Raw genomic sequence first — 110,018 nt, forward strand, 5'->3', positions numbered from 1 at the left:
ACCACCAACCGCAGAGGCGCGCCGTTCTGGTTCGGGATGTCCTTGCCATAGATTCCGGTCGCCATGATCGTAAGCGGGTGCATCGCTTCATCCAACCGCAGCCCTTCGACATACGGCCAGTCCAACACCGGGAAACCCACGCCCGGCATCTCGTCGGGGCGCAGCGCGGTTTCAAAGGCCACGAATTTCGCCCCGGACTGCACGCCGGCAAGGTTCAGCAAATCCGCCAGCTCAAACCCGTTCCACGGCACCACCATGGACCATGCCTCAACACAGCGCAGCCGATAGATGCGCTCTTCAACAGTCATCGCTTTCATGATGTCTTCGAAGGCATAGTCGGCAGGCTTGTCCACCATACCGTCGATGGTCACGGTCCAGGGTGCAGTCGTCAGCCTATGGGCATTATCTGCCGGATCGCCCTTGCCTGTGCCGAACTCATAATAATTGTTGTACTCGGTGATATCCTCATAGGCGTTCGGCTCCAGCGCCTGCTGTGCGGCGGCGTCTTGCCCGATCCCCGCCAGACCCAGCCCCGCGATGGCCCCACCCATGATCTGCCGACGGCTCAGAAACGCAGCCTCATCGGTCACGTCCCGGTCACTCAGCCTATTGATCCAACGATTGGCCATCTTCGCACTCCCTACTATACTATAGAGGTGAAAGTAGTGCCCGCCCTGCCCTGCACCAAACCCTTTCGGCCCACATTTCAGCCACCACACTCAAATGTCAGAGGCCGAGATAACCGGAGGAACCTATGTACCGCCTTATCCTTGCCGCCAGCCTTTCCCTTGCCACTGCAGTGAATGCGGAGGAAATGATCACCTATGAGACGGATCAAAGCTTTGATGATGTAATTTTCGGCGTTGAAAACGCAATCCTGAACGCGGGGCTGATCCCCGAAAACGTCAGCCACGTGGGCGAGATGCTGGACCGGACACGCGCCGATGTCGGATCAGACGTCGTGCTGTTCGAGGCGGCCGAAGTCTTCAGCTTCTGCTCTGCTGCGCTGTCGCGCAAGGTGATGGAAGCCGACGTGATGAACATCGGCTTTTGCCCCTATGATGTCTTTGTCATGCAACTGCCTGACAGTGATACTGTGACCATCGGCTATCGCGTCTTTCCCGAAGGGGCGATGCAAGAGGTGCAGACCCTGCTCGATCAGATCGCAAAAGAAGCGATTGGCGAAGAGTAAGGCCCGCCGCCGTTACCTCGCCAATTACACCCTCACGGGAGTGCCCCCCCGATGCGCAACCCCACTTGCGCACCACGGAAAAAGGCCGGGGCGCTAACCCCGGCCTCTTGCTGATATGTCTTAGCGCCTCAGTGTACCGTGGCCTCATCCGGCTTGGGTCGCTTGCTCGGCGCAAGATGATCGCCAATGATCAGCCCGTCCGGCCCCGCCGTCACCTTGATGGCATCACCATCGGCCACCTCTCCGGCGAGCAGCATATCCGCCAGCGGGTCCTGCAAGGCGCGCTGGATCACCCTCTTCAACGGACGCGCGCCGAAAACCGGGTCATAGCCTTCGTCGGCCAGCCATTTACGGGCATCCGCATCCGTCTCCAGCGTGATCTTGCGCGCCAGCAGACGTTTCAGCAGCCGTGCCATCTGGATATCCACGATCCCGTCCATGTCCGCGCGGGTGAGCCGATCAAAGATGATCGTCTCGTCCAGACGGTTCAGAAACTCGGGCCGGAAATGCGCCCGCACTGCGTCCATCACATCGCGCTTGGCACCTTCCATGTCACCGCCGTCGGGCAACTGGCTCAGCGCCTGCGCCCCAAGATTGGACGTCAGCACGATCAACGTCTGCTTGAAATCGACGGTGCGGCCCTGACCATCGGTCAGCACCCCATCATCCAGCACCTGCAACAGCACGTTGAACACATCCGGGTGCGCCTTTTCCACTTCGTCGAACAGCACGACCTGATAGGGTCTGCGCCGGACGGCTTCGGTCAAGACACCACCTTCGTCATAGCCCACATAACCCGGAGGCGCGCCGATCAGACGGGCGACCGCGTGTTTCTCCATGAACTCTGACATATCAATGCGCACCATCGCGTTGTCATCATCAAACAGGAACTCGGCCACCGCCTTGGTCAACTCGGTCTTGCCCACGCCGGTTGGCCCGAGAAACAGGAAAGACCCCAAAGGACGGTTCTCGTCGTTCAACCCGGCCCGCGCCCGGCGCACCGCACTTGCGATGGCCTTGACGGCCGCATTCTGGCCGATCACCCGACCGTGCAACTGCTCTTCCATGCGCAGCAACTTGTCGCGCTCGCCTTCCAGCATTTTGCCCGCCGGGATACCTGTCCAGCGTTCCACGACCGAGGCGATCTGCTCGGGGCGCACGGCCTCTTCGACCATCATACCCTCTTCGCGGGCCTCGGCCAGTTCAAGGTCACGCTCAAGCTGCGGGATGACGCCATATGACAACTCGCCCGCACGCGCGAGGTTGCCCTCACGCTTGGCGATGTCCAGATCGGCGCGGGCGTGGTCCAGTTTTTCCTTAATGTCACGCGCCCCGGCCAGCCGATCCCGTTCGGCCTGCCACTGCGCCGTCATTCCAGCACTGCGGTCCTGCAAACCGCTCAGATCTTTTTGCAGGGCTTCCAGCCGGTCTTTCGATGCCGCATCGTCTTCTTTCTTCAACGCCTCCGCTTCGATCTGCAACTGCAAAATCTGGCGGTCCAGCGCATCCAACTCCTCAGGTTTGCTATCGACCTCCATGCGCAGGCGGCTGGCTGCCTCGTCCATCAAGTCAATCGCCTTGTCCGGCAGGAAACGGTCCGTGATATAGCGGTGGCTCAGGGCCGCCGCGGCCACCAGTGCGGCATCGCTAATCCGAACGCCGTGGTGCAACTCGTACTTTTCCTTGATACCGCGCAGGATGCTGACGGTGTCCTCTTCCGTCGGCTCCAGCACCATCACCGGCTGAAACCGCCGCGCCAGCGCCGCGTCCTTCTCGACGTATTTACGGTATTCATCCAGCGTCGTCGCCCCGACGCAATGCAATTCACCGCGCGCCAGCGCAGGTTTCAGCAGGTTCGAGGCGTCCATTGCCCCATCTGCCTTGCCTGCACCAACCAGCGTGTGCATCTCGTCGATAAACAGGATCACCTCGCCCGCCGCATCGGTCACCTCGGTCAGCACCGCTTTAAGGCGCTCTTCGAATTCGCCACGATACTTGGCGCCCGCAATCAGCGCGCCCATGTCCAGCGCCAGCAACCGCTTGTTACGCAGGCTTTCCGGCACGTCGCCATCGACAATACGCAGCGCCAGCCCTTCTGCAATCGCGGTCTTACCCACACCGGGCTCCCCGATCAAAACCGGGTTATTCTTGGTCCTGCGGCTCAACACCTGCATTGCGCGACGAATTTCATCATCGCGCCCGATGATTGGGTCGATTTTGCCCTCACGCGCGCGCTCAGTCAGGTCCAGACTGTACTTTTTCAACGCCTCATAGCCGTCCTCGGCACTGGCGCTGTCGGCCTTACGTCCTTTGCGAATGTCATTAATCGCGGCATTTAACCCCTGTGCGGTCACCTTGCCCGCATCCAGCGCTTGCTTGGCCCCGGATTTGATCATGCACAATGCCATCAGGATACGCTCGACGGTGACAAAACTGTCGCCAGCCTTTTTGGCCAGCGCCTCGGCCTCGGCCAGAACCCGGGTGGTGGTGCCGTCCAGATAGACCTGCGCCGCATCGCCGGTGACTTTGGGCATTTTGGCCAAGGCCTGCTCCAACGTCTCAAAAACGCGCACGGGGTCGCCGCCGCCCGCCGTGATCAGGTTACGCGCCAGCCCTTCTTCGTCGTCTAGCAATGCCTTGAGGATATGCTCGGGCGCCAAACGCTGATGGCTGTCGCGTGTTGCAATGGTCTGCGCGGCCTGAATGAACCCGCGCGATCTCTCCGTGAACTTGCTCAAGTCCATGGTTCTCTCCTTTTCCATAAGCGCCCCGCAATGATGCGCCCGGCAAGCGGCACGCAATCGGTCAGAGCCTTGACCCTAATTTGGGGATCAAACCGGCCTGTTCAAGGGTCAACCTATCCGGGAAGCGACATTGCAACACCGCTTTTCCCGGTCTGCTTTTGTCCTCAGCAAGCAATATGACCGGCAAATTTCCGCCCAAATCGACCTAAGCATAATAAATTATCCACGGATAGCGTTCTGTTTTCCAATAAAAGTTCCACCTTATCCACAGGATCGACATGCAGCATGAAACCTTTTTGTTACGTGCCGCGTTAACACTCCAGAGCGGGAGAGAAAGAAACAGACCCGCCCAGTTCAGTCCGAACGATACAAGAGGTGATACGATGCAGACCCAGCCCATTCAATTGACCGACGTCATCTACAATGCGGCCACTCAAAGCTTCGAAGCCCTGGTGACCGTGCATGACGCGGACCGAACGCAGAAATACATGTGCGCCATCAACGCGCCCATCACCATGACATTCGAGGACGCCGCAGATGGGCTGACCCGTCAGGCCGTCCGTCGCCATCGCACGGGCCACGGCCCCAGCAGCGAAATCCTCCGTCAGAAACCCGCGCTGCGCGCAGGCCGCCGTGCCTTCGACCCGATGCGCTGGTTGGACGAGATCATCCAGTTGCCCGGACGCCGGGCAGCTTGACGTCTTCCGCGCAGCGCCTGCCTGCTGCGCGGTTTTCGGCGGAACCCACACGCACTGTCCCGCGTCCGGCGTTCCGCACAACAGAGACGACTGCCTGCCTGCACAGTCTCTGAACACTGGCCCGGACGCGCCTTGGCGCTGTTCGGGCCTTTTTTTGTGTGCGCGGCACTGGCAAATGAAAGATGGACTTGCGCCGTCGCTCCCCGTACATCAAGGCCGTTTGCAAATTTATAGGAAGCGCGCCCATGTCTGATGACCGTTTGATCGTTGCCCTTGATGTTCCCAACGCCGTAGCGGGGTTGGAATTGGCCCAAAAGCTGGGTGATAGCGTCAGTTTCTACAAAATCGGCCTGGGTATGCTTACCGGCGGCGGGCTCGCCCTCGCCAATGAACTCAAGCAGGAACATGGCAAGCGCATCTTCCTCGACATGAAACTCTTTGACATCGGTGCCACGGTCGAAGCTGCCGTACGCGGGCTGGCGCAGTTCGATCTGGATTTCCTGACGGTGCATGGCGATCCGCATGTGGTCAACGCCGCCAAACAGGGCGCAGCCGGGTCACATCTGAAAATCCTCGCTGTCACCATCCTTACCTCGCTTGACCGTGCCGATCTGGACGCCGCCCTGATCCAGCCCGGTGATCTGGCCGAGCTGGTGCGCATCCGCGCCGCCCGCGCGCTTGAGGCCGGCGCCGATGGGGTGATTGCCTCACCACAAGAGGCCGCCGCCATTCGCGCCCTGCCAGAAGCCGCCGGTCGCCTGATTGTCACACCCGGCGTGCGCCCGCAAGGATCGGCACTGGGCGATCAAAAACGTGTCGCCACTCCGGCCCGGGCCATCGCCGACGGGGCCGATCACATCGTGGTAGGTCGACCCATCTGGCAAGCGGACGATCCTGCCGCCGCCGCGCGCGCAGTTGTCGGTGAGTTTTCAAACAGTTAACAGATTCAACCACAGACTGTAACAAATACACAACAAAATAAGGCCTCGGCCCGGTGTGGGGGTAATCCTTACTATGTGAATTTGCATATTGGTGCTAGGTTGGTGGCAGGTGATACTCCCCGACGAACTGGTTCTTCCTGATGTTCGTCACCTCCCCCCGCTCACTCAGGCGGGGGGCCTTTATGTTGCCGATCCACTTTCATCAAAATCCTGCGCTGGCGCACCGTCAAGATAGCTGCGCAACCGATCCTGAAACGCCGGCACCGCCGTGCGGTGGGCCAAAAATGCCTCCTGCCCCATCAACGTCCAGCGCTGCCCCTCGTCGCCAAACACGATCTGCGCCACCGCTTCGGCAGGCAGACGCGCGACAAAAAACCACTTTTTCCGCCCCGCCTCGTCAAATTGGCGCTGCCAAACCACCGCATCCTGCGGTACAATGATGCCTAATTCCTCGCGGCATTCGCGCAATGCACAGTCCAGCGGGCTCTCGTCGCCCTCCCTGCCACCTCCGGGCAAATCCCAGTGGCCCGCAAACGGCAGGCCCGGCGTTTCATCGCGCAGGATGACGGCCAGTTGCGTGCCCAGATATAGCGCCAGCTTGGACCCGTCGAATTCGCTGCCCGAAACGCGATCAATACCCATGTGCAATTCCTCGTCGGACCGTTAAACTCATCCCCAAACCCCCTGTGATCCTAACCCCGTTGTCCCTGGTGCTATGATGGCCACGCTCTGCCGCGATTGTCTGCGCGAAATAGAACCCAGCCGCCGCTGTCCGTCCTGCGGCAGCCCCCGCGTGCTGTCGCATGCGGAATTGTTTGATCTGTCGATTGCGCATATGGATTGCGACGCTTTCTATGCTTCGGTCGAAAAGCGCGACGATCCCAGCCTTAATGGCAAACCCGTGATCATCGGAGGTGGGCGGCGCGGTGTCGTCTCGACGGCGTGCTATGTGGCCCGGATCAGGGGGGTTCGGTCGGCGATGCCGATGTTCCAGGCCCTCAAACTATGTCCTGATGCGGTGATTATCAAACCCCGGATGCAGGCTTATGTCGACGCCTCCCGTGCGATCCGCGCCATGATGGAGGAATTGACCCCCGCCATCGAACCGCTATCGCTGGATGAGGCGTTTCTAGACATGACCGGCACCGCGCGGCTGCACGGCCATCCCCCGGCAGTGATGCTGGCCCGGCTGGTGCGGCGGATGAAAACCGAATTGGGGCTAACCGGCTCCATCGGGCTAAGCCACAACAAGTTTCTCGCCAAGGTCGCGTCGGACCTCGATAAGCCGCATGGGTTCTCGGTGATTGGCCGCGCAGAAACCGCCGCTTTCCTGCGCGACAAACCGGTGCGGATGATCTGGGGCGTTGGCATCTCGACGCAGGCCGCACTGGACAAGGCGGGCATCCGCAACTTCAACGATCTGCTGCGCTGGGAACAGACCGATCTGGTGGCGCGCTTTGGATCTATGGGCGACCGACTATGGCATCTCGCGCGCGGTCAGGACAACCGCCGGGTATCGGCCCATAGCCCGGTCAAATCCATCAGCAATGAAACAACGTTCTTCGATGACACCGCCGATACCCATATCCTCGACGGCCATATATGGCGCATGGCCGAAAAGGTCGCAGACCGTGCAAAGGCACGTGACCTTGCCGGACGGGTTGTCACGCTCAAGCTGAAACGCTCTGACCATTCGCTGATCTCGCGCCGGGTGTCGCTACATGACCCGACCCAACTGGCCGACCGCATCTACCGCACCGCGCGCGGATTGTTTGATCAGGTCGATCACAAAGGCCCCTACCGTCTGCTGGGGTGCGGTTTGTCCGACCTTTGCGATGCCGCAGGCGCTGACCTGTCCGGCGACCTGCTGGACCCAAACGCAGCCCAACGCAGCCGTGCCGAACGCGCCACCGACAGCATCCGAACCCGTTTCGGTGAAAAAGCCATCGTCAAAGGCCGCGCGCTGCGCTGACGGCGTTTCGCTGACCGGCTTTTCTAAGTGTTAAATACCCTCGTGGGGGCCACACCGCGGTTGGTCGGTGGCCCTATTCCGCCGCCAATGGCACCCGGCCCTGCCCGATCTGTGCCACCTCGGCCACCACCTGACGCAATACCGCCTGCACGGCCTCAAAGTCACCATTGGGGCGCACCAGCCGTTCGTTCATGTAAAGTGCGCGGTCAATTTCGACCTGCACCGCGTGCTGCCCGCGCGACGGGCGGCCGTAGGCCTGCGTAATATAGGCTCCGGCAAAGGGCGCATTGCGCGTCACTGCGAACCCGGCGGCGACAAAGGCGGCCTCGATCCGGTCCACCACATCGCCGCTCGCGGCTGCGCCAAATCGGTCACCCAGCACCACATCTGGCCGCCGCACGCCGGTCCGCGCGACACCATCCATCGCTTCGTGCGGCATCGAATGACAATCCAGCAAGACCGCCTGCCCGTGGCGCTGATGTGCGCGGTCCAGCAGTTTCTGCAACATGGCGTGGTAGGGTTTCCAATACTGCTCAATCCGCAGCTCGGCCTCGTGCATCGGCATCTTGCCACGATAGATCGCGCGCCCGTTGGCCACCACGCGGGGAATCACCCCCAGACCCGAAGCAACGCGCGGGTTATGGCCCTGGCGTGGCACCCCGTCGATAACCGACGGGTCCAGTTCATCCGGCGAACGGTTCAGATCGACAAAGGCACGCGGTGCCCCCGCCTTGATAAAGGTCGCGCCGTAATCGGGCGCACAGTCAAACAGCAAATCGACAAAGGCATCTTCGGACGACCGGATCGCATGTTCATCCAGCACACTACGACGCAGGAACGACCAGGCATAATCGCGCCCCGAATGCGGCGAGGCAAAAACCACGCAGGATTCGTCGCGAACCGGGTGCAGCACTTCATAGGCAGTGGTGGGCATATTGCGTTCCTCTTGCCGATCAACATAGCCCAACATTATTCAAAGCCAAAAGCCCTTGATCATGCCCGCGACTCCTTTTATAGCAGCCGGACCGGCGCGTCATATCGCGCCCCATTTTTGTTTGGGGCCGAAATTTCGTGTCAAAGTGCGTGATTAGCTCAGCGGTAGAGCACTTCGTTGACATCGAAGGGGTCACTGGTTCGATCCCAGTATCGCGCACCATAGATTCACTGGTCCGGTTCGCCGGACTGCCCGTAACCCGGCGCTGGCCCGCGCCACGACATAGGAGAACGACCATGAAGGTTCGCAATTCGCTCCGCTCGCTCAAGAATCGGCATCGCGACTGCCGTGTTGTGCGTCGCAAAGGCCGCGTTTACGTGATCAACAAAACGCAGCGCCGGTTCAAAGCCCGCCAGGGTTGAGATCTACCGTAGCAACAGAATAAAAGGCCGCACCGTTTCGGGGCGGCCTTTTTCGTTGAGCGCCGCTCAAACTGGCAGGGCCGTCGTCTTGCAGACGGTGCGCAGTGAAAAACTTGACTGCATCTGTGCCACGCCCGGCAGACGCGCGAGGTGCTGCCGGTGGATGCGCGCAAAATCTTCGGTATCCTCGGCCACGATTTTCAACAGATAATCCGCCGTGCCTGCCATCAAGTGACATTCCAACACGTCGGGAATACGCGCCACGGACTTCTCAAAGGCTTCCAACACCTCTTCGGCCTGCGCCTGTAGGGTGATCTCGACGAACACCGTGGTCGGGACGCCCAGCTTGCGCGGGTCAAGCAGGGCCACGTAGTCGCGGATAAAGCCTTCCTTTTCCATCCGCTGAACGCGACGGTGACAGGCCGAGGGCGACAGGTGCACGTCCTCCGACAACTCCCCATTGGAAATCCGCCCGTTACGCTGCAACGCCCGCAAGATACGCCGATCAATCTCATCAAGTGCCATTTAGCGCAAATCTTTCGCGTTTGTGTCCCGATTCACGCAATTATATTCGAATATCGGCCCCGCTGGCGACCCCTAATTCGTGCCGTTTTGCAGGTCATTTACGCTACCATCACCCATTCGACAGAGGAGGAGGAAACCCCATGAAAATCGGCTGCCCCACAGAAATCAAACCACAGGAATTTCGCGTTGGCCTGACCCCCAACGCCGCACAAGAAGCCGTGGCCCATGGCCATGATGTGATCGTTCAGGCCGGTGCCGGTATCGGCGCGGGTTTCGAAGACGCAGACTATACCGCGGCGGGCGCCAAGATCATCGCCACCGCCGAAGAAATTTTCGCCAGTGCCGACATGATCGTCAAGGTCAAGGAACCTCAGGCGGCGGAGCGCAAGATGCTGCGCGAAGGCCAAGTGTTGTTCACCTACCTGCACCTGGCCCCGGACCCTGATCAAACCCGCGATCTGATGGCCTCGGGCGCCACCTGCATCGCCTATGAAACCGTGACCGACCGCATGGGTGGGTTGCCTTTGCTGGCCCCGATGTCCGAAGTCGCCGGGCGTCTTGCGCCCCAGGTCGGCTCCTGGACGTTGCAAAAGGCGAATGGCGGGCGTGGGGTGTTAATGGGCGGCGTACCCGGTGTTGGCCCGGCCCGCATCGTGGTCATCGGCGGCGGTGTCGTCGGCACCCACGCGGCGCGGATCGCGGCCGGTATGGGCGCCGATGTCACCGTGCTTGATCGGTCGCTTCCGCGCATGCGCTATCTCGATGACGTCTATGGCGGTGTGTTCAAGACGTCTTACGCCAGCGCCGGCAACACCATCGAACTGGCCCGCGAGGCCGACATGATTATCGGTGCGGTGCTGATTCCCGGTGCCGCGGCGCCCAAGCTGATCAGCCGGGCGCAGCTTTCCGAATTGAAACCCGGTGCCGCGCTGGTTGACGTGGCGATTGATCAGGGCGGTTGCTTTGAAACCTCCAAGGCCACCACACACCAAGATCCGATCTATGAGGTCGATGGCATCATGCACTATTGCGTGGCTAATATGCCTGGCGCCGTGGCGCGCACCTCGACCATCGCACTTGGCAATGCCACCATGCCCTTCATGCTGGCGCTGGCCAACAAAGGGTGGCGGCAGGCCTGCGCTGATGATCCGCATCTCAAGGCCGGTCTGAACGTCCACGCCGGGCAGTTGACCTATGCCGCGGTCGGCGAAGCGTTGAAAATCGACAGCATTACCGCAGATCAAGCCATCGCGGCCTGATCCCGCGCGCCCCACGACAAACGAAAAAGGCCCGTCCAGCAGACGGGCCTTTTTATTACGCTACTGCGACGCCGATTTATCTACCGCGCGCCAGCGCATCGCGAATTTCCAGCAGAACATCAAGTTCGGAGGGGCCGGTGGCAACCTCAGGCGCCACTTCGTCTGGCTTTTCGGCGGCGGCCTTGATCCGGTTAACCATCTTGACCAGCATGAACACGACAAAGGCGATAATCAGAAAGTTGATGACCGCCATGATGAACGCACCATAGGCAAAGACCGACGCCCCGGCTTCGCGCGCCTGTTCCAGCGACGCACCTGCTGGCACGTCCCCGGCCAGAATGGCGTAGTTATTGGTGAAATCGACGCCGCCTGAGAACAACCCGATAATCGGATTGATCAAATCGCCCACCAGCGAGGTGACGATCGCGGTGAATGCCGCGCCGACGATGATACCAACAGCCATGTCCATGACATTGCCCTTGGCGATGAAGTCCTTGAATTCATTGATCATTCATTTGTCCCTTTTTTTATCGGACGACCCCGGCGTTGGTCCCCAAGGTTCACCCCTGCACATTGGTTAACATATTTCCGCACAGGTCAAAGACTGTTTTGCCGATGGTTGGGGCTTATCTCTTTCCCAGATACCAAAGGAGATTTCCAATGACCGATCTATCAAGCTTTGCCATTACCAGACGCTGGCCGCCGCAGAACCCGGATGTCCTACAGCTTTATTCTTTTCCCACGCCAAATGGCGTCAAGGTCTCTATAGCGCTGGAAGAAATGGGTATTCCTTACGAGGCACATAAGGTCACGCTGTCGGATGCGGATGTGAAAAGCGACGAATTCCTGTCGCTGAACCCCAACAACAAGATCCCCGCCATCATTGATCCCGATGGTCCCGATGGCGCCCCCGTCGGCCTGTTCGAAAGCGGCTCAATCTTGATATACCTCGCCGATAAATCCGGGCAGCTGATTGGCAAGACAGCGACCGAGCGGGCGCATGTCCTTCAATGGCTGATGTTCCAGATGGGCGGCCTTGGGCCGATGTTGGGGCAACTGGGGTTCTTTTACAAATTCGCCGGGTCCGAGTGGGAAGACAAACGCCCCCAGGACCGCTACATCGCCGAAGCAAAGCGCCTTCTGGCCGTGCTGGAGAAGGAATTGACAGGCAAGCAATGGATTGCGGGTGAGTATTCGATCGCCGATATCGCAATCGCCCCTTGGCTGCGCGCGCTTGATTTCTACGGCGCGAAAGCGGCGGTAGGCTGGGCGGATCACCCCAATCTGGTGGCCTATGTCAAGCGGTTCGAGGCGCGCCCGGCAGTGCAAAAGGGGCTGGTTACGCCTGCGCGCGACTAGGTTGATACCTTCCCCCGGCACGAACTCACGCGCACAGCGCCATTGCCAGCCATGCGCAGGTGATGGCCCTGTGCGTACGGTGCCATCACGCGACCTTAACCACCACGCGGCATCTTAGCCGTGTTGCAACAAGCCTACCCAAGGACCAGAGGCGCAGACGATCGCGCCATATCTGACCGGTTCAGACATGCAGGGATAAAATCCTGTCTCTTATATCCGATCTGGCGGCGCCGCCCTTTTTATCAGGCACACCCACGATCCACATCAGCGTATGACCAAAACCTGCATCGGGCATCGCCCTATGCAGGCAATTGGCCTGTCAGCACATAGCGCAAAATCTGCACCACCTGTGCAGGGTCCGATGCCACGGCCAATGCCGCCGCGTCGACTTCTTTCAAGGCATGGGCGTGGTCGGCCCCGTGCAAAATGATCAACGATTTGCCCAAAGCCGCGGCAAAACCCGCGTCAAAGGCGGCATTCCATTGCTTGTATTGATCGCCAAAACGCACCACGACCACATCTGCATCGGCAATCGCCTTGCGGGTGCGGATCGCATTGACCTGCGCACCCTTGCGGTCGTGCCAGAACTTGTCCGGCTCGGCCCCAAGGATCGCCACACCACAATCGTCGCTGGCGGCGTGATCGGTGACGGGGGCAGAAAACGTGATATCCAGCCCCTCGGCCCCCGCGATGATCTGCTCACGCCAATCAGTGTGAATCTCGCCGGATAGATAGATTTTCATCGTCTTTTCCTCTCGTCTGCGTTCAGCCGCGCAGCACGCCGCCCGTGGCCTTGGCGACTTTCTCGATCACTTTGACGCCCACGGCTTCGATGTCGGCATCTTTCAATGTCGCCTCGCGGGGCTGCATCCGCACGGTGATGGCGAGGGATTTCTTGCCCTCCCCAAGGCTGCCGCCGATGAATTCGTCGAACACGCGCACATCCTCGATCAGCGCCTTGTCGGCCCCCATCGCGGCATTGACCAGCGTCAACGCATCAACATCCGTGTTCACCACAAAGGCAAAGTCACGCTCCACCGCCTGCAAGTCGCTGATCTGCAAGGCCGGGCGCGTGGCCCCTGTCTTGCGCGGCAACGGCACCTCGTCGGGCCATAGGGTAAAGGCCATTGCCGGGCCTTTGACGTCCAGCGCGGCCAGCACCTTGGGATGCACCTCACCGTAGACGCCCAGCACCTTTTTCGGGCCTAGGCAGATCATGCCATGACGTCCCGGATGCCACCACTCGGACGCGCCGCGCAATATCTGCACCTTGGCGGGTGCGCCCATTGCGGCCAGTACCGCCTCGGCGTCGGCTTTTACGTCAAACAGATCGACAGCGCGCGCCGCCCCATGCACATCCTTGGGTCCGGTACGGCCAACCAGCAGGCCGGTGACCAGCATATGCTCTTCACCTGGCTCGCCTCCTGAAAAGGCCGGGCCGACCTCGAACAGGGCCATATCGGCAATGCCGCGCGCCTGATTGCGCGCTGCCGCCTGCAACAGACCGGGCAACAGCGCCGGGCGCATATGGCTCATGTCGCTGGAGATCGGGTTTTCCAGGCGAGTCGCATCGGTGCCACCGCCGAACAGCGCGGCACTGGCCTGATCAATAAAGCTGTAGCTGACACATTCGTTGTACCCCAGCGCCGCCGTGGTGCGCCGTGCGGCCACCACCCGGCGCTGCTTGGGCGACAACACAGGGCGCGGCACGCCGGGGGTCAGCCGTGGCAGGGGGCGGCCTTCGAGCTTGGTCAGCGACGCAATGCGCGCCACTTCTTCGACCAGATCGGCCTCGCCCTGAACGTCGGGACGCCAGCTGGGCACATGCGCCATGTTCCCTTCCAATCGGAACCCCAGCGCCGTCAGCGTCTGGCGCTGGTCGCTTTCGGGGATCGTCATCCCGACCAGTGATTGCACCCGCGCGGCGTCCAGCTTGTAGGCGCGCGCAGTGTTGGGCACTTTGCCCGCCACGACCACCTCGGACGCTTCGCCGCCGGCGTGATCCAGGATCATCCGGGTGGCATGTTCGATGCCGTAGGCTGTCCATTCAGGGTCGACGCCGCGCTCAAAGCGATAGCGCGCGTCCGAATTGATTTTCAGCGCGCGGCCCGCATAGGCAATCTGCACCGGGTCCCAATAGGCGCTTTCGACAAAGACGTTGACCGTGTCTTCGGTCACGCCTGTCGCCTCGCCGCCCATGATGCCCGCAATGCTTTCAGCGCCGTTGTCGTCCGAAATCACCATTTGGCCGGGCTGGAGGCTGTAGGTCTTGTCGTCCAGCGCCACGATCTGTTCGCCACCTTTGGCGCGGTGAACACGCAGGTTGCCGGCCACCTTGTCGGCGTCAAAGACGTGCAGCGGACGGTTGCGGTCGTAGGTGAAAAAGTTGGTCACATCGACCAAGAACGAGATTGGGCGCAACCCGATGGCGCGCAGGCAATCTTGCAACCAAGCGGGGCTGGGGCCGTTTTTCACACCGCGAATGACGCGGCCGTAAAACACCGGGCAGCCGTCCAATGTATCGTCGTCGATGCTGACGCTGATCGGGCAGGCAAACGCGCCTTCGACCGCCGCCGTGTCGCGGGGTTTAAGCGTGCCAAGCCCCCGCGCCGCCAGATCACGCGCAATGCCGCGCACGCCCAGCGCATCGGGGCGGTTGGGGGTGATGGCAATCTCGATCACCGGGTCGACCTTGGCCGGATCATTTTCCGCCAGCCAGTCGATGAAACGATCCCCTACCTTGCCCGAGGGCAGTTCGATGATGCCGTCGTGTTCCTCGCTCAGCTCCATCTCGCGCTCGGATGCCATCATGCCGAAACTTTCGACGCCACGGATTTTGCCCACACCGATGGTGGTGTCGATCCCCGGCACGTAAACGCCCGGTTTGGCGACTACAACGGTGATGCCTGCGCGGGCATTGGGCGCGCCGCAGATGATCTGCATCACGCCTTCGTCGGTGTCGACCTGACAAACGTTCAGCCGATCCGCATCGGGATGTTTTTCTGCCGATTTGACATAACCGAGGGTGAAATCAGCCAGCTTTGCCGCCGGGTTTTCAACGCCTTCGACTTCAAGGCCAAGGTCGGTCAGGGCATAGGTGATCTCATCAATCGACGCCGTGGTGTCGAGATGGTCTTTGAGCCAGGAGAGAGTGAATTTCATTTTTCATTTCCGTCCGTAGGGTGGGTCTTTGACCCACCGTGTCTGTATTTGGCAGATGCGCCGCGCAGGGCTGTCTTAGCGCGACAAGCCCCCATGCAAATTCGGCTGATCCAAACTCGCGAACCCATAATGCCGCAGCCAGCGCAGGTCTGAATCAAAGAACGCGCGCAAATCCGGCACGCCGTATTTCAGCATCGCAATCCGGTCGATGCCCATGCCGAATGCAAAGCCCTGCCATTCGTTCGGGTCGATCCCGCCTGCCGCCAGCACCTTGGGATGCACCATGCCGGACCCCAACACCTCTAGCCAGCCGTCGCCCTCGCCGATGCGCAACTGGCCGTCGACCCATGAACACTGGATGTCGACCTCAGCCGAAGGTTCAGTGAAGGGGAAGTGCGAGGCGCGGAAACGGGTTTTGATGCCGTCGATTTCGAAAAACGCGGCAAAGAATTCTTCCAGCACCCACTTGAGGTTCGCCATCGAGATGTCCTTGTCGATGGCCAGCCCCTCGACCTGATGGAACATCGGCGTGTGCGTCTGATCGTAATCGGCGCGGTAGACGCCACCGGGGCAGATGATGCGCAGGGGCGCGCCTTCGGCCTCCATCGTGCGGATCTGCACGGGGGACGTGTGGGTGCGCAATACGTGGGGCGGGCGGTCGTCGCCTTCCGCGCGGGCCATGTAAAATGTGTCCATCTCGGCGCGGGCCGGGTGATGGCCGGGGATGTTGAGCGCGTCGAAGTTGTACCAATCGGTGTCGATGCGCGGACCTTCGGCCACGGAAAAACCCATCTCGGCAAAGATTGCGGTCAGTTCTTCGGTGACTTGGCTGACGGGGTGAATGGTGCCTTGGCGCTGGTTACGCGTGGGCAGCGTCACGTCGAGCCATTCGCTGCGCAGACGCTCATCGAGCGCCGCATCGCCCAGCGCTGCCTTTTTCGCGGCCAGCGCTGAATTGATCTCGTCCTTGAGCGCGTTCAGCGCGGGGCCGGCGACCTGGCGTTCTTCGGGGGTCATCTTGCCCAGTTCGCGCATTTTCAGCGCGACCTCGCCCTTTTTACCCACGGCGGTCAGCCGGATATCTTCCAGTGCGGCCTCGTCGCCGGCATTGGCAATCTGGGTCAGGTATTTCTGCTTGAGATCGTCCATCATCGTCGTCCTTCACATGTCGAAGACGTGCTAGCAGACTGACGGCTGAATACAAGTCATGCAGGGGCGCCGGGCAGGAGCCACGCCTGTAAATAGGGCCGCAGGCGGTGTTCCAACTGCACCTCATTGTGCAGCGCGCAAAAATGCAGCGCCATGGCTTGGATGGCAAAGGCCTGCACCCCTTCCGCCAGAATCGCGGGCAGCACATCACGGCGAAACGGGCCATTGGCCAGCCATGCCGCCAAGACCTGCCCCTGACGCATACAGGTGGTGGCAATGACGCCAATGTCCTCGGCCAGCGCGGCACCGGAATGGCGCAGAAACACGTCGAACACGTAGCGTTCCACGGTCATAAACTGCATCAGCGGCATCAGCGCTGTGACAATTTCATCAATGTTTTTCGGCGCTGGCAGGGTTTCGATTGTGTCGAGGTGGCGATTGATCTGCGCGCCGATCAGCTGCTCCATCAGCGCATCCTTATCGTGGAAATGGGCGAAGAACGTGCCTTTGGCCACGCCCGCGCCCGCCACCACGTCTTCAACGCGCAGCCCATGGTAGCCATGTTCAGCCACCAGCGCCGTCGCCGTCGCCACCAGCCGGGCTCGGGTTTCCAAGGTGCGTTTTTGTACAGGCTGTTTCATGGCCCATATTTGCCACGCTTCTTGACCATGGTCAAATTTAGTTATTGACCGTGGTCAATTTTGCAATTACCGAATAATGACCACGGTCAATTATTAGGAAGCACCATGCCCAAACGTATCTACATTTTAAACGGCCACCCGGCTGACACATCGCTAAACCACGCCTTGGCCGAACGCTATGCCACGGCGGCGCGGGCGGCAGGGTACGAGGTGCGTCTGACCCATATCGCAAAGATGGATTTTGACGTGGATTATGGACGTGCGGGATACAGCAACCCAAAGCCGCTGGAGCCGGTCCTGGAAACCATGCTGGCCGACATCGAATGGGCGCAGCACTTTGTACTGACGACACCAATGTGGTGGGGCAGCATGCCTGCCAAGTTGAAGGGCGCAATCGACCGCGCATTCCTGCCGGGGCGCACCTTTGACAGTCGGGTGCCGAAGGGCACGATGCCCAAACCCATGCTGACGGGACGTTCTGCGCGGGTGATTATCACCTCGGATTCGCCGAAATGGTTTCTGGCCCTGATGTACCGCAACGCGATGATTCACCAAATACGCGGCCAGATACTGCGGTTCGTCGGGATCAAGCCTGCGCGGCTGACCTATTTTGCGACCGCCAGCAAACCCGAAGCCGGGCAGGTTGACGGCTGGCTGGCGAATGTGGAAGCATTGGGCAAGGCTGGGGCGTAGAGATACCCATACCGCGTCCAGATGTCGCCGCGTGAATCTGCGATTTGGCTGGCACTCTAGGTTTGGACGGTGGTGATGTTATGCGTTTTGGCTTTTATACCTGCCTGTTTGGCCTCGGGGCGATGGCGGCCCCCGGTCTGGCCAATGAAATCTCCGGTCAACTGTATATCAGGAATGTCGTGGCACAGCAGGCGCAGGCGCCGCTGGGGGTGAATTGCCCTGATGGGATGGTGTATCGGACCATCCAGATTGAAACTGCCATCACAGAACTGTCGATTGCCGCGGCGTTCATGCAGTTGCCCAAAAAGGCCATTGTCATTCGGCGCGCAGGAAAGCGCGCTGATGGGGTGGTGCAACCTGTCCGCCGCCCGCCCGCCGAAAAACCGGCAAACTGGGTCGGGGCCCAGCCGAAAGAGGTCGACGTCGTGTTCAATGTCGATCTAAGGGTTTGCGAGGCGATGGGTTTTGTGGAGCTGGCGGACGGCCGTCTGACGGTGACCGGAACGGTGGGGTTCTACCGTCTGGCCTTTGACAGGTCGCTGCACGGCGGACCGCAGGACGACATATCAATTGACTGGCAACGCCGGGCAACGGATCGCAAGGTCGGCGACGTGATGGGCCAGCTTGGCCTCTGGATAGAAGGTGTGCCGATCAAGATGATACACGAAGATGGGACGTCGGAGATCAAAGCGCAGCTCAAGATGGAAGTCCGGGCCGAGGTTCTGGATGGTGGTGTTGGCCGATGACCGCCAGACAGCGCATGGCCGTGTCATATGCGGCGCTGCTGGCTTGCGGCCTGACCCCGGCGGTGGGTCTCGCCGAAACCGCTGTCCGCTTTGTCCAAAGCGAGCCGATTTTGGTCAGCGCGACGCCCGCGTCCGATGCTGGATGGCGCGCGCCCTGCCCGGACGGGTTGACGCCCCACAGCTTGCCGCTGTCTCTAGACCTCGCGCAGCACGGCTCGATCCAGATGCCGGTAGAACTGCGCGCCGCGCAGGGGCAACGTGGTGCGCCGCGCGCCAGTCAACCTGTCGCCCCACCCCCCAACTATCTGCTGGGCAAAGCCGACACCGATCCGCCGCTGCGCGTTGAAGGCGAGGTCATGGCCTGTGGGTTCCGTCGGCAACTGATGCTTGTCGGTGGGGTGCTGCGTGTCACTGGCACGATTGGGGCCTGGTCTGTCACGGAGGGTGCTCAGGCCGAGTATAGCGCCGAAATCTGGACCGGACAGGCTGAGCAATCTTTTCGTGCGCGGCTGTCGGGCAAGCCAAAGCACACGTATTATACGAACAACATAGACCAGACTGCAATCTGGGGCGGGCAGAAGGTTCAGTTTGTGGTCGTGCAGCCCAAAATCCACAATGACACAGGCGCGGCGCAGCTACCGGGTGACATTTTGATCGAGATGTATCTGCTGGTTGCAGGAAAATAGCAGCCAAGGAACAGCGCCCGTACACACAAACAAAAAGGCCCCCGCATCGCTGCGAGGGCCTTTTGAATTCGTATCTGGCGCGGGTTACGCGGCCAGCGCGTCCTGTGCCTGCTTCACGATCGCGCCAAAGGCGTCGGGCTCGTGTACGGCCAGGTCGGCCAGAACCTTACGGTCCACTTCGATGCCAGCCAGCGACAGACCGTTGATAAAGCGGCTGTATGTCAGCGCTTCGTCGTGGCTGCGCACGGCAGCGTTGATCCGCTGGATCCACAATGCGCGGAAGTTCCGCTTGCGGTTCTTACGGTCACGTGTGGCGTATTGGTTGGCCTTGTCGACCGCCTGTGTGGCGACCTTAAAGACATTGGAACGACGACCATAATAGCCTTTGGCGGCTTTGATGATCTTCTTGTGGCGGGCGTGGGTGACTGTACCACCTTTTACTCGGGACATATCAGCTCTCCTCTATCAGCGGTCGTAGGGCATAAAGCCCTTGATGATCTTTGCATCGGGTTCAGACAATGCTGTCGTCCCGCGTGCGTTACGGATGAATTTGTTGCTCCGCTTGATCATGCCATGCTGTTTGCCAGCCTGACCGCCGATGACCTTGCCGGTCGCCGAGATCTTAAAGCGCTTCTTAGCACTCGATTTCGTCTTCATCTTGGGCATTTCCGTCTCCATCTTTTGAGTTCGGTAAACGCGCGACTCGGCATGCCACTTTGGCCGGACGCACGGACTAAGATGCGCCGTATAGGCGGGGATGCTGAGGGATGCAAGGGGTTTCGCCGCCCCTGCCCGGCGCAACACTTGGCCCCACCACGGGCCCAGGCGCCGGTCAGGGCAAGAGTTTTGCAGTGACCCTGACAAAGACATCCGGCAGTTCCGACATCGCATAGCCGCCAGGATGCGATTTGATCGCATAGAGCACCAGACCGCCCGCAATGAGGATCGTTAGCGCCGAGGCCCTCGGCGCGCGCCTGTCGCTGATGGCAGAGAGAACGGAAGGCACCGACAGAATTGCCAGAACGATACCCAAAACCAGTGCCAGATCTGCGTCCATGTCCATGTCCCTCCGCGCTATGGGCTAAGCCTACTCTGGATCTGACGAATAAATCAAACGTTCGTCGCAGGGCGCCACGCGCAGGATATTGGTGCTGCCCGGTACGTTGAACGGCACACCGGCGGTGACGACGATGTGGTCCGTCGCCTCGGCGTAGCCTTCCGAGCGGGCCGCCTTGGCCGCGCTGACCACGGCCAGCTTGAACCGGTCGTGCGGGTCGGTCAGCACACAATTGGTCCCCCAGGTCAGGGACAAGCGGCGCGCGGTGTTTTTCAGCGGGGTCAGGGCGATGATCGGCACGCGGGGCCGTTCGCGGGCGGTCAACAAGGCGGTGGTGCCGGACTGGGTAAAACAGCAAATCGCCTTGATGTCCGTTGTCTCGGCAATCTCGCGCGCGGCGGCGACGATGCCATCGGCAACAGTCATCCGGTCGGCGGTGCGCGACGCTTCGATAATCTGGGTATAGGTCGGGTCCAGTTCGACCTCGGTGGCGACGTTGTTCATCGTGGTTACGGCCTCGATCGGGTAATCACCCGCCGCAGATTCCGCGCTGAGCATGACGGCATCCGCGCCCTCATAAATCGCGGTTGCCACGTCAGACACTTCGGCGCGGGTGGGCATCGGGCTTTCGATCATGCTTTCCAACATCTGGGTTGCAACGATCACCGGCTTGGCAGCGGCGCGGCATTTGCGCACCAGACGTTTCTGGATTGGGGGCACGTTCTGCACTGGCAGTTCAACACCCAGATCGCCCCGCGCCACCATGATGCCATCGCTGACCGCAAGGATTTCGTCAAACCGTGCCACCGCGTTCGGCTTTTCGATCTTGGACAAAACTGCCGCGCGGCCCTTGACCAATGCGCGGGCCTCTTCCACGTCGGCGGGGCGCTGGACAAAGGACAGGGCCAGCCAATCGACGCCAAGCTCGCAGACAAATTCCAGATCGGCGCGGTCCTTGTCGCTGAGTGCGGCGAGCGGCAGTTCGACATCCGGCACGTTCACGCCCTTGCGGTTCGAGATGATCCCACCGGTCACCACGTCGCAGTCCGCAAAATCGGGACCGCAGTCGCGCACCTTGAGACGGATTTTGCCATCGTTCACCAGCAAGGTTGAGCCCACTTCTAGTGCTGCAAAAATTTCGGGGTGCGGCAGGCAGACGCGCGCCGCCGTGCCCTCGGCCTCGTCCAGGTCAAGGCGAAACGATCCGCCTGCGTCCAACTGTTCGCTGTCACCGGCAAAAACGCCCACACGCAGCTTGGGCCCCTGCAGATCGGCAAGGATACCGATGGCGCCGCCGGTCTCTTCTTCGATCTGGCGGATGATCTGGTGCTTTTGGCGGATTTCGTCATGGCTGCCGTGGCTCATGTTGAGCCGGAACACATCGGCGCCCGCCTTGTGTAACGCCGCAATCATCTCGTAGGTGTCGGATGCCGGGCCAAGGGTGGCCACGATCTTTACATTGCGCGAGCGTTTCATATCTATTCCTTCGTATCGGTGCCGAACAGCGGTGATGTTAACGGTAACATCGGTTCCCTAGCGGAAGTATCGGCCCTATTGCTGCCTGTCAAAGGTTTCATCAGAATGACGCGTCATGCCTGTCGCGTCCAGAGTCACAGATCGGAGTTTTCCATGCCCAGCCAACAAGAGATTGAACTGCAAGCCGCCGCCTTTCGCCGTTTGCAGCAGCACCTGATGCAAGACCGCACGGATGTGCAAAACATCGACCTCATGAACCTCGCCGGGTTCTGCCGCAACTGCCTGTCGCGCTGGTATCAAGAGGCCGCTCAGGAACGCGGCATCGAGATGGGCAAGGAAGAGGCCCGCGAGTTGTTTTACGGCATGTCCATGGCCGACTGGAAAGCCAATCACCAGATAGAGGCCGGGGACAGTCAAAAAGAAGCATTCAAGAAGGCCTTTGAAGAGAATGTCGGCAAGGGCTGAAATGCGTCATCCGGCCCGGCACAGGCCCTGCCGGATGCACAGCTAAAAACGATTGACCGTTACTGCCCGCTTTGAGCAATAATTGCAGCGGATGACATCCCCCAACATTACCAACGCTGACGTTGGCCCCTGGTCAGAGCAGGTACAGCACCAGCCAGTCGGCGCTGAGTGCCGGGCGGGCCTCGCCCTCAATCTCGACAGTGGCCTGAAAACGGGTCATCAGATTGCCCCGCCCGCGCGTCTGCGCCTCGGCCAGCACGAAACGCCCCCTGACCCGCGCACCCGAACGTACCGGCGTGATAAAACGCACCTTGTCGAAGCCATAATTCACCGACGCGCCCTGCCCCGCCATCGCGGGCAGCGCGCCATAGGCCATGCCCGACATCATCGACAGCGTCAGCATGCCATGCGCAACGGTGCCGCCAAAGTCGGTCTCTGCGGCGCGGATCGGGTCGACGTGGATGAACTGATGGTCCTCGGTGACATCGGCAAAAGCATCAATGCGGGCCTGATCCATGACAAACCATGGCGATACGCCCATTTCCCGCCCCACAGCCGCGATCATCGCATCTTTGGTGATTGTCGTCATGTGATCCCGCCTGATTGCTTGCGCGCAGACTAACCATCCGCCGCGCCGAAAAACAGCCTGTTCATCCGGGTGGGTTTGGTCAGAATGACGGCACCCCGACCTGCATGAATGGATAACACCAATGAACACCCCCCTGCTGCCGCTGATTATCGTGGCGCTCGCCGGCTGCGCCGTGGCGTTGCAGACACCGATCAACGCTGCACTGGGGCGTGGCATTGGCAGTGGGGTGGCCGCTGCGGCGGTGTCATTTGGTGTAGGATTATTGGTGCTGATGGCCGTGCTGCTGGTGCTGGGACAAAGCGGCAGCCTGCTGGCCATTACCCATGTGCGCCCGGTGCTGCTGCTGGGCGGGGTGCTGGGCGCGTTTTACGTCTGGTCGGTGCTCTGGGCGATCCCGACATTGGGGGCGCTGACCACGATTTCTGCGCTGATCCTTGGTCAACTGGCCGCAGCTCTCGTTATTGATGCCACGGGGCTGATGGGCCTTGCCGTCCAGGCCGTCACCCCCACCCGCATCGCTGCTGCGGCATTGGTGGGGGCGGGGCTTGTCTTGTCGCGGTATTAGATCGCGGTCTTGCGCATCTCGCCGATATATATCTCGCGCAGACGCGGGGCCAGTTTACCCGGCGTGCCATCCCCGATTGTCGCGCCGTCGATTTCGACCACAGGCGTGACAAAAGCGCTGGCCGACGTGACAAATGCCTCATCCGCCTGCATGGCCTCTTCGATGGTAAAGTTACGCTCTTCCACCTGCATCTGCGCCTGACGCGCCAGTTCCAGAACGGCGGCGCGGGTGATGCCGTGCAGGATGTCGCTGGATAGGGCGCGGGTGATGATTTTGCCATCCTTGACGATATAGGCGTTATTGGACGTACCTTCTGTGACAAAGCCATCCTCGACCATCCAGGCATCCTCGACACCGGCCTTCTTGGCCATCATCTTGCCCATCGACGGGTAGAGCAGTTGCACCGTCTTGATGTCACGGCGGCCCCAGCGGATGTCGTCAATGCTGATCACGCGAATGCCGGTTTGTGCGGCGGGGCTGTTCGAGAGGCCGGGCTTGGACTGGGTGAACAACACAAGTGTCGGCTGGGTTGTCTCTGGGTCGGGAAATGCGAAATCGCGATCCCCGTCAGAGCCGCGCGTGACCTGTAGATAAATCAACCCTTCTTCGATCTCGTTAAGCCGTACCAATTCGCGGTGAATTTCCAACAGCTCGGCGTCGGTCACCGGCGCACGCATGTCGAGCTCGCGCATGGACCGGCCCAACCGTTCGATATGACCCTCAAAGGCGATCAGCTTACCATCCAGCACGCTTGTGACCTCATAGACCCCATCCGCCATCAGGAAACCCCGATCAAAGATCGACACTTTCGCCTGATCCTCAGGCAGATATTCGCCGTTCACATAGACTGTCCGCATGTCTTATCCCCATAGTGCGGCGACGGGCGGGTGCACGCCTTTGCCGTCAAATTTCAACGCATGATCGCGGTCTTCGGCCAATAACAGCGGGCCGTCAAGATCAACCACCCGCGCGCCCTGTGCCACAAGCGTGGCAGGCGCCATGGCAAGTGATGAGCCGACCATACAGCCGACCATCACATCGAAACCCTGTGCGCGGGCCGCATCCCGCAGCGCCAGCGCCTCGGTCAGCCCACCGGTCTTGTCTAGCTTGATGTTCACCACATCATATTTACCCTTTAGCCCGGCCAGACTGCCACGGTCATGACAGCTTTCGTCGGCACAGACAGGCACGGGGCGGGCCATTCCCAAAAGGGCGTCATCCTCGCCCGCGGGCAACGGCTGCTCTACCAGCGCCACGCCAAGGCGCAGCAGATGCGGCGCGAGATCGGCATAGACCTGCGCCGACCAACCTTCGTTGGCGTCGATGATGATCATTGAATCGGGTGCGCCTGCGCGTACGGCCTCAAGGCGCGGCATGTCGTCCGGCGTGCCCAGCTTGATCTTGAGCAACGGGCGCGCCGCATGTTTGGCCGCCTGTGCGCGCATCGCTTCGGGCGTGTCGAGCGACAGCGTGTAGGCCGTGATCTCGGGCCCCGGCACGGCAAGACCGGCCAGTTCCCAGACCCGCTTGCCCGACTGTTTCGCCTCCAGATCCCACAGGGCACAATCCACAGCATTGCGCGCGGCGCCGGCGGGCAACAGATCGTACAGGTCGGTGCGGGTAAACGCGTCTGGCAGGCCTTTGATCTGCGCGGTAACACTTTCCAGCGTTTCGCTATAGCGCGCATAGGGCACACATTCGCCCCAACCCGTGATGCCGGCGTCATTGATCTGCACGGTCAACACTTGCGCCTCGGTCCGCGACCCACGGCTGATCGTGAAAACCTGTGCCAGCCTGAATACGTCCCGGCCTACTTCAATGCGCATGGCGCCTCCTTTACTTCGCAAAACAAACCTCGCGCCGGGGTCTCCGGCGGGGGCCGCATGGTCTGCCGTCAGATGTCAGCCAGCGCATCGGCCAGACGCGCGGCACCCTGACGGAACGGGTCGACCGCAGGCAGGCCCAACCGCGCCTCGACCTCGGCCAGATACGCATCCGCCGCGTCCGGTGTCATGTGGTGGGTGTTCACCGATATGCCCACCACCTTGCACGCCGGGTTGGCCACATGTGCCAGTGTCAGCGCCATGTCACGCACAGCCTCCATGCTGGGAAGCGTATAGCCCGGCAATCCACGCATGTGGGTGCGGGTCGGTTCATGGCACAGGATCAGCGCATCGGGCTGGCCGCCGTGGATCAGCGCCATCGTTACGCCGGAATATGACACATGGAACAGGCTGCCCTGCCCTTCGATGATATCCCAATGATCAGCATCGTTATCGGGTGTTAGGTATTCCACAGCGCCTGCCATGAAATCTGCGATTACCGCATCCAACGGCACGCCGGACCCGGTGATCAGGATGCCCGTCTGTCCGGTAGCGCGGAAGGTGCTTTTCATGCCCTTTTCGCGCATCGCCACGTCCAACGCCAAGGCGGTATACATCTTACCTACCGAACAGTCTGTGCCTACGGCCAACACGCGTTTGCCGGTTCGTTTGGTACCATCGGCAATCGGGTAGGCCACATTCGGCACGCGTACGTCGTGCAGGGTGCCCCCACTGACCTGACTGGCCGCGACCAGATCACCTTCGTCGCGCAGCAGGTTGTGCAAACCAGAGGCCAAATCGAACCCCAGGTGCAGCGCTTCGATCAGCACCTCTTTCCACGCGGCGCTGATCTTGCCGCCGCGGTTGGCGACGCCAATCACCAAAGTGCGCGCGCCGGCTGCGCGGGCATCGGCCAGTGACATGTCCTTCAGCCCCACATCCGCCATGCAACCCGGCATGCGGAACTGGCCCACGGCGTTTTCAGGGCGCCAGTCCTTGATGCCCTGCGCTACTTTGGCGGTAAGTTGATCGGGCGCATCGCCCAGAAACAGCAGATATGGGGTTTCGATCATGGGTGGGCCTCCGGTGAAACAATCATCGGCAGTTTGGGCGCAGGAATACGCAAATACATCTCATTATCGACGTCGTTCGCATATTTCGCGCCGCCATCAGAGGCCCTATGCCGCAAAACGCGCAAAATTATTGCGCCAAGGCGCGGATATAAATGCTGCACCTGCAAAATGCCCCTTGCAGACAATCGCGCAATTTAATACCAGATAGGCCGACAAATCTGAAACATAATTACGCACAGGTGCCTTCATGAGCTTTCGCATCCAGCCCGCCGCCCCGGCCCGCCCAAACCGTTGCCAGTTGTTTGGTCCCGGCTCGCGCCCCGCAATCTTTGAAAAGATGGCGGCCTCGGATGCGGATGTGATCAACCTTGACCTCGAAGACAGCGTCGCCCCGTCGGATAAAGACAGCGCGCGCGCCAATATCATCGCGGCGATTTCCGAGGTCGACTGGGGCAACAAGACACTGTCGGTGCGGATCAATGGACTTGATACGCCATATTGGTATCGCGACGTGGTGGAACTGCTGGAACAGGGTGGCGACCGGTTGGATCAGATCATGATACCAAAGGTGGGCTGCGCCGCCGATGTATATGCCGTTGACGCCCTGGTGACGGCGATCGAGACGGCCAAGGGGCACAAGAAACGCATCTCGTTCGAGGTGATCATCGAATCGGCGGCCGGTATCGCCCATGTCGAAGAAATTGCAGCCTCCTCGCCCCGGTTGCAGGCGATGAGCCTCGGTGCTGCAGATTTTGCCGCCTCAATGGGGATGCAGACCACGGGGATCGGCGGGACGCAGGAAAATTATTACATGATGCGCGACGGCCAAAAACACTGGTCCGATCCGTGGCACTGGGCCCAAGCCGCAATTGTTGCAGCCTGTCGCACCCATGGGGTTCTGCCTGTCGACGGGCCATTTGGGGACTTTTCAGACGACGAAGGGTTCCGCGCGCAGGCGTGGCGGTCGGCAACATTGGGCATGGTTGGCAAATGGGCAATTCACCCCAAGCAGGTGGCCCTGTGCAACGAGGTGTTCACCCCGTCAGAAGCGGCTGTCGCCGAAGCGCGCGAGATTCTGGCGGCGATGGAAGCGGCCAAGGCCAAGGGCGAAGGCGCCACGGTTTACAAGGGTCGGCTGGTGGACATCGCCAGTATCAAGCAAGCCGAAGTGGTGGTGCGCCAGTCCGAGATGATCGGCGGCGCGTGATCTGTGACCAATATGCGGGGCGTGGAGTGGGGGCTTGCCCCCCCACTCCGCGCTGCGTTTATCTGGCAAAATGAAGCGGGGTCAGGCGCGTTCATCCTTGGACGAGGCGATGACAACATATGAGGTGATGCCGCTGACCTGCGGCAATGCCCCTAGAAGATCGGTGTGAAACGCCTTGTAATCACGCAGATCGGCACATTCGACACGCAGCATATATTCGATGTTGCCAGTGGTGTTGTGGCACTCGCGCACGACATCGGCCTGCATCATCGCGCGCTCAAAGGCTTCTTGGCTTTTCTTGGAGTGGTTGTTCAGACTGACCCCCACGATTGCGACAAAGCCAGCGCCGAGGGCCGTGCGATCAAGCACGGCACGGTAGCCGGTGATGATACCTGCCCGCTCCAACTCTTGCACCCGGCGCAGGCAGGCGGAGGGCGACAGGCCCACGCGGGCGGCCAGTTCGATATTGGTCAGCCGTCCGTTGCGGGTAAGTTCGCGCAATATACTGTCTGAAATCTGATCTATCTTGGCCATAGGTTGCACAAATATCGGAAATCCGCCGTAACTTGCAATATATTGCGCATCAGAACGTGGCATATATTGTGCATGTTGCTAGAATCTCTCCCTGCGCTTGCGCTGTTTGCCTTTGTCAGTTCGGTCACACCGGGGCCGAACAACCTGATGCTGATGGCGTCGGGCGCCAATTTCGGCTTGCGGCGCACGGTCCCGCATATGCTGGGTATCTCAATCGGCTTTGCCCTGTTGATGGTGCTGCTTGGCATCGGGCTGGTGCAGGTCTTTGACCGTTTCCCGCTGATTTACACCGTGCTGAAAGCGGCGAGCGTTGTCTATCTCCTTTTCCTGGCATGGAAGATCGTCAATGCCGCGCCGATCCGGCATGGCATCGGCAAAGGGCAGCCGATGACTTTTGTGCAGGCGGCGGCGTTTCAGTGGGTCAATCCCAAGGCCTGGGCGATGGCACTGACGGCGATCACCGTCTACATCACGGACGCGTCGACGGGGATGTTGGTCCTGGCGGCCTGCGTGTTTTCAACTGTTAATCTCCCGTCGGTCACGCTTTGGGCGGTGATGGGGCAGCAGATGGCGCGGGTTCTGACCAATCCGGCGCGGCTGCGGTGGTTCAACTGGACCATGGCGGTGCTGCTGGTTGCGTCGCTCTATCCAGTGTTGTTGGTTTAGTAATCGCGCAGCGCAATTTGGCCCAAGCCACACCGCTCACGGCAATCGGTGGCATCACGGCCCTGATCCTCGATCAGCAGCACATGGTCTGCGCCGGGGCCATCGAAACGGTAGTCATCGCATTGCCCATCGTGCGACCATTCGTTGGAGTCATCACCAAAATCAATCGCCGCGCATTCGGTGGCCGCCTGTGCCTTGGCAAAATCCCAAACGGTCAGCCGCGCGGCCTCGACTCCGTTGCGGCAATCGGTGGCGTCATGGCCGACGTCGTCGCGGTCCAGCCCTTTGGCCATCCCGGCGCCGCGAAAACGGCGGTCGTCGCATCTGCCGTCCCGCGCCCATTGGCTGGCGTCATCGCCAAAGTTGATCGATTGCGCCGATGTCAGGCTGGGCATGGCCAAAGCCAAAAGCAGCGACATCATCATATTTTTATGCATACGTTTCTCCACTGAATCCCAACAGGCTATCCCTCAATGCTCCGCGTTGCAAACCGTGCGAAGGGAGGTCATATATCAAGGCAACAAGCCGGAGTAAGCAATGACCCAATATCTGGATTTCGAAAAACCGCTCGCCGAGATCGAAGGCAAGGCGGAGGAATTGCGCGCGCTGGCGCGAGCCAATGACGGAATGGATGTTACCGCAGAAGCCAAGGCGCTGGACACCAAGGCCGCGGCGCTGCTGGACGATCTATATGATTCGTTGACGCCCTGGCGGAAGTGTCAGGTCGCCCGGCACCCCGAACGCCCCCATTGCAAAGACTACATCGAAGCCTTGTTCACCGAATTCACCCCGCTCGCCGGGGATCGCAACTTTGCCGATGATCTGGCGGTGATGGGCGGGTTGGCGCGATTCAACGATACGCCGGTAATGGTGATCGGCCACGAAAAGGGCAACGATACCAAATCGCGGATCGAGCGGAATTTTGGCATGGCGCGGCCTGAGGGCTATCGCAAGGCGGTGCGGCTGATGGAACTGGCGGGCAAGTTTAACCTGCCGGTGATCACCATCGTCGACACCCCCGGCGCATACCCCGGCAAGGGGGCCGAAGAGCGCGGCCAATCAGAGGCGATTGCGCGCTCGACTGAGAAATGTTTGCAGATCGGCGTGCCTTTGATCAGCGTGATCGTCGGCGAAGGCGGATCGGGCGGGGCTGTGGCCTTTGCCACCGCGAACCGGGTCGCGATGTTGGAACATTCGGTCTATTCGGTGATCACGCCCGAAGGCTGTGCATCCATCCTATGGAAAGATTCCGAAAAGATGCGCGAAGCTGCCGAGCAGATGCGTCTGACGGCTGACGACCTCAAGAATCTGGCGGTGATCGACCAGATCATTCCCGAGCCCAAGGGCGGCGCACACCGAGACGCCAAGACCACGATCAAGGCCGTGGGCAAGGCACTGGAAGGGATGCTGCGGGAGCTTGATGGTATGGACGCCAAGGCGCTGATCAGAGACCGCCGCACCAAGTACCTTGAGATCGGGCGCAAGGGGCTGGCGGCCTAAACGCTACGCCAATTTGATCCTAAAGCGGGGACCGGGAGCGATCTGGCTGAAGCCGGCGTGCTGGTAGAAAGCCTGCGCGCGCCTGTTGTCAGGGTCGGTGCCCACGGTGATATATCTGCAATCGGATGCCTTGGCGCAGGTAATTGCGCCTTGAAGCAATGCCTTACCCACCCCCTGCCCGCGCGATGTGTCGCAGACAAAAAGGTGGTGCACGTCCATGGCCCGCACGCCGAAGTGCAATTGCACCAGCGGGCAGAGCGCGGCGTAACCCCGCAGCCCGCGCACCCCTTCGGCAACCAGCAGCGTGGCCCATGGCGCGGGGCCAAGCGTGTCACGTTTGAGTGCATCAAGCGTCAGTGTGGCGGCATCGCCGTGAAAGGCGGCCAAGGCATGGGCCATGTCGAGCACCTGGCGCAAGTCGTGTTCTGTGGCGGATCTGATGTGGGTCATGGTGGTCTCTCTGGGGGGCCACAGGGAGACATGAAAAAAGCCGCGCTGTGGCGGCTTTGGGAATAGGAAAAACGGCCGCGTTTAGGATGTGCGGCGGTAATACTGCTGTGCTGTAATCATGCGGTTTTCCATGTGAGCAGATAGCCGTCAAACGACTGATGTGTCAACGCCACATCACCGACGTTGTGAAGGGTTGTGAATTGAAAACGTCCCTGATCGGCACGATATTTAGAGCAGAGGGCGTCAGCGACCACCTCTCGGCCCCTAGGCGCCTTTCGGTTCAGATCGGAAAGGAGCCTGTCATGTACAAACGTATCCTCACATCCGCCCTGCTATTTGGGATGGCCTGTACCGGGCCACCGGCTTGGGCGCTAAGCTGCGCACCGCGCGAGGCGCTGGTGGCGCGGCTGACCTCAGACTATGCTGAAACACTGACGGCGAGGGGCCTACAGAACGGCACGGCCCTGATTGAGGTCTGGACCTCGGCAGAGCGGGGCAGCTTCACCATCTTACTGACGCGCCCGGACGGGATCAGTTGCGTGATGTCGACCGGAACGCACTGGATGATGGAAGACGCCATTGCCGCCAGCGATGGGGTTGCAGGATGATACCAAGCAGTAGGGGCCAGAGAGTGCACAGTGCGCCCGGGCCAGGGTGGCACTCCTAGCTGGCCAGCATCCGCAAGCCCTGTGTCACATCCGAGCGCACGGCAAGGCGCAGGCCCGGTTCGTCCCCGGCACGCAGGGCGGCGATGATCAGACGGTGGAAATGCGGCGGCTCTGTCCGGCGCAGACGACCATAAAGCGCGCGCATCGTCGGCCCCAGTTGCAACCAGACGGTTTCTGCCATCGCCAGCATCGCGGGGGCCTGCGCACGCAGGTAGAGGGTGCGGTGAAATTCCAGATTGGTGCGAATATAACTCACGGCATCGCGGTGGGCCACGGCCTCGGCGACGCCGACATTAATGGTCTGCAACCGTTCAATCAGCGCCATATGGGCACGCGGCAAAGCGCGCGATGCCAGTTCGACCTCGATCAGCGCGCGCAGGGCGGCCAGTTCCTCGATCCGTTCGTTGCTCAGTTCCGGGGTCGAGATACGGCCAGAGGCGGACATGGTCAGCGCGCCCTCGGCCGCCAATCGGCGCACGGCCTCGCGCGCGGGGGTCATCGACACCTCGTATTCGCGGCCAATGCCACGCAGGGTCAATGCATGGCCCGGCGGCAGGTCGCCGTGCATGATGCGGCTGCGCAGGTGGCGGTAGACGCGGTCATGTGCGAGCGACGTGGCGTCGGCGGTGCGGGGGTTCAAGATCATGATCTGGTTGTGATCACAAACCTGCCACCCGTCAAGCGCGGGATTTTGCCGCTTTGCGGCATTGGGCCATTGTTTGACGCCGCCCGGCGCAGTATCGCGGGGCGAAACAAAAAACAGGTGCCCGTTTGACCCAAAGATCCTTTATCCGCCATGTCGTCTTTTTCTCGGCCAAAGACCCCAAGAATATTCCGACCATTATCGCAGGGCTGTCGAAACTTGGCGATATTCCACATTCGAGCAGCTTTGAAGTTTGCGAGAACAGCCGGGTCGATGCCCTGTCTGGCGAAGTGGATGTGATCGTTTATGCCGAGTTCCCCGATGCGGCGGCGCTGGCCGCCTACAAAGCGCATCCGATTTACCAGCAGTCGATCGACATCGTGCGCCCGCTGCGCGACCTGCGTATGCCTGCAGATTTCTAAGGCGCGGATTTGACGCCTCATTGCGTATTGTTCGACGAGGGGCCGCTGCGCGGCGGCACAGGGTTTCTCGCGCCCCGCCGGATCATTAGGGCCGACACGCCCGCAGCGGTGCCGGGGGCCTTTGCCGCGCTCCAAGCGGCGCAGGCGGCGGGCCATTGGTGTGCCGGGTTTGCAAGCTATGAATTGGGGTATCTGGGGTCGGGCAAGCTGCGCGATCTTCTGCCCGCACGGCGTGGCGTACCGTTGATGCATTTTGGTGTATTTGATACCCCCATAGCCCATGTGTTTGACGACAGCGGTGCAGAGGCGAATTTATCGGGGCTGACGCCGGATTGGGATTTTGAACAGTACCGCTTGGCCTTTGATCGGGTGCAGGGCTTCATCACGGCGGGGGATATTTATCAGGCCAATCTCACCTTTGGGTTAAGCGGGCGCTATACAGGCAGTCCGGCCGCTCTTTATGCGCGGTTGCGGGCCCGTCAAGCGGTGCGCCACGGGGCCTTTGTTGATCTGGGGGGGCCGGTGTTGTTGTCGCGCTCGCCGGAGTTGTTTTTTGCGCTAGATGCGCAGGGAGCCATCACCGCCCAACCGATGAAAGGCACGGCAGGCCGTGGCGCGGATGCGGCAGAGGATGTGGCGCTGCGCGATGGGTTGCGGGCGTCCGAGAAAAACATGGCCGAGAACCTGATGATTGTCGATTTGCTGCGCAATGACATCAGCCGGATTGCGCAGGTTGGATCGGTGCAGGTGCCCGCGCTGTTTGAGATCGAGAGTTATGAGACGCTGCATCAGATGACATCGCGGATTACGGCGCAGTTGGTGCCGGGTTGTGGGATTGCGCAGGTTTTTGATGCGCTGTTTCCCTGCGGGTCAATCACCGGTGCGCCGAAAATCCGGGCGATGCAGATATTACGCGCGTTGGAGTGTGGGGCGCGGGATGCCTATTGCGGGGCGATTGGCTGGATCGCGCCGGATGGGGCGATGCAGTTCAACGTCGCGATTCGCACGCTGGTTTGCCACGCAGATGAGCGGGTGCGGCTGAATGTCGGCGGGGGCGTGGTGCATGACAGCACGGCGGCGGATGAATATGCCGAGGCCTTGCTGAAAGCGCGGTTTGCGGTTTTGGAGTGAGGGTGATGAGGGCCAGCATCTGCCCGTGGGGTGGGGATTGGAACTTCAATCCATGTTACTTTATTTCTCATCGTTAGAGTGATCCATCAGAATTGTGCCCAGTCTCACTATATCGCCTCCCCGTGGGGCGGGCAGGCGATGGCCCGGCGCCTGCGGCTTGAATCCGGGCCGGTGGCAGTATTGGCGTTGAGAAGAGGGCGATCAGAACCGATAGCGGTGCAGGTCGCTGCCGTTGTCGCGCAGCCATTGGCGGGGGGCTTGGTAATCGCCGTAGATACGCGTGACCTCGGCCCAGAAGGCGGGCGAGTGGTTCATCTGTGCCAAATGCGCGACTTCGTGGGCGGCGACGTAATCAAGCACCTCGGGCGGGGTCATAATCAGGCGCCATGAAAACATCAGCCCGCCGTCGCTGGTACATGACCCCCAGCGCGATCGGGTGTCGCGCAGGGTCAGCCTTGTGTAGGGCAGGCCCAGCAGGGCGGCATAGTCGTCACAGGCCCCTGCCAGCCGGTCCCGGGCCACTTCGCGCAGATAGGCGGCAAGGCGTTTGCCGATGCGATCGGGCGGGCCGGGTACGGCGATGCTTTGGGTGCCGATTTGCACGCGCCGCCCCTGCCCCGGCGTGACGCGCAGCATCTGGCCGCCGATGGGCAGTTCCACCCCCAGCCCCACGTCTACGTCCACACCACGCGCGGCGAGATGTTTGCGAATCCAGTCTTGTTTGGTTTCGGCAAAGTCCAGCGCCTCGCGTTCGTGCAGGCGTTTGGGCATGGTTAATGTCACGCGGCCATCAAGCTGCGAAATGCGCAAGGAAATGCGCCGCGCACGGGCAGAACGGCGCAGGATCAGGGGGATCGGCGGGTTGCCGGGCAGAACGGGGTCTTTCATTACCGGGGCAACGTCCCTACATAATGGCCAAAGCCTTTGACAGTGCCCCCCTCATATGGCACTTGGCCGGAATCATCTACACGCAACAGCAATTTCACAAAGGGGTGTTTCATGCCCAATGAAGAATGGGGAACCAAGCGCCTGTGCCCCACAACGGGCAAGCGCTTCTATGACCTGAACAAGAATCCGATCATCAGCCCCTATTCCGGCGAGGTTGTCGAAGTTGACAATTCCAAGTCGCGGATGATCGCGGCAGACGCCGAAGACGCCGTCACAGCCAAGGCCAAAAAGACCGATACGGACGAAGACGAAGTATTGGTGGATGACGACGACGTTGATGTGGATCTCGACGACGATATCCTGGACGATGACGATGACGATGACGACACTGTGCCGCTGGACGACATCGCGGATGTGACGACAAACGACGACGATTAAATTCTATGGGGGCGGGGTGGATTTTCCGCTTGATCCCGCCCCCACTTGCGCCTATTCAGCGGCGCACGACCCGGATCGTAAAGATCCATATGGGGCCTTAGCTCAGCTGGGAGAGCGCCTGCATGGCATGCAGGAGGTCAGCGGTTCGATCCCGCTAGGCTCCACCAAACACTTCGCTATGCGAAGTGTGAAGGCACGGCAGTCGCTTCGCAGAAGCGATGAAAGTGCCAGCACCACCAGACCCCACAAGCGCGACTTATCCGGCCATCGACATTTTGATATGTCTGACCCTCCCGAGGGGCTGACTGACGCGCAGCCGCTGCGCGGTACGCTCGGGGGACTGTAGCCTGATACCGGGCCAGACGACCTTTAGAACAGGCCACGCCGGATCAGGTTCACCCCCGCCACCATCAGCACAAGCAGCGTCATCTTGCGGAACAGCACAGGATCGACCCGGTCCATCACGCGGCTGCCCAGCCATGCGCCCAGCAGCACGGGCGCGATCAACAGGGCCGAAAAGGGCCATGTCTCGGCCCGCAGCACACCGGAGCCGATATGCGCGCCGAGCAGCGCCAAAGCCCCAAGGCCATAGATGACCCCCTGAATGCGCATCTGGTCATGTTTTTCAGTACCAAGTGCGGTGAGGTATGCCACCGTGGGTGGCCCCCAGATGCCCGACATGCCGCCGATGGCACCGGCAAAGCCGCCCACAAGCGCTTCGATTCGCAGCGAGCGGCGGGCGAGGTGGAATTTGTATTTCGACAGTTGCAGCAGGGCAAAGAACACCACTGGCACACCGATGATCAGCAGCATCGCCCGTTCGGGAACCACGCGCACCATCTGCGCTGACAGGATCAGGGTAACGCCGCCAACGGCCAAAAACACCCAGAACAGCTTGATCGAGCCGAGCGCGGCCTCCGGCCCCTGGCGCAGCGCCTGAAAGGCATTGGCGACCAGCGTGGGCAGAATCAGCCCCGCCAGTGCAAGTTCCGGTGCCATGAAGGTGGTCAGCCCCGATATCAGCACCAGTGGCAGGGCAAATCCAACCACGCCTTTTACAAAGCCCGCGCAGACCGCGATCGCCAATGCGGCATAAAATTCTGTCGGGGCGAGAAAGCTGAAAAGACTGTCCATGCCTTTACATATCAGCTTAATTTTTCGCTGCACCGCAAAAATGAACGCGCAACATTAGAACAAGCTGCAACGTAAAAACGTATCTTTGTTGTGCTGCAACTGCGAAAGAGTTATGTCCCTCATCAACACGAAAGGATAGATTATGGCACATGACGGGCAGGATTTGACGATGCGGCACCCCGTGGTTCTGGACGATTTGCTGGCATTAACCGCTGCGGCGCTACCGCCGCTTGACGCGGTGCTGGACAAGGCACTGAATGCAGTGCGCGCGCAGGTCAGCAGCGATGGCCGCGTCAGCGCTGGTTTGATCGAGGCAAACCAGACTGCGGCGCATGGGCTGGCGTGGCTGGCGACCTATGTGCAGGCGTTGCGGCAGATGCATCTATGGGCTGAACGCTTGCAGGGCGATGGGCGCTTTGGCGAGGTGGAGCAGTTGCTGCACCAGATCGCCTTTGGCGAATACCTCTGGCAGATTTACGGTGGCATCCAGATGAATCAGGGCGAGGTGGTGCGCCTACAGGACCTTGGGCTGTCGCAGGATGACCAGCGCGCATTAATGGACCCAGCGATCATGGCGCTGACGCAGGGCGGCAACACGCAGGCCGCGCGCACGCGACTGGTCGAGCTGATGCAGGAACACAGCGCCGACGTCACTGTAGGCGCATCGGGCCTTGATGAAGAGCTTGAGATGATCCGCGCCCAGTTCCGCCGCTATGCGGTGGAGAAGGTCGAACCATTTGCCCACGACTGGCACCTGAAGGACGAGTTGATCCCGATGGAGGTGATCAATGAACTGGCAGAAATGGGCGTCTTTGGCCTGACCATCCCCGAAGAGTACGGCGGCTTTGGCCTGTCCAAGGCGTCGATGTGCGTGGTCAGCGAGGAGCTGTCGCGCGGCTATATCGGCGTTGGCTCGCTTGGCACGCGGTCCGAAATCGCGGCGGAGTTGATTCTTTGTGGTGGCACCGATGAACAAAAGGCCAAGTGGCTGCCGCGCATTGCGAGCGCCGAGACATTGCCGACGGCGGTGTTTACCGAGCCAAACACCGGGTCCGACCTTGGCAGTCTGCGCACACGTGCGGTGAAAGAGGGCGACACCTATAAGGTGACGGGCAACAAGACGTGGATCACCCATGCGGCGCGCACCCATGTGATGACCCTGCTGGCGCGCACCGATCCTGACACGACCGATCACCGTGGGTTGTCGATGTTTCTGGCGGAAAAGACGCCGGGCGATGTGGCCGATCCCTTTCCCACCCCCGGCATGACGGGCGGCGAGATTGAGGTGTTGGGCTATCGCGGGATGAAGGAATACGAACTGGCGTTTGACGGTTTTGAGGTCAAGGGCGAGAACCTGCTGGGCGGCGAGGAGGGCCGGGGGTTCAAGCAGTTGATGGAGACATTTGAAAGCGCGCGTATCCAGACGGCGGCGCGGGCCATTGGTGTGGCGCAATCGGCGCTGGATATCTCAATGCAATACGCCATCGACCGCAAGCAGTTTGGCAAATCGCTGATAAACTTTCCCCGCGTATCAGGCAAGCTGGCGATGATGGCGGTCGAGTTGATGATCGCACGGCAGCTGACTTATTTCAGTGCGTTTGAGAAAGACGCAGGCCGACGTTGTGATGTTGAGGCCGGGATGGCGAAACTGCTGGGGGCGCGGGTGGCTTGGGCCGCCGCCGACAATGGTTTGCAAATCCACGGCGGCAACGGCTTTGCACTGGAGTACAAGATCAGCCGCGTGCTCTGTGATGCGCGTATCCTCAATATCTTTGAGGGAGCGGCCGAGATTCAGGCGCAGGTCATCGCACGACGTCTACTAGGCTAGGGCGCGCGCGCCCCAGGCGCGGGTGCAATCCCCGCGCCAGCCAGCCCATGCCCAACATCCCAGCCCCGCAGGCCGCGAATATGCCCGCCAGCGGCATCACCATCAGCACCAGCGCGGCGGCAGCCGGTGTCAGAATACCCGACACATCGCGGTAGCTGGCGTAAACCGCTGACATCTCTGTACGCTCGGACGGGCGCACCGCCATCAGGAACGGCAGGCCGCCGCAGACATCCAGCATGATCAGCGTGATTGACCCGGCATAGAGGCAGGCCACCACAACCCACGGCATGCCTGACAACCCGTAGGCCAGCACAAAAAGCGCCCCGCCTAGCACAAAGGCCCCGCTGACACCCGCGCGCACCCCAATGCGCCGCACCAGCACCAGCATCGCTGGCGCCACAAACAGCGACAGGTTCGCCGCCGACAGGGCGGCGGCGCCCACGGTATCGGGCAGGCCATTTTCGACGCAGTAGATCGGCAGATAGACAACATAAACCCACCAGCCGCAGGATCGGATCACGGCAAAGAGCCAGCCCGCAATCAATCGAGGCTGGGCCGCGAAACGCCCCAGAAAGGCCAGCGGCGAGGGCTGCGGCCCCCGCGCGCGGGTGATCTGCTTGCCATTGCCGAGGCGCAGATACCAAAACATCGCCATCTGCACGGCGGCGAAGATTCCCGCGACGATAAAGGGCGCGGGTGTCCACCAGTTCAGCAGCCAGACGCCGACGATGGGGCCAAGCACCCAGCTCGGCCCGCTAAAGACCAAACGCAGGCTTTCGGACGTGCCCAACTGCGTGCGTTGCACGTAGTCCAGCACATAGGCGTTCAGGCAAACGGCGATGGTGACCGTGGCCAGCGACAGCGCACCGAGTGCGAAAGGCATGACCATCGGCCCACCGAGCGCGGCAAGGCTGACCCCCAGCAGGTACAGAAACGTACCAAAGCTATACATCCAGCGCCGCGACAGCTTGCCCGCCAGCCATGGCACCAGCAGGCCGAAGATGAGCGAGACGATACCAACGCAGAGGTAAATCCGGCTGACCACCACCGCATCACCAAATGCGCGGTAGATCACCAGCGGCATGACCGACATCAGCGTGCCACGCACGCCGGCCTCGAGCCCTGCCAGAATGGCAAAGTCGCGGACCTTGGGTATCGGGAGATGGGTGAGGGAGATGGGCGCGCGCGGGGTAAACATGCCCCAGACCAACACCCAATATGCGCCGGGGTCTTGGCGCTTCGCGACATGCGGCGTCGAAAACAGCCCCCTTGCCTGATCGCAGCGCAAGCCCTAGTCAGCAGACATGAGCAGTACGCGCCTGACCCCTGACATCTGGATTGCCGCCGGGCTTGCTGCACTGGCCGTGGATGGCGCCCAATCGCTGGCCGCCGAACCAATGGCCCGGCGGATCGGCGCGACCAAAGGGTCATTCTATTGGCATTTCAAAGATGTGCCAGCCTATCACGCCGCCGTGCTGGCGCGGTGGCAGGTCGGCGCACTGGCCGCACTTGAAGAACAGGCGCAGGCCAGCGGCGCCGCCGACCAGAGGCTGCGCGCCTTTGGCCACGGCTTGCTGAATGATCCGGTCGAGGGGCAGATGCGCCGCTGGGCACAGGGCGACGGGGCGGTGGCGCAGATACTGAACGGACTGGATGCGCAGCGCCTGGAGTTTCTGACCAGCCTGCTGCGGCATCTGGGCCTCGGCAACCCGGATTTCGCGCGCGCTTTGCTGGCTGTGATTGCAGGCCTGCCGCAGATCACCCCCGATGCGCCCTCTGTTCAACTTGCCACGTTCGACACGCTGGTCGACACTGTGCTGGCCCTGTCCTGACAGGAACTGACATGCGGACCCTGATGATCCTTGGCGCGCTTTCGATGCTACCCAATTGCAACGGCGATGAAACCGTCCGTGCCTACGGCGCGGCGGACAAAGTCTGGCGGGTAATAGAGATCGACGGCAAACCCTTTACCGCCCATGCCACGCTGACCTTTCCTGAGGCTGGAAAGATCGCCGGGGACGCGCCCTGCAACAGCTATAGCGCCACAATGACCGTGCCCTACCCCTGGTTCGAGGCTGGCCCTGTCGCTGTGACCCGCCGCGCCTGCCCGGAACTGGCGGCAGAGGCCGCGTTCCTTGCCGCGCTGCGCGATGCGACACTTTCGGAGGTGCTGGGTAATACGCTGATCCTGTCCTCGGTGAAACGTCCGCTCGCGGTGTTCAAAGCCGTCGAGTAAAGGCATCGACAAAACGCGCACGCGCCTCTGGCAGAGGCTTACCGCCCAGATCGCGCGCCAGATGTGATGTCAGGAAATAGCCGGTGGTGACGAGGCCCTGAGCGATATCGGCGTCGCTGCCTGCCCCGCCCCGCAGCACAGGGGGCAGCGGCAACATACGGTCGGCCCAATCGCCCGCCCCCGCCGCCGATACCGCCCGCCCGGATTTGGGCGAGACATAGACCAACCCTTTGGTCGCCCCCGTCACCGCACAACTGTCGAGATCAAGGGCATAGCCCATTTCTTCGAGCAGGCGCATTTCCCATTTGAGATAGGCCAGCGGCCAGATGTCGCCCTGCCCCAGCATATCCAGCAAGGCGACCGAGCGTTGATAAAGCGCCGGATGCGGCTCGCGCTCGGGCAGGCAAAAGGCCAGAAGCGCCGTCACGGTGTTCAACCCGGCCAGCGCCAGACGGTCGCCCATCGCGACGGCGGCACGGCTGCGCAGGGGTTCGACCGTGAAGGCACCTATGTGATCCTCCAGCCGCGCGCGCCAGGCCAGATCAAGCTGCGCACCGGGTTGCAGAATGGGCGCGATCTTGCGGCTGGTGCCGCCGCGTACAATACCGGCATGGCGACCCTGCTCAGGGGTAAAGACTTCGATGATGGCAGATGTTTCGCCATGTCGCCGCGCGCTCAGCAATATGCCCTGATCGCGCCATTCCATCAGGCCAGCCCCGCCTCGTCCAGCAGATGGCGGCCCTGTCGGTCCTCAACCTCGACCACCCAGAGATCGGGATCAAATCTGCGCTGGCGGGTCACCGTTGCATCGACCTCGCGTTCATCACCCGTGGCCAGTTCGACCCAGCGCCGATCGCCGGTCATCAGATCAAAGGAGCGTTGGAACAATACCGCGCGCCCATCCAGCGTCGCGAGTTTGACCAGAACCGCCCCGCCGGTGTCATCGCCATGCGCCACGACATAGGCCGGAATATCCTGCAACCGCAGTCGCGTCAGATAGGCATCGACCCAGAAACGCGCTGTTAAACGGGGCATGAAGCCCCTCCATTCACCTTGTCATCTAAACCCGAATGCGCGCAGTGATGGGTGGCGCGATTGGCGATGGGATCAAGTGTTGCCATCTTTGAAATCCAAGCCCATCTCGGTGTAGCGCTCGGCGTCTTCCAACCAATTGGCCCGCACCTTTACCTGCAAGAACAGATGGATGCGACGGCCAAGGAATTCTTCCAGTTCCTCGCGGGCGGCCTTGCTGACGGCCTTGATGGTTTCGCCCTTATTGCCAAGCACAATGCCTTTGTGGCCATCGCGGACCACGTAGATAAGTTGATCCACACGGGCAGAGCCGTCTTCGCGCTCCTCCCAATTTTCGGTCTCGACCGTCAATTGGTAGGGCAATTCCTGATGCAGCCGCAGGGTCAGTTTTTCGCGGGTCATCTCGGCGGCGATCATGCGCATGGGCAGATCCGCAATCTGATCTTCAGGGTAGAGCCAAGGCCCCTCGGGTACTTCGCCCGCCAGCCATTGCCGCAAGGCGTCCACGCCATGACCACGCTCGGCGGAAATCATAAAGGTTTCGGCAAAATCAAACTTTTCGTTCAACGCCTTGCTGAGCCCCAACAGAACCGGAGCTTCGACGCGGTCGATCTTGTTGATTGCCAGCGCGACCTTGGCACCCTTGCCGATATTTTCCAGACCCTCAAGTATCCGGTCGACCCCTTCGGACACCCCTCGGTGCGCCTCGATCAAAAGCACGATCACATCGGCGTCCGCCGCTCCGCCCCAGGCCGCGGCAACCATGGCGCGGTCAAGCCTCCGGCGCGGCTGGAACAGACCGGGCGTATCGACGAAAACGATCTGGCTGTCGCCCTGCATCGCCACGCCGCGAATGCGCGCGCGGGTGGTCTGTACCTTGTGCGTCACGATCGACACCTTGGCGCCGACCATGCGGTTCAGCAGGGTGGATTTGCCCGCATTGGGCTCTCCGATCAGGGCGACGAATCCGGCGCGAGTGGTCATGTGTTGCTCTCCAATTGCCGCAAAAGCAATGCGGCTGCGGCCTGTTCGGCGGCGCGTTTTGACGGGGCGGTGGCAGCGGATTCCTGGCCGTTCGCCAGCCGCGCCGTAATTGTGAACACCGGCGCGTGGTCCGGGCCGCTGCGATTTGTCTGAACGTATCGCGGCGGTTCGAACCCGCGCGCCTGCGCCCACTCTTGTAACGCGGTTTTGGCGTCGCGTGCATCTTCTTTTACGGTTTTGAGGCGTTTACCCCAAAGCCGCAGAACCAGCGCTTTGGCCGCGTCAAACCCACCGTCCAGATAGACCGCGGCGATCACCGCCTCGATCCCGTCACCCAGCAGCGCCAATTTGCGGCGACCGCCCGAAATCATCTCGGACCTGCCCAGCTTCAGCACCTGACCCAGATCAATATCGCGCGCAACATCAGCGCATGTTTCCTTGCGCACCAGCGCATTGAAACGTGGGGCCATTTGCCCCTCGGTGGCACCCGGATCAAGCGCTAACAGCGCCTCGGCCATGACAAGCCCCAAGACCCTGTCGCCCAAAAACTCCAGCCGCTGATTGTCGTCGCGGTTCGCCGAGGACATCGAGGCGTGGGTGACGGCGCGGCGCAACAGTTCGGGCTCGGTGAAAGAATACCCAATACGGCCTTCAAAGGCTTTGAGATCGGCGCTTAGCTTCATCTGATCGCTTCAAAGAACCGGTCACTGCGCCAAGTCCAGAAGAACAGCATCGAACGCCCGGCGGAGCTGAACATGATCCGGTCGGCACGGCCAATCAGATTTTCATAAGGCACAAAGCCCACGCCACCCGCCTGCTGGGCCAAGCGGCTGTCGGCAGAGTTGTCGCGGTTGTCGCCCATAAAGAAATAGTGCCCCTGGGGTACGTTATAGACGCCGGTATGATCAGACTGCTGGTCCGCGATGTTCAGGATCGGGTGCTTTACGCCATTGGGCAGGGTTTCGATCTGACGCCCCTTGATGCAATTGCCACCGACGCCCACGGGGCCATTTTCACAGCGCGGGCGCAGCCCCTGAGGACCTTGCGGCGCCATTGTCTCTTCGAAAGTGCCGGCATCTTCCACCTCGACCGGGGTGCCGTTGATCGAGATGACGCCATCCACGATCTGCACCTTGTCACCGGGCAGACCGATCAACCGCTTGATATAATCGCGGCCCGACACCGGGTGGCGAAAGACCACCACATCGCCGCGTTCCGGGTCGCCGCCAAACAGGCGCTTGTTGTCGCCATCAAAGACGCCGCAGATGTCCTCTGCGTCCACTTCGATACCTAGGCCCGGCATCATCAAGCTGGGACAAGAGGCGTATGAATAGCCATAAGCCATCTTGTTTACGAACAGGAAATCACCGATCAGCAAAGTCTCTTTCATCGAACCTGAAGGAATCCAGAAGGGCTGAAAAAACAGGGTACGGAAAACGCCAGCGATCAGCAGCGCATAGACAATCGTTTTGATGGTTTCGACAAAGGCGTTGCCGGTTTTTTCCTTAGCGGCCATGCGGCGCTCCTGTCTGTTCGGTTTGGGGTTACATGCGGGTGGGTGCGGGCCAAGTCAAGAGAAGCCCGCCGCCTATCCCGGCTGTCAGCAGGCAAATGCGACGAACCGTCGCCTATGCTGCTCTGTCACGCCACTAATGGCGGATTGGTCGCCCGCACGGTCGGGCCAACAACTGGCGCCTTGATGTCGCGGGTCTGGGGTGCGATGGGCGCCGCGCTCTCTGCCAAGTCTACTTGGCAAGCGGCCGCGCTTCGATGACGACAAAGGCCTGCGCCCATGGGTGATCATCGGTCAGAGTTACGTGGATGATGGCGTCATGCCCCGGCGGGGTCATGGATGCCAGACGCTCTGCCGCCCAGCCGGTAACCTGCATCACCGGTTGCCCGGTCGCGAGGTTACTGACCGCCATATCGCGCCATGAGATGCCCATGCGAAGTCCGGTACCAAGCGCCTTGGAGCACGCCTCTTTTGCAGCCCAGCGTTTGGCGTAGGTGCCCGCAACGTCCTTGCGGCGTTCTGCCTTGCGCTGCTCGACCTCGGTGAAAACCCGGTTGCGGAACCGGTCACCGAATCGATCCAGCGTACCTTGGATACGCTCTATGTTTGCCAAATCGGTGCCGATGCCGAGGATCATTCAGGGGCCTGTCACTAGTTGCGTACCCCCGGAGGGGCCATGCACAACAGCTAAGCCAACCGCGGCCCAGACACAATATTGCCGCCCCGGTTCGCACCGAGGCGGCAATATCTGCACACAGTGGGAGGAACTGTGCGCCAGAGGTCACTTAAGATCAGGCGGCGTGACGGATCTTTTCAGCGTGTGCTTCGTCGATCGCGCGCTGTACACTGGCCCGCTGCTGAGCAAGAAAGGCGTAACCGGCATGTCCAGCAGTTGCCTTGATCGCGGCATCGTAGTTTTCCAATAGCGCGGTTTCGCCGTTGACGATTTCGTCATAAACAGCTTCGTCGTCGCCGGTCAGCGCGTCGCGCAGTTTCAGCCAGCCACGGTGGGCGGATGCCGCAAGCGATCCGTCGTCGGATACGTCGACACCTTCGGCGCGCAGTTGATTGTGCAACTCGGCATGAAACTTTTCGCGCTCAGCGATACGGCGGTCGAAAAAGCCGACATAGTTTACGTCGTCTGCAACCTGTTTGCGCGATTCGGTATAGCCGTCGCGGCTGTCGATGAGGCGTGTATGCAGTTTCGTGAGGGCGTCAGTGTGATTGGTCATGACTAGTTTCCTTGTGACAACATTGCTTCTGGATAGGCAACGCGGAAACACGGCAACAAGTTCATCGCAAATAATGAATTCGGTGGCTTATCGCCGGTCTCAGCCCTCGCGCGCTTCGTCCATCAGGCGGCGCATTTCAGTGATGGCGGGCTTCAGCCCCAAAAAGATCGCCTCGCCAATCAGGAAATGCCCGATATTAAGCTCGCGCACTTCCTTAAATGCAGCGACAGGGGACACCGTGTCATAGGTCAGGCCGTGACCTGCGTGGACTTCAAGCCCAAGGCTGTCAGCAAAGGTCGACATCTGTTCAAGCTTGATCAGTTCCTTTTGTGCCTCTTCCCAGCGGCCTTCGGCAAAGGCGTCGCAATACGCCCCGGTGTGCAGTTCAATCACTTCGGCACCGATGCGGTTGGCCGCTTCGATCTGGCGCGGGTCGGCGGCGATGAAAATCGACACGCGGCAGCCGGCCTCGCGCAGGGGTGCGATAAAATGCGCAAGTTTGTTTTCCTCGCGTGCAACCTCCAGCCCGCCTTCGGTCGTGCGCTCTTCGCGCTTTTCCGGAACGATGCAGACGGCGTGGGGTTTGTGACGCAGGGCAATTTTCTGCATCTCGTCGGTGGCGGCCATCTCAAAGTTGAGCGGCACCGAGAGGACATCCATCAGTCCTTCGATATCGGCATCCGAAATGTGGCGCCGGTCTTCTCGCAGGTGGGCGGTAATACCGTCGGCGCCAGCCTTTTCGGCGATCTTGGCCGCGCGCAGAGGGTCGGGATATGCGCCACCCCGGGCGTTGCGCACCGTTGCAACATGGTCAATATTCACGCCCAGTCGGAGTTTTGGTTGCTCGGCCATGATGATTCCCTCAGTTCGTTTGCGCGAACCATAGGTCGGATTTTGCGCCAACCCCATACTGTTGCGCATTTTTTTATGTGATTTTGTGAAGGGGTATTCGAGACGGTCAGCGCAGGCCCGTCGGGTGGCAATCAATACCTGTGCGCGCCGCAGGTTATGCCGCGGCATCGGCGTGGATCGGCAGACGAGTACGCAATGGCCCAGCACGCTGTGCCCTGTATTGCGGGTCGAAACCTACTCGGCGCGCCGTTTCGCGTCAGCCTTTTGTGCAGCTTTCAATTTCAGCGCCTCGAACTTGGCCTTGATCATGCCCCGGCGGCGTTTCTGATAGGCGCGCAGCAGCGGCACCGACAGGTAATAGCACACGGTGGCGCAGAACATGCCCGGCAGAATGCCGCCAATCAGATAGGGGTAGAACACCTGCTTGAAGAATACCGCCAGTCCGGACCAATCCATCGTGGCGTCGGTGAAGATGGCAAAGAGGTTTTCCTGAAGGTCGCGGCCCGCGTCCACGAACTTGCCGCCGAACGACCGATGTTCGCTGTCTGCAATGCTCGTGCCCAGAATCCAGTGTCCGGTTTTCAGCGCGGTCAGGCCAATCGGCAAATAGGTCAGAGGGTTGCCAAAAAACGTAGCCATGAGTGCGGCAAGCAGATTGCCCCGCATCCCGCGTGCAATCATGGCAGCCACAACGAAGTGCAAGCCATAGAAAGGGGTGAAGGTCGTAAACACGCCCGCCCAGATGCCCCGCGCAATGCGTTCGGGGCTGTCAGGCAAGCGGCGCATCCGATGTTTGATATAGTGAAATGCGCGGGTCCAGCCGCCCCGTGGCCATAGAAATTCCGCCAGCGCACGCAAGGTAGGTTTTGGGTCGCGGCGTTTGAAGATCAAGTCAAAAGTCCAAATATCGGCGTTACGTCGGCCCTGCTCAGGCGGTTTTGTCGGTGCTCTTGCCCAAGGTCATGTTGCGGTGCCGAGATACATCCGCCACTTCGCTTTCGGCTTCTAGCGTCAGCATCAGTGAGTGCAGATGTGAGGCATCCCGCAGGTCTACATAGATCAGCAGTCGGTAAAAGTCAGGCTTGCGTTCAATAAATTCCAAGTCCGAGATATTGGCTGACGCTTCACCAATCAAGGTGCAGATCCGACCCAATACGCCGGCCCCGTTGCCGATCGTGATATCGAGCGTGGCGGAATAGACTGCTGGATGGCTGCCGTCGTGCCAACGCAGATCGAGCCAGCGTTCGGGCTGATCCTCGTAGGCCGACAGGCGGTCGCAATCAATCGCATGCACGGTTACGCCCTTGCCGCGGAATGTGATGCCGACGATGCGTTCACCGGGCAGGGGATTGCAGCAAAACGCGCGATCAAAGCTTTGTCCCGGCTCAAGCCCCACAACGGCGCGGCGGGCGTCGATGTGATCGCCCTTTTGTGGCGCAAGATCGGGATAAACCGATTGTACCACTTCGCGCCCGGTCAGCTCGGAACTACCAAGGCGCGCCAGCACCTCGTCCGGACCATCAAGGCGCATGTTCTTGGCGACCGTGTGCAGCACCTTATCGGTCACTTTCTTGCCGACATGGGCAAACGCAGAGCGCGCCAGTTCGCGGCCCAGCTTGATAAAGCGTTCGCGGTCCACCTCGCGCAACGAGCGGCGGATGGCGGATTTGGCTTTGCCCGTGGTCGCGATGTCCAGCCATGTGACCTGCGGCGTCTGGCCCTGCGCGGTGGTGATTTCGATCGACTGGCCGTTCTTGATCCGGGTCCATAGCGGCACGCGCATACCGTCGACCTTGGCCCCCACGCAGGCGTTGCCGATGCGGGTGTGGATCGCATAGGCGAAATCAATCGGTGTTGCACCGCGTGGCAGTTTCACCACGTCGCCCTTGGGGGTAAAGCAGAACACCTGATCGGCGTACATCTCCAGCTTTACAGCTTCGAGGAAATCCTCGTGATCTTCTTCGGCGTCGAATTGTTCTGTGAGTTGCGAAATCCACTTGGCCGGGTCTACGGCAAAGGGATTTCGGCTGCGCACGCCGTCGCGGTAGGACCAATGCGCCGCAACGCCGGTTTCGGCAACGTCGTGCATCTGGCGGGTGCGGATCTGGACCTCGACCCGTTTGCCGTCGCGCCCCGACACCGTGGTGTGGATCGAACGGTATCCGTTGGTCTTGGGCTGACTGATGTAATCCTTGAACCGGCCCGGCACCGCGCGCCACCGGCGATGTATTGTGCCCAGCGTGCGATAGCAGTCCTCTTCGGAGGCGGTGATGATGCGAAAGCCGTAGATGTCGGACAGGCGTGAAAAGCTCTGTTCCTTTTCCTCCATCTTGCGCCAGACGGAATAGGGTTTCTTGGCGCGGCCAAATACATCGGCCTCAATACCGGCCTTATCCAACTCGCTGCGCATGTCGGTGGTGATGCGCTGGATCACATCGCCGGTTTCGCGCTGAAGGGTGATGAATCGGCGAATGATCGACGCGCGCGCCTCGGGGTTCAGCACACGAAAGGCGAGATCTTCGAGTTCTTCGCGCATCCACTGCATCCCCATGCGACCCGCAAGTGGTGCATAGATGTCCATGGTTTCGCGCGCCTTTTGGGTCTGCTTGTCCGGGCGCATGGATTTGATCGTGCGCATGTTGTGGAGCCGGTCAGCCAGCTTGACCAGAATAACGCGCAGGTCCTTGGACATCGCCATGAACAGTTTGCGGAAGTTCTCGGCTTGTTTGGTCTCGGTCGAGTTAAGCTGCAGGTTGGTCAGCTTGGTGACGCCATCGACCAGTTCGGCAACTTCGCGACCAAACAGCTTTTCGACCTCGGCGTAAGATGCCTTGGTGTCCTCGATCGTATCATGCAGTAGGGCGGTGATGATGGTGGCATCATCAAGTTGCTGTTCCGTCAGGATGGCGGCAACGGCAACGGGATGGGTAAAATAGGCCTCGCCGGAATGGCGAAACTGACCCTCATGCATCCGCACGCCATAGTCATAGGCTGCGCGAATCAGAGTTTCATTGGTCTTTGGATTATACCCTTGGACAAGGGCCAACAGATCATCGGCAGTAATGTCGGCGCTGCTCATGCCATCTGCCTCATAGCCCCCAAGGGGGCGCGGGGTTTTACCCCTGCCCCTGTGCCGCCATCAACTGCCGCAGCAGCATCTCTTCGGACATGCTGTCTTCTTCGGGCTTGTCCTGCTCGGCACCCATGAGAAGCGCCATGGCGTCTTCTTCGGGCTCGTCCACTTCGATCTGATTCTGGTTGCTCTCGATCAGGCGCTCGCGAAGATCGTCGGCAGATTGGGTTTCATCCGCGATTTCGCGCAGCGAAACGACAGGGTTCTTGTCGTTGTCGCGGTCAACGGTGACAGGCGAGCCAGAAGCGATTTCGCGGGCGCGGTGCGCCGCCAGCATGACCAGTTCAAACCGGTTGGGGACTTTATCCACACAATCTTCGACGGTGACGCGGGCCATGGAATGCTCCAATATCTCTTTTGCTGCCAGAAGTGGGGTATTTAGGCCCCTTTGCCCCGATTTACAAGCGCCGATTACAGGCGGCGCACTGCCGCCTTGTCGGCCTGCGGCAGGACGTCCAGCATCGCCCGTACAGACATGTTAAGCAATGGATGCCGCCAATCAGGCGCAACATCGGCCAGAGGTACCAGCACGAATGCGCGGTCCTGCATACGGGGGTGCGGCAGGATCAGCTGCTCTGGCGTGCGCCCGATCTGCGCCTCAAGAGGCAGATTGCGCCATGACAGGTGGGTTTTGGCGTCTGGCACCACCAGATCGTCACAGGCCAGCAGATCAAGGTCCAACGTCCGCTGCCCCCATCGCTGTGTCCGCTCGCGGCCCATCTGAGCTTCGATTCGGTGCAACACTTGCAACGCGGCTGGCGGATCCCACGGTGCTTCTAGCCAAGCGGCGGCGTTCACATAGTCGGGACCAGATCCCGCGGGGAAGGCAGGTGTGTTATAAAAGGGGCTGACGGCGCGAATCACTGCGCCGCTTATTTTTAGCATTTTTAACGCGTTGCTTAGAGTTTCTGCGGGCTTGCCCAACGACGATGGAAGATTTCCTCCTAACGCTATCAGCAGGCTACGCTGGGCTTTGGGCGGAACGCTGCCCACTCCCAAGTCGACCGGGACTTGCCCCATATTCAAAATACCCTATCTATGCCGCGCACCACGAGGGCGACGCTATTATCGAAATCTGCTTTATTTGATCGCAGACTCTTTCACCAAACCACATAATCTGGCGCTCGCCCCGCCGAAAGGATAAATGAATGTTCTACAAAGATGAGCGTCTGGCACTGTTTATTGACGGTTCCAACCTCTACGCCGCAGCGAAAACGCTGGGCTTCGATATCGACTATAAACTGCTGCGTCAGGAATTCATGCGCCGTGGCAAACTGCTGCGGGCCTTCTACTATACAGCGCTGCTGGAGAACGACGAATATTCGCCGATCCGACCGCTGGTAGATTGGTTGAACTATAACGGGTTCTCCATGGTGACCAAACCGGCCAAGGAATACACCGACAGCATGGGCCGCCGTAAGGTAAAGGGCAACATGGACATCGAACTGGCGGTGGATGCAATGGAGCTGGCACCGCGCGTTGATCACATCGTGATCTTCTCCGGCGACGGCGATTTCCGCCCGCTGGTGGAAAGCCTGCAACGTCAGGGCGTGCGCGTGTCCGTGGTGTCGACCATCCGCAGCCAGCCGCCAATGATTTCAGACGATCTGCGCCGCCAGGCGGACAATTTCATCGAACTTGACGATCTGCGCGATGTCATCGGCCGCCCACCGCGCGAACCGAACACCGACAACAACGAAGATTAATCAACACCACTGAAAATAACAGGCCAGGGGCGAAAACGCCTCTGGCCTGTGAAACAATATAAATACGCTAGGAAAAAATAATGTAACGCGAGACTTTTCGCGCTTCCCTTTGTAAAGATTGCACAGGTTAACAAGTGAAGCGATCCCCCGAAAAAGGGGGGGGTAAGGAAAAGGATGCTGCTCAAACACGCAGAGCGATTGGAACAGTTAGATCACATAGACGATCTCTGGCAGGGACTGGTCGCGACCCTGAGAACCATCGGTTTTGATCACGCCATTCATATTAGTGTCGATGCGGATTTCGGCGCGCCCCAGGTGCGCTGCACGATGCCCGGCCTTTATGATCATATGCCACCGCAGGATGACCCGTTCCTGCACCACTCCTGCAAAAGCTATGCCGTGTTGACAATTGGCGCGGTGTTTCTGGACCTTTATCCAAATGTCACTGCCGCTGAACGCGCCTTTATCACCCGCGCGGGCGCGGCGGGTCTTAGGGCGGGATTTGCCGTGCCAATGCGCCTGCAGGGATCGGACCGTTTTGGCGGGTTCATCATCGGCAACGGCCTCGACCGTGCCAGCTTTGAATCTCAGTTTTTGCCATGCGCCGAAGAAGTCCGCCTGTTTTGCCTGTTGATGCACCGCCGAATTGAAGATTTGACAGGCACGACCCCGCTGCCCCTGCCGCGCTTGCCGCCCGTTTTCGATGTCCTAAGCCCGCGCGAGAGCGAGATTATCGGCCTGCTGGCCCACGGCCACAGCCGTCAGCAAACTGCCGACATATGCCGTCTGTCGATCCACACGGTATCGGACTATGCCAAATCGGGTTACCGCAAGCTGGGCATCAGCAACCGCGCGCAGGCTGCCGCGCTGATCCATGCCACGGCCGCCGACACCGCGCCAGATATGGGCACCACCGGGCTGGACGATTGACCGACAAGCCCTTACCTGTGCCCCAAGCTGCCGGAGACACGCCCATGATAAAGCCCCCGCTGACACTTTACCTTGCCGCCCCGCGCGGGTTCTGCGCCGGGGTAGACCGTGCCATTAAAATCGTCGAGATGGCGTTAGAAAAATGGGGGGCGCCCGTCTATGTGCGCCACGAAATCGTCCATAACAAATTCGTCGTCGACGGCCTGCGCGACAAGGGCGCGGTATTTGTCGAAGAACTCAGTGAATGTCCCGATGACCGTCCGGTGATCTTTTCCGCGCATGGCGTGCCGAAATCCGTGCCAAACGCCGCGCAGGCGCGCAACATGGTCTATGTCGATGCCACCTGCCCGCTGGTGTCAAAGGTGCATATCGAAGCGCAACGCCACGCTGACGCAGGATTGCAGATGATCATGATTGGTCATGCGGGCCACCCTGAAACCATCGGCACCATGGGGCAATTGCCCGACGGTGACGTGCTGTTGGTCGAAACGCCCGACGACGTGGCGCAGGTGACAGTGCGCAACCCCGCACGGCTGGCCTATGTTACCCAGACCACATTGAGCGTCGATGACACAGCCGAGATCGTCGCAGCACTCAAGGCGCGGTTTCCCGACATTATCGGCCCGCACAAGGAAGACATCTGTTACGCCACCACCAATAGGCAAGAGGCCGTCAAGGCGATGGCCCCGAAGTGTGATGCGATGCTGGTGGTAGGCGCGCCCAATTCGTCGAACTCACGCCGCCTGGTCGAGGTCGGCGCGCGCGCAGGTTGCGCCTATGCGCAGCTGGTACAGCGCGCCGACGATATCGACTGGCGCGCGCTGGACGGCATCACCAGCATCGGCATCACGGCCGGTGCCTCGGCGCCCGAGGTGCTGATCAACGAGGTGATTGCGGCCTTCGAAACACGCTTTGACGTCACGACCGAGCTGGTGGAGACCGCGCAGGAAAATGTCGAATTCAAGGTGCCGCGCGTGTTGCGGGTGCCGGCATGATTGGCGGGGGCCGCATCCCCGCGCCGGCGCTTCTTCTGGGTATTGCCGGGCTCGCCCCCTTTGTCTGGGCGGCGCTGATGGTGTTGGGGCTGACTGACGACATCGGGGCCGCGCTGCCGCGGGTCTTGCAGGGCGATGGGCGGCTGATCATGCTGCGCTACGGCGGCATCATCCTGCCGTTTATGTCCGGGGCGCTCTGGGGCTTTGCCAGCCGCGCCAATGGCGCCCGTGCCGTGCTGGCCTATACGATCTCGGTCACGCCGGCGCTGTGGTGGTTCTTTGTGCCCGGCAGTGGTGCCGGCAGCGCACTGATCAACCTCGGCTTTGGCTTTGCCGGGCTTCTGGTGCTGGACGTTGTCTTTGACCGCTGGGGCCTGGCGCCCGCATGGTGGCTGGCGCTGCGCTTCTACCTGACGGCTGGGGTGCTGATCTGCCTTGCCATCGGCATCTGGGCCTAGGTTGACAAGACGCCCCGCGACCGCGATGTGAAGCAAAACCACCAGAGGACCAAAATGCCAGAGCTTTTTGCTTATACCGACGGAGCCTGTTCCGGCAATCCCGGCCCCGGAGGCTGGGGTGTACTGATGCGCGCGATGGAAGGCGGCAAGATCGTCAAGGAACGCGAACTAAAGGGCGGCGAGGCCCAGACCACCAATAACCGGATGGAGTTGCTTGCAGCGATCAATGCCTTGGAATCGCTCAGCCGTACGACAGAAATCACCATCGTCACGGACAGCAACTACGTCAAAAATGGCATCACTGGATGGATTTTTGGCTGGAAGAAAAACGGCTGGAAGAACGCCGCCAAAAAGCCGGTCAAGAACGCAGAGCTTTGGCAGCGACTGGATGTCGCCAACGCCCGCCACAAGGTCACCTGGAAATGGGTCAAGGGCCACGCGGGCCACGCAGAAAACGAACGTGCTGACGAATTGGCGCGCGCAGGAATGGCGCCGTTCAAACCCGCGGGCAAGAAATGACCCTGCTGTCCCTGCTCGATTATGCCTCTGTGCTGATCTTTGCGATCACCGGCGCGCTGGTCGCCAGCCGCGCACAGCTTGATCTGGTAGGCTTTGCCTTTATCGCCTGTCTGACGGCGGCAGGGGGCGGCACGATCCGCGACCTGCTGCTGGACCGCAACCCGATCTTCTGGATCGAGAACCCGGCGATGCTGGGCGTGGCTGCCGCTGCAGCGCTGGCTGTGTTTTTCACCGCGCACCTGCTGGAAAGCCGTTACCGCGCGCTGATCTGGCTGGATAGTCTCGCGCTGGCTGTGGCGGTCGCAGCGGGCGCCGGTGTGGCGATGGCCGCCGATCAATCGGCCAGCATCGTGGTGCTGATGGGTATGATCACCGGCACGATGGGCGGGTTGATGCGCGATGTCGTGGTGGGTCAGGTGCCGCTAATTTTGAAACAGGGCGAATTATACGCCACCGCTGCCTTTGCCGGGGCAGCGACCGCCGTGCTCAGCACTCCATATCTGCCGGACAACTACCCGCTGATGGCCTGCGCTGCCGTCACATGGGTCCTGCGCGCCGGATCGGTTCTGTTTGGCTGGCACTTACCGGTCTACAAAAGCACCCCGCCCAAGGTCTGAGCGCGACACCCTTCTCTTTTTGGTCTTAAATATTCCCCGCCGGAGGCACGCATTGCCCGCAGGGCAATGCCATAAGGACACTGATCACCGCCGCCAGTGAAACGGCACGATGATCAAGGCCCCGATGGACGAGACAATCGCATTCACCCCCGGACTGGAAAACCCGATGCCGAACATCAGGCGCACAAAGTAGAACAAGAACGCCCCGCCGATGCAGATGATGATCGACTGCAAAATGCCGTTATGAGTGAAATTTGTCTTTTCGGACAGATACCCGACGATTCCGGCGATCACCACTGTACCGATCATGGTGGGAAACATGGTTACACTCCGCGCAGGTTGGTGCCGGGCGCGATCTGCGCGCCGCGTTGAAACACTTCCGTATCCTGCGCCGCTTTGCCCGCCCGTTGCAAGCGCGTCAGCCGCACCGCCCCGTCACCGCAGGCGACCCGCAGGTCGTCCGACAGCACCTCTCCTGCTGCACCTGCGCCGTCGTCCCGCGCAGAACCCAGCACCTTTACCCGCTGATCCCCCAGCGCGAACCAGGCGCCTGGAAAGGGCGACAGCCCGCGGATCAACCGATCCACCTCAACCGCTGGGCGGCGCCAGTCGATCTGCGCCTCGGCCTTATCGATCTTGGCGGCATAGGTGATGCCATCATCTGGCTGTGGCTGGGGCGTCAGTCGGTCCAGCTCTGCCAGCGCCCGCACGATGGCGGCGGCGCCCATGGCGCTCAGCCGATCGTGAAGTTCCGCAGTCGTTTCAGCAACACCAATTGCGGTTTCGGCGCGCAGCAGGACCGGGCCAGTGTCCAGCCCGGCCTCCATCTGCATGACGCAAACCCCAGTCCGCGCGTCTCCTGCCATGATCGCGCGGTGAATAGGGGCGGCACCGCGCCACCGGGGCAGCAGGCTGGCGTGAATATTGAGGCAACCGCGTCTGGGCGCATCCAGCACTGCCTGTGGCAGGATCAAGCCATAAGCTACCACCACGGCAACGTCGGCCTTGAGTGCCGCGAAATCCGCTTGTACCTCAGCGCCTTTCAGCGAAACAGGGTGACGCACCTCCAGCCCCAGCACCTCTGCGCGCTGCTGCACCGGGCTGGGCCGGTCTTTCTTGCCGCGCCCTGCGGGGCGGGGCGGCTGGCAGTAGACAGCTGCAATTTCGTGGCCCGCATCGACCAGTGCATCGAGAACCGATACCGAAAAATCCGGTGTACCCATGAATATTACACGCATGTTCCAAGTCTCCCGTTGGCGGGCGCGGCACCCAACTTGCGTAAGGTGCAGCCCGGCTGCACCACCTCTTAGCCGTTCAGCTTGCGCGCACGGCGCAGCAGCATGTCGCGCTTCATCTTGCTAAGGTTGTCGAAATACATCCGGCCGGCCAGATGGTCGATCTGATGTTGTACGCTTGTCGCCTCAAGCCCGACAAAATCACGCTCAGTCACCGCGCCGGTCTCATCAAGATAGCGGACCTTCACGCCACGCGGGCGACTAATCTGCGCACTAACACCAGGCAGGTTCGGACTGGCCTCGTCGTGCACATTCATCACCGCAGAGGCGTCGATTACCTCGGGATTGGCCAAGCGGATGCGGCGGGTGCGCCCCTGCGACGCATCGACCACGGCCAGTTGCAGCATCACCCCGATCTGCGGCGCGGCAAGGCCGACGCCGGGCATGGCATCCATCGTGTCGATCATGTCATCCCAGATCGCGCGGATTTCGTCGGTGATGCCTTCGACCGGCAGCGCGGCGCTGCGCAAGCGTTTATCCGGCCAAGGGATGCAGCGGCGAACGGTCATTGGGCCTCAAACTCGGCGATCTTGGCCGCGCGGGTATCGGCATCCAAATGATCAAAGGTCACGACACCGTCGAGATGGTCCAGCTCGTGCTGCACACAAGCAGCGGCAAAGCCTTCAAAGCTTTGCACATAGCGGCCACCATTAAGACCCGTCCAAACCATTTGCACCTGTGCGGGGCGGCTGATCTCGGCACTGACACCGGGGATGCTCAGACAGCCCTCACTGTTGGTGGCGCGCTCTTCACTGACTTCCTGCAGCATAGGATTGATGCAGACCAGCGGGTCGGATTTGCCCTCTTTCCAGCCCGCGTCCATCACGAAAATCCTCTGCATCGCCCCGACCTGCGACCCGGCAAGCCCGCGCCCCGGTGCGGCATACATGGTTTCCAGCATATCAGCGGCAAGCTGTTCAATCTCTGGCGTGATTTCCGCGACCGGCGCACAGGTTTCAGCCAGGCGCGGATCGGGCCAGCGCAGGATCTCCAGCACGCTCATCCCCGCGCCAACTCGCGCTTGAGCTTGACCATCTTGCGGGTAATCATCTGGCGCCTTAGCGGTTTAAGGTAGTCGATGAACAGCTTGCCATCGAGATGGTCAATTTCGTGCTGCACGCAGGTGGCCCAGAGGCCGCTAAAAGTTTCGGAGTGCTCGCGCCCGTCGCGGTCGATCCAGCGCACGTCGACATCAGCCGGGCGCGTGACGTCCGCATATTGTTCGGGGATCGACAGGCAGCCTTCCTCATAGGTGTTCACCGCATCCGAGGATGCGACGATTTCAGGATTGAACATCACCAGCGGGCGCGGCGCCTCACCCTCCTCCTTGACGCAGTCCAGCGCGATCACGCGCGACAACACGCCGACCTGCGGTGCAGCAAGTCCGATACCCGGCGCGTCATACATCGTGGCCAGCATATCATCGCCCAGCGCGCGCAAGTCGTCGCTGAGATCAGCAACGGGCAGGCTGGGCTTTTTCAGCCGCGGGTCGGGGTGGAGGAGAATGGGGCGTTTCATGCCGCTCATTTAGGCCATGACCCGGCGCTCTGCAACCGGGGGCTTGCGGCGGGCGCGCTGACCGCTAGGTTGGCCACAACACCACAGGAGAGCAGCATGAGCTTTGACGATATCATCGACCGGCGCGGCACCCATAGTGCAAAATGGGACAAGATGGAGGCAGTTTATGGCGTACCTGCCGACACAGGCATTGCCATGTGGGTCGCAGACATGGATTTCCGCCCCCCCCAAGTGGTGCAAGCAGCGTTGCAGCAGCAACTAGATATCGGCGTTTATGGCTATTTTGGCGACGACAGCGAATATTTGGCGTCAATTCAGTGGTGGATGCAGAACCGCCACGACTGGACGGTCGAACCCGCGTCGATCTTCACGACACATGGGTTGGTCAACGGCACGTCCATGTGCGTCGATGCCTTTACTGCACCGGGCGACGGCGTGGTGCTGTTCACACCCGTTTATCACGCCTTTTCGCGCGTTATCAAAGCCTCTGGGCGCAAAGTCGTTGAGTGCCCGCTGGCAAACAACGCCGGGCGTTACGAAATGGATTTCGCCACCTACGATGCGCAGATGACAGGCAATGAGTCGATGCTGATCCTGTGTTCACCGCACAACCCCGGCGGCCGGGTCTGGACCCGCGAAGAACTGCAGGGCGTGGCCGATTTCGCAAAGCGGCACGATCTGGTGATCGTGTCGGACGAAATTCACCATGATCTGGTGATGCCGGGGCACAGACACATCCCCATGGCGCATATCGACGACATCGAGGACCGTCTGGTGATGATGACGGCAACCACCAAGACCTTCAACATCGCGGGCAGTCATTCGGGGAATGTGATCATCGCGGACCCTGATCTGCGCGCGCGCTTTGACCAGCGCATGACGGCGATGGGAATTTCGGCCAACTCCTTTGGTCTGTTTATGGCGACGGCGGCCTATTCGCCCGAAGGTGCGGCGTGGGTCGATGATCTGGTGCGCTATCTGGACGGCAACCGACAACTGTTCGACGCGGCAGTAAATGCGATCCCGGGGCTGAAATCCATGCCACTTGAGGCCACCTATCTGGCCTGGGTCGATTTCGCCGATACCGGGATGGAACAGGCCGAATTCTATGCACGTGTCGAAAAGACCGCACAGATCGCAGTAAATCACGGGCCCAGCTTTGGCAGCGGCGGCGACAGCTTCCTGCGCTTCAACCTCGCCACGCCACGCGCGCGGATCGAGGAAGCGTGCAACCGGCTCGCAGATGCCTTCAAGGATTTGCAATAAGGGCTAAAGGTAAGGTGGGGGGGCACCCCACCTTACTCCGTCACTCGTAACGGTTGTCTTCAATGAAACCTGCGGGCGCATGGGCGGATTGTTCAAAATCCAGCGCCGCGCGTTCGGCCACAGCAGTGGCGCGTTTGAATTCAAACTGCATCTCCCCCGCCTCTTCGTCGCTGGCGACGATCAGACATTGGAACAGGTGCTTGCCGCCATCATAGATATCGACCAGCCCGCGCAAATGCGGCGCCAGATCGGCCTGCATGGAAAATCCGGTCTTCCACATCCGCAGAATGCGGTGCATCTCTCCGTCGACCTCGATCCGCAGGCGTGACGACTTGCGCATGGCGGCCAGACGCGCGGCGTCCAAGCCGGCTTGAACCTCTTTTGACAGGACAGTTTCCATCATTTCCCCCTCCGGCAGATGGTCATAGGCTGGCGTAAACCATCGGAAATTCAAGTTAATTTTTCATGACAGAGAGTCGATGTGCATCACCGCAGATCAGCTGCGCGCCCCGCGACATGGGCGGAACGCTGCAAAGGCGCTAGATATTCCCCCAACAACGAAGAGGAGAACAAGATGGGCCTTTTGGTAGACGGAAAATGGCAAGACAAATGGTACGACACAAAATCCTCGGGCGGGAAATTTGAACGCGCGGCAGCACAGTTTCGCAACTGGATTACCCCCGATGGCAGCGCGGGCCCCTCGGGTGAAGCGGGGTTCAAGGCAGAATCAGGGCGATATCACCTCTACGTCAGCCTCGCATGTCCCTGGGCCCACCGCGCGCTGATCTTTCGCCAAATCAAGGGGCTGACCGATCATGTCGATGTCTCAGTGGTACATCCTGAAATGCTGGGTGATGGCTGGACGTTCGACACCGATTTTCCCGGCGCCACGGGTGACACGTTGTTCGGCCTGCCCTTCGCGCGCGATATCTATATCCGCGCCGATCCAGAGTTTTCCGGCCGCGTGACCGTTCCGATCCTCTGGGACAAGACGCGCAACACCATCGTATCAAACGAGAGCGCCGAGATTATCCGCATGTTCAACAGCGCCTTTGACACCCTCACCGGGAACACGCAGGACTATCGCCCCGCCGCCCTGCATGGCGCGATTGATCGGGTGAATGACCGGGTCTACGACACGCTGAACAACGGCGTGTATAAATGCGGATTTGCGACGACACAGGCCGCCTATGATGACGCGGTGCACCCACTCTTTGACACGCTGGACTGGCTCGAAGATATTCTGTCCCGCAACCGCTATATGACGGGCGACACGCTGACCGAAGCCGACTGGCGGCTGTTCACGACGCTAGTGCGATTTGACCCTGTGTATCACCTGCATTTCAAATGCAACCGCAAGCGCATCACCGATCTGCCGAACCTCTGGGCCTATACCCGCGAATTGTATCAGGTGCCGGGCGTGGCCGAAACGGTGAACTTTGAACACATTGTGCGCCATTATCACTACAGCCACGAAACCATCAATCCGCACCGGATTATCCCGATTAACCCTAGGCTCGATTTCGACGCGCCGCACGGGCGGGGCTAAACGCGCCGTTCAAACTTTTTTGGACTAAAAATACCTCTGCGCCGCGCCAGCGTCACATAGATCGATCCAGTTGGGGGTCACTCACGGGCGGCGGCGTAATGTTCGACCATCGCGGCCAGATCATCGGGCGGTGTGGCGGTAGGAATGAGAGCGCAGGCGTTGGCAGAATGGGCAAAGATAGACCCATCTGAAAAAAACGATGTGTTGGTGACAAAGATCACCCGCGCAGCGGGGTGGCGGTAATTGGCGTAATCCGCCACCGCCAGCGCCGAGCCGTCTTCTATCACCAGATCAAGGATGATGATATCTGCGGCGTTAACCGCCAGATAAGCGAATGCCTCGTCCTGCGACTGCGCCAGCACCACCTGCATCCCCTGCCGCACCAGATGCCGTTGCCAAAGCTGCCCCAGATCCAACCGGCTTTGGACGATCAGGACGTTCATTTCCTTAGCTCCTTTATCACCCATCTTATCATGGCGGCATCACCCGTCTGACGTGGGACTGTCAACGACGTAAACAAATTTATAATGCCCCCATTTCGCCTGGGGTCCGCTTCGACAACGGGGTATTGCAGCATCCGCGCGCGAGTGGAAGAGGCTTGATCGTGCCGCCGAATTCGGCTTTGTCCGAACCAGCAGGCGCGACGACCACCCCGTGCCCGACCGACGAAAGGCACGATGTGACGGTACCTCCCCCCCCAGCAAATCGCGACCACGGCGGCGGCATCGATGCCGCTGCGGCGCAGTATGGCGGCGCGCGGGCGGCGTGGATCGACCTGTCGACGGGCATCAACCCGCACCCCTATCCCGTTCCCGCTGTGCCAGCCGACAGCTGGGCGGCCCTGCCGGATGCCGCAGCGCGTGATGCGCTTGACCGCGCGGCGCGCCGGTTCTGGCAGGTGCCGCCCGGTGCGGCACTGATGGCGGTGCCGGGTGCCTCGGCAGCCATCGCACATATGCCCGACCTCGCGCCGTCAGGGCGGGTTTGCATCCCCGGACCGACCTACAATGAACATGCCGCAAGCTTTGCCGGAGCCGGGTGGCAAGTGAGCGATGTCGGCGGCAGTGCCTCGGTGCACGTTCATCCCAACAATCCCGATGGCAGGCTGTGGCAAGCCGAAGACATGACCGGCGTGTTGCGCATCATCGACGAAAGCTTTTGCGATGTTACGCCTGCACAGACTCATATGCCGCTGGCGACCCGATCCGGCACGCTCATCCTGAAAAGTTTTGGCAAATTCTGGGGGCTTGCAGGGCTGCGGTTGGGGTTTGTCATCGGTGACCCGGCGCTGGTGGCACAGGTGGCGCGGATGCTGGGGCCATGGCCCGTCAGCGGTCCGGCACTTCATATCGGGGCGGCAGCCTTGCAGGATCATGCCTGGGCCGAGGCAACGCGCGCACGGCTGACGACAGATAGCGCGCGTCTGGACGGCATGATGCAGGGTGCTGGCGCCACGATCATCGGCGGCACGACGCTGTTTAGGCTCTACAAAGTCGAAGACGCGGCCAGTTGGCAAAACCGTCTCGCGCGACATAACATCTGGAGCCGCGTCTTTCCGTACAACCCACACTGGCTGCGTCTGGGCTTGCCTCCTTCGGATGGCTGGAAACGGCTGGAACAGGCGTTGGCATGAGCGCGGCGGCGATATTGGCGCTGGCACTGCTGCTGGATGCGCTAATGGGGGAACCCGACTGGCTGTGGCAACGGATACCGCATCCGGCGGTTGTGATGGGGCGGACGATCGGTTGGTGTGACCAGCGCTTCAACGCAGGGGCCAGACGTCGCGCGCGCGGTATCGCTGTTTTATTGGGGCTGATGGCTGGGGCCGGTGCCTTGGGCTGGGGGCTAAGCTTTGGCGGGCCACTGATCGAGGTCATCGTGGTTGCCACCCTGCTGGCGCAGCGGTCGCTTGTTACTCATGTGCGCGCGGTGGCGCATGGGCTGCGCCAATCGCTGCCTGCGGGGCGGCGCGCGGTGGCAATGATCGTCAGCCGCGACACCGCCGATATGCCCGGCGATGCGGTGGCACGAAGTGCCATCGAAAGCGGGGCAGAAAATCTGAGTGATGGGGTGATTGCGCCCGCGCTGTGGTTCCTGCTCGGCGGCCTGCCAGGGCTGCTGATCTACAAAATCGTGAACACAGCCGACAGCATGATCGGCTATCGCACCCCGCGCCACGAAGCCTTTGGTTGGGCAGCAGCACGCATGGATGACCTGCTGAACCTGATTCCGGCCCGCGCCACGGCGCTGATGATTGCCCTGCCCGGCGGCGTGGTGCAGCAATGGCGCGCCATCCGCACGGATGCGGCACTGCACCGGTCGCCGAATGCCGGTTGGCCAGAAGCCGCCATGGCCCGCGCCATAGGTGTGGCCCTCGCGGGCCCGCGTGCCTATGATGGCGTGATGCAGCCCTTTGCTTGGGTCCACGGTGCGGGGACGCGCGCCATTGGGCCCGCGGCAATCGACGCTGCCGTCACCCGTCTATGGCAGGCCTGGGCGGTGATGTTGGGCGTGACCCTGATTCTGGCCTGCTTGTAAGTGAAGGAAACCCATGCGTCCCCATATGTTTGCGGCAGCCCTGCTGTGCCTGCCCCTTGCCGTTCATGCCGAGCCAAACTGCGGCGGTGATTTTTCCACTTTCATCGCGGAAGCGAAGGCCGAGGCCGTCGCCAAGGGAGCAGATGTCACCACCGCAGATCGATTCTTTGACGGGCTGCGCCACGACCCGTCCGTCCTGCGCGCGGATCAGGCCCAAGGCGTCTTCCAGAAGCCCTTTATCGAATTTTCGCGGCGCTTGATCTCAAATGATCGAATCAATCGCGGACGAGCCAATGGTAAGAAATACGATGCCGTCTTTGACCGCGTCGAAGCCGACTATGGCGTGGACCGCAATGTACTGTTGGCGTTCTGGGCGTTTGAGACGGACTACGGCGCGGTGCAGGGTGATTTTAACACCGCCAATGCGCTGGCGACCCTGGCGCATGACTGCCGCCGCCCAGACTTGTTCCGCCCACAATTGTTCGCCGCACTTGAGCTTTATGCCCGCAGCGACTTTGACCCGGCCCGCACGGCGGGGGCCTGGGCTGGTGAAATCGGCATGGTGCAAATGCTGCCGCGCGACATTCTGGAAAACGGCGTCGACGGCGATGGCGACGGCAAGGTGACACTCAAGACTTCGGCGCCCGATGCGCTGATGTCGGCTGGCAAGATGCTGCAAAGTCTGGGCTGGCGCGCGGGCGAGCCATGGTTGGCCGAAGTGTCGCTGCCACATGATTTCGACTGGGCGCAGACCGGGCTGGAAACCACCAAGACGATAGCCGAATGGCAGGCACTGGGCGTTACGCCACGCAACGGACCGCTTGCCGAAGGACAGAGCGCATCGGTGCTGTTGCCCCAAGGGCGCGGCGGACCGGCCTTTGTCGCCTATCCGAATTTCCGGGTCTATTTCGAATGGAACCAAAGCTTTGTCTACGTGATGACCGCCGCCTATTTCGCCACCCGCCTACAGGGCGCGCAGATCTATGAGGCGGGCAATCCCGCGCAGAGCTTGGACGGCGAGGCGATGAAGCGATTGCAAACCAAGCTACAGGGCCTTGGGCATGACGTGGGCAAGGTTGATGGCATCCTCGGCTCTGGCACCCGTGCTGCGGTGCGCGCGGAACAGACACGGTTGGGGCTGGCCGTTGATGGCTGGCCCACGCCCGAACTGCTTGCAAAACTTTGACGGAGAACGCGATGCCACTGAAAACAACAGCCGCAGACATGGTGACCCAAGCACGGGCGCGCATAGATGAAATCGACAGCGCCGATGCCATAGCAATGCTGGATGACCCGAACGTGCAGTTTGTCGATCTGCGCGACCCAAGAGAGCGCGAGCGCGCCGGGTTCATTCCCGGTGCGTTCCACTGCCCACGCGGGATGCTGGAATTCTGGGTTGATCCAGATAGTCCATATTTCAAAAATATCTTTGCGCAGGATAAGAAATTCGTCTTTCACTGCGCGTCAGGCTGGCGGTCGGCGCTGTCGGTGGCGACCTTGCAGGATATGGGATTCGACGCGTCGCATTTGCGCGATGGCTTTTCCGGCTGGGAAAAAATCGGCGGGATTGTCGAAAAACCTTGAGCGGACCGGGGGGCCAGCCCCCCGGACCCCCCGAGGATATTTTTGACTCAAAAAAGTTGGGGCGGCATCGAACGGGGTGATCCGCCGGATTGAACTGGTCCGTCCCGCGTGAAACTGGCACAAGTCGCGCATCATCAACAGGAGACACATAATGTCCGATATTAAACGCCACCAAACCAACGCCCGCATGAGCCAGATCGTCGAGCATGGCGATTTGATCTATCTCGCGGGCCAGGTCGGCACCGCCGGGGCCGATGTGGCCACGCAGACCCAGGACTGCCTCGACAATATCGACGCGCTGCTTGCAGAAGTTGGCGTAGATAAAACACGGATGTTGCAGGCAACGATCTGGATGGCAGATATGGCAGATTTCGCCGCAATGAACGCAGTTTGGGATGCTTGGGTACCAGCGGGTCAGGCACCGACGCGGGCCTGCGGTGAAGCAAAGCTCGCGACGCCAGAGTATCTGGTTGAAGTGATCGTCGTCGCCGCCAAAGCCTAAGACGGATACCCCATTCCGTTCACCTGCGCGGGATGGGGCATACCTTAGGGTCTTCGGGTCATCTGCGTTGCCAGTAACAGATTGGTTTCGCTGGATGTCACGCCTTGGATACGCCGAATCTGGCCCAATACGATATCCAGTTCCTCCACCGTTTCGGTCCCGGTTTCTACGATCAGGTCCCATTTTCCGTTTGTCGAATGAATTGCTTGTACTGCCGGCATCCCGCTGAGGATGCGTTTGATCCGGTCGGTGCCCAAGCCTTCGATTGCCAGCATGGTATGACCCCGGATCGGACTGTGCCGCATGTCTTCTTTCAGAACCAGCGTAAATCCCAGGATCGCGCCCGAATTGATCAACCGCTCTAGCCGGGCGCGCACGGTGACGCGTGATAAGCCAGTGATTGCGGCAAGGGTCGAGAACGACATCCGGGCATCACGCCGTAATTCCGAGATGATTTTGCTGTCTTTTTCGTCCATCTGATCGACCACGCCTTCACACTGAGCCCGCTGCGATCACAGTAGTGAATCAACTGTCCCAGCGCCACCGATCACGCTCAAAACCCACTAAACCGACAACCGTTTATCGTTATCGGCAAAGTTATGGATGCGGATTGGGGGGCTAGCCCCCCACTGTCGCTTACCAGTCACTGGGCCCTTTGTCGGCGAATTCGTGCACAAGGAAGTCGATGAACGCACGCACCTTGGGCTGGGTAAAGCGGCCCGGTGGATAGACGGCATAGATGCCTTGGGTTTCAAGCGGCAGGTCGGGAATGGCATCCTCAATCAGCCCCTTGGCCATGGCATCGGAATACAGGAAGCTGGGCAAATAGGCGATCCCGAGGCCGGAAATCGCGGCGTTTAGCAGGCTTTGCCCATCGTTCACCGACAACCAGCCAGCCGTACGCACCTGACGTTTTTCGCCGGATGGCGCAGTCAGCTTCCAGACGTTGCCCGACGATTGATTGGAATAATGCAGCAGCTTGTGATCGTTGAGATCATCGATCTTTTCCGGGCGGCCGTATTGTTCGAAATATTTCGGGCTGGCGATCATGCGTTTGGTGGTTTCAGTCAGTTTACGCGCGCGCAGCGTGCTGTCTTCCAGCTCACCTATGCGCACAGCCATGTCAAAGCCTTCGGAGATCAACTCCACATAGCGGTTGTTCAGCACCATGTTCACCGTGATGTCGGGAAAGTCGGACAGGAAGTCGGACAGAGCGGGCGACAGATGATTAACGCCGAAATCAGTCGCTACCGAAATGCGCAACAGGCCGGATGGTGCGGACTGCATGGACGTGACCAGCGCATCGGCTTCGCCTGCGTCGTTCAATACGCGGCGCGCCCGGTCGTAATAGGCCAGGCCAATCTCGGTCGGTGACACGCGGCGGGTGGTGCGGTTCAGCAATCTTGCGCCCAAACGCGCCTCCAGAGAGGATACATGTTTGGAGACGGCAGACTTGGAGATGCCCATCTTTTTGGCGGCGTCGGTAAAGCCACCCTGATCCACCACTGTGGCAAATGCTTCCATTTCTGTGAGGCGGTCCATTGCCTGTCCCTTCGCGTTAAATTCTACGCGTTCAGCTATGGCGACCAATTCAGGCAAGAACGGGGCAGCGATAAGACAGTCCCGTGGTCTTTGCGGGGATCGTTCATGGCATGGAAACATCGCAACAATCGGTTTCCATGTGGAATCAAAGCCAGCGCAGCCACTTCAACACACCCAGCATTACCGCCGCCAGCACCAGTAAGGACAGGCACAACAGGGCAAAGGCGCGGGCATCATCAACCCCGGGCATCCCGCCTACATTGACGCCGAACAGCCCTGTCACGAATCCCAGTGGCAGGAACAAGGCGGCGGCGAGCGACAGCACATGCCCGTGGCGCGCCTGGCGTTGGGCGGTCTGGTTGTCGTGCTCGTCCTGCACGGTGACGATCCGCTGTTGTAGCGCGTCCAGCTCTTCCACCACGATCGTGGTGCGGTTTGCCAGTTCGCGCAGGTGCAGCGCGTCGGCTTCGGGAATCATCGGCAGATCGATCTCTGCCAAAGTGACCAGCGCAGCGCGCTGTGGGTCGAGGTAGCGGCGCAGCTTAATCACGCTGCGCCGGGTGATGGGCAGATCCTTGGGTGGTGGCGTGCTGCGGTCTTCTAGGTCAGTTTCGTAGAATTCGGTGCGCGCAGCCAATTGCGCCACCTCTTCCTGCACCCGCGCTGTCAACCGCCCGATCAGCGCCCGCAGGAAAGCGGCAGGGGTTGGTGGCGCGGCATGGGCCACGGCAAGCTGGCGTATCTCGTCGATGGCAAAAATCTTGCGCAGGCGCACGGTGATAACGACATCCGCCGCGACCCACATACGGACCGACACCATCTGATCTGCGTGCTGACCCGCGTTCATGTTGATGCCGCGCAGGTTTAACATCAACCCGTCGCCAAATTCATCGCAACGCGGGCGGGTTTCGGGCTGCATCAGGGCGCCTGCCGGGATCGGCGGCAGATGCGCCGCCACCCAAGACGCCAGCGACGGGTCGGACAAATCGTAGTGCCACCATCGGTAGGTGCCGGGGCCTGTCAGCGCGGTGTCATCCGGTACTTTGGTGGTGCCGTCCGGAAAGATGTCGAAGACGCAGATGGGCATGGGCGGCCTTGCAAACTATTTGATCTGATCTTGCGGGTTGGGGACGCGGGGCGCAATAGGCCGCGTGTGCCCCAAGACAGCGCATAGGGTAAGCACCGCCCCCACCCCCCGCGATTATAGCGCCGCGGCGAGCCTTGTTCCCTGGTTGATCGCACGTTTCGCGTCAAGTTCGGCCGCGACATCGGCTCCGCCTATGACATGGCAGGCAACGCCGCGCCCTTCCAATGCATCGGCTAGCGACCGGTCCGACAGTTGGCCGGCGCATAACACTATGGTGTCCGCTTCGATCAAGGTCGGCTTTTCGCGCGCCTCGCCAAAGGAGATGTGAAGCCCCTCAGCGTCGATCTTTTCATAGTTCACGCCAGCGATCATTTGCACGTTCATCATCGTCAGTGACGCGCGGTGAATCCAGCCTGTCGTCTTGCCCAACCCCTTGCCCACCTTGGTCGGCTTGCGCTGCAACATCGTGACCTGCCGCGCGGGCGCATGCGGTTGCGGGCCTTCGGGGGCGAGGCCGCTGCGGTGTTCGGCGGGGTCGGTCACGCCCCATTCGCGCATCCATTCGGGCAGGTTCAGCGTCGTGCTGTCGCCGTCGTGGACGAGGTGTTCGGACACGTCAAATCCGATTCCTCCGGCCCCGATCACGGCCACCCGTTTGCCTACCTTGGCCGACCCGTTCAGCACGTCGATATAGCTCACGACGTTGCCCCCTTCCTGACCTGGGATCTGCGGGTCACGCGGCACAACACCGGTGGCGATGATTACCTCATCAAACCCAGCCAAGGCATCGGCGGTGACTTCTGTGTTCAGTGTCACGGTCACGCCGCGCTCGGCCAGCATGGTGCGGTACCAATCGACAAGGCCCCAGAACTCCTCTTTGCCCGCCACCTGCTTGGCAAGGTTCAACTGGCCGCCGATCTCGCTCGCGCGGTCGAACAGGGTAACACTGTGCCCCCGCTCGGCAGCGGTGATGGCCGCCGACAGGCCCGCAGGTCCGGCACCGACGACGGCGATGGCTTTTACCGTGGATGCCGGCTCGATCCGCAGTTCGGTTTCGTAACACGCTTGCGGGTTCACCAGACAGGTTGAGATTTTGCCGCCAAAAGTGTGATCAAGGCAGGCCTGATTACAGGCGATGCAGGGCGCGATCTGGTCAGCTTTGCCAGCCATCGCCTTGGCGACAAAATCCGCATCGGCCAACATGGGCCGCGCCAGTGACACCATGTCGGCGCAGCCGGTGGCCAGCACCTCTTCGGCAACCTGAGGCGTGTTGATCCGGTTGGAGGTGATCAGCGGTATGCCAACCTTGCCCATCAGTTTCTGAGTGACCCAAGCAAAGGCGGCGCGTGGTACAGAGGTGGCAATCGTCGGGATACGTGCCTCGTGCCAGCCGATGCCCGTGTTGATAATCGTGGCCCCGGCCTTTTCAATCTCTTGCGCCAGTTGCACGACCTCGTCATGGGTCGAACCGTTGGGGATCAGGTCAATCATCGACAAACGATAAATCAGGATAAACTCTGCGCCCACGGCTTCACGCACCCGACGCACGACCTCGATCGGCAGGCGCATCCGGTTTTCATACGATCCACCCCAGCGATCGGTGCGCTTGTTGGTGTGGGTGACAAGGAACTGATTGAGGAAATATCCTTCGGACCCCATGATCTCGACCCCGTCATAGCCGGCCTTTTTGGCGCGCAGGGCACAGGCGGCGATATCGCTGATCTGTTTTTCGATGCCGTCCTCGTCCAACTCCTTGGGCGCGAACATCGAAATCGGGGATTTTACGGCACTGGGAGCAACGCAATCAGGGGTAAAGGCATAGCGGCCGGCGTGCAGGATCTGCATACAAATCTTGCCGCCCGCCTCATGCACACGTTGGGTGATGACAGAATGGTTGTCCACGTCCTTCTGGCTGACCATCATCGCCGCACCATGCGCCACCGATCCTTCGGGATTTGGCCCAATGCCGCCGGTAACCATCAGCCCCACATCGCCGCGCGCGCGGGTGGCATAAAACTCGGCCACGCGGTTCCAGTCCTGCGTTTCTTCCAACCCAGTATGCATGGAGCCCATGAGCACCCGGTTCTTGAGCGTGGTGAATCCAAGGTCGAGCGGGGCAAGAAGGTGGGGGTAATCGGACATGGCTTTACCTTTCTGGTCGGGCGTGGTCAGAGCGACATCATCGGAAATGGCAGGCCAAGTCACGCGAAACGCGGCGTCACCCGGCGCTGCCATAGGATGTAAATCATGTCGGGGGTGCAAGGTGGATCAGGACAATATCGCGCTACGGCAGGCCGTGAAGGGCGATTACGACGCGTTAGGATTGGTAATGTACGACGCCATTCACACCGGGAAAAGCGATTATACCCCAGATCAACGGCTTGCTTGGCTGGCCGCCCCCTATGCTGGACCACAGTGGGCGACCAAGCTGGCCGCACAGCATGTGGTGCTGGCCGAGACAGCTGGCGCGCCATTAGGATTCATGACGCTGGCGGTAAACGGATATGTTGACTTGGCCTTCGTCGCCGCGCGGGCACAGGGCTGCGGTGTGTTTCGTTTATTGTATGCGCAGATCGAACAGGCCGCACGGACGCAGGGCGATCGGCGGCTTTGGACCCATGCCAGCCTTATGGCGCAGCCCGCCTTTGAGGCCGTCGGATTTCATGTTATTCGGCAAGAGCGCGTGGCGCGGGCGGGCCAGTTTCTGGACCGTGCAGAAATGGAGACACCCCTGAGATGACACCGGAAGATATTGCCAAACTGCCGTACAGGCGCTGTGTTGGCGTGATGCTGGTAAACGGGGCGGGCGACGTGTTTGTCGGGCAGCGCCGCGACCGCGATCAGGACGCATGGCAAATGCCGCAGGGTGGCGTCGACGAAGGCGAGGCACCGCGCGATGCTGCCCTGCGCGAGCTCGAGGAAGAAACCGGCATCCTGCGCGATCTGGTGACGGTAGAGGCCGAAACCGAAAACTGGCTTCCCTACGACCTGCCGCATGACCTGGTGCCCAATATTTGGAAAGGCCGCTATCGTGGCCAGGAACAGAAATGGTTTCTTTTGCGTTTCAAAGGACGCGACGATCAGGTGAATATCGCCACGGCAGAGCCTGAGTTTTCCGCGTGGCGCTGGCTTCCTGCGGCGGAGTTGGTCGCGGGCATCGTGCCGTTTAAACGTGCCGTCTATACCGCTGTTCTCAAGGAATTCGAGGAGAAGTTGTAATGCGTTTTCTGATTTCAATCTTCGCGCTTCTGGCCCCCGTTCCGGCACTGGCCCTGTCCTGCCTGCCGCAAACGGTCGAAGGCACATATCAGCGCGCAGCCGATTCCGAAGATGTCTATATCGTCGTGCATGGCCGACTGACATTCAACGCCGCCAAATTGCCGCGCAACGGTAGTGCCACGCACACACCTGACAGAATGACCCGCATCCCCGCCGAAATCCGAGGCAAGTCCTTGTCAAAAGACGGGTTCAAGCTGCCTTTCGATCAGAAGATCACGCTGGAGGTCGCCTGTTATGGCCCTTGGTGCGGCTCTGCGCAGTCGGGACAGGATGTTCTGGCGTTTCTCAAGCGCGGGCCGGATGGCTATAGCCTCGAAAGCAACCCCTGCGGCGGTAATCTGTTTGGCACGCCCAAAGTAGGCATGCTCAAACAGGTACGGACCTGTTTTAATGGCGGTGCCTGCGCCGCGACACGCTGAGTTAGCCCAGCACGGGAATGTGGGGCGCTGCGCCGCGCGGAAGCAGCCCTGTCAAACGCGGGTCGTCGTCCAGTTCGACTTCGCGGCGATAGGGTGTGAAGCCTGAACGGATATAGAACCCAAGCGCCTGTGGGCTATCATTGGTGCATGTGTGAACATGGAACCGCGCAATCGGCTGCGCCCATGCCAGATCAATTGCCTGTGACATCAGATACCGTCCCGCGCCAGACCCGATCAAGGCCGGCGTCAGGCCAAAATAGGCCAGTTCGCACGCGCCCTCTTGGGTGAAATCCAACTCCATCAAAGCTTCGTCACGGCCATCACGCGTCAGTGTGTAAAAGGACCTCTTGGCGTCGGCAAGAATTGAGCCTAGGCGCGCATCATCCAGCGCCAGCCGACCATACCACAGCCAATCGGCCCCCACGCGGCCAAAGATATCACGGTACCATGCCAGCGTCGGGACGATCTGGCGAAAGGTGATGCCCTGCGGCGGGAGCGAAGGGCGCAGCACTGGCGGGGCAGACATCTGTAGATGTGTCACAACGACAGCCAACTTGCCCGGCGGAACATCGTGAAATCCGTCCCCCAGCATGATCAGACCAGCCCCAGCGCCTTGAACTGCGCCATCATATCCTTTTCGGGTCGTGGCCCGACATGGCTGATCACTTCGGCGGCGCAGATATTGCCCATGCGGCCACAGGTCTCCAGATCGCGACCGGTGGACATGCCGTAAAGGAACCCCGCGGCAAATTGATCGCCCGCGCCGGTGGCATCCACTGGCACCACCTTTTTTACCGGCACATCAACGCGTTCATCGCCCCGGATCAGCGTGACGCCATCACCGGACCGGGTGCAAACGACGATCGGACAGATGGCAGCGGTTTTGGCCAGGGCCAGTTCGGTGTCTTTGGTTTCCCACAAGGCGCAGATTTCAGCCTCGTTACCGATAACATATCCCAAATCGTGTTCGATCAGTGACAGGAAATCCGCTCGGTGCCGCTCGACGCAGAACGGATCGGAAATGGCGATCCCTGCCATGCCGCCGCCTGCCGTCGCCGCCCGCGCGGCTTCGCGAAAGGCGGTTTTGCCGGCGTCGTGGTCAAACAGATACCCTTCAAGGAACATCAGCTTGGCTTTGGAGGCGACGGACTCTGGCACATCATCAGAGGTCAGCCCGGTGGAAATACCCAGATAGGTATTGAGCGACCGTTCTCCATCTGGCGTGACAAAGATCATGCAACGCGAGGTAGGCGTTTCGCCCTCAGCCACAGGGGCATTCACGAAATCAATGCCGATGTCGGTCATGGCATTGGCATAGAACTGGCCCAGCGCATCGTCACGCACGCGACCGATAAAGGCTGTTTTCATCCCCAGCGCCCCGGCGCCCGCGATGGTATTGGCCACGGCACCGCCCGGGGTCTGAAGTCGGTCAGTCATCGAGCCATAAAGAATCTCGGCGCGGTCCTGCTCGATCAACTGCATGATGCCTTTCTCGATGCCCATATGGCCAAGAAAACTATCGTCGGCATGGGTGATTACGTCGACAACGGCGTTACCGATGCCAACCAGATCGTATTGGGTCATTCTGTCTTGTCCTCAAATAGGCAAAGGTCACGGATAATGCAGGTGCGGCACTGTGGTTTACGCGCCTTGCAGTGATACCGGCCGTGCAGGATCAGCCAATGGTGGGCGTGATGCTGAAAATCGGCCGGAATATGGTCTTCTATGGCGCGTTCAACGGCATCCACCGTCTTACCTGGTGCGATGCCAGAACGGTTGCCTACGCGAAAGATATGCGTATCCACCGCCTGGGCCGGGTGGTGCCACCACATGTTAAGCACGACATTGGCGGTTTTGCGCCCGACTCCGGGCAGGGATTGCAGGGCAGCGCGTGAATTTGGCACCTCGCCGCCGTAGTCGTCGACAAGGATCTGGCTCAGCTTCATCACGTTCTTGGCTTTTTGCCGAAAAAGACCAATGGTCTTGATGTGGTCGGTTACGCCCTCGATCCCCAGATCAAGCATCTTCTGCGGGGTGTCGGCGATTTTGAACAGGGCGCGGGTGGCCTTGTTAACGCCTGCGTCAGTGGCCTGCGCGCTCAGCGCGACAGCCACCACAAGTGTATAAACATTCACATGCTCCAGCTCGCCCTTGGGTTCCGGGTCGGCAGATTGAAAGCGCGTGAAAATCTCGCGCAGAGTATGATAATCCAGCTGGCGTGCCATGGGCGAGGGTATGCGATGAATGTCTGCGCAGGACAAGCCATGATGGCCTTGCCGTGCACGCTGCGTACTGCAAAAGTCGATCGGCTAGGAGAATGGGATGCATCATTTCTGGGCTGCGGGGATCGCGGCAGTAACATTTGCGGCCCTCGTGACGCAATTTACCGTATCGGAGCGCGCGATGGGTCATCCCGGTGCACTGGCCGTGGTTTGGTCCATGCTGGGGTATTTTACGATATTAACCAATCTGTTGGTTTTTTTCAGCTTTGCAGCGATGGCCGTGGGCCGCGCATGGTCAACGGGATGGATCGGTGGTTTGACCCTGTGGATCGCAGTGGTTGGCATCGTCTATCACCTGCTGTTGGCGGGGCTCTGGGCGCCGGTCGGGCTGGCGTGGTGGGCGGATCAGGGCCTGCACACAGCGGTGCCGCTGCTGGTGCTCGTGTATTGGTCGCTATGGGGCACGCGTACCGCGCTGCCTTGGCGTATGGCGCTGATCTGGTTGGGCTGGCCCGTCGCCTATTGCGCCTATGCCATGGCGCGGGGGGCGCTGACCGGGTTCTACCCGTACCCCTTTCTCGATGTGGCGGCGCTGGGCGCGGTCCGCGTGGCGATGAACATTGGGGCGTTGGTGCTGGGATTTATTTTGGGCGGGGGGCTATTGGTGGGCCTGTCACGTCTGCACCGTGCCGATTGATATTTGCCGCAAGAAACGGGTCGCGCGCTGGCCTGGCTGCGCCTAGATTGATCACATGACACAGATATCCCCACTGCCCACCCCCGAAGCCGATGATGGCTACCACTACCAAGTGATGCGCCGCGCGATTTCGTTGATCGACGCCGCCGACGATCCGATGCAATTAGATCAACTTGCCGCCCAGATGGGCATGTCGGCGGCGCATTTTCAGCGGCTGTTCTCGCGTTGGGTGGGGGTATCGCCAAAGCGCTATCAGCAATATCTGATGCTCGGGCAGGCCAAACAAATGCTGCGCGACAGCGTCACCACGCTGGCGGCTTCCAATGAACTGGGTCTTTCAGGGACTGGCCGCTTGCACGACATGTTCCTGCGGTGGGAGGCAATGAGCCCCGGCGACTTTGCCCGCAAGGGGGCAGGCTTGGTGATTTATTGGGGGCGCTTCGAAAGCCCGTTTGGGCCCGCGCTGGTCATGGGCACAGACAGGGGGCTTTGCGGCCTCGCGCTTGCCGCGGAAACGGGCGAGGCTGCGGCGATGGCCGATCTGCAAGGGCGTTGGCCACTTGCAAAATTTATCGAGGACGCGGACCGCCTGCGGCCCTGGGTGTTAACCGCATTTGGGGCGCAGGCCGATGCGGGCGAAAAGGCCCCGCTTTACCTGATCGGTGCGCCGTTTCAGATCAAGGTGTGGGAGGCGCTGCTGGCCATTCCATCGGGCCAAGTCACCAGCTATTCCGACATCGCCGAGCGTATCGGTAGCCCCCGCGCAGTACGTGCAGTTGGCACGGCAGTCGGGCGAAATCCTGTCAGTTGGCTAATACCCTGTCACCGCGCGTTGCGAAAATCCGGCGAGCTGGGCGGCTATCATTGGGGATTGCCCGTTAAACGCGCTATGCTTGCCTATGAGGCAGCACGCGCCGACACCTGATCCACTGCCGTCCCTTATGGGCGATATGTCGCCGATATTGCATAACAGGCAATGTTCTGCGGAACTTTCCCTCTATATGCTGCGTTTGCAGTAAGATGCCCTGCCCGAACGGGGCCCGAAACATGAAGGCAGTAGACAGATGATTTCTTCGAAAATGACTTTGGCCGCAGCATTGGTCGGCGTGATGACGCTGGGTGCATGTACTGAAACTGGCCAGATGGGTGCCGCTCCGGGTGATCCCAACCAGAAAACCAAAAACGGCGCACTGATCGGTGCAGGCGTCGGAGCCCTCGCGGGTGCGCTGTCCAAAGGTGACGGCAACCGCGGAGATGCAGCCCTTAAGGGTGCCCTGATCGGTGGCGCAATCGGCGCTGGCGTTGGCTATTCTCTGGACCAGCAGGAAGCAGAATTGCGCCGCGCCATGGACAGCCGCGTGGTCATCACCAATACAGGCGACCGCCTGATCGTGACCCTGCCGCAGGATATCTTGTTTGCCACCAACAGCACCACCGTCGCCCCGGCCCTGCGTGGTGATCTGGCGGCGCTGGCCAACAATGTGAACATCTACAAGAATTCGACCCTGCAGGTCGTCGGCCACACCGACAGCGATGGCGAAGCGGCTTATAACCAGCAACTGTCCGAGGGCCGTGCCCGTGCGGTCGGCAACATCCTGATTTCGAACGGTGTGCCATCGCAGCGGGTGCAGACCTATGGCCGTGGCGAAAGCCAGCCTATCGCAAGCAACCTGAGTGCTGCGGGCAAAGCGCAAAACCGCCGCGTGGAAATCGTGATCCTGCCAAACGCTTGATCGCGCACGTTCTGATCGAACTGAGCAAACCCCGGCCTTCGCGCCGGGGTTTCTTGCTTTTTGGCCTTGGCGAACGACATTATACTCTGAGATAACGTCATCGAGGAATGCCACGTTTATGGCCAATCTGAAACTGCTGGGCATCTGCGGTGCCTTGCGCGCCCAATCGACCAACCGCAAATTACTACTAGAGGCCGCCCGCCTTTTTGGCCCCTGTGATTTCTCTCAGGCAGATATTCGGTTCCCGCTCTATGACGGCGATGATGAACAAGCGTCGGGTATCCCTGACGTCGTGCGGCATGTGCAACGACAGATCAAGGGTGCCGACGCGGTGATCATCTCCACACCAGAATACAACAAAGCCCCCTCCGGGGTGTTGAAAAACGCGCTGGACTGGATCAGCCGAGATGGTGGCCTCGCTCTGTGGCACGGAAAACCGGTAGCGGTTATGTCTGCTGCGGCAGGGCGCGCAGGAGGTGAGCGGGCGCAGACGATCCTGCGCGCCTGCATGGTGTCGTTTCGACCGATGATCCTGCAAGGGCCGGAAATTCATCTGGCGGATAGTTCTAACCAGTTTGATGACGGCGGGCGGCTGACCGGCGAGATTTATATCAGGGAACTGACGGCATTGATGCAGGCCCTTCGCACCATCGCGCAACGCGATTGACGTTTAAAAACTATCTGAAACCTAAAAACTATCTGAAACGCGAAAGCCCTCTGGGATACTATCGATGCCGTCCAACATCAGATCGGCCATGACCTGCGCTACCTTGGGAGCCATACCAAAGCCGATCTTGAAACCGCCGTTGGCGATGAAGTGACCCGGTTTTTCCGGCCAAGCGCCCAACATCGGCGCACGGCTGCGGCTGCGAGGGCGCAGCCCGGCCCACCGCGCGATGACCGGGGCATCGGCCAATGCGGGGACGGCGGCGCGGGCGGCGTTGATGACATCGTCCAACTGGCCATCTGTCTGGTCGGGGTTATCATAGTCGCGTTCCGTTGTGCCACCAACAGCAACCGTGCCATCCAGATGCGGGATAACATGCACCCCACCTGCGAAAAGCTGCGGCGCGCGCGCCATGTCGAGGCCCAGCAGTGCCGCCTGGCCCTTGATCCCGGCACCGACCATGCGGGTATGCACCGCGTTCAATGCCTCAAGCCCGGCCACGCCAGTCGCCCATAGCACAGCACCCTGATCAATGCCTTCCGCTTGCACCGACACACCCCGCCGCGCCAAGGCGGCCACGAGCGCCTCACAGGCCCGGCGCGGATGCAGATGGGCGCTGAGGTTGTCACGGATCAGCCAGCCAGAGGGGCTGACCGGCTCCCAGTCGGCAGTTTCGGCGCGGATCACATCCCAAGTGGCGCGCCCTTGCCACAGCGCTGCGGCGGTATGGCTACGCGCCTGAGCCAGGACCAAGGCAGCGTCATCGGCGATAGGTTGCAACCGTCCAGTCCGCGCATATCCCGGTGCACCACCCCCCTCTGCCGCAACATCTGCCCAAAAGGCCTCCGCCATCAGCAGGCTGTCGCGCTGAAACTCTTTCTTAGGGTTCCAGTTTTCCGGCACATGCGGGGCAAGGGCCCCTACGATTCCCCCCGATGCGCCGGCGGCGGGTCCCTTCGGATCGATCACCTGCACGCTGGCGCCGCGCAGCGCACAGGCCCAGGCCACCGACAGACCAAATATGCCCGCCCCTCGTATGGTTATGTCCACCATTGCCAATCCCTGTCAGTTTGCCCAGTGTCTGCGCAACATTGCCCCCTCTATCAGGACAACCCGTGCCAGACCAGAATGCTCAGATTAGTTGGAGAGAGGGCCGCGTGCCTGTATCCACCCAGTTCGACGACCCCTACTTCAGCCTGGACGACGGTGTTGCCGAAACATCCCATGTCTTTTTGGCAGGCAATGGCCTGCCCACACGTTTTGCGCCAGAATTTCACATTGCTGAACTGGGGTTCGGCACCGGGCTGAACCTGCTGGTGGCCTGGGACGCATGGGTGCGTTCGGGCCAAACGGGCATCTTGCAGTTCACCAGCTTTGAAGCCTTTCCGATGCGTACCCTCGACATGGCGCAGGCCCACGAAGCCTTTCCCGCATTCGATGGCAAACGCGACTCGCTGACCGCTGCATGGCGGGGCGACGGTGGTGTCTTGGACCTGCCCGGCCTGCGCGCCGAAGTTATCATTGGCGATGCCCGCGAGACCCTGCCCGCTTGGACAGGGCGGGCCGATGCCTGGTTTCTGGACGGCTTTTCGCCCGCCAAGAACCCCGAGCTTTGGGGTGATACCCTGATGGCCGATGTTGCCCGCCACACCGCCCCAGGTGGCACCGCTGCGACCTATACGGCGGCGGGATTTGTGCGCCGCGCGCTGGCCGCGGCTGGGTTCGAGGTGACGCGCAGCACAGGATATGGCCGCAAACGTCACATGAGCACGGCAAGGCTGACTACGTGAGCCAGTCCAACAACATCCCGCTAGGTATTGCGTTGATGGTCGCGGTCACGATGGTCTTTGCCGCGCAGGACGGACTGTCGCGCCATCTGGCGGAAAATTATAACGTGATCATGGTGGTGATGATCCGCTATTGGTTTTTCGCGGCATTTGTCATTGCCATTGCTTACCGAAAGGCCGGTAGCGTGCGGGCAGTTGCGGCCACGGCGCAGCCGCTTGTTCAAATGACACGCGGGCTTTTGCTGGCTGCGCAGATTTGCGTGATGGTTCTCGCGTTTACGCAGTTGGGGCTGGTCGAAAGCCATGCGGTCTTTACCTGCTATCCCCTGCTGGTCGCGGCCCTGTCGGGGCCGATCCTGGGTGAAACCGTCGGCTGGCGGCGGTGGGCCGCGATTGCGGTGGGTTTCGTCGGGGTGTTGATCATCCTGCAACCGGGGCTGACCGTGTTTGACCCTGCCGCTTCAATTCCGCTGCTTGGTGCCGCGATGTTCGCCGTCTACGGCCTGCTCACGCGGTATGTTGCCCGGCAGGACAAGACGGCCACCAGTTTCTTCTGGACTGGGGCGACCGGGGCGGTCGCCATGACCGGTGCTGGCCTGTGGTTCTGGGAACCGATGATCGGGCGTGACTGGTTGCTCATGGCCATCCTCTGCGTCACCGGCGTGACCGGGCATTGGCTGCTGATCCGCTGTTACGAGGTGGCAGAGGCCAGCGCGGTACAGCCCTTCGCCTATTTGCAGCTGATCTTTTCTGCGGCCATCGGGCTGAGTATTTTTGGTGAGACCCTGCGCGTGAATGTGGTTTTTGGGGCGATGTTGATCGTTGTGGCGGGGCTATTCACCTTTTGGCGCGAACGCCTTCAGGGTCGCACCGGTTAATTCCTCGCTGAACGGGATCGGCAGCGGGTCGCGCCCCAGACGCGCGCGGTAGACGGGCAAGCTTTCAGTGACGCGCATGACGTAATTCTGCGTTTCGCGAAACGGAATCATCTCTACCCAGTCGACGATATCAATCTCGCCCTTGCGCGGGTCGCCATAGGTTTTCATCCAACGGCTCGGGCGGCTGGGCCCCGCGTTATAGGCGGCGGACATCATCACGACATTGCCATCGAAACGGCCCGCCATCTGCGACAGATAGGTGGCACCCAGACGGGCGTTGTAATCGGGATCAGCAGTCAGCCGGTCCGTGGTGTGCAGCGCTGACAGGCCCAGATCACGGGCCACGTCCTTGGCGGTGGCGGGCATGATCTGCATCAACCCCCGCGCCCCAACGCCGCTTTGTACCACGGGATCAAATTCGCTTTCGCGCCGGGCGATCGCCAGGGTCATTTCCGGCGCCATGGGCAAATCCATCTCGATCAGCGAATGAAGCGGATAGTAGGGTGCGGCAATAGTCAGCCCCCGTTGCGCCGCGCGCTTGCCAATCATGACCGCCAGATGCGGCTGATTCATGTCGATCGCCGCCTGCCCCAGCAGCGCGATGTCTTCTGGGACAAGCTGTTCAGCCAGATGGGTCCAGAACCGCTCGGCAACCGAGGTTTCGCCCGAGGCTTGCAAAAGCAGACCAGCCTCGAACAAGGGTGCGCGCGCTATTGGTGCGCTACGCCAGTCCTGCGCTTCGGTTTCGCCTGCCAGTGTGGCATCGAACGGCAAACCGCCGCGTTCTGCTGCCAGCAGCCCATAGAATGACGTTTGGAATTTCGCGCCCATCGCATAGGCTTTGGCCGCCCCGTCGGCATCGCCCAGCGCCTCAAGCGCACGGCCCTGCCAATAACCGGCGCGACCCTGGCTGATCGGCGATTCCACCTCGCTGTCATGGGCCTTGAAATGGGTCAGTGCCTTGGCCGGATCCTTGAGGAACCGCAACGCGATGTAACCCGATAGCCATTCCAGATCGGCAAAGTCAGACCCGCCCAGCAGGAAATGCTGCGATGCCAACCGGTAGGCGGTCTTGGGATCGCCGTTGCGCATTTCGTCGCGCGCCATGACCCGGCGGCGGTTGGACCATGCAGGCGGCTGGCCCAGTGCCTTGGCGGTCGTAGACCGTTCCAGCAACAAATCCTTCGCATCGTCCGACAGCCCCTTGCGAATGCGCCATTCAAAGCGGTCATGCGCCAACCCCGGATCGCCCGCTTTTGACGCGGGCAGCGCCTTGATCAAAGCGTTCACATCCCCTTGCAGATTTTGCAGGGCAAGGCGCGTCTTGGCCAGTGCCTGATCTTCCTTGCTGACCAGATCAAACATCTGTCGCGCTTCGGCATGTTCGCGCTGCCACAGCATTTCATCCAGACGTGCCACATGATGCGGGCCCAGCAACGTCGCGTGATCGTCCAAAAACAGTGTCTGGCTGCTGGCGTTCATCGGCATAGTGCGCCAAGCCAATACAAGGTTCGCCTCGGCCTCGCCACGCTGCCCGGCGCGCGTCAGCGCTTGGGCATGGGCCAGCACGCCACGCGGGGTCTGCGGGGGCATTTGTGCAAAGAACGCCAGCATATCGGCGTCAGACTGCTTGATCACATCATCCTCAACCTGCTTGCGCAGATATTCCTCGCCGGGCCAGTCGGGCCGCCGCACAAGAAAGTCGCGCGCGGCGGCATATGTGCCATTGCCTGCGCGCAGCCGATGCCATTCGATCACGTCCGCCGCCACCGGGCCGTCCCGTTCTGCCAGCAGGGCGGCAGTTTCCCAATTGCCTGCGCGCATGGCATCCATCGCCCATCCCAAGGGGCGCGGGCGCTGCGCCTCGGCAGGCACACAGAGGGCAAAAATCGTAATCAAGATTGCGACCAGACGCGTCATCACTTGCATTTCCCACGTGTCAGAGGCTAGAGCCATGCAACATATGGCTTGGCCCGCGTTTATCAAATCACGATGCCAGAACAAGCCTTCATCCAGACCGGCGTCCGTCGGCCAGCACAACAAAGGAGCGTGCACATGTTCAAAGGCTCACTGCCTGCCCTCGTCACGCCGTTTCGGAACGGCGAGCTGGATCTGGAAACACTGAAGAAACTTGTAGAATGGCACATCGGTGAAGGGTCAAACGGGCTGGTTCCTGTTGGCACCACGGGCGAGTCGCCGACGCTGAGCCACCGTGAACATGAAACCGTTGTCGAAGAGGTGGTCAAGGCCGCCGCAGGCCGCGTTCCGGTGATTGCCGGTGCTGGCTCTAACAACACCGTCGAAAGCATCCGTCTGGCGCGCCACGCCGAAAAGGTTGGCGCCGACGCATTGCTGGTCGTGACGCCCTATTACAACAAGCCCACCCAACGCGGGCTGATCGCGCATTTTACCGCCGTGCACGACTGTTGCGAATTGCCGATCATCATCTACAACATCCCCGGTCGGTCGGTTGTGGACATGATGCCCGACACTATGGGTGAATTAGCCAAACTGCCGCGTATCATCGGCGTCAAGGATGCCACCGGCGATCTGGCGCGTGTTTGTTATCAGCGTCAAAGCTGCGGCAAGGATTTCATGCAGTTGTCCGGCGAAGACGCCACTGCGCATGGGTTCAACGCCCAAGGCGGCGTCGGCTGCATTTCCGTGACAGCAAATGTGGCTCCCGCCCTGCTCTCGCAGATGCAGGCCGCTTGCTTGGCTGGTGACTACGCCAAGGCGCTGGAGATGCAGGACCGCCTGATGCCGCTGCACCGTGCCATCTTTACGGAACCGGGGCTGGTGGGCGTGAAATACGCCATGGCCCAGCTGGACCTGTGTTCAGACGAAGTGCGCCTGCCGCTGACAGGTCTCAGCGATGCAACCAAAGAATTGGTCAACCATGGCCTGCGCCACGCAGGTCTGATGAACTAATCGCATTCGTCTATGCGGCGCGTTCAGGCGCGCCGCATCACCGTTTGCCGTAATACAGCCCGACGACATGTTCCGCCTCGGCAAAGAACAACCAACGCGCCACCAGTACACCTGCCACATGGCTTAACACGGCAACCAGCGCCGCGAGGTGGTGGAAGGACGGCAGCGCCAGCAACAGCACCGGCAGCGCCGCCATCAAGACCAGCGAAATGACCCGCAGCTTCAGCGCATGTTTGCGGCCGACCACGAACGCAAATTCGCGCAGCAGGTAATTGGTACCTGTGTGGGGCGGTTCAAACGCGCGTACGGCGCCAATACCGCCCAGTTGCGTGGCGCTGGCCATATCCGTGCCCGAAGCGGCAAACGCGCCGTCACCGCGCAGCCACGTGGCAATTTGCACGACACCCGCGACGACGATGAGACCCATCGCCCATGTTACCTGCCCGGCCAACAGCGCCCCACCTGCAATCGAGAGCGACAGGAAATTCACCGGCGTCAGCGGGCTGTGCCAGCGCGGCACGGTGCGCAACTGGGTATAGATCATTGCCGTGGTGAACACCGTCGCCAGAGACAACAGCGCGCCGATCACCCCTAAAGGCCACCAGCGTGCGTCCCAGAACACCAGCCCGGCACCATAAGCCGCCATCACCAACAGGGCCGCCACGGCGCAGCAGCCTTCACGGCTCAGCCAGCTTGTCCGCCATTGCGTGAACGCCTTGAGCGCACGTTCGGGATGGCCAAGGTGAAACGTCGATGCGATCAGCCCACCAACCGCCAGCAGATAGGCAATGGCGAAAAAGACAAAGGCGACCCAGCCTGTGACTGCTGGCAGACCGCAGCCCAGCCATGCAAGCAGGCCAAACCCAAGGCCGGAAAATGTGCTGAAAAAGATAACGGATGGGGCCGGTTGCATCAGAGTTTCTCCAGCGCTTTGTCGAGCCAGCCCAGAAAGCCCTTAGGCCCCTCGGTAACGGGGGCAAGGAACGGCGCCAGGACGTCAATCTCGTCGCCTTGCGGCCCCTGCAACTGGTCCTTCGGGCGGGGTGGCAGGTATTTGTTGACGGGTTTGGTGCCCTGCTCTGGCATCAGGTCGACACCGCCGCGCGCCAAGACCAATCGGCTAACATCGCTGTCGGGGTCGCCCAGATCGCCAAAATGCCGCGCGCCTGCGGGGCAGGTGCGTACACAGGCGGGCTCGCGGTCCACCTCGGGCAGGTTTTCGTTGTAAATCCGATCCACGCAGAGGGTGCATTTCTTCATCACGCCCGCCGCCTGATCCATCTCGCGCGCACCGTAAGGGCAGGCCCAGGCACAGAGGCCACAGCCGATGCAGTCGCTTTCGTTGACCAGAACGATACCGTCTTCGACACGCTTGTAGCTGGCGCCCGTGGGGCAGACGGTAACACAGGGCGCGTCGTCGCAGTGGAGGCAGGATTTGGGGAAATGGACCAACTGGGCACTGCCCGCCTCCGGCTGCACTTCGTAGCTGTGTACGCGGTTCAGGAAGGTGCCGGACGGATCAGCGCCATAGGCGTCTTGGTCAGACAGCGGCGCGCCGTAGTTTTCGGTGTTCCAACCTTTGCAGGAGATGACGCAGGCATGGCACCCGACACAGGTGTCGAGGTCGATCACAAGGCCGAGTTTCTTGTCAGTGCTGGCGGGAAGGGACGTCATTTGCTGCGCGCCTTGGGAATGTCGGACTGGGGGCCAGCCCCCAGACCCCCGGGAATATTTCCAACCAAAAAGAGGAGAATCATTTGCCCACCTTCCACGCCAGAAATTTCGGACCTTGGTCGACTGGGGAGGCGATCGCTGGATAATCGGGGCGCGCGGTATGAACGGGGTCTGTCTTTTCGATTTTCACCTTGAGGTCAAACCAGGCCGCCTGTCCGGTGATCGGGTCGGAGTTGGCCCAACGCAGCCCGTCGCCTTTGGGTGGCAGCAATTCGTGGATCAGGTGGTTGAGCAGGAAGCCCTTGGTTGCCTCCGGCGCGTCCTTGTCGAGCGCCCAGGTGCCTTTGCGTTTGCCAATGGCATTCCAGGTCCAGACAGTATTGTCGTTAAGCGCGGCCATTTCCATCACGGGCACGGTAATCTCGCCGTGCGGCGAGGACACCCTTGCCCAGTCACCATCGCTTAAATCGTTATCCCGCATGAGGCGCGTGGGCAGGTATAGCGGGTTGTGCCCGTGCAATTGCCGCAACCAGGCGTTTTGGCCGCCCCAGGAATGATACATTGCCATAGGGCGCTGGGTCAGGGCGTGGATGGTGTAGCCGTCATTGCCCTGTTGGTCAGTGTCGTACCAGATCGGCAGCGGCGTCATGGTATCCTTGATGCGTTGGCGCAAATGGTCCGGCGGCTGTCGGTTGCCGTGACCTTCGGCAGCCAGCTGAAAGCGCCGCAGCGGTTCGACGTAGAGTGAAAACAGATAGGGTTGCGGGCTATCGAAGATGCCCATTTTCACCGCCCAGGTTTGATACGCCAGATTCCACGGTTTGTAGTAATTGGCCCCCTGCGGGATGTGCTCGACAAAAAAGCCGCCATTTTCGATGTAGCGGTCGATCTGGTCGGGATTTGCCTCGCCGCGCCCGACATCCTTGCCGTCCTTGCCACGGAACCCGGCCAATGGCCCGATACCGGGGCGGCGCTGATGGTTGGTGATGTAATCCGCATAGTCGGCATATTTCTGGGTGCCGTCGTCATTCACAAATCCCGGCAGACCCAGCTTTGCCCCCAGATCGCAAAGCGCCGACTGAAAGCCGCGCACGTCGCGGTCGGGTTCGACCACGGGCCAGCGGATTGCGTCGGCGGCGGCGTCGGCTTCGCAGATCGGACGGTCGAGCAGGGAAATGCAATCGTGCCGCTCTAGGTAGGTGGTATCGGGTAGGATCAAATCGGCGTAGGCGACCATTTCAGAGGAATAGGCATCGGAATAGATGATGCGCGGGATCACGTAGTCGCCGCTTTCATCCGTGTCCGTTAGCATTTGCATCACGCCACCGGTGTTCATGGATGAATTCCACGACATGTTGGCCATGTACATGAACAGCGTGTCAATCTTGTAGGGATCGCCCGCATGTGCGTTCGAGATCACCATATGCATCAGCCCATGAGCCGACATCGGGTTTTCCCAGGTAAACGCCTTGTCGATGCGCGCGGGAGTTCCATCCGGCTTTAACGCCAGATCGTCTGGCCCCTGCACAAAGCCAAGGTGCGGTCCGTTGAGCGCATGCCCCGGCTGAGTGCCGCAATGGGGCTTTGGGTGCGCCTTGGCCGGTTTGGGATAGGGTGGTTTAAAGCGGAAACCGCCAGGCACTTCGACGGTGCCAAGAATGATCTGCAGCACGTGCAGCGCGCGGCAGGTCTGGAACCCATTGGCATGGGCCGAAATGCCCCGCATGGCGTGAAAGGACACCGGGCGGCCCGTCATCGTCTTGTGGTGCTCGCCCCGGAAGTCTGTCCATTCGTGGTCGAGTTCAAATGCTTCATCAAAAGCGACGCGGGCCAATTCGGCTGCGATCGCGCGGATGCGAGGTGCCGGGATGCCGCACCGGTCGGCCACAGCTTCAGGGGCGTAATCCTCTGACAGATATTGCTCAGCCATATGATGAAAGACAGGGCGGTGGGTTACGCCCGCCGCGCGGTGGCTGGCTGCGAGGTCAGGCTTGACCCCCGGTGTGTCATAGGCCGCCAATTTGCCGGTCGCCCGGTCGATCACCAGCTCCTTGCCCTCGTCATCACGCAACAGCAGGCCAAATTCGGGGGACTTGTCGTCGCCGTTCACCAGCACCGGCGCGTCTGTGTATTGCGCCAGATAATGCAGGTCCATGCGCCCAGCCTTCATCAGGCAATGGATCATCGACAGGATAAACAGCCCATCGGTCCCCGGCGTGATCCCCACCCAGTCATCTGCGATGGCATTATAGCCTGTGCGGATGGGGTTCACCCCGATCACCCGAGCGCCGCGTGCTTTAATCTTGCCCAGCCCGATCTTGATTGGGTTGCTGTCATGATCTTCGGCCACGCCGAATAGCATGAATAGCTTGGTGTGGTCCCAGTCAGGCTGACCAAACTCCCAGAACGCCCCGCCCATCGTGTAGATACCCGCCGCCGCCATGTTAACGGAGCAAAAGCCGCCGTGCGCTGCATAGTTCGGCGTGCCGAATGCCTGCGCCCAATAGCTGGTGAAAGACTGCGACTGATCGCGCCCGGTGAAGAACGCCAGCTTTTCGGGGTTGTCGCGGCGGATCGGGGCCAGCCAGTCAGTCGCGATTTGCAGCGCCTCATCCCAGCTGATTTCTTCAAACTTGCCCGATCCGCGCGGCCCCACCCGTTTCAGAGGGGCACGCAGGCGGGCGGGGCCATTGTGCTGCATGATGCCGGCCGACCCCTTGGCACAAAGCACGCCTTGATTGACCGGATGGTCGCGGTTGCCTTCGATATATGCGACCCGCTTTTTACCATCGAGCCCCTCTTTCATGTGCACGTTGATGCCACAGCGGCAGGCGCACATGTAACAGGTGGTCTTGCGCACCTCGTCGGACACCTTGGGCGACAGATCAATCTTGGGCTGTGATTGCGTCATGGTGTGTGCGATTCTTTCAGCAAGGCCAAGGCGTCTTGGGCGATGTGTATCTCTTCGGCGGCGGGGATGATCCAGCCGGGAACATTTCCTGCCCAGCTCAAGTTTGCAAGAACTTTTTCCCTCACGGCCACGTCGTTTTCGCCGATGCCTCCGGTGAAGGCTATACCGTCCAACCCGCCCATCGCTGCCATCATGGACCCCGCCTGACGCGTGATCCAATAACAGAAATGATCGCGGGCAAAGCGCGCGTTCTTGGTATCGGTCTGAAGTAGCTGACGCATGTCCGCAGTGATACCCGACAGGCCCAGAAGCCCACTGTCGTGATGCATCATGTCGTGCACCGCCTGCACCCCGACACGCTGTACCAGATACAGCACCGCGCCTGCGTCGATCTCGCCCACGCGGGTGCCCATGGTCAGCCCGCCAAGCGGCGAAAAACCCATCGTGGTGGCGACAGATCGACCATCCTTGATCGCACAAAGCGACGCACCATTGCCCAGATGCATCGCCAACAGGCGGCGCGGCAGCGGTGCACCCGTCGTTTTCTCAAAATTCTGCACCAGGCTTTCGTAGCTGATGCCATGAAAACCAAAACGCTGCAGGTTGGTGGTATCCGGCGTGGACGGCAGGGCGTAACGGCGCGCGACGTCGGGGTTGGTGCTGTGAAAGCCGGTGTCAAAACTGGCAAACTGCGGCAAGTCAGGCATCGCGTCGGCGATTGCGTCAATTGCAGCCAGGTTATGCGGGTTGTGCAACGGGGCTAGCGGCAGACAGGCCGCGATTTTTTCCCGTACCGCCGAGGTGACACATACCGCGCTGGTCAGATCAGGCCCGCCATGCACGACCCGGTGCGCCGCTGCTGCAAGCTGATCTGCGGTGATGCCCTCATCGCGCAGCGCGTCAAATATGGCGGCAAGGGCAGCGCCGTGATCGGGCAGATTGCGCGCCAGATTGCCACCGCGACTGGTTGTTACCCGGCCCGTCTGGCCCACACCAATTGCCTCGATGCGCAACACCTCGCAGAGATGCGCATCAAAGACGGCGCATTTTATCGACGACGACCCGGCGTTGATAACCAGAATCAGCCCATCTGTCACGCGATCACCCCTTTTGCGGGCGCATGTCATCCCGGTTGATACCAGCAACCGAAACCGGCTTTTTCATCGCATCGCGGCGAAACGGCTCACCAAGCTCTTGGTTCAGCAACACTTCGATAAAGGTCGTCTGACCATCGTTCATCTGCGCCTTGATCGCGGTGTCGAGCGCGGTCGTCAGTTCGTCCATGGTGGTCACCTGAACACCTGTCACGCCGCAGGCCTGGGCAATCGCGGCATAATTCACGTCCTGAGCCAACTCCGTGCCGACAAAGTTATCGTCAAACCACAGCGTCGTGTTCCGCTTTTCCGCGCCCCACTGGTAGTTGCGAAAGATCACCATGGTGATGGCCGGCCAATCGTCGCGGGACACTGATACCATTTCATTCATCGAAATCCCAAATGCACCATCGCCGGCAAAGCCTACAACGGGCACATCCGGGCAGCCAATCTTGGCCCCGCAGATCGCAGGAAAGCCATACCCACAGGGACCGAACAAACCTGGGGCGAGGTATTTACGTCCATCTTCGAAGGTTGGGTAGGCGTTGCCAATGGCACAGTTATTGCCGATGTCTGAACTGATGATCGCCTCTTGCGGCAAAGCCTTTTGGATTGCACGCCAGGCCATGCGCGGGCTCATTTTTTTCGGCTCGCGGTCGCGGGCGCGGGCGTTCCATGTCGTTCCGGGATCGTCGTCCTCGTGGTCCATTGATGTGAGCGCCTGCGCCCACGCGGATTTGGTCTGCGCAATCAGATTTTTGCGCTCGGCGCGGCCCGCATCGCCTGCGCCGTCACTGAGTTTGGCCATGATTGCAGTTGCGACTTTCTTGGCGTCGCCAACGATGCCCACGCTGACCGTTTTAGTCAGGCCGATGCGGTCGGGGTTAATGTCTACTTGAATGATCTTGGCCTCCTTGGGCCAATAATTAATCCCGTACCCCGGCAGGGTCGAAAACGGGTTCAACCGGGTGCCAAGCGCCAGCACCACATCGGCCTTGGCGATCAGTTCCATCGCCGCCTTGGACCCGTTATAGCCCAGCGGCCCAACCGACAGCGGGTGCGAACCAGGAAAGCCATCGTTGTGCTGATAGCCGCAACAGACCGGCGCATCCAGCCGTTCGGCCAGCTTGCGCGCATCGTCGATTGCGCCGCCGATCACCACGCCCGCCCCATTGAGGATGACCGGAAATTTTGCCTCTGACAGCAGTTTGGCCGCGTCATCAATGGCCCTCTCTCCACCCGAGGGGCGTTCGAATTCGACAATGGCCGGCAGGTCGATGTCGATCACCTGGGTCCAGAAATCGCGCGGAATATTGATCTGTGCAGGGGCTGAATGACGCTTGGCCTGGGCAATAACGCGATTCAGGGTCTCGGCCATACGCGTCGGATCCCGCACCTCTTCCTGATAGGCAACCATGTCGCGGAACAGCGCCATCTGCTCAACTTCCTGAAACCCACCCTGCCCGATGGTCTTGTTTGCGGCCTGCGGCGTGACCAGCAGCAGCGGCGTGTGGTTCCAATAGGCGGTTTTGACAGGGGTCACAAAGTTGGTGATCCCCGGCCCGTTCTGCGCCACCATCATCGACATCTTGCCCGAAGCGCGGGTGAACCCATCCGCCATCATACCCGAGTTGCATTCATGCGCGCCGTCGAAAAACCGGATGCCCGCCGCCGGAAACAGATCGGATATCGGCATCATGGCCGAGCCGATGATGCCAAACGCGGTGTCGATCCCGTGCATCTGCAAGACTTTTACAAAAGCTTCTTCTGTGGTCATCTTCATGGCGGAAAGTCCTAAAAATATGGGCGAAATCGCGGGATAGGGCAGGACGGAGGATAGGCGGCGGGCGACATGGCGAATAGGGCCAGAGTTATGAGAGGGCTAGGTCCAGATCAGGGCATCAAGGCAATTTCACGGGCGATCATAGCAACGCCTTCGGGGATGCGGGCGCTGGGGATCGAGGTATAGGCAAGCCGGTAGTAGTTTGACGGCTTGTCTGCGCCCGAAAAGAACACGCGCCCCGGTTCGATCAGCACGCCACTCGCATGCAACCTCTGAGCGAGATCTTGGGTGTCGATATGCGCGGGGGCCCGCATCCAGAAGGACGACCCACCATAGTCGCCGCGCCCCGAGATACACAGGCCATGGGTATCCAAAGCTGCCTCCATAACATTGCGGCGTTCATGCAGCGCACTCCCGGTGCGGCGGATCAGTGCATCGTAGTGACCCAGCGACAGGAAATAGGCGGTTGTGCGCTGGATATGGCCGGGCGGATGCCGCAAGACCGACGCCCGCAGCGCGCGGGCTTCGCGGATAAAGGGTTCGGACCCGACAAGATAACCCAGGCGCAGCCCCGGAAATAGCGATTTGGAGAAGGAGCCGACATAGATCACGCGACCATCTGTATCGAGAGATTTCAGCGCCGGTGAAGGCGGTTTGAGAAAGGACATCTCGAACTCATAATCGTCCTCGACGATCAACGCATCCAACTCGCGCGCGCGCGCCATCAGGGCGCGTCGGCGGTCCATCGGCATGGTCGCGTTGGTGGGGCATTGATGGCTGGGCGTGGTAAATATCACATCCGTGTCCGGAGGAATCGCATCAGGCGGCAGCCCGTCCTGATCAACGCGCACAGGCGTGACATTGCAGCGCGACTGGCCAAGAATATCGCGCAAGGCGTAATAGCACGGATCTTCCAGCACCGCCCGGCGGCGCTGGGTCAGCAAAACCTGTGTGGTCAGCCACAACGCGTTCTGCGCGCCCATGGTGATGAGTATCTGTTCCGGCCGCGCAGTGACGCCGCGCCGGGGCAGCGTGTGCCGGGTAATGAATTCAATCAGCTGCGGATCGTCCAAATCGAAATAGTCGGTGGTCATCGAGGTAAAGTCACGCTGTCCCAGCGCCTGCAACGCACAAAGCCGCCAATTGGCATGATCAAACAGGGTCGGATCGGCCTGCCCATAGATGAACGGATACCGAAGGCTGGCCCAATCCTGCGGTTTGCGCGGTGTGTCGCCCCCACTGAACCGCTGACCGATGGCGCGGGACCAGTCGACAGCGTCGGTTTCCTGTGGTGTGGGCGCAAAGTCTGGCGGGGTCGGTGCATTTTCGGACACGTAGTAACCAGACCGCCCGCGCGAGGTGAGGTAGTCATTGGCCAAAAGTTCGGTATAGGCGATGGTCACCGTAATCCGGCTGACGGCCAGATGCGTGGCCAGTTTTCGCGTCGATGGCAGCTTTTCGCCCTGCTGAAAACGGCCCGACAGTATGCCCTGGGCAATCATCTGCTGGATCTGCTGTTGCAGCGTCCCTTGGGCATCCGGGCGCAGGAAAAATGTTTCAACGGGAAGAGCCATTGCAGCACGATAGGCTGGACTTAGTTCGTTTTCAATCTGGCATTACGTATCGCCGAATTTATCACCGGAAAAACAAAGTTCATAGAACAGTTAGGGATCGCGCACAGCGGCGACACCCTTATCGGTAGGATATTTCGGTGATGGCCGTGTCCTGATAATGTGTGCCGGGATAAACATCCGCAATTTCAAAGATCGCCCAGCTCACTGGACCAAAATTGACAAGTTCTGGAATGTCTTGCCAATCGGACGTGTCACGCAGCGAGACCACAGCGTGATCACCATGTGAGGTGGTGATCCGCAAGGCACGCACCCGGCTATTTCTGGAATAGGTCCGGGCCGATTTTGCATATCCATTGCGCAGCTCAAGGCGGCCCATCTGTGTTGGCGCGGTAAAGACTAGCGAGAAATGTTCGCCGATCCCATGGCCCGCGACGCCCTCCACCCATGAGGTCTGCGGATTTCCGTCCTGCGTATTTCGCGGCACATAGGTGTTTGCCCCCTGCGCCGCCAGATAGGATGAAAAGCAAAGGTTCGTCGGCGCATAGGCTGCGGCGATAGGCACGCAGTTTCGCATTGCCCTGCCGGGCGGTGGAGGTGGCGGTGGCGGCTGTAGTGCTGGCGTCGGTGCGGCAGGCACACGCCCATTTCGGCGTATCCAGCCCCTCTCAACCGCTGCGAGCCGTTGGTGTCGCGGGGGGTGGGTTGCGGACCCGCTTTCGGACAGGGTGACCCAAAGCGATTGCGACTGTTCCAGCGATGCGCCCAACGCAGCGAGTGTAAACCCCGCATACTCGTCGGCCTCCAATTCCGTCGGTGGGCGTGATCCATTGCCCGTTATGGTATGGCCTTGCAGGTGATGGCCAACCTCATGGGCGATGACACCATAAAGCCGCCATTTTTCCGCTTGGTCCGTCTTGTACTGCGCCATCCAATCTGGGTTGAAGGCGAGATAGCGCTCTCCGTCCAGTACGACTGCGGCTGCGTTTTCGACTTTTTCGGTTTCGACCACCTGAAAGTTTGGCGATAACCCGGACACCGCGAGAATGTCGTCGATGACGGTCCACACATTCTGCACTGAAAAGGCGCTGGCATCCGAATAGCGTGGCTTAGGAAGGCTGATTTCACTACAGCCCGCAACGGTGCAGACAACCTGTGGCCGCTCGGCGTCTTGCGCCGAAGCGACGAACCCGGCCAGACAGAACCCAAGCGCACAGGTGATGATAAATCTCGGCATAGCTTGCCCCCCTTTACAAAGGCTAGGCCAAGTGGATCACGCCCGTAAAGGGAGCAGGTCAATTTTACCCGTTTGAGGGTGACCCCTAGCCCGCGACTAAACGCCAGAAAAACACCGCACTCATCCCGAAGCCGATCACAGCGATGATGCCGCGCACCACGCGTTTCGGCAGGGCGCGTGCCAGAGGCGCACCGGCATAGCCGCCTGCAGTCGCTGCCAGCATCATCATCAGCGCCTGTGGCCATGCCACCAGCCCGGCCAGCGCAAAAATGGCGACGGAAATGGCGGAAAGCACAAAGCTGAGCCCGGTTTTCAGGCCGTTCATGCTGTGCAGGTTGGTCATGCCCCACAGGGCAAACAGCGCCAGCAGCACGATGCCCAGCCCGCCGTTGAAATAGCCGCCATAGATGCTGACGGCAAAAAGGCCCAGCGCCCCTTCGGGGGTGACGGCGCGGACGTGTTTGGCGGCGTAGGCGCGGATTTGATCGCCCAGCAAGAACGCCAGCGTCGCGGCCAGCAGCAGAAAAGGCACGACGATTGAGAAAGCCTCGTTCGAAGAGACCAGCAGCAAGCCAGAACCAACAACGCCACCCGCGAGCGTGATCAAGCTTAGGCGCAGCAGGCGTTTGCGGTCGAACTGGCCCAGCTCATCGCGGAACCCAATGGCACCACCGAGGTAGCCGGGGAATACGGCCACGGCGCTGGTGGCATTCGCCATTACCGGTGGCACGCCAGTAAACACCAGCGCTGGAAACGTCAGAAACGTGCCGCCTCCTGCGATCGTATTCAGCACGCCTGCGCCAAAGGCAGCGAGCAGGAGGATCAAGATATCAGTCATCAGTTTCCCTCAGAGCGCCAGGAGCGGCGGTAAACTTGGTTTTAGGAGGGAACTGAGAGGAGGCCAAGCGCGGCATTGTGAAAATTCCGGCATCAGCCGCGCCGAACGGGACAGCACCAAGTAAAAAAGGCCCCGACCGAAGTCGGAGCCCTTTGACCTGTGCCTTGGAGAGGGCGTTTATGGGCAAGCTGCGTAGTAACGCTGGCCTGCGCTGTTTTGGTAAACGCATTTGCCGCCTTGGGTTTTACCAATATAGTTACCGGCTGCTGCGCCTGCGGCGCCACCGATGATCGCGCCGACAACCTTGTCGTCATCATTGGAAACCGCTGCACCGGCAGCAGCGCCCAACGCGGCACCTGTCAGTGCGCCGTTTGTGCCGTCGCACGCAGCAAGGCCAGCAATCATTGGAATGACCAATAGGAACTTCTTCATGTCTTTCTCCCGTTTTAAACTATCGGAGGCCAACGCAGGAAAGTGCATTTGGTTCCCGCGCGGCTTGATTAAAGTGCAAAAATTCGCAAGTCGGCGAAACTTTGATTGATGTCATGTTCGGGCAAGACAACGGGGTAGATAGCGGCAGGCACCGCGCGGTCAAGCCACGGTGCCTGTCAGGCGATCCGGCCTGCGGTTTTACGCCGAGGCGAAGACGCGGGTCAGCGCGCCATCAACTGCCGAAACGATCTGGTTGATATCATCCTTGGTGGCGATAAGCGCGGGCGAGAAACACAGAGTGTTATTCTTGCCCGGCACGGATCGGTTGGTTGCGCCGATGATGACACCCTGCGCCATGCAATCGCCGACAACCGCCTGCATCTGCTTTTCCGGCACCGGCGCGCGGCTGTCGTGGTCGGTGACCAGCTCGGCGCCAAGGAACAGCCCCTTGCCACGCACCTGCCCGATGATCGGGTGTTTGTCGGCCAATGCGGCCAGTTCATCCAGCATGTAGTTGCCCATGTTGGTGGTGTTTTCGAGCAGGCCTTCGCGTTCGATGATGTTCATGTTCTCAATCCCCGCCGTTGGTCCGGCGGTGCAGCCGCCAAAGGTGGAAATGTCGCGGAAGTAGTTCATCGGATCGCTGGCATCGTCCTTGAACATATTGAACACCTCTTCGGTGGTCACAAGGCAAGCGATGGCGGCATAGCCGGAGGCCACACCTTTGGCCATGGTCACCATGTCAGGCTTGATGCCGTAGTGCTGATAGCCAAACCAAGTGCCGGTGCGGCCCACGCCACAGACGACTTCATCAATGTGCAGCAGGATGTCGTATTTTTTGCAAATCTCCTGCACGCGTTCCCAATAGCCGTCGGGGGGCGTGATAACGCCGCCGCCTGCGGTCACGGGTTCAAGGCAAAGCGCGCCGACGGTATCTGGCCCTTCGGCAAGGATCACATGTTCGATCTGATCGGCAGCCCAAAGGCCATAGTTTTCCTGCGGTGCGCCGTCCTGTTCAAAGCTGCGGTATTCGAGGCAATGTGGCACCCGCACGAAACCCGGTGCAAAGGGGCCGTATTGCGCGTTGCGTTCATCCTGCCCGCCCGCCGACAGGCAGCCGATAGTCGTGCCGTGGTAATCGCGGTCGCGGTAGAGGATTTTGTGTTTCTTGCCGCCATAGCGCTTGTGCGCGATCTGGCGGACCATCTTGAACCCCTTCTCGTTCGCCTCGGAACCCGAATTGCAATAGTAGACCCGGCTAAGACCCGGCATCTTGTCCAGCAATTTGGTGGCGAAGTGAGAGCCGGGGATTGATCCGGCGGAACCTGCAAAATAGTTCAGCTTGATCAACTGGTCGCGCACGGCATTGGCGATGCTTTCGCGGCCATAGCCGACGTTGACCGTCCAGACCCCGCCCGACACCGCATCAAGGTGCTCTTTGCCTTTCTGATCCCAGACGCGCATGCCTTTGCCTTCGACAATGATGCGTGGATCGGTGGTCTCATAGGGTTTGTGCTGGCTTAGGTGATGCCAGATATGGGCACGATCTGCCTCGACGACGCGAGAAATGTCATTTTCGTTGAAATTGCCGTCCATGGAACCAGACCTTTCTTTTTTGTGGGATGCCCACGAATGAGAGACGCGGCGCGCGCGTATTGTCAGCCACCACAACACCGCCAATCGAAAGTTTCAAGTAGGTCCAGATCAAGATGATCTTTGAGGCCAGAGTGCGCTTTGGCGGATCACGGCCTGCGCGATGCCGCATCGGCGCGGGGGATAACAGCGTTTGAGGTGCCGCGCAGCTCAGACGGCGCGCGCGTCGGGGCAAACTGGACTCATCATGTGGCGAAATGTGGACGTTTATTCTGCAAGACTTCCATCGCCAGACTAGCGTGCGAGCGTTTGCCAAGGGGCTGCGTTTTCAGGCGCCGGATGCCGGAAAGACGCAAAAATGGGGGTTTCAAGTACATTATGTTGCCCGGTGAGGGGAATAACGACATGCTGAACGTAGTCATTAACGTCAGCGATTGAGGGGGTGTAGCGAACTTCATCCCAGCGTGACCGCAGGACAGAGTGGGTTAACCCACCATATGCGATCACCCACGAACGACCAGACAAGGGGCCAGCAAGGACCCGAAAAAATCCATCAGGAGAGTGATATGATCAAGAAAACAACAGCTGGAATTGTTGCCGGTGCCGTGATGGCGCTATCTGGGCAGTCGGCTTTTGCCGAATCTCATGGCGAAATCACCGTGGCGTACTTCCTGGAATGGCCGATGCCGTTCCTCGCCGCCAAACAATCAGGTGCTTACGACGACGCGTTGGGGATGAAGGTGAACTGGGTATCGTTCGAAACCGGTACCGCCATGTCCGCCGCGATGGCGTCAGGTGACGTGCAGATCGCCGTTAGCCAAGGCGTGCCACCCTTCGTTGTGGCAGCGTCAGGTGGGCAGGATATCCAGATCGTCGATGTCGCCGTCAGCTATTCAGACAATGACAACTGTGTTGTCGCGGCAGGGCTTGAGATCGACAAAGACAGCGCCGGCGAATTGGCAGGCAAAAAGGTCGCCGTGCCACTGGGGACCGCCGCTCACTACGGATTTTTGCGTCAGATGGGTCACTTTGGCGTGCCACTGGACAGTTTGCAGGTCGTTGATATGGCCCCACCAGAGGGTGCCGCCGCGCTGAGCCAAGGGTCGGTTGACATGGCCTGCGGCTATGGTGGCGGTCTGACGCGGATGAAGGAATACGGCAACGTACTGCTTACCGGCGCAGAAAAGGAAGATCTGGGCATTCTGGTGTTTGATGTCACATCCGCCCCCGCCGCATATATTGCGGAAAATGGCGATGTGGTGGCGAAGTTCCTGAAGGTGACCGCAGATGCCAATGCCGAATGGAATGCCAACCAGGACGCCGACATGCTTGCGGCGATCGCGCAGGAATCGGGCATGGATGTGGACGCGACACGAGACTTCATCGGCACGATGAAATTTCTGACGGTCGAGGATCAGTTGGGTGCTAAATGGTTGGGCGGTAACGCGCAGACGTTTATGAAAGGCGTGGCCGAAGTATTCGTCGAGGCAGGCAGCATTGATGGTGCGCTGGACAGTTATGATGGCGCTGTAAACACTGGCCCGCTAACGGCCGCCAGCGAGATGTAGACCAACCCCGCGCGCGCCTATTGCCCGGCGCGCGCCCATCTATCCCAATCAATCAGAGGCCGGGACAACCCGGCCCGATCTACAACAATAGGGACGGAAACCAGCCATATGACAGGACTTTCCATAGAAAACCTCTCCATGCGGTTCGATCTGCCGGGGGGCGGATCGGTTCAGGCACTCAAAGACGTGTCGATAGACTTGAAAGCGGGCGAATTGCTTAGCGTGCTGGGGCCATCGGGCTGCGGCAAGACAACTTTGCTGAACATCGTAGCGGGGTTTTTGGCCCCAACTGACGGGCGCATCATTTTGAACGGGCATGAGGTCCATGGCCCCGACGCAGAGCGCGGCATGGTGTTTCAGCAAGGCGCGTTGTTTGAATGGATGTCGGTGCGTGAAAACGTGGGCTTTGGCCCGTCGATGAAGGGTATGCCCAAGAACAACAAAGCCGAAATAGTGGATCACTTGTTGGACGTGGTCGGTCTGCAGGACTTTAAGGAAAAAGCCGTTTACGAACTGTCGGGTGGCATGCAGCAGCGGGTCGCGTTGGCACGTTGTCTGGCCAATGACCCCGATGTCATTTTGATGGACGAACCGCTGGGGGCGCTCGATGCGTTGACCCGCGAAAAGATGCAGAGCCTCGTTTTGAAACTGTGGAAAGAGACCGGCAAGACGATCATCCTGATCACCCATTCCGTCGAAGAGGCGCTGTTGCTGGGCGAGCGTTTGATCGTGATGGCCCCCAGGCCGGGACGCATTCATACCGAATACCGCCTGCCCTTTGCCGAGCTGGGCGTGGGCCAGGATCTGCGTGAGGTGAAAAAACACCCCGATTTCGCGATCAAACGCGAGGAAATTCTAGGTATGATCTGGGACATGGAAGAGGAAATTATGGGCCGGACGGAGGTGAGCGCGTGACCGGCTTCATCTTCCTCGCGATCTACATTGCCATCTTTGCCGCCGCGTTCTTTATCGTCACCCAAGTCATCATGCGGGCCCGAACGCGGGATTATACCTCTCTCAAGACAGTGACGTTCGGCGACGAAAGCGCTGTGCGGCCCAACCGGGCGGCGGGGATCATTTCGATATTCACCGTGTTCCTGATGTGGGGGATATTCACCGGTTCAAACTGGTTGCCCGGTTTTCTGCATGCCCCCGGCCCGTTTCAGGGGACGGCCAAATTTACCTACACCGCCGAGGCCGAAGGCAATCAGCGCGACGATGCAACGGTGACTGTGGTCGTACACCCACGCGGCACGCCCCAAGACGCCCCAGAGGTCGCGCCGGGCGATGGCTTTGCCAAGGACGACAGTGCCACGGTGGCTCAGTGGCGAACTGTGTTGATCAACGTGGACCGCAACGATGACATCACGAAAAAAGACGGCGCACGGGTGATCGCCATCGACGGGCGCAAGATCGCGCCGGGCGGATCGGTTAAAATTGACGGCGGCGTGGTGAACCTATCGGACAAGGGCACCCCGAACTTTGAGCCTGCGCGCGGTTGGCAGATGGAACCGCTCTACCTGCCCGCACCCGAAGACGTATGGGCGCGCACGCTCAAGATAGCCGACGAAGGGTTCCGCAACACCTCACTGCTCGGGCATCTTGGCTATTCGCTGTTTCGCGTGATTATCGGGTTTATTTGCGGCGCCATCGTGGGAATACCATTGGGCTATGCAATGGGGCTCAGCAATTGGTTCCGCGGCTGGTTCGACCCTATCGTGGAATTCATGCGCCCGGTGCCGCCGCTGGCCCTGATCCCCTTGGTCATCATTTGGGCCGGCATCGGCGAAACAGGTAAGATCATTCTGCTGTTTCTTGCCGCGCTCTGGATCATGGCAATTGCGGCGCGATCAGGCGTGTCGGGCGTGAATATCGCCAAGGTGCATGCGGCCTACAGTCTGGGGGCCAGCAAGTCGCAGATCATGCGTCACGTGATCATTCCCAACTCGCTGCCCGAAATATTTACCGGCGCCCGTGTTGCAATGGGTGTGTGCTGGGGCACCGTCGTGGCCGCCGAACTTGTCGCGGCAGAGCAAGGGGCGGGGATGATGATCATGACCGCGTCAAAGTTTCAGAACACCGATATCGTGATCATGGGGATCATCCTGATCGGGGTGATCGGGTTTGGCATTGATATGCTGATGCGCTGGGCCGAGCGGATTTTGGTGCCTTGGAAGGGGAAGTCATAGCGATTTCTTTTGAAGAAATCGGACCGGACTTTTTTAAAAAGTCCGGGGTGGAGAATGACAACGCCGGGGTGATGCCCCGGCGTTTTCTCGATTTTAGAACATTTAGAAAAAGAGGTGTGGTGGCTCAAACCCCGTTTGCATTGATTTGTACCGGCAATTTTTGCATCCTCCTCGGGACTATTATTGTCAGCGGGATAATTTCTGAAACCGTGGGTCCGGCTGGCGTGACTCTGAGAAAGTGACGCAATGAGAGCCATCGTATTATTCTTCACTTTGATATCAGCGCAAACACTGGCTGCGGGCGATTGTAACGAAGCGTGCACTGCAAGCGATCCCGAGAGAGCAGAGCAGTCGGGCCTGAATGCACATGATGGTATCGAACTGTTCGCTGGGGCTACGGGCTATCCGGAGATGATCGCTGGTGATACCCGAAAAGTCAGATCAGAGAATTCGCCGAAATGGCTCGAAGCCGTTGGCAAATTGACCTCAACCGTTTCAAAAGGGAAAGAGGAGAGTTGTTCGATTGTGCTGATTGCTGACCATCCCGAAAAAGACGGAATTATTGCAATTACGGCAGGTCACTGTGTTGATCATTGGTATAATGGGCAAGAGTCATTCAAAGCTGGTGAAAATCACGTGCGCTTTACCAGCAATAGCGGCAAGGTAATCAACACTTCTATCAGTGAAGTCTTACGAGCAGAGATGAATCCCGGTGACTATGCTGTGGTCAAGCTCAAGTCGAAGATTTCCAAGTCTGACATAAAGCCGCTCATCAATGCTCCGTATGATTATGGAGATATGCTGGATGATGAGTACTTTGATGGAGGTTATGCTACGATGGCTGGGTACAGCGCCGACACGGGGCTTGGCCAAAAAGGTGAAGTTTTGACCTACGATGAATGTGTATCCCTCAATGGAGGCGCTTCTGGTCTTAAAAAAGCCTATTGTCACTCATACCACGGTGCGTCTGGAGGAGCGGTTGTAGTAACCGTCGATCTCGAAGATATGCCTGAAATGGACTATCAACAGGATAGAGGAGTGCAGCCCTATTTTGTTGGTTCAATTTCCGGCAGACGCAGCGGCGACGATAATTCAAGAACTATGTTCACTGAGACAACTCATTATAGCCGTCTTCTTGATAAAATCCTGGAAGCAAATTAGTCATTCTTGTCCGAATAGCAGCGCGTTGTCGGCCACTTCGCACGACTCCTACCACGGATGAATGAAGCAAAGTAAGCACGACCACCACGTCGGCGAAACAGACCTCGGCGCAGGTTGCGGTGAACAACTGCTACGACCGCACAGCGAAGCAACACGCCCCCCGCCCTAGAGGTTGCCCCCTACTAAATACGCCAGAAGCAGGTCATGACCTACATGTGACAACGCCGAGGCAATGCCCCGGCGTTTTCTTATTTCGGTTTGGGTGTGCTTTTGCTTTTCGGCTTAGCACCCGGTTTGCCCATCTTGTTGGGCGGGGTGAAACGCTTGGACGGGTCCGAGGCGCGCTGATAGCTCTTTTCACCTCCGGGTTTACCCGGCTTGGGTTTGCGCGGCTCATAGGTATCGCCTGCTGGCTTTTCCTTTTTCCACACAGCCTTGGCCTTGGGCTTGCCGCCGTCCTCCGGTTTAGGGTTCGACTTTGGCTTAGGTGCGGCACCGGGCTTCATCGGGCTGCGTTCAGTTTTGTGCGATTTTGGCGGACGTTCACCCTTGGGCGCACGCGGTTTGTCGAACTTGGGCTTATCAAACTTCGGCTTGTCCGCACGCGGCGCATCGACCGAGGCGGCGCCGGGGGCGTCCGCTGGTTTGGCGCGGGGTTTGCGTGGGGCCGGGGCTGCATCGGGATCATAGCTGTCACGCGGCGGGCGCGGGGCGCGGTCGGGGCGTTCTGCCCGGTCGCCTTTGTAGCCGCCGCCGGGTTTTGGCCCGCGATTGTTGCCACCTGGTTTCGGGCCGCCACGGCCAAGGTCAGGTGCACGGTCAAGCTGGGTAATGATTGCGCCTTCTTCGACTTTCATGTCCGGCCCGACGGCACCGAGGAATTTCGGCACGGAGCTGGCCAGTATTTCGACGTAGCTGTGGCTGGGCTGGACGCGGATCGCGCCGATGTCGTCTTTGGTCAGGTCGCCCAGACGGCAAAGCATCGGCAGCAGGGTGCGTGGTTCGGCCCCATCGTTGCGACCGGTGGAGACCGAGAACCAGACCGAGGCACCAAAGGCGGCGCGTGGTTTTTCATCGCCCGGCGCGCCGGGTTCGGCGAGCTCTTCCGGGGCGGATTGGCGTGCGCGGTAGAGGTTCACAAAGGCGGTGGCCAATTGTTCGGGGCTGAACTGTTCGACCAGCGAGGCGACGAAATCGGCGGCATCTTCGGGGATCGGGTCGGACCATGCGGCGTCGGCCAGCAGGCGCGCTTCGTCCGCGGCGTTGACTTCGGTGGCCGACGGCGGGTTGGCCCATTCGACCTTGAGCTTGGCCCCGCCGATCAGGCGGTTGGCCTTGCTGCGCAGTTTGGCAGGGACGATCAGGGCAGAGACACCCTTGCGCCCGGCGCGGCCTGTACGGCCAGAGCGGTGCAGCAGCGTGTCGGAGTTGCTGGGCAGGTCGGCGTGGATCACCAGTTCGAGGTTGGGCAGGTCAATGCCGCGCGCGGCGACATCGGTCGCGATACAGACACGCGCCCGGCCATCGCGCAGCGCCTGGAGGGCGTTGGTGCGTTCAGACTGCGTCAACTCGCCCGAGAGCGCCACGACGGAAAACCCGCGGTTGGTGAAACGGGTGGTCAGGCGGGATACAGCCGCGCGGGTGTTGCAGAACACGATGGCGTTCTTTGCTTCGTAAAAGCGCAGCACGTTGATAATCGCGTTTTCAATGTCACGCGGATGCACGTTGAGTGCGCGGTATTCGATGTCGCTATGCTGTTTGGCCTCACCCACGGTGGTGATGCGCTGTGCATCTCGCTGGTAGGATTTCGCCAGTTTCGCGATGGCGGCCGGCACGGTGGCCGAGAAAAGCAGCGTGCGGCGGTCTTCGGGGGCTTCCGACAGAATGAACTCAAGCTCATCACGGAAACCAAGGTCGAGCATTTCGTCAGCTTCGTCCAGCACCACGGCGCGCAATGCGTCGAGCTTGATATTGTTGCGCTTGATGTGGTCACACAGGCGGCCGGGCGTGGCCACGACGATATGCGCGCCCTTATCTAGCATGCGGCGTTCGGTACGAGTGTCCATGCCCCCGACGCAGGTGGTGACAACGGCGCCTGTCTTGCCATAGAGCCATGTTAATTCGCGGCTGACCTGCATGGCCAGTTCGCGCGTCGGCGCAATGACCAGCGCCAGCGGCGCGCCTGCGGGCCCAAAGTGGGTGTCATCGCCCAGCAATGTGGGCGCAATAGCAAGGCCGAAGCCTACGGTCTTGCCCGAACCGGTTTGCGCGGAGACCAACAGATCGGCATCATTTAGGGCGGGGTCGGTCACGGCCTCTTGTACGGCGGTGAGGCTTTCATAGCCCTGTTGGGCAAGGGCATCGGCAATAGTCTGAATCACGGGGGTTGTCCTGTTTTGAACGGTGCTGCGGGGGGCAGGCGGGCGGTTTACGACCTGCCACGGCAAGGGGTCGCCCGTCGGTAAGGGGTCTGACAGGAAATGTACATGGTGTTTCTAACAGGCATTTCCAACTCTGATCGCAGGGATTGCGATACACAAGCAGCCAGAATAGCATGAATCATGTGAAGTAATGAGGATCTCCAATGTCACTGGACGCCCACCACCCCGCTGCACCGAAGCCGCCGCAAGACGGCCTGCACCCGCCTGTGCAATCAATCGAGGACGTCATAACCTTTCGTCTGCACCGCTTGATAACGATGGCCGAACGCGGCGGAAACAACTGGCCGGAGGCGCAGTTTGGTCTGAGCCTGAATGAATGGCGGTTGTTGGCGCTGGTCAAGGCGCGGACGCCTGTCCGCGCAGGCGACGTGGCAGAGCTTTTGATGATGGACAAAAGCCAGATGAGCCGTCTGATCAAGGGCTTGATCGCCCGAAGGCTGTTGCGCAACGCGCCGGATGCCCGTGACGCCCGAGCGGCAGCCCTGACGCTGACACCCCAAGGGCAGACGCTGCACGACCGCATGTTGGCCGAGGTTTTGCGCGGCAACGAAAAGTTGCTGGCGGTGCTGACGCCGGATCAGGTAGACGCGCTGTACGAAATGTTATCCATACTCATCACACATTCCGAAGCTTTGCTGGCGGCACGCATGAACGGGTGACACTACGGGCCGGTGTGCTGACCACAAGGCTATGGAATACGATGCAGAAGTTGAGGGACGCTGTCTCTCAATTTCCTTTGGAATATTTAGAGTTAAAAGTCCGAAAAGGGGCATCTTGTGCGGTCTGAGCTGCCATTGACGCGGGATTTGGTGCTGATCGGCGGTGGCCATGCCCATGCGCTCGTGTTGCGGCGGTGGGGAATGGACCCGATGCCGGGGGCGCGGTTGACCGTGATCAATCCCGGCCCCACCGCCCCCTATACGGGGATGTTACCGGGTCATGTCGCCGGGCATTATGCGCGTGACACTCTGGAGATTGATCTGGTGCGCCTGTGCCACCATGCGGGGGCGCGGCTGATCTTGGGCCACGCCACGGGACTGGACGCCGCAGCGCGCGAAATCGCCGTCGAGGGGCGCGGGCCAGTGGCCTATGATGTTGCGTCTTTTGATATCGGCATCACGGCACAGATGATGTTGCCGGGCTTTGCCGAACATGCGGTCGGGGCAAAACCACTTGATATATATGCGGCGCGTTGGCGCAAATTTCTGGCAGCAGCAGCATGCGGCGAGGTGCCGCCCGAGGTCGCCGTAATTGGCGGCGGCGTGGCCGGGTGCGAATTGGCAATGGCGATGGCCCATGCGTTGCGCGCGGCCGGTTTGGTGCCGCAGGTGACCGTGATCGAGGCGGCACCTGCGCTGTCGGGGATGGCTGCGCTCACCGCAGGTATCATGCGCCGCAAGATGGCGGAGCTTGGGGTGGCGGTGCGCCTGAATGCGCAGGTGGCGCGGATTGCGGCGGATCAAGTGCATTTAACCGGGCAGCCCCCGGTTGCCGCGTCCCTTTGCGTGGGCGCGGCCGGGGCGCACCCACATGGCTGGCTTGCGAATACCGACTTGCCGTTGCGGGACGGGTTTATCGAGGTGGGCCCCGATCTGGGCGTCACCGGGGATGAAGCCCTATTTGCGGTGGGTGATTGCGCGCATATGGGCTTTGCTCCGCGTCCAAAGGCCGGGGTTTTTGCGGTGCGGGCAGCGCCCGTATTGCACCACAATCTGCGCGCAGCATTGAGCGGTGGCCCGCGACGGTATTTCAAGCCGCAAAAACGCTACCTCAAACTGATTTCTTTGGGGGGGAAATCCGCAGCGGCGGAAAAGTTCGGTCTGGCACTGGCCGGTCCAGCCCTCTGGCGCTGGAAGGATTGGATTGATCGACGGTTCATGGACAAGCTCAACGATCTACCCGTGATGCGCGCGCCTGATGTGACAGGGCAGATGGCCGGCGGATTGCGAGAGATGCTGGCAGACAAGCCTCTTTGTGGCGGATGTGGTGCCAAGGTTGGCGGCGGTGTGCTGCACGGGGGGTTGGCCGATCTGACGCTCGGCGGGGATGATGTGGTGACGGGCGTAGGCGACGATGCGGCTGTGCTGCGCCAGCCCGGCGGTGGATTTCAGGTGATCAGTACCGACCATTTACGCGGGTTTGTCGAAGACCCATATCTCATGACCCGTATTGCGGCGGTGCATGCGCTTGGCGATATCTGGGCGATGGGCGCCGCGCCGCAGGTGGCACTGGCGAGTGTGATCATACCCCGCATGAGCCCGACACTACAGGCGCGGACCCTGCGCGAAATCACCGCTGCTGCGCAGGAGGTGATGACCGAAGTCGGGGCACAACTGGTGGGTGGGCACACCACCATGGGGGCCGAACTGACCCTTGGCTTCAGCGTGACAGGGCTGCGCGATAGCCCGCCGATCACGGTCGCCGGGGCACGGGCGGGGGATGTCTTGCTGATGACGCGACCGATTGGATCGGGGGTGATCCTGGCGGGGCATATGGCGGGGTCTGCGCCCGGGGGTGTGGTCGCGGCAACCCTTCGGGCCATGGCGGCGACACAACACAGAGAGGCCGCCATCCTGCGCGGGGCCCACGCGATGACCGATGTGACAGGTTTCGGCCTTGCCGGACATGTGCAAACGATCTGCCGAGCGTCCGGGCTGCAAGCTGAACTTTGGGCCGAGGCAATCCCGGTTTATGACGGGGCGCGGGCCTTGGCGGCGGCGGGGGTGGCGTCGGCGCTGATGCCGGTGAACCGCGCGGACGCGCCGGTGCATGGGGCCGCTGACCCGTTGCTGCACGATCCGCAGACCGCCGGTGGGTTGCTGGCCGCCCTGCCCGAGGCGGCGGCCGCAGACGCAGTGGATGCGTTGCATGCGCAGGGGCTGAACGGGCATGTCATTGGCAGGCTGACTGACGGTACAGGGCCTATTCAGCTGCGCTAAGACTTTGCGCATGCAGTTGCGCGGCGGTCTGTGCCAGCGTTGCGTCCTCCAGATCCGCCAGCGCGATGTGCAGTGCAGCAGGCGCGCTGCGGGCGGTGGATTTGGCATAACGCGGGTCGTAATGCCGGGCGATCAGCGCCTGCGCCAGTTCTGACCAATGGCCAGCATCGGCCAGCTCGTGCCAATCGGCAATTATCTCGCCACTGTGATAGGGGCGCAGGCGCTGCAACTGGTCCTGAAACGCGCCGCTGTCAGCAGTCAGATCATCATAGGCCCGGCAGAGAAAGGCAGCACGTGCCGCAAGCGGCGCGGTGAGTTCGACACGTGGGGCAGCGCACATGGCGGCCCAGAGGCTGGGCGGCAACACGCGGTCGCCGATCTTGCTGCTTTCGGCTTCGACCCATGTTGGACGGGCCGGGTCAAGCGTGGCAAGCGCACCGGCAAGCCTGCTTTCAAACATCTTTTGCGCGGGCTGTCCGTCCGGCATTGCGCCAAACAGCGATCCGCGATGCCCGGCCAGCGCTTCGAGGTCCAGCACCTGCGCACCGACCTGTGAAAGATGGTGTAAAAGGCGCGTCTTGGCAGTGCCGGTTCCGCCCTCGATCAGGGTCAGACGATGGGGCAAGGGCGTGTCATAGAGCGCCGCCGCCACCAGACGACGATAGGTGCGATAGCCGCCTTGCAGCAATTGCACCCGCCAGCCAACCTGCCCCAATATCGTGGCAAAAGCGCCAGAGCGTTGCCCGCCGCGCCAGCAATAGACCAGCGGCTGCCATGCGCCGTCGTGATCCGCCAGCGGGCCTTGCAAATGGGCTGCTGTATTGCGTGCCACCAAGGCACCACCGATCTTGCGCGCGTCAAAGGGGCTGGTCTGCTTGTAGATCGTGCCAACCTGCGCGCGTTCAGCGTCTGACAGTACGGGCAGGTTGATCGCGCCGGGCAGGTGATCTTCGGCAAACTCAGCCGGGGCGCGCACGTCAATAATCGTGTCGACGCCGAGATTGGCAAGCTGGGTCAGGGACGTGAGGGTACAAGGGGTCATGCCGCGCCTTTGGCGAATGGGTGTGTCCTGTCTAGCAAACCTGGCCGCAGGGTCCAGCGGCATCCCCGCTGCACCTGGGCCGATCTGGCAACGGGGCAGAAAAATCGCGTCACCGGTTGACTATTTGACGTGGCTTGGCAGGCCAGTGGCCCCCATGATGGACATCAAGGGGGCAGCCATGCGCAAAGACAAGACCATCTTGATCGTCGGGACCTATGACACCAAGTGCGACGAGTTGCAGTATATGGCCGAGTGTATTCGCGGCCAGAGCGGGCAGGTAATCAGTATGGATGTGAGCGTGTTGGGCGACACGGACGGCAGCACCGACTTTTCCAACACGGACGTGGCAGCGGCGGGGGGCAGCAGCATCGCGGCTGCGCGCACATCCCGCGACGAAAACACTGCCATGCAGATCATGGCGCGCGGCGCAGCGGCGCTGGTGAATCAACTATACCGCACCGGGGCCTTTGACGGGGTGATCACACTAGGTGGGTCAATGGGCACCGATCTGGCGCTTGATGTGTGTCAGGCGCTGCCGCTGGGGGTGCCGAAATACATTGTTTCGACGGTCGCGTTTTCGCCACTGATACCGCCGGAACGGCTGGCGGCGGATGTACAGATGATCCTCTGGGCCGGGGGGCTCTATGGGTTGAATTCGATCTGCAAGGCATCACTAAGCCAGGCGGCGGGCGCGGTGCTGGGGGCGGCGCGGGCGGTGGAGAAGCCCCAGGTTACACCGCTAATCGGCATGACCAGCCTGGGTAAATCGGCCCTCAGCTACATGGTGCCGCTGAAACCAGAGTTGGAGGCACGGGGGTTCGAGGTTGCCGTGTTCCACGCAACGGGCATGGGCGGGCGGGCATTCGAAAGCCTAGCGGCCCAGGGTGCCTTTGCCTGCGTGTTTGATTTCTGCACGCAGGAGCTGGGCAATCACGAACACGGATCAAGCCTCTCTGCCGGGGCGGATCGCCTGACCGGGGCGGCGCGCGCCGGCACGCCGCAACTGGTGGCGCCGGGCTGTTATGATCTGGTTGATCTGGTCGGCTGGCAGCCGCTGCCTGACATCTGGCGCGACCGGACGGTGCACGCGCACAACCGTCTGCTGACCTCTGTCGTGCTGAATGCCGAGGAAAGACGCCAAGTCGCCCGCGCGCACCTGAGGCAATTGGGCGGTGTCGCATCACCGACCACGTTCATTTTGCCGCGCGGGGGCTGTGGCGCCTGGGACCGACCTGGCGCCGATTTGCATGACCCGGATGGGCTGGCGGCATTCTGCGATACGCTGCGCGATAAATGGCAGGGCCCTGCGCGGCTAATCGAACTGGACGCGCATATCAATGATGTAGCCTTTGCCGATGAGGCGCTGGCGGTGTTCGATGGCTGGCTGGCCGATGGCACCGTGGTGCGCGACCTAATCCGCTGACAAAACCACCACTTCAACCCGCCGGTTCTGTTCGCGGCCTGCATCGGTCAGGTTGCTGGCGACCGGCGACAGATACCCCATACCTTCGGCCTCTAGCCGTGAAGGATCGACGGCATAGGCATCAATTAGCCTCTGCCGGACCGATTGGGCACGGCGACGGCTGAGCGCGATGTTCCCGGCCAGCGCCCCCACGGCATCGGTATGACCCACCAGCGCCACCCGCAGGCTGCGATCGGCATTGAGCATCGCGGCAAGCTCGGCCAGTGGGGCATAGGGCCCCGCCCCCAAATCCGATGTACCGGTCCCGAAATCCAGTGCTTCGAGGACAACATGGCCCTGCGCGATCAGCCGCGCGCCAAGCGCGCTGGCATCGGGTAGTGTAGCAGGGATCACATCGTCCGCATTAGGCTCTGTCACCACGGGCGCATCACCGTCAGGACCGGCCTGAATGATCTGGACATAGGCCGAGGTCGCCGCGGTACTGGCCAAGATGCTGATCGCCTGGACCGGGGTGTTGTCGGCCCCACGTCGCAGGGCGGTGACAACGTGAAAGGCACGAATATTGACGTACATATTCGGCCCCGGCAACGTTTCAGTGGCAAAGCGGAAGTCAAAGCCGCCGCATTCGCGCGCAGCACAATCCAGCACGATTTCAAATCCCGCATCAGTCAGTTGTTCTCTGAGTGGGCGCATGACCTGTAGGGGCGTCAGGCCCGCAGAATCCAGACGCCACGCCGCCCGGCGCACTGCGCCATCGATATTGATCCGCGCCACCTGCCCTTCGGCAAATATGCCGACAGGGGCAGCAAACCGATCAGGCGATGTATTGCGCTCAACCGTCACGCGCGCCGAGGATGGCAAGCGGAGGTCCAGCGCTGACGCAGGCGTGGCCAACAGCAGGCACAGGGCACCTGCGCGGATCATCTTGCCTGCGCGTGGTATTCAGCGTTGGGACGCATGTCGGTGCCGCTGGCGACACGATTGGTCATATTAAAGAACCCGGTCACGCCAGCGATATCAAAAATGTCACGTTCCGAGAAACCGGCATCGCGCAGGGCCTGCCGGTCGGCCTCTTCGACAGCCGCACTTTCCTTGGTCAGTTTCACGGCAAAATCCAGCATCGCGCGTTGTTTCGACGTCACCTTGGCAACGCGGTAGTTCATTACCAACGCCTCGCCCAATTCGGGATCGCCAGACAGTTGCCGCACGGCGGCGCCATGGGCGACAAGGCAATAATAGCATTTGTTGACAGAGGAAACGGCGACCGCAATCATCTCGCGCTCAAGCTTGCTGAGGCTGCTGTCACCCAGCATCAGGTCATTGTACATCGCGGTAAAGGCGTTGAGCTTGTCAATGTCGAAGGCATAGGCGCGCAGCACGTTTGGCACCATGCCGAGCTTGTCCATACAGACGTCGAAATACTTCTGCGTCTCAGCGGGCAATGGGTCGACCATGGGTAGGTCCAGTGCGGTGGGCATGTCGTCGGCCATCACGAGGCTCCTTCATTCGGGCGATTGGCGGTAATGATAGCGCGCCACCGGGGCAAAGCCCAGCGCACGGTATAACGCGTTGGCGGCGGTATTGGCCTCAACACACAATACTGAAATCGTATGCGCGCCCTGCGCCTGCCCCCAAAACGCCGCCGCCCGCATGATCCATTGGGCCACGCCCTGTCGGCGCTGATGCGGCAATACCTCGACCGCATGGACCATGCAGACCCCATCATGCAGCGCGGCAAAACCGGCGCCTGCGGGCTGTTCATTCCAGCGTGCTAGAATGCCGGTTTTAACGCCCGCACGCGCCATCAGCTCCAGTCGCGCGGGGCCAAGCCCGCCCTGCGCCCAGATCTCGACCATGATCGCCAGCGGTTCCCAGATACAAAAGGTGGTGACGGGCGGCATCGGCACATCGGTGAGTTTGTCGATCGGCAACGTGAAAATTGTGACCGGGTCGATCTTGGCATAGCCCCGCGCGGCCAGCTTCGCGTCCAGCTCTGCCTCGCCGTCGCGCAGCATGAACAGCGGGCGCTGACCCATCGCGCGCATGGCGGTTTCGGCGAACCCGATATCGCTATCGGCCACCGGCCCGCGTGCGGTGGCAGCCGACGCGCGTTTACCGCCACCCTGGCCATCGCGCAGGGTCCATGGACCATCCGAAAAGCGGCGCGCGGCGGGCCACGTCTGGTCGCAGACCTCGAACAGCGTATTGGCTTGAGTCATGAAAACGCCGCCTTCAGCTTTGCCATCGCGGCATCAATGGCACCATCGTCATTGCCACGGATCACGATATGCGCACCGTATTTACCATCCTTCTGAAACGGATAGCTGCCCATCGACAACAACGGATATTCCTGCGCGAGCGCGCCCAGTGGGCCTGCGATATCCCCCTCGCCACGATCAATCCGCATGGTCTTGCTGATCAGCGCCGCGCCCCCCGTCAGGCTGGGCACAATGCTGGCAACCATGGCGTGAAAAACCGATGGTACCCCGGCCATGACGTGCACATTTTCCAAGATAAACCCTGGTGCCGCCGAGACCGGATTTTCGATAAGCGTGGCACCTTCGGGGATACGCGCCATCCGCAAGCGAGCGGTGTTCAATTCGGTCCCGCTGCGTGCGTAATGCGCGGCCAGAATCTCGCGTGCGTCGGCGCGCACGTCAATGTCGCGGTTAAAAGCCGCTGCGATGCAGTCCGCAGTGATGTCGTCATGGGTGGGGCCAATGCCGCCCGAGGTGAAGACA

The 110,018-nt window shown here is 60.7% G+C and carries 122 protein-coding genes and 2 tRNA genes (2 of these 124 running past the window's edge); 55 read left to right on the forward strand and 69 right to left on the reverse strand.

All coding sequences use genetic code 11. The annotated features are described in order from the left end of the window. Positions 1–629 carry the 5' portion of a protein-methionine-sulfoxide reductase catalytic subunit MsrP gene (msrP, locus tag AC1965_RS16600; RefSeq protein ID WP_483884938.1) on the reverse strand. The gene continues 277 nt to the left of window position 1, outside the view, so 629 of the gene's 906 nt are visible here — the first part of the coding sequence; its start codon is at positions 627–629; the stop codon falls past the left edge of the window. Between the two features lie 125 nt (positions 630–754). Between msrP and AC1965_RS16605 the strand changes: the two genes are divergently transcribed. Then, positions 755–1,192 (forward strand): DUF302 domain-containing protein, encoded by a 438-nt coding sequence (locus AC1965_RS16605; protein ID WP_483884939.1) that lies wholly within the window; start codon positions 755–757, stop codon positions 1,190–1,192. 128 nt (positions 1,193–1,320) lie between these two features. On the opposite strand, the gene clpB is transcribed toward AC1965_RS16605, so the two are convergent. Beyond that, on the reverse strand, positions 1,321–3,936 hold the full coding sequence (gene clpB, locus AC1965_RS16610; protein WP_483884940.1) for an ATP-dependent chaperone ClpB: 2,616 nt from the start codon (positions 3,934–3,936) through the stop codon (positions 1,321–1,323). Between the two features lie 383 nt (positions 3,937–4,319). On the opposite strand from clpB, the gene AC1965_RS16615 reads away from it, so the two are divergent. Then, on the forward strand, positions 4,320–4,634 hold the full coding sequence (locus AC1965_RS16615) for an orotidine 5-phosphate decarboxylase (protein WP_483884941.1): 315 nt from the start codon (positions 4,320–4,322) through the stop codon (positions 4,632–4,634). Positions 4,635–4,879: 245 nt separating this feature from the next. Beyond that, positions 4,880–5,575 carry an orotidine-5'-phosphate decarboxylase gene (pyrF, locus tag AC1965_RS16620; protein ID WP_483884942.1) on the forward strand — a complete coding sequence of 232 codons (696 nt, stop codon included), beginning with the start codon at positions 4,880–4,882 and terminating at the stop codon, positions 5,573–5,575. 180 nt (positions 5,576–5,755) lie between these two features. Here pyrF and AC1965_RS16625 read toward each other — a convergent pair whose 3' ends face one another. Next, positions 5,756–6,217 carry an NUDIX hydrolase gene (locus tag AC1965_RS16625; RefSeq protein WP_483884943.1) on the reverse strand — a complete coding sequence of 154 codons (462 nt, stop codon included), beginning with the start codon at positions 6,215–6,217 and terminating at the stop codon, positions 5,756–5,758. 76 nt (positions 6,218–6,293) lie between these two features. Here AC1965_RS16625 and AC1965_RS16630 point away from each other — a divergent pair, with 76 nt between their 5' ends. Continuing rightward, on the forward strand, positions 6,294–7,547 hold the full coding sequence (locus AC1965_RS16630) for a DNA polymerase IV (protein WP_483887071.1): 1,254 nt from the start codon (positions 6,294–6,296) through the stop codon (positions 7,545–7,547). A gap of 73 nt (positions 7,548–7,620) precedes the next feature. On the opposite strand, the gene AC1965_RS16635 is transcribed toward AC1965_RS16630, so the two are convergent. Continuing rightward, positions 7,621–8,481, reverse strand: coding sequence for an N-formylglutamate amidohydrolase (locus AC1965_RS16635; protein WP_483884944.1), 861 nt, complete (start codon positions 8,479–8,481; stop codon positions 7,621–7,623). A gap of 147 nt (positions 8,482–8,628) precedes the next feature. Between AC1965_RS16635 and AC1965_RS16640 the strand changes: the two genes are divergently transcribed. Continuing rightward, a tRNA-Val gene (locus AC1965_RS16640) sits at positions 8,629–8,703 on the forward strand. A 74-nt stretch (positions 8,704–8,777) separates the two neighbouring features. After that, positions 8,778–8,903: a type B 50S ribosomal protein L36 gene (ykgO, locus tag AC1965_RS16645; protein WP_005850168.1), complete on the forward strand. Its 126-nt coding sequence runs from the start codon at positions 8,778–8,780 to the stop codon at positions 8,901–8,903. Positions 8,904–8,969: 66 nt separating this feature from the next. On the opposite strand, the gene AC1965_RS16650 is transcribed toward ykgO, so the two are convergent. Continuing rightward, on the reverse strand, positions 8,970–9,428 hold the full coding sequence (locus tag AC1965_RS16650) for an Lrp/AsnC family transcriptional regulator (RefSeq protein WP_483884945.1): 459 nt from the start codon (positions 9,426–9,428) through the stop codon (positions 8,970–8,972). Positions 9,429–9,568: 140 nt separating this feature from the next. Between AC1965_RS16650 and ald the strand changes: the two genes are divergently transcribed. Further along, entirely contained in the window at positions 9,569–10,687 is a 1,119-nt protein-coding gene (ald, locus tag AC1965_RS16655; protein WP_483884946.1) for an alanine dehydrogenase, read from the forward strand. A gap of 76 nt (positions 10,688–10,763) precedes the next feature. Here ald and mscL read toward each other — a convergent pair whose 3' ends face one another. Then, on the reverse strand, positions 10,764–11,198 hold the full coding sequence (gene mscL / locus AC1965_RS16660; RefSeq protein WP_483884947.1) for a large conductance mechanosensitive channel protein MscL: 435 nt from the start codon (positions 11,196–11,198) through the stop codon (positions 10,764–10,766). Positions 11,199–11,347: 149 nt separating this feature from the next. On the opposite strand from mscL, the gene AC1965_RS16665 reads away from it, so the two are divergent. Then, positions 11,348–12,046, forward strand: coding sequence for a glutathione S-transferase family protein (locus AC1965_RS16665; RefSeq protein WP_483884948.1), 699 nt, complete (start codon positions 11,348–11,350; stop codon positions 12,044–12,046). Between the two features lie 299 nt (positions 12,047–12,345). On the opposite strand, the gene AC1965_RS16670 is transcribed toward AC1965_RS16665, so the two are convergent. From AC1965_RS16670 to AC1965_RS16685, 4 genes are all read right to left on the reverse strand, one after another. Beyond that, on the reverse strand, positions 12,346–12,789 hold the full coding sequence (locus AC1965_RS16670) for a YtoQ family protein (RefSeq protein WP_483884949.1): 444 nt from the start codon (positions 12,787–12,789) through the stop codon (positions 12,346–12,348). Positions 12,790–12,811: 22 nt separating this feature from the next. After that, positions 12,812–15,208 carry a phenylalanine--tRNA ligase subunit beta gene (gene pheT, locus AC1965_RS16675; RefSeq protein ID WP_483884950.1) on the reverse strand — a complete coding sequence of 799 codons (2,397 nt, stop codon included), beginning with the start codon at positions 15,206–15,208 and terminating at the stop codon, positions 12,812–12,814. 75 nt (positions 15,209–15,283) lie between these two features. Continuing rightward, on the reverse strand, positions 15,284–16,357 hold the full coding sequence (gene pheS / locus AC1965_RS16680) for a phenylalanine--tRNA ligase subunit alpha (RefSeq protein WP_483887072.1): 1,074 nt from the start codon (positions 16,355–16,357) through the stop codon (positions 15,284–15,286). Positions 16,358–16,413: 56 nt separating this feature from the next. Further along, positions 16,414–16,998 carry a TetR/AcrR family transcriptional regulator gene (locus AC1965_RS16685; protein ID WP_483884951.1) on the reverse strand — a complete coding sequence of 195 codons (585 nt, stop codon included), beginning with the start codon at positions 16,996–16,998 and terminating at the stop codon, positions 16,414–16,416. A 105-nt stretch (positions 16,999–17,103) separates the two neighbouring features. On the opposite strand from AC1965_RS16685, the gene AC1965_RS16690 reads away from it, so the two are divergent. From AC1965_RS16690 to AC1965_RS16700, 3 genes are all read left to right on the forward strand, one after another. Further along, on the forward strand, positions 17,104–17,691 hold the full coding sequence (locus tag AC1965_RS16690; RefSeq protein WP_483884952.1) for an NAD(P)H-dependent oxidoreductase: 588 nt from the start codon (positions 17,104–17,106) through the stop codon (positions 17,689–17,691). 80 nt (positions 17,692–17,771) lie between these two features. After that, entirely contained in the window at positions 17,772–18,437 is a 666-nt protein-coding gene (locus AC1965_RS16695) for a hypothetical protein (RefSeq protein WP_483884953.1), read from the forward strand. After that, positions 18,434–19,123: a hypothetical protein gene (locus AC1965_RS16700; RefSeq protein WP_483884954.1), complete on the forward strand. Its 690-nt coding sequence runs from the start codon at positions 18,434–18,436 to the stop codon at positions 19,121–19,123. The genes AC1965_RS16695 and AC1965_RS16700 overlap by 4 nt, the downstream gene beginning before the upstream one ends. Positions 19,124–19,207: 84 nt before the next feature. Here AC1965_RS16700 and rplT read toward each other — a convergent pair whose 3' ends face one another. The 4 genes from rplT to pyk all read right to left on the reverse strand — a co-directional run bounded on the left by rplT (position 19,208) and on the right by pyk (position 21,656). Next, a complete protein-coding gene (rplT, locus tag AC1965_RS16705; protein WP_483884955.1) occupies positions 19,208–19,573 on the reverse strand; it encodes a 50S ribosomal protein L20 in 366 nt (121 codons plus the stop codon). Between the two features lie 15 nt (positions 19,574–19,588). Continuing rightward, a complete protein-coding gene (gene rpmI, locus AC1965_RS16710) occupies positions 19,589–19,789 on the reverse strand; it encodes a 50S ribosomal protein L35 (protein WP_483884956.1) in 201 nt (66 codons plus the stop codon). Between the two features lie 166 nt (positions 19,790–19,955). Continuing rightward, entirely contained in the window at positions 19,956–20,186 is a 231-nt protein-coding gene (locus AC1965_RS16715) for a hypothetical protein (RefSeq protein WP_483884957.1), read from the reverse strand. Between the two features lie 24 nt (positions 20,187–20,210). Next, positions 20,211–21,656 (reverse strand): pyruvate kinase, encoded by a 1,446-nt coding sequence (gene pyk, locus AC1965_RS16720; protein ID WP_483884958.1) that lies wholly within the window; start codon positions 21,654–21,656, stop codon positions 20,211–20,213. 153 nt (positions 21,657–21,809) lie between these two features. On the opposite strand from pyk, the gene AC1965_RS16725 reads away from it, so the two are divergent. Next, positions 21,810–22,121, forward strand: a complete 312-nt coding sequence (locus tag AC1965_RS16725) for a DUF1244 domain-containing protein (RefSeq protein WP_483884959.1) — start codon at positions 21,810–21,812, stop codon at positions 22,119–22,121. Between the two features lie 133 nt (positions 22,122–22,254). Here the strand turns inward: AC1965_RS16725 and AC1965_RS16730 are convergent, their stop codons facing one another. After that, positions 22,255–22,710, reverse strand: coding sequence for a MaoC family dehydratase (locus tag AC1965_RS16730; RefSeq protein ID WP_483884960.1), 456 nt, complete (start codon positions 22,708–22,710; stop codon positions 22,255–22,257). Positions 22,711–22,831: 121 nt separating this feature from the next. On the opposite strand from AC1965_RS16730, the gene AC1965_RS16735 reads away from it, so the two are divergent. Next, positions 22,832–23,275, forward strand: coding sequence for a DMT family transporter (locus AC1965_RS16735; RefSeq protein ID WP_483884961.1), 444 nt, complete (start codon positions 22,832–22,834; stop codon positions 23,273–23,275). Here AC1965_RS16735 and AC1965_RS16740 read toward each other — a convergent pair. From AC1965_RS16740 to dgcN, 3 genes are all read right to left on the reverse strand, one after another. Next, complete coding sequence (locus AC1965_RS16740; RefSeq protein ID WP_483884962.1) at positions 23,272–24,132, reverse strand: D-amino-acid transaminase; 861 nt, start codon at positions 24,130–24,132, stop codon at positions 23,272–23,274. The genes AC1965_RS16735 and AC1965_RS16740 overlap by 4 nt on opposite strands. A gap of 3 nt (positions 24,133–24,135) precedes the next feature. Next, positions 24,136–25,101, reverse strand: a complete 966-nt coding sequence (dgcA, locus tag AC1965_RS16745) for an N-acetyl-D-Glu racemase DgcA (protein ID WP_483884963.1) — start codon at positions 25,099–25,101, stop codon at positions 24,136–24,138. 68 nt (positions 25,102–25,169) lie between these two features. Next, complete coding sequence (gene dgcN, locus AC1965_RS16750; protein WP_483884964.1) at positions 25,170–26,171, reverse strand: N-acetyltransferase DgcN; 1,002 nt, start codon at positions 26,169–26,171, stop codon at positions 25,170–25,172. A 247-nt stretch (positions 26,172–26,418) separates the two neighbouring features. Here dgcN and AC1965_RS16755 point away from each other — a divergent pair, with 247 nt between their 5' ends. Further along, positions 26,419–27,378 (forward strand): L-malyl-CoA/beta-methylmalyl-CoA lyase, encoded by a 960-nt coding sequence (locus AC1965_RS16755; protein WP_483884965.1) that lies wholly within the window; start codon positions 26,419–26,421, stop codon positions 27,376–27,378. Positions 27,379–27,459: 81 nt separating this feature from the next. On the opposite strand, the gene AC1965_RS16760 is transcribed toward AC1965_RS16755, so the two are convergent. Further along, the gene (locus AC1965_RS16760) at positions 27,460–27,912 is read right to left on the reverse strand and encodes an Lrp/AsnC family transcriptional regulator (protein ID WP_483884966.1); all 453 of its coding nucleotides are present in this window, start codon (positions 27,910–27,912) and stop codon (positions 27,460–27,462) included. Between the two features lie 72 nt (positions 27,913–27,984). On the opposite strand from AC1965_RS16760, the gene AC1965_RS16765 reads away from it, so the two are divergent. Continuing rightward, complete coding sequence (locus AC1965_RS16765; RefSeq protein WP_483884967.1) at positions 27,985–28,578, forward strand: LysE family translocator; 594 nt, start codon at positions 27,985–27,987, stop codon at positions 28,576–28,578. On the opposite strand, the gene AC1965_RS16770 is transcribed toward AC1965_RS16765, so the two are convergent. Then, positions 28,575–29,015: a hypothetical protein gene (locus tag AC1965_RS16770; RefSeq protein WP_483884968.1), complete on the reverse strand. Its 441-nt coding sequence runs from the start codon at positions 29,013–29,015 to the stop codon at positions 28,575–28,577. The two genes, AC1965_RS16765 and AC1965_RS16770, sit on opposite strands and share 4 nt — an antisense overlap. A gap of 100 nt (positions 29,016–29,115) precedes the next feature. Here AC1965_RS16770 and AC1965_RS16775 point away from each other — a divergent pair, with 100 nt between their 5' ends. Continuing rightward, on the forward strand, positions 29,116–30,078 hold the full coding sequence (locus tag AC1965_RS16775) for an acetyl-CoA carboxylase carboxyltransferase subunit alpha (protein WP_483884969.1): 963 nt from the start codon (positions 29,116–29,118) through the stop codon (positions 30,076–30,078). Positions 30,079–30,081: 3 nt separating this feature from the next. Here AC1965_RS16775 and AC1965_RS16780 read toward each other — a convergent pair whose 3' ends face one another. After that, positions 30,082–30,528 carry an N-acetyltransferase family protein gene (locus AC1965_RS16780; RefSeq protein ID WP_483884970.1) on the reverse strand — a complete coding sequence of 149 codons (447 nt, stop codon included), beginning with the start codon at positions 30,526–30,528 and terminating at the stop codon, positions 30,082–30,084. 302 nt (positions 30,529–30,830) lie between these two features. Between AC1965_RS16780 and AC1965_RS16785 the strand changes: the two genes are divergently transcribed. Further along, positions 30,831–31,136, forward strand: a complete 306-nt coding sequence (locus AC1965_RS16785; RefSeq protein WP_483884971.1) for a hypothetical protein — start codon at positions 30,831–30,833, stop codon at positions 31,134–31,136. 55 nt (positions 31,137–31,191) lie between these two features. Here the strand turns inward: AC1965_RS16785 and AC1965_RS16790 are convergent, their stop codons facing one another. Further along, on the reverse strand, positions 31,192–31,842 hold the full coding sequence (locus AC1965_RS16790; protein WP_483884972.1) for a GntR family transcriptional regulator: 651 nt from the start codon (positions 31,840–31,842) through the stop codon (positions 31,192–31,194). Between the two features lie 125 nt (positions 31,843–31,967). Here AC1965_RS16790 and AC1965_RS16795 point away from each other — a divergent pair, with 125 nt between their 5' ends. Together AC1965_RS16795 and AC1965_RS16800 are read left to right on the forward strand one after the other, a co-directional pair. Beyond that, a complete protein-coding gene (locus tag AC1965_RS16795) occupies positions 31,968–32,261 on the forward strand; it encodes a Dabb family protein (RefSeq protein ID WP_483884973.1) in 294 nt (97 codons plus the stop codon). Between the two features lie 9 nt (positions 32,262–32,270). Continuing rightward, the gene (locus tag AC1965_RS16800; RefSeq protein ID WP_483884974.1) at positions 32,271–33,392 is read left to right on the forward strand and encodes an aminodeoxychorismate synthase component I; all 1,122 of its coding nucleotides are present in this window, start codon (positions 32,271–32,273) and stop codon (positions 33,390–33,392) included. Positions 33,393–33,593: 201 nt separating this feature from the next. On the opposite strand, the gene AC1965_RS16805 is transcribed toward AC1965_RS16800, so the two are convergent. Beyond that, positions 33,594–34,280 carry a M48 family metallopeptidase gene (locus AC1965_RS16805; RefSeq protein WP_483884975.1) on the reverse strand — a complete coding sequence of 229 codons (687 nt, stop codon included), beginning with the start codon at positions 34,278–34,280 and terminating at the stop codon, positions 33,594–33,596. A 111-nt stretch (positions 34,281–34,391) separates the two neighbouring features. Between AC1965_RS16805 and AC1965_RS16810 the strand changes: the two genes are divergently transcribed. Next, on the forward strand, positions 34,392–34,718 hold the full coding sequence (locus AC1965_RS16810; protein ID WP_483884976.1) for a TIGR02300 family protein: 327 nt from the start codon (positions 34,392–34,394) through the stop codon (positions 34,716–34,718). A gap of 91 nt (positions 34,719–34,809) precedes the next feature. Continuing rightward, positions 34,810–34,885 (forward strand) — tRNA-Ala (locus tag AC1965_RS16815). Between the two features lie 202 nt (positions 34,886–35,087). Here the strand turns inward: AC1965_RS16815 and AC1965_RS16820 are convergent. Continuing rightward, positions 35,088–35,852 carry a sulfite exporter TauE/SafE family protein gene (locus AC1965_RS16820; RefSeq protein ID WP_483884977.1) on the reverse strand — a complete coding sequence of 255 codons (765 nt, stop codon included), beginning with the start codon at positions 35,850–35,852 and terminating at the stop codon, positions 35,088–35,090. A gap of 142 nt (positions 35,853–35,994) precedes the next feature. On the opposite strand from AC1965_RS16820, the gene AC1965_RS16825 reads away from it, so the two are divergent. After that, on the forward strand, positions 35,995–37,680 hold the full coding sequence (locus AC1965_RS16825; RefSeq protein ID WP_483884978.1) for an acyl-CoA dehydrogenase family protein: 1,686 nt from the start codon (positions 35,995–35,997) through the stop codon (positions 37,678–37,680). Here the strand turns inward: AC1965_RS16825 and AC1965_RS16830 are convergent. Next, positions 37,655–38,878: an MFS transporter gene (locus AC1965_RS16830; RefSeq protein ID WP_483884979.1), complete on the reverse strand. Its 1,224-nt coding sequence runs from the start codon at positions 38,876–38,878 to the stop codon at positions 37,655–37,657. The genes AC1965_RS16825 and AC1965_RS16830 overlap by 26 nt on opposite strands. Positions 38,879–38,984: 106 nt before the next feature. Here AC1965_RS16830 and AC1965_RS16835 point away from each other — a divergent pair, with 106 nt between their 5' ends. Then, positions 38,985–39,512, forward strand: coding sequence for a TetR/AcrR family transcriptional regulator (locus tag AC1965_RS16835; RefSeq protein WP_483884980.1), 528 nt, complete (start codon positions 38,985–38,987; stop codon positions 39,510–39,512). 11 nt (positions 39,513–39,523) lie between these two features. Further along, the gene (locus AC1965_RS16840; protein WP_483884981.1) at positions 39,524–39,916 is read left to right on the forward strand and encodes an META domain-containing protein; all 393 of its coding nucleotides are present in this window, start codon (positions 39,524–39,526) and stop codon (positions 39,914–39,916) included. Here AC1965_RS16840 and recO read toward each other — a convergent pair. The 12 genes from recO to folK form a co-directional block, all read right to left on the reverse strand. Next, positions 39,900–40,622 carry a DNA repair protein RecO gene (recO, locus tag AC1965_RS16845; RefSeq protein ID WP_483884982.1) on the reverse strand — a complete coding sequence of 241 codons (723 nt, stop codon included), beginning with the start codon at positions 40,620–40,622 and terminating at the stop codon, positions 39,900–39,902. The two genes, AC1965_RS16840 and recO, sit on opposite strands and share 17 nt — an antisense overlap. Continuing rightward, positions 40,622–40,951 (reverse strand): DUF1491 family protein, encoded by a 330-nt coding sequence (locus AC1965_RS16850; protein ID WP_483884983.1) that lies wholly within the window; start codon positions 40,949–40,951, stop codon positions 40,622–40,624. The genes recO and AC1965_RS16850 overlap by 1 nt, the downstream gene beginning before the upstream one ends. Before the next feature lie 72 nt (positions 40,952–41,023). Further along, entirely contained in the window at positions 41,024–41,932 is a 909-nt protein-coding gene (era, locus tag AC1965_RS16855) for a GTPase Era (protein ID WP_483884984.1), read from the reverse strand. Continuing rightward, on the reverse strand, positions 41,929–42,615 hold the full coding sequence (rnc, locus tag AC1965_RS16860; protein ID WP_483884985.1) for a ribonuclease III: 687 nt from the start codon (positions 42,613–42,615) through the stop codon (positions 41,929–41,931). Before rnc ends, era begins: the two co-directional genes overlap by 4 nt. After that, entirely contained in the window at positions 42,612–43,448 is an 837-nt protein-coding gene (lepB, locus tag AC1965_RS16865; RefSeq protein ID WP_483884986.1) for a signal peptidase I, read from the reverse strand. The genes rnc and lepB overlap by 4 nt, the downstream gene beginning before the upstream one ends. Before the next feature lie 229 nt (positions 43,449–43,677). Continuing rightward, the gene (gene acpS, locus AC1965_RS16870) at positions 43,678–44,082 is read right to left on the reverse strand and encodes a holo-ACP synthase (protein ID WP_483884987.1); all 405 of its coding nucleotides are present in this window, start codon (positions 44,080–44,082) and stop codon (positions 43,678–43,680) included. A gap of 154 nt (positions 44,083–44,236) precedes the next feature. Further along, positions 44,237–44,677: a PA2169 family four-helix-bundle protein gene (locus tag AC1965_RS16875; protein WP_483884988.1), complete on the reverse strand. Its 441-nt coding sequence runs from the start codon at positions 44,675–44,677 to the stop codon at positions 44,237–44,239. 99 nt (positions 44,678–44,776) lie between these two features. Continuing rightward, positions 44,777–45,529: a pyridoxine 5'-phosphate synthase gene (locus tag AC1965_RS16880; protein ID WP_483884989.1), complete on the reverse strand. Its 753-nt coding sequence runs from the start codon at positions 45,527–45,529 to the stop codon at positions 44,777–44,779. Between the two features lie 234 nt (positions 45,530–45,763). After that, on the reverse strand, positions 45,764–46,420 hold the full coding sequence (locus AC1965_RS16885; RefSeq protein WP_483884990.1) for a DUF2062 domain-containing protein: 657 nt from the start codon (positions 46,418–46,420) through the stop codon (positions 45,764–45,766). A gap of 37 nt (positions 46,421–46,457) precedes the next feature. Then, a complete protein-coding gene (locus tag AC1965_RS16890; RefSeq protein ID WP_483884991.1) occupies positions 46,458–48,608 on the reverse strand; it encodes a RelA/SpoT family protein in 2,151 nt (716 codons plus the stop codon). A gap of 37 nt (positions 48,609–48,645) precedes the next feature. Further along, the gene (rpoZ, locus tag AC1965_RS16895) at positions 48,646–48,999 is read right to left on the reverse strand and encodes a DNA-directed RNA polymerase subunit omega (RefSeq protein WP_483884992.1); all 354 of its coding nucleotides are present in this window, start codon (positions 48,997–48,999) and stop codon (positions 48,646–48,648) included. Positions 49,000–49,073: 74 nt separating this feature from the next. Next, positions 49,074–49,682 carry a 2-amino-4-hydroxy-6-hydroxymethyldihydropteridine diphosphokinase gene (gene folK, locus AC1965_RS16900; protein ID WP_483884993.1) on the reverse strand — a complete coding sequence of 203 codons (609 nt, stop codon included), beginning with the start codon at positions 49,680–49,682 and terminating at the stop codon, positions 49,074–49,076. Between the two features lie 128 nt (positions 49,683–49,810). Here folK and AC1965_RS16905 point away from each other — a divergent pair, with 128 nt between their 5' ends. The 6 genes from AC1965_RS16905 (at position 49,811) to AC1965_RS16930 (ending at position 53,887) form a co-directional block, all read left to right on the forward strand. Beyond that, on the forward strand, positions 49,811–50,368 hold the full coding sequence (locus AC1965_RS16905; protein WP_483884994.1) for a LabA-like NYN domain-containing protein: 558 nt from the start codon (positions 49,811–49,813) through the stop codon (positions 50,366–50,368). Positions 50,369–50,542: 174 nt separating this feature from the next. Then, positions 50,543–51,298: a LuxR C-terminal-related transcriptional regulator gene (locus AC1965_RS16910; RefSeq protein WP_483884995.1), complete on the forward strand. Its 756-nt coding sequence runs from the start codon at positions 50,543–50,545 to the stop codon at positions 51,296–51,298. 44 nt (positions 51,299–51,342) lie between these two features. After that, positions 51,343–52,293: a 4-hydroxy-3-methylbut-2-enyl diphosphate reductase gene (ispH, locus tag AC1965_RS16915; protein ID WP_483884996.1), complete on the forward strand. Its 951-nt coding sequence runs from the start codon at positions 51,343–51,345 to the stop codon at positions 52,291–52,293. Continuing rightward, positions 52,290–52,751: a DUF3429 domain-containing protein gene (locus AC1965_RS16920; protein WP_483884997.1), complete on the forward strand. Its 462-nt coding sequence runs from the start codon at positions 52,290–52,292 to the stop codon at positions 52,749–52,751. The genes ispH and AC1965_RS16920 overlap by 4 nt, the downstream gene beginning before the upstream one ends. A 54-nt stretch (positions 52,752–52,805) precedes the next feature. Then, entirely contained in the window at positions 52,806–53,270 is a 465-nt protein-coding gene (gene rnhA, locus AC1965_RS16925) for a ribonuclease HI (protein ID WP_483884998.1), read from the forward strand. Beyond that, positions 53,267–53,887, forward strand: a complete 621-nt coding sequence (locus AC1965_RS16930) for a trimeric intracellular cation channel family protein (protein WP_483884999.1) — start codon at positions 53,267–53,269, stop codon at positions 53,885–53,887. Before rnhA ends, AC1965_RS16930 begins: the two co-directional genes overlap by 4 nt. Positions 53,888–53,971: 84 nt before the next feature. Here AC1965_RS16930 and AC1965_RS16935 read toward each other — a convergent pair whose 3' ends face one another. The 5 genes from AC1965_RS16935 to def (AC1965_RS16955) all read right to left on the reverse strand — a co-directional run bounded on the left by AC1965_RS16935 (position 53,972) and on the right by def (AC1965_RS16955) (position 56,700). Beyond that, positions 53,972–54,208: a hypothetical protein gene (locus tag AC1965_RS16935; RefSeq protein WP_483885000.1), complete on the reverse strand. Its 237-nt coding sequence runs from the start codon at positions 54,206–54,208 to the stop codon at positions 53,972–53,974. Positions 54,209–54,210: 2 nt separating this feature from the next. Next, positions 54,211–55,125, reverse strand: a complete 915-nt coding sequence (gene fmt / locus AC1965_RS16940) for a methionyl-tRNA formyltransferase (protein ID WP_483885001.1) — start codon at positions 55,123–55,125, stop codon at positions 54,211–54,213. A gap of 68 nt (positions 55,126–55,193) precedes the next feature. Next, positions 55,194–55,691: a peptide deformylase gene (def, locus tag AC1965_RS16945; RefSeq protein WP_483885002.1), complete on the reverse strand. Its 498-nt coding sequence runs from the start codon at positions 55,689–55,691 to the stop codon at positions 55,194–55,196. Beyond that, positions 55,688–56,185 (reverse strand): peptide deformylase, encoded by a 498-nt coding sequence (def, locus tag AC1965_RS16950; protein WP_483885003.1) that lies wholly within the window; start codon positions 56,183–56,185, stop codon positions 55,688–55,690. Before def (AC1965_RS16950) ends, def (AC1965_RS16945) begins: the two co-directional genes overlap by 4 nt. Then, positions 56,182–56,700, reverse strand: coding sequence for a peptide deformylase (def, locus tag AC1965_RS16955; protein WP_483885004.1), 519 nt, complete (start codon positions 56,698–56,700; stop codon positions 56,182–56,184). Before def (AC1965_RS16955) ends, def (AC1965_RS16950) begins: the two co-directional genes overlap by 4 nt. A gap of 96 nt (positions 56,701–56,796) precedes the next feature. Here def (AC1965_RS16955) and AC1965_RS16960 point away from each other — a divergent pair, with 96 nt between their 5' ends. After that, positions 56,797–57,966, forward strand: a complete 1,170-nt coding sequence (locus tag AC1965_RS16960; protein WP_483885005.1) for a MalY/PatB family protein — start codon at positions 56,797–56,799, stop codon at positions 57,964–57,966. A gap of 40 nt (positions 57,967–58,006) precedes the next feature. On the opposite strand, the gene AC1965_RS16965 is transcribed toward AC1965_RS16960, so the two are convergent. Further along, the gene (locus AC1965_RS16965; RefSeq protein WP_483887073.1) at positions 58,007–58,366 is read right to left on the reverse strand and encodes a hypothetical protein; all 360 of its coding nucleotides are present in this window, start codon (positions 58,364–58,366) and stop codon (positions 58,007–58,009) included. Between the two features lie 174 nt (positions 58,367–58,540). Here AC1965_RS16965 and AC1965_RS16970 point away from each other — a divergent pair, with 174 nt between their 5' ends. After that, a complete protein-coding gene (locus tag AC1965_RS16970; protein ID WP_483885006.1) occupies positions 58,541–59,515 on the forward strand; it encodes a glutathione S-transferase family protein in 975 nt (324 codons plus the stop codon). A gap of 77 nt (positions 59,516–59,592) precedes the next feature. On the opposite strand, the gene AC1965_RS16975 is transcribed toward AC1965_RS16970, so the two are convergent. Beyond that, positions 59,593–59,958 carry a response regulator gene (locus AC1965_RS16975; protein ID WP_483885007.1) on the reverse strand — a complete coding sequence of 122 codons (366 nt, stop codon included), beginning with the start codon at positions 59,956–59,958 and terminating at the stop codon, positions 59,593–59,595. Positions 59,959–60,194: 236 nt separating this feature from the next. Here AC1965_RS16975 and cobD point away from each other — a divergent pair, with 236 nt between their 5' ends. From cobD to AC1965_RS17000, 5 genes are all read left to right on the forward strand, one after another. Then, positions 60,195–61,148 carry a threonine-phosphate decarboxylase CobD gene (cobD, locus tag AC1965_RS16980; protein ID WP_483885008.1) on the forward strand — a complete coding sequence of 318 codons (954 nt, stop codon included), beginning with the start codon at positions 60,195–60,197 and terminating at the stop codon, positions 61,146–61,148. After that, positions 61,145–62,053 (forward strand): adenosylcobinamide-phosphate synthase CbiB, encoded by a 909-nt coding sequence (cbiB, locus tag AC1965_RS16985; protein WP_483885009.1) that lies wholly within the window; start codon positions 61,145–61,147, stop codon positions 62,051–62,053. The genes cobD and cbiB overlap by 4 nt, the downstream gene beginning before the upstream one ends. Positions 62,054–62,066: 13 nt before the next feature. Continuing rightward, positions 62,067–63,239, forward strand: coding sequence for a lytic murein transglycosylase (locus tag AC1965_RS16990; protein ID WP_483885010.1), 1,173 nt, complete (start codon positions 62,067–62,069; stop codon positions 63,237–63,239). An 11-nt stretch (positions 63,240–63,250) separates the two neighbouring features. Then, positions 63,251–63,637 (forward strand): rhodanese-like domain-containing protein, encoded by a 387-nt coding sequence (locus tag AC1965_RS16995; RefSeq protein ID WP_483885011.1) that lies wholly within the window; start codon positions 63,251–63,253, stop codon positions 63,635–63,637. A 151-nt stretch (positions 63,638–63,788) separates the two neighbouring features. Further along, positions 63,789–64,139: a RidA family protein gene (locus tag AC1965_RS17000; protein ID WP_483885012.1), complete on the forward strand. Its 351-nt coding sequence runs from the start codon at positions 63,789–63,791 to the stop codon at positions 64,137–64,139. 44 nt (positions 64,140–64,183) lie between these two features. Here the strand turns inward: AC1965_RS17000 and AC1965_RS17005 are convergent, their stop codons facing one another. From AC1965_RS17005 to AC1965_RS17020, 4 genes are all read right to left on the reverse strand, one after another. Continuing rightward, positions 64,184–64,615: an Lrp/AsnC family transcriptional regulator gene (locus AC1965_RS17005; protein WP_483885013.1), complete on the reverse strand. Its 432-nt coding sequence runs from the start codon at positions 64,613–64,615 to the stop codon at positions 64,184–64,186. A 160-nt stretch (positions 64,616–64,775) separates the two neighbouring features. Next, positions 64,776–65,681, reverse strand: coding sequence for a LysR family transcriptional regulator (locus AC1965_RS17010; protein ID WP_483885014.1), 906 nt, complete (start codon positions 65,679–65,681; stop codon positions 64,776–64,778). Between the two features lie 145 nt (positions 65,682–65,826). Further along, positions 65,827–66,768 (reverse strand): CorA family divalent cation transporter, encoded by a 942-nt coding sequence (locus AC1965_RS17015; protein WP_483885015.1) that lies wholly within the window; start codon positions 66,766–66,768, stop codon positions 65,827–65,829. Between the two features lie 114 nt (positions 66,769–66,882). Continuing rightward, positions 66,883–68,910 carry an FAD-dependent oxidoreductase gene (locus AC1965_RS17020; RefSeq protein ID WP_483887074.1) on the reverse strand — a complete coding sequence of 676 codons (2,028 nt, stop codon included), beginning with the start codon at positions 68,908–68,910 and terminating at the stop codon, positions 66,883–66,885. Between the two features lie 121 nt (positions 68,911–69,031). On the opposite strand from AC1965_RS17020, the gene AC1965_RS17025 reads away from it, so the two are divergent. Genes AC1965_RS17025 through AC1965_RS17035 form a run of 3 tightly spaced genes read left to right on the forward strand, consistent with a single transcriptional unit; the run spans position 69,032 to position 70,466 of the window. After that, positions 69,032–69,508, forward strand: coding sequence for a GNAT family N-acetyltransferase (locus AC1965_RS17025; protein ID WP_483885016.1), 477 nt, complete (start codon positions 69,032–69,034; stop codon positions 69,506–69,508). Then, entirely contained in the window at positions 69,505–69,987 is a 483-nt protein-coding gene (locus AC1965_RS17030) for an RNA pyrophosphohydrolase (RefSeq protein WP_483885017.1), read from the forward strand. The genes AC1965_RS17025 and AC1965_RS17030 overlap by 4 nt, the downstream gene beginning before the upstream one ends. Then, positions 69,987–70,466, forward strand: coding sequence for a hypothetical protein (locus AC1965_RS17035; protein WP_483885018.1), 480 nt, complete (start codon positions 69,987–69,989; stop codon positions 70,464–70,466). The genes AC1965_RS17030 and AC1965_RS17035 overlap by 1 nt, the downstream gene beginning before the upstream one ends. Position 70,467: 1 nt before the next feature. On the opposite strand, the gene AC1965_RS17040 is transcribed toward AC1965_RS17035, so the two are convergent. From AC1965_RS17040 to nth, 3 genes are read right to left on the reverse strand one after another with little or no spacing between them, the layout of a single operon-like run. After that, positions 70,468–71,058, reverse strand: coding sequence for a GNAT family N-acetyltransferase (locus AC1965_RS17040; protein ID WP_483885019.1), 591 nt, complete (start codon positions 71,056–71,058; stop codon positions 70,468–70,470). A 2-nt stretch (positions 71,059–71,060) separates the two neighbouring features. Further along, the gene (locus AC1965_RS17045; protein WP_483885020.1) at positions 71,061–72,050 is read right to left on the reverse strand and encodes an adenosine kinase; all 990 of its coding nucleotides are present in this window, start codon (positions 72,048–72,050) and stop codon (positions 71,061–71,063) included. Next, a complete protein-coding gene (gene nth, locus AC1965_RS17050) occupies positions 72,047–72,691 on the reverse strand; it encodes an endonuclease III (RefSeq protein WP_483885021.1) in 645 nt (214 codons plus the stop codon). The genes AC1965_RS17045 and nth overlap by 4 nt, the downstream gene beginning before the upstream one ends. 97 nt (positions 72,692–72,788) lie before the next feature. Between nth and AC1965_RS17055 the strand changes: the two genes are divergently transcribed. From AC1965_RS17055 to AC1965_RS17070, 4 genes are all read left to right on the forward strand, one after another. Then, entirely contained in the window at positions 72,789–73,385 is a 597-nt protein-coding gene (locus AC1965_RS17055; protein WP_483885022.1) for a Pr6Pr family membrane protein, read from the forward strand. Positions 73,386–73,440: 55 nt separating this feature from the next. Continuing rightward, positions 73,441–74,310 (forward strand): methylated-DNA--[protein]-cysteine S-methyltransferase, encoded by an 870-nt coding sequence (locus AC1965_RS17060; RefSeq protein ID WP_483885023.1) that lies wholly within the window; start codon positions 73,441–73,443, stop codon positions 74,308–74,310. A gap of 139 nt (positions 74,311–74,449) precedes the next feature. Next, complete coding sequence (locus tag AC1965_RS17065; RefSeq protein ID WP_483885024.1) at positions 74,450–75,118, forward strand: YiaD family glycine zipper/OmpA-like lipoprotein; 669 nt, start codon at positions 74,450–74,452, stop codon at positions 75,116–75,118. Between the two features lie 118 nt (positions 75,119–75,236). Further along, positions 75,237–75,785 carry an NADPH-dependent FMN reductase gene (locus AC1965_RS17070; RefSeq protein ID WP_483885025.1) on the forward strand — a complete coding sequence of 183 codons (549 nt, stop codon included), beginning with the start codon at positions 75,237–75,239 and terminating at the stop codon, positions 75,783–75,785. Between the two features lie 21 nt (positions 75,786–75,806). Here the strand turns inward: AC1965_RS17070 and AC1965_RS17075 are convergent, their stop codons facing one another. Further along, positions 75,807–76,838 (reverse strand): NAD(P)/FAD-dependent oxidoreductase, encoded by a 1,032-nt coding sequence (locus tag AC1965_RS17075; protein ID WP_483885026.1) that lies wholly within the window; start codon positions 76,836–76,838, stop codon positions 75,807–75,809. Positions 76,839–76,900: 62 nt separating this feature from the next. Here AC1965_RS17075 and mnmC2 point away from each other — a divergent pair, with 62 nt between their 5' ends. Together mnmC2 and AC1965_RS17085 are read left to right on the forward strand one after the other, a co-directional pair. Beyond that, complete coding sequence (gene mnmC2 / locus AC1965_RS17080; RefSeq protein ID WP_483885027.1) at positions 76,901–77,575, forward strand: tRNA (5-methylaminomethyl-2-thiouridine)(34)-methyltransferase MnmC2; 675 nt, start codon at positions 76,901–76,903, stop codon at positions 77,573–77,575. Between the two features lie 35 nt (positions 77,576–77,610). Further along, positions 77,611–78,450 carry a DMT family transporter gene (locus AC1965_RS17085; protein ID WP_483887075.1) on the forward strand — a complete coding sequence of 280 codons (840 nt, stop codon included), beginning with the start codon at positions 77,611–77,613 and terminating at the stop codon, positions 78,448–78,450. On the opposite strand, the gene AC1965_RS17090 is transcribed toward AC1965_RS17085, so the two are convergent. Next, the gene (locus tag AC1965_RS17090; protein WP_483887076.1) at positions 78,406–80,379 is read right to left on the reverse strand and encodes a lytic transglycosylase domain-containing protein; all 1,974 of its coding nucleotides are present in this window, start codon (positions 80,377–80,379) and stop codon (positions 78,406–78,408) included. The genes AC1965_RS17085 and AC1965_RS17090 overlap by 45 nt on opposite strands. A gap of 126 nt (positions 80,380–80,505) precedes the next feature. On the opposite strand from AC1965_RS17090, the gene dapA reads away from it, so the two are divergent. Next, positions 80,506–81,381, forward strand: coding sequence for a 4-hydroxy-tetrahydrodipicolinate synthase (dapA, locus tag AC1965_RS17095; protein WP_483885028.1), 876 nt, complete (start codon positions 80,506–80,508; stop codon positions 81,379–81,381). A 37-nt stretch (positions 81,382–81,418) separates the two neighbouring features. Here the strand turns inward: dapA and AC1965_RS17100 are convergent, their stop codons facing one another. From AC1965_RS17100 to AC1965_RS17145, 10 genes are all read right to left on the reverse strand, one after another. After that, positions 81,419–82,294, reverse strand: a complete 876-nt coding sequence (locus AC1965_RS17100) for a dimethyl sulfoxide reductase anchor subunit family protein (RefSeq protein WP_483885029.1) — start codon at positions 82,292–82,294, stop codon at positions 81,419–81,421. Then, positions 82,294–83,055 carry a 4Fe-4S dicluster domain-containing protein gene (locus tag AC1965_RS17105; RefSeq protein ID WP_483885030.1) on the reverse strand — a complete coding sequence of 254 codons (762 nt, stop codon included), beginning with the start codon at positions 83,053–83,055 and terminating at the stop codon, positions 82,294–82,296. The genes AC1965_RS17100 and AC1965_RS17105 overlap by 1 nt, the downstream gene beginning before the upstream one ends. Before the next feature lie 79 nt (positions 83,056–83,134). Then, positions 83,135–85,966: a molybdopterin oxidoreductase family protein gene (locus AC1965_RS17110; protein ID WP_483885031.1), complete on the reverse strand. Its 2,832-nt coding sequence runs from the start codon at positions 85,964–85,966 to the stop codon at positions 83,135–83,137. Beyond that, complete coding sequence (locus AC1965_RS17115; RefSeq protein ID WP_483885032.1) at positions 85,963–87,063, reverse strand: acetate/propionate family kinase; 1,101 nt, start codon at positions 87,061–87,063, stop codon at positions 85,963–85,965. Before AC1965_RS17115 ends, AC1965_RS17110 begins: the two co-directional genes overlap by 4 nt. Before the next feature lie 4 nt (positions 87,064–87,067). Beyond that, complete coding sequence (gene xsc, locus AC1965_RS17120) at positions 87,068–88,843, reverse strand: sulfoacetaldehyde acetyltransferase (RefSeq protein WP_483885033.1); 1,776 nt, start codon at positions 88,841–88,843, stop codon at positions 87,068–87,070. 110 nt (positions 88,844–88,953) lie between these two features. After that, the gene (pdxR, locus tag AC1965_RS17125) at positions 88,954–90,417 is read right to left on the reverse strand and encodes a MocR-like pyridoxine biosynthesis transcription factor PdxR (RefSeq protein ID WP_483885034.1); all 1,464 of its coding nucleotides are present in this window, start codon (positions 90,415–90,417) and stop codon (positions 88,954–88,956) included. A gap of 118 nt (positions 90,418–90,535) precedes the next feature. Next, positions 90,536–91,651: an NADase-type glycan-binding domain-containing protein gene (locus tag AC1965_RS17130; protein ID WP_483885035.1), complete on the reverse strand. Its 1,116-nt coding sequence runs from the start codon at positions 91,649–91,651 to the stop codon at positions 90,536–90,538. A gap of 85 nt (positions 91,652–91,736) precedes the next feature. Further along, positions 91,737–92,489, reverse strand: a complete 753-nt coding sequence (locus AC1965_RS17135) for a sulfite exporter TauE/SafE family protein (protein WP_483885036.1) — start codon at positions 92,487–92,489, stop codon at positions 91,737–91,739. Between the two features lie 177 nt (positions 92,490–92,666). Further along, a complete protein-coding gene (locus AC1965_RS17140; protein ID WP_483885037.1) occupies positions 92,667–92,969 on the reverse strand; it encodes a glycine zipper 2TM domain-containing protein in 303 nt (100 codons plus the stop codon). Positions 92,970–93,119: 150 nt separating this feature from the next. After that, a complete protein-coding gene (locus tag AC1965_RS17145; protein WP_483885038.1) occupies positions 93,120–94,517 on the reverse strand; it encodes an aminotransferase family protein in 1,398 nt (465 codons plus the stop codon). A 563-nt stretch (positions 94,518–95,080) separates the two neighbouring features. Here AC1965_RS17145 and AC1965_RS17150 point away from each other — a divergent pair. The 5 genes from AC1965_RS17150 (at position 95,081) to AC1965_RS17170 (ending at position 99,432) form a co-directional block, all read left to right on the forward strand. Continuing rightward, complete coding sequence (locus AC1965_RS17150; RefSeq protein WP_483885039.1) at positions 95,081–96,082, forward strand: taurine ABC transporter substrate-binding protein; 1,002 nt, start codon at positions 95,081–95,083, stop codon at positions 96,080–96,082. Between the two features lie 108 nt (positions 96,083–96,190). Then, positions 96,191–96,997 (forward strand): taurine ABC transporter ATP-binding protein, encoded by an 807-nt coding sequence (locus tag AC1965_RS17155; protein ID WP_483885040.1) that lies wholly within the window; start codon positions 96,191–96,193, stop codon positions 96,995–96,997. Continuing rightward, positions 96,994–98,271, forward strand: coding sequence for an ABC transporter permease (locus AC1965_RS17160; protein ID WP_483885041.1), 1,278 nt, complete (start codon positions 96,994–96,996; stop codon positions 98,269–98,271). The genes AC1965_RS17155 and AC1965_RS17160 overlap by 4 nt, the downstream gene beginning before the upstream one ends. Continuing rightward, complete coding sequence (locus AC1965_RS17165; protein ID WP_483885042.1) at positions 98,253–98,513, forward strand: hypothetical protein; 261 nt, start codon at positions 98,253–98,255, stop codon at positions 98,511–98,513. The genes AC1965_RS17160 and AC1965_RS17165 overlap by 19 nt, the downstream gene beginning before the upstream one ends. Positions 98,514–98,517: 4 nt before the next feature. After that, the gene (locus AC1965_RS17170) at positions 98,518–99,432 is read left to right on the forward strand and encodes a trypsin-like serine protease (RefSeq protein ID WP_483885043.1); all 915 of its coding nucleotides are present in this window, start codon (positions 98,518–98,520) and stop codon (positions 99,430–99,432) included. A 248-nt stretch (positions 99,433–99,680) separates the two neighbouring features. Here the strand turns inward: AC1965_RS17170 and AC1965_RS17175 are convergent, their stop codons facing one another. Beyond that, positions 99,681–101,813, reverse strand: a complete 2,133-nt coding sequence (locus tag AC1965_RS17175; protein ID WP_483885044.1) for a DEAD/DEAH box helicase — start codon at positions 101,811–101,813, stop codon at positions 99,681–99,683. A gap of 203 nt (positions 101,814–102,016) precedes the next feature. Between AC1965_RS17175 and AC1965_RS17180 the strand changes: the two genes are divergently transcribed. Further along, complete coding sequence (locus AC1965_RS17180) at positions 102,017–102,532, forward strand: MarR family winged helix-turn-helix transcriptional regulator (RefSeq protein WP_483885045.1); 516 nt, start codon at positions 102,017–102,019, stop codon at positions 102,530–102,532. Between the two features lie 117 nt (positions 102,533–102,649). Then, the gene (gene selD / locus AC1965_RS17185) at positions 102,650–104,812 is read left to right on the forward strand and encodes a selenide, water dikinase SelD (protein ID WP_483885046.1); all 2,163 of its coding nucleotides are present in this window, start codon (positions 102,650–102,652) and stop codon (positions 104,810–104,812) included. On the opposite strand, the gene mnmH is transcribed toward selD, so the two are convergent. After that, complete coding sequence (mnmH, locus tag AC1965_RS17190) at positions 104,796–105,854, reverse strand: tRNA 2-selenouridine(34) synthase MnmH (protein ID WP_483885047.1); 1,059 nt, start codon at positions 105,852–105,854, stop codon at positions 104,796–104,798. The genes selD and mnmH overlap by 17 nt on opposite strands. A 178-nt stretch (positions 105,855–106,032) precedes the next feature. On the opposite strand from mnmH, the gene AC1965_RS17195 reads away from it, so the two are divergent. Next, positions 106,033–107,277 carry a Tm-1-like ATP-binding domain-containing protein gene (locus AC1965_RS17195; protein ID WP_483885048.1) on the forward strand — a complete coding sequence of 415 codons (1,245 nt, stop codon included), beginning with the start codon at positions 106,033–106,035 and terminating at the stop codon, positions 107,275–107,277. Here the strand turns inward: AC1965_RS17195 and AC1965_RS17200 are convergent. The 4 genes in view from AC1965_RS17200 to AC1965_RS17215 are tightly spaced (at most 12 nt apart) and all read right to left on the reverse strand, a layout consistent with a single transcriptional unit that may run on beyond the window. Then, positions 107,266–108,201, reverse strand: a complete 936-nt coding sequence (locus tag AC1965_RS17200) for an OmpA family protein (RefSeq protein WP_483885049.1) — start codon at positions 108,199–108,201, stop codon at positions 107,266–107,268. The two genes, AC1965_RS17195 and AC1965_RS17200, sit on opposite strands and share 12 nt — an antisense overlap. Next, positions 108,198–108,767: a peroxidase-related enzyme gene (locus AC1965_RS17205; protein WP_483885050.1), complete on the reverse strand. Its 570-nt coding sequence runs from the start codon at positions 108,765–108,767 to the stop codon at positions 108,198–108,200. Before AC1965_RS17205 ends, AC1965_RS17200 begins: the two co-directional genes overlap by 4 nt. A 12-nt stretch (positions 108,768–108,779) precedes the next feature. Continuing rightward, positions 108,780–109,496 carry a GNAT family N-acetyltransferase gene (locus AC1965_RS17210; RefSeq protein WP_483885051.1) on the reverse strand — a complete coding sequence of 239 codons (717 nt, stop codon included), beginning with the start codon at positions 109,494–109,496 and terminating at the stop codon, positions 108,780–108,782. Next, a protein-coding gene (locus AC1965_RS17215) for a competence/damage-inducible protein A (protein WP_483885052.1) crosses the window boundary here: on the reverse strand, positions 109,493–110,018 show its 3' portion. 194 nt of this gene lie beyond the right edge of the window; only the last 526 of its 720 coding nucleotides appear in the window; its start codon lies beyond the right edge, outside the window; the stop codon is at positions 109,493–109,495. Before AC1965_RS17215 ends, AC1965_RS17210 begins: the two co-directional genes overlap by 4 nt.

Source organism: Sulfitobacter sp. KMM 9851 (genome assembly GCF_057178245.1).

Bases quoted from the DNA above. Each gene is read 5' to 3' on its own strand.
- AC1965_RS16930 (WP_483884999.1), top strand. From the start codon at position 53,267: ATGACCCTGCTGTCCCTGCTCGATTATGCCTCTGTGCTGATCTTTGCG.
- AC1965_RS16650 (WP_483884945.1), bottom strand. From the start codon at position 9,428: ATGGCACTTGATGAGATTGATCGGCGTATCTTGCGGGCGTTGCAGCGT.
- AC1965_RS16785 (WP_483884971.1), top strand. From the start codon at position 30,831: ATGTACAAACGTATCCTCACATCCGCCCTGCTATTTGGGATGGCCTGT.
- def (WP_483885004.1), bottom strand. From the start codon at position 56,700: ATGAAACGCCCCATTCTCCTCCACCCCGACCCGCGGCTGAAAAAGCCC.
- AC1965_RS17075 (WP_483885026.1), bottom strand. From the start codon at position 76,838: ATGGTGGACATAACCATACGAGGGGCGGGCATATTTGGTCTGTCGGTG.
- AC1965_RS16605 (WP_483884939.1), top strand. From the start codon at position 755: ATGTACCGCCTTATCCTTGCCGCCAGCCTTTCCCTTGCCACTGCAGTG.
- era (WP_483884984.1), bottom strand. From the start codon at position 41,932: ATGACCACTCGCGCCGGATTCGTCGCCCTGATCGGAGAGCCCAATGCG.
- AC1965_RS16935 (WP_483885000.1), bottom strand. From the start codon at position 54,208: ATGTTTCCCACCATGATCGGTACAGTGGTGATCGCCGGAATCGTCGGG.
- AC1965_RS17135 (WP_483885036.1), bottom strand. From the start codon at position 92,489: ATGACTGATATCTTGATCCTCCTGCTCGCTGCCTTTGGCGCAGGCGTG.
- ald (WP_483884946.1), top strand. From the start codon at position 9,569: ATGAAAATCGGCTGCCCCACAGAAATCAAACCACAGGAATTTCGCGTT.
- rpoZ (WP_483884992.1), bottom strand. From the start codon at position 48,999: ATGGCCCGCGTCACCGTCGAAGATTGTGTGGATAAAGTCCCCAACCGG.
- AC1965_RS16960 (WP_483885005.1), top strand. From the start codon at position 56,797: ATGAGCTTTGACGATATCATCGACCGGCGCGGCACCCATAGTGCAAAA.
- AC1965_RS16875 (WP_483884988.1), bottom strand. From the start codon at position 44,677: ATGACCAATCACACTGACGCCCTCACGAAACTGCATACACGCCTCATC.
- AC1965_RS17145 (WP_483885038.1), bottom strand. From the start codon at position 94,517: ATGGACGGCAATTTCAACGAAAATGACATTTCTCGCGTCGTCGAGGCA.
- cbiB (WP_483885009.1), top strand. From the start codon at position 61,145: ATGAGCGCGGCGGCGATATTGGCGCTGGCACTGCTGCTGGATGCGCTA.
- AC1965_RS16635 (WP_483884944.1), bottom strand. From the start codon at position 8,481: ATGCCCACCACTGCCTATGAAGTGCTGCACCCGGTTCGCGACGAATCC.
- nth (WP_483885021.1), bottom strand. From the start codon at position 72,691: ATGGCACGCCAGCTGGATTATCATACTCTGCGCGAGATTTTCACGCGC.
- acpS (WP_483884987.1), bottom strand. From the start codon at position 44,082: ATGATCCTCGGCATCGGCACCGATTTGGCAAACATAGAGCGTATCCAA.
- AC1965_RS17045 (WP_483885020.1), bottom strand. From the start codon at position 72,050: ATGACCCAATACGATCTGGTTGGCATCGGTAACGCCGTTGTCGACGTA.
- folK (WP_483884993.1), bottom strand. From the start codon at position 49,682: ATGGGGCAAGTCCCGGTCGACTTGGGAGTGGGCAGCGTTCCGCCCAAA.
- AC1965_RS17110 (WP_483885031.1), bottom strand. From the start codon at position 85,966: ATGACGCAATCACAGCCCAAGATTGATCTGTCGCCCAAGGTGTCCGAC.
- AC1965_RS16735 (WP_483884961.1), top strand. From the start codon at position 22,832: ATGAACACCCCCCTGCTGCCGCTGATTATCGTGGCGCTCGCCGGCTGC.
- pheT (WP_483884950.1), bottom strand. From the start codon at position 15,208: ATGAAATTCACTCTCTCCTGGCTCAAAGACCATCTCGACACCACGGCG.
- AC1965_RS17200 (WP_483885049.1), bottom strand. From the start codon at position 108,201: ATGATCCGCGCAGGTGCCCTGTGCCTGCTGTTGGCCACGCCTGCGTCA.
- AC1965_RS17085 (WP_483887075.1), top strand. From the start codon at position 77,611: ATGGTCGCGGTCACGATGGTCTTTGCCGCGCAGGACGGACTGTCGCGC.
- ykgO (WP_005850168.1), top strand. From the start codon at position 8,778: ATGAAGGTTCGCAATTCGCTCCGCTCGCTCAAGAATCGGCATCGCGAC.
- AC1965_RS16920 (WP_483884997.1), top strand. From the start codon at position 52,290: ATGATTGGCGGGGGCCGCATCCCCGCGCCGGCGCTTCTTCTGGGTATT.
- pyk (WP_483884958.1), bottom strand. From the start codon at position 21,656: ATGAAACGCTCGCGCAATGTAAAGATCGTGGCCACCCTTGGCCCGGCA.
- mscL (WP_483884947.1), bottom strand. From the start codon at position 11,198: ATGATCAATGAATTCAAGGACTTCATCGCCAAGGGCAATGTCATGGAC.
- rnc (WP_483884985.1), bottom strand. From the start codon at position 42,615: ATGAAGCTAAGCGCCGATCTCAAAGCCTTTGAAGGCCGTATTGGGTAT.
- def (WP_483885002.1), bottom strand. From the start codon at position 55,691: ATGACCGTTCGCCGCTGCATCCCTTGGCCGGATAAACGCTTGCGCAGC.
- AC1965_RS17090 (WP_483887076.1), bottom strand. From the start codon at position 80,379: ATGCAAGTGATGACGCGTCTGGTCGCAATCTTGATTACGATTTTTGCC.
- AC1965_RS17005 (WP_483885013.1), bottom strand. From the start codon at position 64,615: ATGGACGAAAAAGACAGCAAAATCATCTCGGAATTACGGCGTGATGCC.
- AC1965_RS16690 (WP_483884952.1), top strand. From the start codon at position 17,104: ATGCCCAAACGTATCTACATTTTAAACGGCCACCCGGCTGACACATCG.
- AC1965_RS16975 (WP_483885007.1), bottom strand. From the start codon at position 59,958: ATGAACGTCCTGATCGTCCAAAGCCGGTTGGATCTGGGGCAGCTTTGG.
- AC1965_RS16695 (WP_483884953.1), top strand. From the start codon at position 17,772: ATGCGTTTTGGCTTTTATACCTGCCTGTTTGGCCTCGGGGCGATGGCG.
- clpB (WP_483884940.1), bottom strand. From the start codon at position 3,936: ATGGACTTGAGCAAGTTCACGGAGAGATCGCGCGGGTTCATTCAGGCC.
- AC1965_RS17150 (WP_483885039.1), top strand. From the start codon at position 95,081: ATGATCAAGAAAACAACAGCTGGAATTGTTGCCGGTGCCGTGATGGCG.
- pyrF (WP_483884942.1), top strand. From the start codon at position 4,880: ATGTCTGATGACCGTTTGATCGTTGCCCTTGATGTTCCCAACGCCGTA.
- rnhA (WP_483884998.1), top strand. From the start codon at position 52,806: ATGCCAGAGCTTTTTGCTTATACCGACGGAGCCTGTTCCGGCAATCCC.
- AC1965_RS16685 (WP_483884951.1), bottom strand. From the start codon at position 16,998: ATGAAACAGCCTGTACAAAAACGCACCTTGGAAACCCGAGCCCGGCTG.
- AC1965_RS17065 (WP_483885024.1), top strand. From the start codon at position 74,450: ATGATTTCTTCGAAAATGACTTTGGCCGCAGCATTGGTCGGCGTGATG.
- AC1965_RS17040 (WP_483885019.1), bottom strand. From the start codon at position 71,058: ATGCTGGGGGACGGATTTCACGATGTTCCGCCGGGCAAGTTGGCTGTC.
- AC1965_RS16725 (WP_483884959.1), top strand. From the start codon at position 21,810: ATGCCCAGCCAACAAGAGATTGAACTGCAAGCCGCCGCCTTTCGCCGT.
- AC1965_RS16840 (WP_483884981.1), top strand. From the start codon at position 39,524: ATGCGGACCCTGATGATCCTTGGCGCGCTTTCGATGCTACCCAATTGC.
- AC1965_RS16820 (WP_483884977.1), bottom strand. From the start codon at position 35,852: ATGGACAGTCTTTTCAGCTTTCTCGCCCCGACAGAATTTTATGCCGCA.
- AC1965_RS17180 (WP_483885045.1), top strand. From the start codon at position 102,017: ATGTCACTGGACGCCCACCACCCCGCTGCACCGAAGCCGCCGCAAGAC.
- AC1965_RS17195 (WP_483885048.1), top strand. From the start codon at position 106,033: ATGCGCAAAGACAAGACCATCTTGATCGTCGGGACCTATGACACCAAG.
- ispH (WP_483884996.1), top strand. From the start codon at position 51,343: ATGATAAAGCCCCCGCTGACACTTTACCTTGCCGCCCCGCGCGGGTTC.
- AC1965_RS16910 (WP_483884995.1), top strand. From the start codon at position 50,543: ATGCTGCTCAAACACGCAGAGCGATTGGAACAGTTAGATCACATAGAC.
- mnmH (WP_483885047.1), bottom strand. From the start codon at position 105,854: ATGACCCCTTGTACCCTCACGTCCCTGACCCAGCTTGCCAATCTCGGC.
- AC1965_RS16665 (WP_483884948.1), top strand. From the start codon at position 11,348: ATGACCGATCTATCAAGCTTTGCCATTACCAGACGCTGGCCGCCGCAG.
- AC1965_RS16790 (WP_483884972.1), bottom strand. From the start codon at position 31,842: ATGATCTTGAACCCCCGCACCGCCGACGCCACGTCGCTCGCACATGAC.
- AC1965_RS16780 (WP_483884970.1), bottom strand. From the start codon at position 30,528: ATGACCCACATCAGATCCGCCACAGAACACGACTTGCGCCAGGTGCTC.
- AC1965_RS16615 (WP_483884941.1), top strand. From the start codon at position 4,320: ATGCAGACCCAGCCCATTCAATTGACCGACGTCATCTACAATGCGGCC.
- AC1965_RS16760 (WP_483884966.1), bottom strand. From the start codon at position 27,912: ATGGCCAAGATAGATCAGATTTCAGACAGTATATTGCGCGAACTTACC.
- AC1965_RS16630 (WP_483887071.1), top strand. From the start codon at position 6,294: ATGGCCACGCTCTGCCGCGATTGTCTGCGCGAAATAGAACCCAGCCGC.
- AC1965_RS16805 (WP_483884975.1), bottom strand. From the start codon at position 34,280: ATGAAAGACCCCGTTCTGCCCGGCAACCCGCCGATCCCCCTGATCCTG.
- AC1965_RS16880 (WP_483884989.1), bottom strand. From the start codon at position 45,529: ATGGCCGAGCAACCAAAACTCCGACTGGGCGTGAATATTGACCATGTT.
- AC1965_RS16970 (WP_483885006.1), top strand. From the start codon at position 58,541: ATGGGCCTTTTGGTAGACGGAAAATGGCAAGACAAATGGTACGACACA.
- AC1965_RS17010 (WP_483885014.1), bottom strand. From the start codon at position 65,681: ATGGACCGCCTCACAGAAATGGAAGCATTTGCCACAGTGGTGGATCAG.
- dgcA (WP_483884963.1), bottom strand. From the start codon at position 25,101: ATGCGCATTGAAGTAGGCCGGGACGTATTCAGGCTGGCACAGGTTTTC.
- AC1965_RS16625 (WP_483884943.1), bottom strand. From the start codon at position 6,217: ATGGGTATTGATCGCGTTTCGGGCAGCGAATTCGACGGGTCCAAGCTG.
- AC1965_RS16810 (WP_483884976.1), top strand. From the start codon at position 34,392: ATGCCCAATGAAGAATGGGGAACCAAGCGCCTGTGCCCCACAACGGGC.
- AC1965_RS16765 (WP_483884967.1), top strand. From the start codon at position 27,985: ATGTTGCTAGAATCTCTCCCTGCGCTTGCGCTGTTTGCCTTTGTCAGT.
- AC1965_RS16670 (WP_483884949.1), bottom strand. From the start codon at position 12,789: ATGAAAATCTATCTATCCGGCGAGATTCACACTGATTGGCGTGAGCAG.
- AC1965_RS17100 (WP_483885029.1), bottom strand. From the start codon at position 82,294: ATGCAACCGGCCCCATCCGTTATCTTTTTCAGCACATTTTCCGGCCTT.
- AC1965_RS16835 (WP_483884980.1), top strand. From the start codon at position 38,985: ATGAGCAGTACGCGCCTGACCCCTGACATCTGGATTGCCGCCGGGCTT.
- AC1965_RS17170 (WP_483885043.1), top strand. From the start codon at position 98,518: ATGAGAGCCATCGTATTATTCTTCACTTTGATATCAGCGCAAACACTG.
- AC1965_RS16850 (WP_483884983.1), bottom strand. From the start codon at position 40,951: ATGCCCCGTTTAACAGCGCGTTTCTGGGTCGATGCCTATCTGACGCGA.
- AC1965_RS16775 (WP_483884969.1), top strand. From the start codon at position 29,116: ATGACCCAATATCTGGATTTCGAAAAACCGCTCGCCGAGATCGAAGGC.
- AC1965_RS16965 (WP_483887073.1), bottom strand. From the start codon at position 58,366: ATGGAAACTGTCCTGTCAAAAGAGGTTCAAGCCGGCTTGGACGCCGCG.
- dapA (WP_483885028.1), top strand. From the start codon at position 80,506: ATGTTCAAAGGCTCACTGCCTGCCCTCGTCACGCCGTTTCGGAACGGC.
- AC1965_RS17000 (WP_483885012.1), top strand. From the start codon at position 63,789: ATGTCCGATATTAAACGCCACCAAACCAACGCCCGCATGAGCCAGATC.
- AC1965_RS16700 (WP_483884954.1), top strand. From the start codon at position 18,434: ATGACCGCCAGACAGCGCATGGCCGTGTCATATGCGGCGCTGCTGGCT.
- pheS (WP_483887072.1), bottom strand. From the start codon at position 16,357: ATGGACGATCTCAAGCAGAAATACCTGACCCAGATTGCCAATGCCGGC.
- AC1965_RS16825 (WP_483884978.1), top strand. From the start codon at position 35,995: ATGGCACATGACGGGCAGGATTTGACGATGCGGCACCCCGTGGTTCTG.
- AC1965_RS16740 (WP_483884962.1), bottom strand. From the start codon at position 24,132: ATGCGGACAGTCTATGTGAACGGCGAATATCTGCCTGAGGATCAGGCG.
- AC1965_RS17205 (WP_483885050.1), bottom strand. From the start codon at position 108,767: ATGGCCGACGACATGCCCACCGCACTGGACCTACCCATGGTCGACCCA.
- AC1965_RS16770 (WP_483884968.1), bottom strand. From the start codon at position 29,015: ATGCATAAAAATATGATGATGTCGCTGCTTTTGGCTTTGGCCATGCCC.
- AC1965_RS16830 (WP_483884979.1), bottom strand. From the start codon at position 38,878: ATGTTTACCCCGCGCGCGCCCATCTCCCTCACCCATCTCCCGATACCC.
- AC1965_RS17155 (WP_483885040.1), top strand. From the start codon at position 96,191: ATGACAGGACTTTCCATAGAAAACCTCTCCATGCGGTTCGATCTGCCG.
- rpmI (WP_483884956.1), bottom strand. From the start codon at position 19,789: ATGCCCAAGATGAAGACGAAATCGAGTGCTAAGAAGCGCTTTAAGATC.
- xsc (WP_483885033.1), bottom strand. From the start codon at position 88,843: ATGAAGATGACCACAGAAGAAGCTTTTGTAAAAGTCTTGCAGATGCAC.
- AC1965_RS16990 (WP_483885010.1), top strand. From the start codon at position 62,067: ATGCGTCCCCATATGTTTGCGGCAGCCCTGCTGTGCCTGCCCCTTGCC.
- AC1965_RS16755 (WP_483884965.1), top strand. From the start codon at position 26,419: ATGAGCTTTCGCATCCAGCCCGCCGCCCCGGCCCGCCCAAACCGTTGC.
- AC1965_RS17130 (WP_483885035.1), bottom strand. From the start codon at position 91,651: ATGCCGAGATTTATCATCACCTGTGCGCTTGGGTTCTGTCTGGCCGGG.
- AC1965_RS17210 (WP_483885051.1), bottom strand. From the start codon at position 109,496: ATGACTCAAGCCAATACGCTGTTCGAGGTCTGCGACCAGACGTGGCCC.
- lepB (WP_483884986.1), bottom strand. From the start codon at position 43,448: ATGGCCGCTAAGGAAAAAACCGGCAACGCCTTTGTCGAAACCATCAAA.
- AC1965_RS17020 (WP_483887074.1), bottom strand. From the start codon at position 68,910: ATGTCCGATTACCCCCACCTTCTTGCCCCGCTCGACCTTGGATTCACC.
- pdxR (WP_483885034.1), bottom strand. From the start codon at position 90,417: ATGGCTCTTCCCGTTGAAACATTTTTCCTGCGCCCGGATGCCCAAGGG.
- AC1965_RS17140 (WP_483885037.1), bottom strand. From the start codon at position 92,969: ATGCACTTTCCTGCGTTGGCCTCCGATAGTTTAAAACGGGAGAAAGAC.
- AC1965_RS16995 (WP_483885011.1), top strand. From the start codon at position 63,251: ATGCCACTGAAAACAACAGCCGCAGACATGGTGACCCAAGCACGGGCG.
- AC1965_RS16905 (WP_483884994.1), top strand. From the start codon at position 49,811: ATGTTCTACAAAGATGAGCGTCTGGCACTGTTTATTGACGGTTCCAAC.
- AC1965_RS16715 (WP_483884957.1), bottom strand. From the start codon at position 20,186: ATGGACATGGACGCAGATCTGGCACTGGTTTTGGGTATCGTTCTGGCA.
- AC1965_RS17105 (WP_483885030.1), bottom strand. From the start codon at position 83,055: ATGACGTCCCTTCCCGCCAGCACTGACAAGAAACTCGGCCTTGTGATC.
- AC1965_RS16730 (WP_483884960.1), bottom strand. From the start codon at position 22,710: ATGACGACAATCACCAAAGATGCGATGATCGCGGCTGTGGGGCGGGAA.
- AC1965_RS16890 (WP_483884991.1), bottom strand. From the start codon at position 48,608: ATGAGCAGCGCCGACATTACTGCCGATGATCTGTTGGCCCTTGTCCAA.
- AC1965_RS17060 (WP_483885023.1), top strand. From the start codon at position 73,441: ATGACACAGATATCCCCACTGCCCACCCCCGAAGCCGATGATGGCTAC.
- AC1965_RS17055 (WP_483885022.1), top strand. From the start codon at position 72,789: ATGCATCATTTCTGGGCTGCGGGGATCGCGGCAGTAACATTTGCGGCC.
- fmt (WP_483885001.1), bottom strand. From the start codon at position 55,125: ATGCGTGTAATATTCATGGGTACACCGGATTTTTCGGTATCGGTTCTC.
- dgcN (WP_483884964.1), bottom strand. From the start codon at position 26,171: ATGATCGAAACCCCATATCTGCTGTTTCTGGGCGATGCGCCCGATCAA.
- recO (WP_483884982.1), bottom strand. From the start codon at position 40,622: ATGGAATGGCGCGATCAGGGCATATTGCTGAGCGCGCGGCGACATGGC.
- def (WP_483885003.1), bottom strand. From the start codon at position 56,185: ATGAGCGTGCTGGAGATCCTGCGCTGGCCCGATCCGCGCCTGGCTGAA.
- AC1965_RS17030 (WP_483885017.1), top strand. From the start codon at position 69,505: ATGACACCGGAAGATATTGCCAAACTGCCGTACAGGCGCTGTGTTGGC.
- rplT (WP_483884955.1), bottom strand. From the start codon at position 19,573: ATGTCCCGAGTAAAAGGTGGTACAGTCACCCACGCCCGCCACAAGAAG.
- AC1965_RS17035 (WP_483885018.1), top strand. From the start codon at position 69,987: ATGCGTTTTCTGATTTCAATCTTCGCGCTTCTGGCCCCCGTTCCGGCA.
- AC1965_RS17015 (WP_483885015.1), bottom strand. From the start codon at position 66,768: ATGCCCATCTGCGTCTTCGACATCTTTCCGGACGGCACCACCAAAGTA.
- AC1965_RS17070 (WP_483885025.1), top strand. From the start codon at position 75,237: ATGGCCAATCTGAAACTGCTGGGCATCTGCGGTGCCTTGCGCGCCCAA.